At 72.1% G+C, this 98,404-nt stretch carries 81 protein-coding genes and 1 tRNA gene; 35 read left to right on the top strand and 47 right to left on the bottom strand.

Annotated features, from left to right (window positions below):
* The first annotated feature begins 314 nt into the window (after positions 1–314).
* Complete coding sequence (locus ACFWI4_RS20365) at positions 315–1,169, top strand: DUF4184 family protein (protein ID WP_387198003.1); 855 nt, start codon at positions 315–317, stop codon at positions 1,167–1,169.
* On the opposite strand, the gene ACFWI4_RS20360 is transcribed toward ACFWI4_RS20365, so the two are convergent.
* The gene (locus ACFWI4_RS20360; RefSeq protein WP_387198000.1) at positions 1,090–1,857 is read right to left on the bottom strand and encodes a hypothetical protein; all 768 of its coding nucleotides are present in this window, start codon (positions 1,855–1,857) and stop codon (positions 1,090–1,092) included. The two genes, ACFWI4_RS20365 and ACFWI4_RS20360, sit on opposite strands and share 80 nt — an antisense overlap.
* 490 nt (positions 1,858–2,347) lie before the next feature.
* Complete coding sequence (gene polA / locus ACFWI4_RS20355; protein WP_387197998.1) at positions 2,348–5,074, bottom strand: DNA polymerase I; 2,727 nt, start codon at positions 5,072–5,074, stop codon at positions 2,348–2,350.
* Between the two features lie 168 nt (positions 5,075–5,242).
* Between polA and ACFWI4_RS20350 the strand changes: the two genes are divergently transcribed.
* The 7 genes from ACFWI4_RS20350 to ACFWI4_RS20320 all read left to right on the top strand — a co-directional run bounded on the left by ACFWI4_RS20350 (position 5,243) and on the right by ACFWI4_RS20320 (position 15,436).
* On the top strand, positions 5,243–7,522 hold the full coding sequence (locus ACFWI4_RS20350) for an FdhF/YdeP family oxidoreductase (protein WP_387197995.1): 2,280 nt from the start codon (positions 5,243–5,245) through the stop codon (positions 7,520–7,522).
* A gap of 61 nt (positions 7,523–7,583) precedes the next feature.
* Complete coding sequence (locus ACFWI4_RS20345; protein ID WP_355983770.1) at positions 7,584–8,045, top strand: hotdog fold thioesterase; 462 nt, start codon at positions 7,584–7,586, stop codon at positions 8,043–8,045.
* Positions 8,046–9,525: 1,480 nt separating this feature from the next.
* On the top strand, positions 9,526–10,731 hold the full coding sequence (locus tag ACFWI4_RS20340; RefSeq protein WP_385402493.1) for a branched-chain amino acid ABC transporter substrate-binding protein: 1,206 nt from the start codon (positions 9,526–9,528) through the stop codon (positions 10,729–10,731).
* Between the two features lie 196 nt (positions 10,732–10,927).
* The gene (locus ACFWI4_RS20335; RefSeq protein ID WP_339128771.1) at positions 10,928–11,860 is read left to right on the top strand and encodes a branched-chain amino acid ABC transporter permease; all 933 of its coding nucleotides are present in this window, start codon (positions 10,928–10,930) and stop codon (positions 11,858–11,860) included.
* A 5-nt stretch (positions 11,861–11,865) separates the two neighbouring features.
* Positions 11,866–13,641, top strand: coding sequence for a branched-chain amino acid ABC transporter permease (locus ACFWI4_RS20330; protein WP_387198018.1), 1,776 nt, complete (start codon positions 11,866–11,868; stop codon positions 13,639–13,641).
* Positions 13,642–13,646: 5 nt separating this feature from the next.
* Positions 13,647–14,723, top strand: a complete 1,077-nt coding sequence (locus tag ACFWI4_RS20325; protein WP_387197990.1) for an ABC transporter ATP-binding protein — start codon at positions 13,647–13,649, stop codon at positions 14,721–14,723.
* Complete coding sequence (locus tag ACFWI4_RS20320) at positions 14,720–15,436, top strand: ABC transporter ATP-binding protein (RefSeq protein ID WP_361692251.1); 717 nt, start codon at positions 14,720–14,722, stop codon at positions 15,434–15,436. Before ACFWI4_RS20325 ends, ACFWI4_RS20320 begins: the two co-directional genes overlap by 4 nt.
* Positions 15,437–15,524: 88 nt before the next feature.
* Here ACFWI4_RS20320 and ACFWI4_RS20315 read toward each other — a convergent pair whose 3' ends face one another.
* Positions 15,525–16,181, bottom strand: coding sequence for a response regulator (locus tag ACFWI4_RS20315; protein ID WP_326788388.1), 657 nt, complete (start codon positions 16,179–16,181; stop codon positions 15,525–15,527).
* 100 nt (positions 16,182–16,281) lie between these two features.
* Here ACFWI4_RS20315 and ACFWI4_RS20310 point away from each other — a divergent pair.
* Positions 16,282–16,364: transfer RNA gene (locus tag ACFWI4_RS20310), tRNA-Leu, on the top strand.
* A gap of 87 nt (positions 16,365–16,451) precedes the next feature.
* Positions 16,452–17,243 (top strand): helix-turn-helix domain-containing protein, encoded by a 792-nt coding sequence (locus tag ACFWI4_RS20305; protein WP_387197983.1) that lies wholly within the window; start codon positions 16,452–16,454, stop codon positions 17,241–17,243.
* Positions 17,244–17,300: 57 nt separating this feature from the next.
* Here the strand turns inward: ACFWI4_RS20305 and pyk are convergent, their stop codons facing one another.
* Positions 17,301–18,737: a pyruvate kinase gene (gene pyk, locus ACFWI4_RS20300; protein WP_387197980.1), complete on the bottom strand. Its 1,437-nt coding sequence runs from the start codon at positions 18,735–18,737 to the stop codon at positions 17,301–17,303.
* Between the two features lie 367 nt (positions 18,738–19,104).
* On the opposite strand from pyk, the gene ACFWI4_RS20295 reads away from it, so the two are divergent.
* The gene (locus tag ACFWI4_RS20295) at positions 19,105–20,910 is read left to right on the top strand and encodes a 5'-nucleotidase C-terminal domain-containing protein (protein ID WP_387198015.1); all 1,806 of its coding nucleotides are present in this window, start codon (positions 19,105–19,107) and stop codon (positions 20,908–20,910) included.
* A gap of 161 nt (positions 20,911–21,071) precedes the next feature.
* Here the strand turns inward: ACFWI4_RS20295 and ACFWI4_RS20290 are convergent, their stop codons facing one another.
* The 6 genes from ACFWI4_RS20290 to ACFWI4_RS20265 form a co-directional block, all read right to left on the bottom strand.
* Positions 21,072–22,511, bottom strand: coding sequence for a lysine N(6)-hydroxylase/L-ornithine N(5)-oxygenase family protein (locus tag ACFWI4_RS20290; protein WP_385402314.1), 1,440 nt, complete (start codon positions 22,509–22,511; stop codon positions 21,072–21,074).
* Positions 22,508–23,905 (bottom strand): pyridoxal phosphate-dependent decarboxylase family protein, encoded by a 1,398-nt coding sequence (locus tag ACFWI4_RS20285; RefSeq protein ID WP_387197977.1) that lies wholly within the window; start codon positions 23,903–23,905, stop codon positions 22,508–22,510. The genes ACFWI4_RS20290 and ACFWI4_RS20285 overlap by 4 nt, the downstream gene beginning before the upstream one ends.
* A gap of 265 nt (positions 23,906–24,170) precedes the next feature.
* Complete coding sequence (gene pepN, locus ACFWI4_RS20280) at positions 24,171–26,663, bottom strand: aminopeptidase N (RefSeq protein ID WP_387197974.1); 2,493 nt, start codon at positions 26,661–26,663, stop codon at positions 24,171–24,173.
* Positions 26,664–26,852: 189 nt separating this feature from the next.
* Positions 26,853–27,197 (bottom strand): chorismate mutase, encoded by a 345-nt coding sequence (locus tag ACFWI4_RS20275; protein WP_385402321.1) that lies wholly within the window; start codon positions 27,195–27,197, stop codon positions 26,853–26,855.
* Positions 27,198–27,275: 78 nt separating this feature from the next.
* Positions 27,276–27,731 (bottom strand): GNAT family N-acetyltransferase, encoded by a 456-nt coding sequence (locus tag ACFWI4_RS20270; RefSeq protein ID WP_385402324.1) that lies wholly within the window; start codon positions 27,729–27,731, stop codon positions 27,276–27,278.
* Positions 27,732–27,851: 120 nt separating this feature from the next.
* Positions 27,852–28,634, bottom strand: a complete 783-nt coding sequence (locus ACFWI4_RS20265; protein WP_387197971.1) for a S1 family peptidase — start codon at positions 28,632–28,634, stop codon at positions 27,852–27,854.
* Positions 28,635–28,955: 321 nt separating this feature from the next.
* Between ACFWI4_RS20265 and ACFWI4_RS20260 the strand changes: the two genes are divergently transcribed.
* Positions 28,956–29,849 (top strand): hypothetical protein, encoded by an 894-nt coding sequence (locus ACFWI4_RS20260; protein ID WP_387197967.1) that lies wholly within the window; start codon positions 28,956–28,958, stop codon positions 29,847–29,849.
* 76 nt (positions 29,850–29,925) lie between these two features.
* The gene (locus ACFWI4_RS20255) at positions 29,926–30,666 is read left to right on the top strand and encodes an ankyrin repeat domain-containing protein (protein WP_387197964.1); all 741 of its coding nucleotides are present in this window, start codon (positions 29,926–29,928) and stop codon (positions 30,664–30,666) included.
* Between the two features lie 70 nt (positions 30,667–30,736).
* Here ACFWI4_RS20255 and ACFWI4_RS20250 read toward each other — a convergent pair whose 3' ends face one another.
* Together ACFWI4_RS20250 and ACFWI4_RS20245 are read right to left on the bottom strand one after the other, a co-directional pair.
* Entirely contained in the window at positions 30,737–31,654 is a 918-nt protein-coding gene (locus ACFWI4_RS20250) for an SDR family oxidoreductase (protein WP_387197961.1), read from the bottom strand.
* Positions 31,651–32,487 carry an SDR family oxidoreductase gene (locus ACFWI4_RS20245; protein WP_387198012.1) on the bottom strand — a complete coding sequence of 279 codons (837 nt, stop codon included), beginning with the start codon at positions 32,485–32,487 and terminating at the stop codon, positions 31,651–31,653. Before ACFWI4_RS20245 ends, ACFWI4_RS20250 begins: the two co-directional genes overlap by 4 nt.
* 100 nt (positions 32,488–32,587) lie before the next feature.
* Here ACFWI4_RS20245 and ACFWI4_RS20240 point away from each other — a divergent pair, with 100 nt between their 5' ends.
* The 4 genes from ACFWI4_RS20240 to ACFWI4_RS20225 are packed head-to-tail and all read left to right on the top strand — an operon-like array spanning position 32,588 to position 36,145.
* Positions 32,588–33,340, top strand: a complete 753-nt coding sequence (locus ACFWI4_RS20240) for an enoyl-CoA hydratase family protein (RefSeq protein WP_385402339.1) — start codon at positions 32,588–32,590, stop codon at positions 33,338–33,340.
* Positions 33,337–34,203 carry a CoA transferase subunit A gene (locus ACFWI4_RS20235; RefSeq protein WP_387197958.1) on the top strand — a complete coding sequence of 289 codons (867 nt, stop codon included), beginning with the start codon at positions 33,337–33,339 and terminating at the stop codon, positions 34,201–34,203. The genes ACFWI4_RS20240 and ACFWI4_RS20235 overlap by 4 nt, the downstream gene beginning before the upstream one ends.
* A gap of 38 nt (positions 34,204–34,241) precedes the next feature.
* Complete coding sequence (locus ACFWI4_RS20230; protein WP_387197955.1) at positions 34,242–35,051, top strand: CoA-transferase subunit beta; 810 nt, start codon at positions 34,242–34,244, stop codon at positions 35,049–35,051.
* Positions 35,051–36,145: an NAD(P)H-dependent flavin oxidoreductase gene (locus ACFWI4_RS20225; protein ID WP_387197952.1), complete on the top strand. Its 1,095-nt coding sequence runs from the start codon at positions 35,051–35,053 to the stop codon at positions 36,143–36,145. Before ACFWI4_RS20230 ends, ACFWI4_RS20225 begins: the two co-directional genes overlap by 1 nt.
* A 54-nt stretch (positions 36,146–36,199) precedes the next feature.
* Here ACFWI4_RS20225 and ACFWI4_RS20220 read toward each other — a convergent pair whose 3' ends face one another.
* Genes ACFWI4_RS20220 through ACFWI4_RS20210 form a run of 3 tightly spaced genes read right to left on the bottom strand, consistent with a single transcriptional unit; the run spans position 36,200 to position 38,804 of the window.
* On the bottom strand, positions 36,200–37,357 hold the full coding sequence (locus ACFWI4_RS20220; protein WP_387197949.1) for an acetyl-CoA C-acetyltransferase: 1,158 nt from the start codon (positions 37,355–37,357) through the stop codon (positions 36,200–36,202).
* A 28-nt stretch (positions 37,358–37,385) separates the two neighbouring features.
* Positions 37,386–37,997, bottom strand: a complete 612-nt coding sequence (locus tag ACFWI4_RS20215; protein WP_387197947.1) for a TetR/AcrR family transcriptional regulator — start codon at positions 37,995–37,997, stop codon at positions 37,386–37,388.
* Positions 37,998–38,012: 15 nt separating this feature from the next.
* Positions 38,013–38,804, bottom strand: a complete 792-nt coding sequence (locus tag ACFWI4_RS20210; protein ID WP_387197944.1) for an SDR family oxidoreductase — start codon at positions 38,802–38,804, stop codon at positions 38,013–38,015.
* 58 nt (positions 38,805–38,862) lie between these two features.
* On the opposite strand from ACFWI4_RS20210, the gene ACFWI4_RS20205 reads away from it, so the two are divergent.
* Together ACFWI4_RS20205 and ACFWI4_RS20200 are read left to right on the top strand one after the other, a co-directional pair.
* Positions 38,863–40,008, top strand: a complete 1,146-nt coding sequence (locus ACFWI4_RS20205) for an acyl-CoA dehydrogenase family protein (RefSeq protein ID WP_385402356.1) — start codon at positions 38,863–38,865, stop codon at positions 40,006–40,008.
* Complete coding sequence (locus tag ACFWI4_RS20200) at positions 40,008–41,000, top strand: acyl-CoA dehydrogenase family protein (protein ID WP_387197941.1); 993 nt, start codon at positions 40,008–40,010, stop codon at positions 40,998–41,000. Before ACFWI4_RS20205 ends, ACFWI4_RS20200 begins: the two co-directional genes overlap by 1 nt.
* On the opposite strand, the gene ACFWI4_RS20195 is transcribed toward ACFWI4_RS20200, so the two are convergent.
* The gene (locus ACFWI4_RS20195) at positions 40,972–42,693 is read right to left on the bottom strand and encodes a cytochrome bc complex cytochrome b subunit (RefSeq protein ID WP_387197938.1); all 1,722 of its coding nucleotides are present in this window, start codon (positions 42,691–42,693) and stop codon (positions 40,972–40,974) included. The two genes, ACFWI4_RS20200 and ACFWI4_RS20195, sit on opposite strands and share 29 nt — an antisense overlap.
* Before the next feature lie 81 nt (positions 42,694–42,774).
* A complete protein-coding gene (locus ACFWI4_RS20190; RefSeq protein ID WP_387197935.1) occupies positions 42,775–43,494 on the bottom strand; it encodes a vWA domain-containing protein in 720 nt (239 codons plus the stop codon).
* A 213-nt stretch (positions 43,495–43,707) separates the two neighbouring features.
* Between ACFWI4_RS20190 and ACFWI4_RS20185 the strand changes: the two genes are divergently transcribed.
* On the top strand, positions 43,708–44,628 hold the full coding sequence (locus ACFWI4_RS20185; RefSeq protein ID WP_387197932.1) for a rhomboid family intramembrane serine protease: 921 nt from the start codon (positions 43,708–43,710) through the stop codon (positions 44,626–44,628).
* Between the two features lie 108 nt (positions 44,629–44,736).
* The gene (locus ACFWI4_RS20180; protein ID WP_387197929.1) at positions 44,737–45,633 is read left to right on the top strand and encodes a chitosanase; all 897 of its coding nucleotides are present in this window, start codon (positions 44,737–44,739) and stop codon (positions 45,631–45,633) included.
* 164 nt (positions 45,634–45,797) lie between these two features.
* Here the strand turns inward: ACFWI4_RS20180 and ACFWI4_RS20175 are convergent, their stop codons facing one another.
* The 3 genes from ACFWI4_RS20175 to ACFWI4_RS20165 form a co-directional block, all read right to left on the bottom strand.
* Complete coding sequence (locus ACFWI4_RS20175) at positions 45,798–47,258, bottom strand: glutamate synthase subunit beta (RefSeq protein ID WP_387197926.1); 1,461 nt, start codon at positions 47,256–47,258, stop codon at positions 45,798–45,800.
* The gene (gltB, locus tag ACFWI4_RS20170) at positions 47,251–51,867 is read right to left on the bottom strand and encodes a glutamate synthase large subunit (protein ID WP_387197923.1); all 4,617 of its coding nucleotides are present in this window, start codon (positions 51,865–51,867) and stop codon (positions 47,251–47,253) included. The genes ACFWI4_RS20175 and gltB overlap by 8 nt, the downstream gene beginning before the upstream one ends.
* 394 nt (positions 51,868–52,261) lie before the next feature.
* Positions 52,262–52,993: a VIT1/CCC1 transporter family protein gene (locus ACFWI4_RS20165; protein ID WP_385402376.1), complete on the bottom strand. Its 732-nt coding sequence runs from the start codon at positions 52,991–52,993 to the stop codon at positions 52,262–52,264.
* Positions 52,994–53,265: 272 nt separating this feature from the next.
* Here ACFWI4_RS20165 and ACFWI4_RS20160 point away from each other — a divergent pair, with 272 nt between their 5' ends.
* The 7 genes from ACFWI4_RS20160 to ACFWI4_RS20130 all read left to right on the top strand — a co-directional run bounded on the left by ACFWI4_RS20160 (position 53,266) and on the right by ACFWI4_RS20130 (position 61,550).
* Complete coding sequence (locus tag ACFWI4_RS20160) at positions 53,266–54,411, top strand: ADP-ribosylglycohydrolase family protein (RefSeq protein ID WP_387197920.1); 1,146 nt, start codon at positions 53,266–53,268, stop codon at positions 54,409–54,411.
* A gap of 383 nt (positions 54,412–54,794) precedes the next feature.
* Positions 54,795–56,096: an ADP-ribosylglycohydrolase family protein gene (locus ACFWI4_RS20155; RefSeq protein WP_387198009.1), complete on the top strand. Its 1,302-nt coding sequence runs from the start codon at positions 54,795–54,797 to the stop codon at positions 56,094–56,096.
* A gap of 7 nt (positions 56,097–56,103) precedes the next feature.
* Positions 56,104–57,273 (top strand): ADP-ribosylglycohydrolase family protein, encoded by a 1,170-nt coding sequence (locus ACFWI4_RS20150; RefSeq protein ID WP_385402381.1) that lies wholly within the window; start codon positions 56,104–56,106, stop codon positions 57,271–57,273.
* Entirely contained in the window at positions 57,261–58,625 is a 1,365-nt protein-coding gene (locus ACFWI4_RS20145) for an ADP-ribosylglycohydrolase family protein (RefSeq protein ID WP_387197917.1), read from the top strand. The genes ACFWI4_RS20150 and ACFWI4_RS20145 overlap by 13 nt, the downstream gene beginning before the upstream one ends.
* Positions 58,622–59,515, top strand: coding sequence for a ribokinase (rbsK, locus tag ACFWI4_RS20140; RefSeq protein ID WP_387197914.1), 894 nt, complete (start codon positions 58,622–58,624; stop codon positions 59,513–59,515). The genes ACFWI4_RS20145 and rbsK overlap by 4 nt, the downstream gene beginning before the upstream one ends.
* Entirely contained in the window at positions 59,512–60,714 is a 1,203-nt protein-coding gene (locus ACFWI4_RS20135; protein WP_387197911.1) for a CaiB/BaiF CoA transferase family protein, read from the top strand. Before rbsK ends, ACFWI4_RS20135 begins: the two co-directional genes overlap by 4 nt.
* On the top strand, positions 60,711–61,550 hold the full coding sequence (locus ACFWI4_RS20130; protein WP_385402390.1) for an HpcH/HpaI aldolase/citrate lyase family protein: 840 nt from the start codon (positions 60,711–60,713) through the stop codon (positions 61,548–61,550). Before ACFWI4_RS20135 ends, ACFWI4_RS20130 begins: the two co-directional genes overlap by 4 nt.
* A gap of 119 nt (positions 61,551–61,669) precedes the next feature.
* On the opposite strand, the gene lgt is transcribed toward ACFWI4_RS20130, so the two are convergent.
* From lgt to hisI, 11 genes are all read right to left on the bottom strand, one after another.
* Positions 61,670–62,785 carry a prolipoprotein diacylglyceryl transferase gene (gene lgt / locus ACFWI4_RS20125; RefSeq protein WP_387197908.1) on the bottom strand — a complete coding sequence of 372 codons (1,116 nt, stop codon included), beginning with the start codon at positions 62,783–62,785 and terminating at the stop codon, positions 61,670–61,672.
* A gap of 116 nt (positions 62,786–62,901) precedes the next feature.
* Positions 62,902–63,678, bottom strand: coding sequence for a DsbA family protein (locus ACFWI4_RS20120; RefSeq protein WP_385402395.1), 777 nt, complete (start codon positions 63,676–63,678; stop codon positions 62,902–62,904).
* Positions 63,679–63,794: 116 nt separating this feature from the next.
* A complete protein-coding gene (gene trpA / locus ACFWI4_RS20115; RefSeq protein ID WP_387197905.1) occupies positions 63,795–64,610 on the bottom strand; it encodes a tryptophan synthase subunit alpha in 816 nt (271 codons plus the stop codon).
* Complete coding sequence (gene trpB / locus ACFWI4_RS20110; RefSeq protein WP_385402399.1) at positions 64,607–65,899, bottom strand: tryptophan synthase subunit beta; 1,293 nt, start codon at positions 65,897–65,899, stop codon at positions 64,607–64,609. The genes trpA and trpB overlap by 4 nt, the downstream gene beginning before the upstream one ends.
* A 292-nt stretch (positions 65,900–66,191) precedes the next feature.
* A complete protein-coding gene (gene trpM / locus ACFWI4_RS20105) occupies positions 66,192–66,407 on the bottom strand; it encodes a tryptophan biosynthesis modulator TrpM (protein ID WP_385402505.1) in 216 nt (71 codons plus the stop codon).
* 124 nt (positions 66,408–66,531) lie between these two features.
* Positions 66,532–67,341, bottom strand: a complete 810-nt coding sequence (gene trpC, locus ACFWI4_RS20100) for an indole-3-glycerol phosphate synthase TrpC (protein WP_385402402.1) — start codon at positions 67,339–67,341, stop codon at positions 66,532–66,534.
* A 165-nt stretch (positions 67,342–67,506) separates the two neighbouring features.
* Positions 67,507–67,956, bottom strand: coding sequence for a DUF2752 domain-containing protein (locus ACFWI4_RS20095; protein ID WP_385402405.1), 450 nt, complete (start codon positions 67,954–67,956; stop codon positions 67,507–67,509).
* Positions 67,957–68,078: 122 nt separating this feature from the next.
* Complete coding sequence (locus ACFWI4_RS20090; RefSeq protein ID WP_385402408.1) at positions 68,079–68,324, bottom strand: HGxxPAAW family protein; 246 nt, start codon at positions 68,322–68,324, stop codon at positions 68,079–68,081.
* Positions 68,325–68,615: 291 nt separating this feature from the next.
* A complete protein-coding gene (locus ACFWI4_RS20085) occupies positions 68,616–69,269 on the bottom strand; it encodes a TIGR02234 family membrane protein (RefSeq protein WP_385402411.1) in 654 nt (217 codons plus the stop codon).
* A gap of 324 nt (positions 69,270–69,593) precedes the next feature.
* Positions 69,594–71,081, bottom strand: coding sequence for an anthranilate synthase component I (locus tag ACFWI4_RS20080; RefSeq protein ID WP_387197900.1), 1,488 nt, complete (start codon positions 71,079–71,081; stop codon positions 69,594–69,596).
* Positions 71,082–71,092: 11 nt separating this feature from the next.
* Positions 71,093–71,506 (bottom strand): phosphoribosyl-AMP cyclohydrolase, encoded by a 414-nt coding sequence (gene hisI / locus ACFWI4_RS20075; protein ID WP_385402416.1) that lies wholly within the window; start codon positions 71,504–71,506, stop codon positions 71,093–71,095.
* 143 nt (positions 71,507–71,649) lie between these two features.
* Between hisI and ACFWI4_RS20070 the strand changes: the two genes are divergently transcribed.
* Complete coding sequence (locus ACFWI4_RS20070; protein ID WP_387197897.1) at positions 71,650–72,285, top strand: TIGR03085 family metal-binding protein; 636 nt, start codon at positions 71,650–71,652, stop codon at positions 72,283–72,285.
* A 113-nt stretch (positions 72,286–72,398) separates the two neighbouring features.
* Here the strand turns inward: ACFWI4_RS20070 and ACFWI4_RS20065 are convergent, their stop codons facing one another.
* The 11 genes from ACFWI4_RS20065 to hisD form a co-directional block, all read right to left on the bottom strand.
* On the bottom strand, positions 72,399–73,865 hold the full coding sequence (locus ACFWI4_RS20065) for a PucR family transcriptional regulator (RefSeq protein ID WP_387197894.1): 1,467 nt from the start codon (positions 73,863–73,865) through the stop codon (positions 72,399–72,401).
* Positions 73,866–73,978: 113 nt separating this feature from the next.
* Positions 73,979–75,961 carry a LuxR C-terminal-related transcriptional regulator gene (locus tag ACFWI4_RS20060; protein WP_387197892.1) on the bottom strand — a complete coding sequence of 661 codons (1,983 nt, stop codon included), beginning with the start codon at positions 75,959–75,961 and terminating at the stop codon, positions 73,979–73,981.
* Positions 75,962–76,346: 385 nt separating this feature from the next.
* Positions 76,347–77,333 carry an alpha/beta hydrolase family protein gene (locus tag ACFWI4_RS20055; RefSeq protein ID WP_387197889.1) on the bottom strand — a complete coding sequence of 329 codons (987 nt, stop codon included), beginning with the start codon at positions 77,331–77,333 and terminating at the stop codon, positions 76,347–76,349.
* Between the two features lie 848 nt (positions 77,334–78,181).
* Positions 78,182–78,937 carry an imidazole glycerol phosphate synthase subunit HisF gene (hisF, locus tag ACFWI4_RS20050; RefSeq protein WP_385402433.1) on the bottom strand — a complete coding sequence of 252 codons (756 nt, stop codon included), beginning with the start codon at positions 78,935–78,937 and terminating at the stop codon, positions 78,182–78,184.
* Positions 78,934–79,368 (bottom strand): Rid family hydrolase, encoded by a 435-nt coding sequence (locus ACFWI4_RS20045; protein WP_387197885.1) that lies wholly within the window; start codon positions 79,366–79,368, stop codon positions 78,934–78,936. The genes hisF and ACFWI4_RS20045 overlap by 4 nt, the downstream gene beginning before the upstream one ends.
* Positions 79,365–80,090 (bottom strand): bifunctional 1-(5-phosphoribosyl)-5-((5-phosphoribosylamino)methylideneamino)imidazole-4-carboxamide isomerase/phosphoribosylanthranilate isomerase PriA, encoded by a 726-nt coding sequence (gene priA / locus ACFWI4_RS20040; protein WP_387197882.1) that lies wholly within the window; start codon positions 80,088–80,090, stop codon positions 79,365–79,367. The genes ACFWI4_RS20045 and priA overlap by 4 nt, the downstream gene beginning before the upstream one ends.
* Positions 80,087–80,734, bottom strand: coding sequence for an imidazole glycerol phosphate synthase subunit HisH (hisH, locus tag ACFWI4_RS20035; RefSeq protein ID WP_385402440.1), 648 nt, complete (start codon positions 80,732–80,734; stop codon positions 80,087–80,089). Before hisH ends, priA begins: the two co-directional genes overlap by 4 nt.
* A complete protein-coding gene (locus ACFWI4_RS20030) occupies positions 80,725–80,889 on the bottom strand; it encodes a hypothetical protein (protein ID WP_037623340.1) in 165 nt (54 codons plus the stop codon). Before ACFWI4_RS20030 ends, hisH begins: the two co-directional genes overlap by 10 nt.
* Complete coding sequence (hisB, locus tag ACFWI4_RS20025) at positions 80,886–81,479, bottom strand: imidazoleglycerol-phosphate dehydratase HisB (RefSeq protein ID WP_266757720.1); 594 nt, start codon at positions 81,477–81,479, stop codon at positions 80,886–80,888. Before hisB ends, ACFWI4_RS20030 begins: the two co-directional genes overlap by 4 nt.
* Positions 81,476–82,612, bottom strand: a complete 1,137-nt coding sequence (locus tag ACFWI4_RS20020) for a histidinol-phosphate transaminase (protein ID WP_387197877.1) — start codon at positions 82,610–82,612, stop codon at positions 81,476–81,478. The genes hisB and ACFWI4_RS20020 overlap by 4 nt, the downstream gene beginning before the upstream one ends.
* Positions 82,609–83,934 carry a histidinol dehydrogenase gene (gene hisD / locus ACFWI4_RS20015; protein ID WP_387197874.1) on the bottom strand — a complete coding sequence of 442 codons (1,326 nt, stop codon included), beginning with the start codon at positions 83,932–83,934 and terminating at the stop codon, positions 82,609–82,611. Before hisD ends, ACFWI4_RS20020 begins: the two co-directional genes overlap by 4 nt.
* 174 nt (positions 83,935–84,108) lie before the next feature.
* Between hisD and ACFWI4_RS20010 the strand changes: the two genes are divergently transcribed.
* From ACFWI4_RS20010 to ybaK, 4 genes are all read left to right on the top strand, one after another.
* Positions 84,109–85,686: an oxidoreductase gene (locus ACFWI4_RS20010; protein WP_385402450.1), complete on the top strand. Its 1,578-nt coding sequence runs from the start codon at positions 84,109–84,111 to the stop codon at positions 85,684–85,686.
* A 385-nt stretch (positions 85,687–86,071) separates the two neighbouring features.
* Positions 86,072–87,124 (top strand): hypothetical protein, encoded by a 1,053-nt coding sequence (locus tag ACFWI4_RS20005; RefSeq protein ID WP_387197871.1) that lies wholly within the window; start codon positions 86,072–86,074, stop codon positions 87,122–87,124.
* An 11-nt stretch (positions 87,125–87,135) separates the two neighbouring features.
* On the top strand, positions 87,136–87,876 hold the full coding sequence (locus ACFWI4_RS20000; protein WP_385402455.1) for an LON peptidase substrate-binding domain-containing protein: 741 nt from the start codon (positions 87,136–87,138) through the stop codon (positions 87,874–87,876).
* Between the two features lie 17 nt (positions 87,877–87,893).
* A complete protein-coding gene (gene ybaK / locus ACFWI4_RS19995) occupies positions 87,894–88,391 on the top strand; it encodes a Cys-tRNA(Pro) deacylase (RefSeq protein ID WP_385402458.1) in 498 nt (165 codons plus the stop codon).
* A 322-nt stretch (positions 88,392–88,713) separates the two neighbouring features.
* Here the strand turns inward: ybaK and ACFWI4_RS19990 are convergent, their stop codons facing one another.
* The 4 genes from ACFWI4_RS19990 to ACFWI4_RS19975 all read right to left on the bottom strand — a co-directional run bounded on the left by ACFWI4_RS19990 (position 88,714) and on the right by ACFWI4_RS19975 (position 92,778).
* A complete protein-coding gene (locus tag ACFWI4_RS19990) occupies positions 88,714–89,415 on the bottom strand; it encodes an AAA family ATPase (protein WP_387197868.1) in 702 nt (233 codons plus the stop codon).
* Positions 89,416–89,449: 34 nt separating this feature from the next.
* On the bottom strand, positions 89,450–90,271 hold the full coding sequence (locus ACFWI4_RS19985) for an ABC transporter permease (protein ID WP_387198006.1): 822 nt from the start codon (positions 90,269–90,271) through the stop codon (positions 89,450–89,452).
* An 86-nt stretch (positions 90,272–90,357) separates the two neighbouring features.
* Positions 90,358–91,383, bottom strand: coding sequence for an ABC transporter ATP-binding protein (locus ACFWI4_RS19980; protein ID WP_387197865.1), 1,026 nt, complete (start codon positions 91,381–91,383; stop codon positions 90,358–90,360).
* A gap of 177 nt (positions 91,384–91,560) precedes the next feature.
* Entirely contained in the window at positions 91,561–92,778 is a 1,218-nt protein-coding gene (locus tag ACFWI4_RS19975; protein WP_385402463.1) for an NYN domain-containing protein, read from the bottom strand.
* A gap of 224 nt (positions 92,779–93,002) precedes the next feature.
* Between ACFWI4_RS19975 and ACFWI4_RS19970 the strand changes: the two genes are divergently transcribed.
* Positions 93,003–93,182: a hypothetical protein gene (locus ACFWI4_RS19970; protein ID WP_326788325.1), complete on the top strand. Its 180-nt coding sequence runs from the start codon at positions 93,003–93,005 to the stop codon at positions 93,180–93,182.
* An 86-nt stretch (positions 93,183–93,268) separates the two neighbouring features.
* On the opposite strand, the gene dnaE is transcribed toward ACFWI4_RS19970, so the two are convergent.
* On the bottom strand, positions 93,269–96,808 hold the full coding sequence (gene dnaE, locus ACFWI4_RS19965) for a DNA polymerase III subunit alpha (RefSeq protein WP_385402466.1): 3,540 nt from the start codon (positions 96,806–96,808) through the stop codon (positions 93,269–93,271).
* Positions 96,809–97,073: 265 nt separating this feature from the next.
* On the opposite strand from dnaE, the gene ACFWI4_RS19960 reads away from it, so the two are divergent.
* Positions 97,074–98,402, top strand: a complete 1,329-nt coding sequence (locus tag ACFWI4_RS19960) for a DUF2252 domain-containing protein (RefSeq protein WP_387197861.1) — start codon at positions 97,074–97,076, stop codon at positions 98,400–98,402.
* Positions 98,403–98,404 lie beyond the last annotated feature (2 nt).

Below are 98,404 nucleotides of genomic sequence, written 5' to 3'. Positions count from 1 at the left end.
GACCGCGGCCGCGGCCACAGCGGTGGTTGCCGCGCCCTTGCGCAGCCTCCTGCCGAATTGCGCCGCCATTGAGTGAACCCCTCCCACCGACGACCGGCCGCGGCCTGTCGTCCCCTCGGAACTGTGCGATTCCGCTGTTTCCGGCCGTGCGCCCCCGCACGGCAACCCAGGTGACCCTACGACAACTTCCGTCGCCCAGGGACCTGTTCGCGCCCGATATTCACCAGTTGGCCATGTCCCGTCGTCCCTCATACTGACCTCTGGCGATCAACTGACCGAACACAGTCGGTCAACAGGTGACACAGGGGGACGTTTTGCCCTTCACTCTCAGTCACGCGGCCGCTGTGCTGCCCGCAATACGCGGGAACGGAAACGGCCGCGGCCGATTGGTTCCCGCCGTTCTCGTGGCAGGTTCCTTCGCCCCCGACCTGACCTACTTCGCGGCCAGTGTCGTACCGGGGGCCATGGAGTTCGGCACGTTCACCCACTCGTTCACCGGCGTGTTCACCGTCGATGTGCTCATCGCATGGACCGTCGTGGGCGCCTGGCTGGTGCTGCGGGAACCTCTGGTCGCCCTGATGCCCGCGGCGCGACAGGGGCGTACGGCACAGCTCGTGCGCTGTGGAGCGGCACGCGAGCCGGTGCGCGCGCCGACCGTTCTGTGGTGGTACGTCTCCGCGACGCTGGGCGCGCTGACCCATGTGGTGTGGGACGCGTTCACCCATCACGACCGCTGGGGAGTGCGGTTCCTGCCGTTCCTCGGACGGACCCTCGCGGGACAGCCGCTGTACTGGTACGTCCAGTACGGCAGTTCGGCCCTCGCGGCCGTGGTGATCGTGGTCTTCGTCGTACGGGCGCTGCGCCTCGCGCCGGACGGCCCCGTCGTCGGGGTGCCCGTGCTGTCCGCCGCCGACCGCGGGCTGGCCGCGGCGGTGATCGGCGGCCTCGCGCTGGCCGCCGCCGTACAGCGGGCGGTGCGGTGGTGGGCGTACTGGAAGTCCGTCGCGAAGCCGTGGGAGCTCATTCCGCCGCTGTGCTTCGGCGGGGGCGCCGGGCTGGTACTCGGCCTGTGCCTGTACGTCGTGGCGGTCAGGATCTGGCGTCGCGCTCCGGCTCGTCCCGGCCCCGCGGCGGAGCGTACGGAGCCGAGCCGGCCCGCCGCTCGCTGACCTGGGTCCCGGCGGCCAGGGCGCGGAGCAGGCCGCGGCCCTGGCCGAGGCCGCGGTGCACTGCCCGGGCGAGCCGCTCGACGAACCGGGCGCCGTACGACGGCGACTGACGGTCGTAGGACAGGACGATGATCCGGTAGCTGCGGGCCGGGCCGTCGAAGGAACCGATGCCGTGGACGCGTCCGCCGTTCGCGGCGCGGGGCAGCCTGCCGGCCGAGATGTGCGCCCCCCGTGCGCGCGGCAGCCCGAGGAAGACCCTGCGGCGCCGGCCTTCGAGGAGCCGGGCGAACCTCAGGAGGCGGTGCGCGCCGGCGGCCAGGATCGCGCGGGCGCCGGTGGCCACCGCCGGCCACCGCGACCGCTCCCGGGCCGTGGTGCGGGCCCCGGTGCCTCGCCTGTACTCGGGTACGGAGACCAGGACCGTCCCCGGGCTCGCGGACAGGGCCGCCTGAAGATCACGGGACAGCCGGGCGCCGAAATCCTCCTCGCGATCCTCGTCGCGATCCTCTTCGTGGCCCTCGTCGCGGGAAGTGAGGCCCGGTCCCGGCAGCTGGGCCGTGCCCGCGCCGGCCGCGATCGCGGGCACCGGAGCGAGCAGCACCGGGACGACGGCCGCGGCCACCGTCGCGGTCGCGACCACCACGGTCGTGGCCATGGCCGTACGGCGGTGCAGCGTGCGTATACCCATGCCCGCATCCTTACGTCACCCCCCGGCCCGGGGCGCCCGCTGCGAGCCACGCGGGTGACGGCCGGGACACGGGTCCCTTGGAGGGGAAGAACCCCCGGCTTCCGGCTCGGAAGCGAGGATCCCGGCGCGGAAATGAGGGCCAGGAACGGCGGGAGGGTGGGGCCGGCATCGGCGGGGGCCGGTCGGGAGCGGCGGAGGGCCAGGGCCAGGGCTGGTGCCGGTTCTGTGTCCGGCAGGGAACGGCCGAGGACCGGGACCCGCAGCGGTGGGAGCCCGGCAGGGAGTGGCCGAGGACCGGGGACGGTAGCGGCGGGGGCCGGCCAGGAGCGGCGGAGGGCCAGGGCCAGGGCTGGTGCCGGTTCTGTGTCCGGCAGGGAACGGCCGAAGGCCGGGGCCGGTGGGAGCCCGGTCGGGAACGGCGGAGGGCCGGGGTCGGCACCTGGTGGTGTCCGGCCTCCGGCCCTCCCCCGCGTGACAGCGGCGCCCTGGCTCAGTGCGCCGCAGACTCCCAGTCGCGGCCCGCGCCGACCGAGACGTCCAGCGGGACGTCGAGCCGGACCGCGGACGCCATCTCGCGGCGCAGCAGCTCCTCGGTCCGCTCCCGCTCGCCGGGCGCGATCTCCAGGACGATTTCGTCATGGACCTGGAGCAGCATGCGCGAGTCGAGCTTCGCCTCGCGCAGCGCCCGGTCCACGTTCAGCATCGCGATCTTCACGATGTCGGCCGCGGTGCCCTGGATCGGCGCGTTCAGAGCCATCCGCTCGGCCGCCTCACGGCGCTGCCGGTTGTCGCTGTTCAGGTCGGGCAGATAACGGCGGCGCCCGAAGAGCGTCGCGGTGTAGCCCGTGGCCCGCGCCTCGTCGACCGCCCGGCGCAGATAGTCCCGTACACCGCCGAAGCGCTCGAAGTACGTGTCCATCAAGGCACGGGCCTCGCCCGCCTCGATGTTCAGCTGCTGGGACAGACCGAACGCCGACAGCCCGTACGCGAGGCCGTAGGACATGGCCTTGATCTTGCGCCGCATCTCGGCGTCGACGGCGGACCGCTCCACCGAGAACACCTGGGAGGCGACGGTGGTGTGCAGGTCCTCGCCGGAGGTGAACGCCTCCAGCAGCCCCTCGTCCTCGGACAGATGGGCCATCACCCGCAGCTCGATCTGGCTGTAGTCCGCGGTCATGAGGCACTCGAAGCCCTCACCGACGACGAAGCCGCGGCGGATCGCACGGCCCTCGTCCGTGCGGACCGGGATGTTCTGGAGGTTCGGATCCGTCGACGACAGCCGGCCGGTCGCCGCGACCGTCTGGTTGAACGTCGTGTGGATGCGCCCGTCCGCCGCGATCGTCTTGATCAGACCCTCGACCGTGGACCGCAGCTTGGCCTGCTCACGATGACGGAGCATGATCACGGGCAGTTCGTTCTCGGTCTGCGTCGCCAGCCAGGCCAACGCGTCCGCGTCCGTCGTGTAACCCGTCTTCGTCTTCTTCGTCTTCGGCAGGGCCAGTTCACCGAAGAGGACTTCCTGGAGCTGCTTGGGCGAACCGAGGTTGAACTCGTGCCCGGCCGCCGCGTGCGCCTCCTTCACGGCCTGCTGCACCGCGCCGGCGAACATCTGCTCCATGGCCTCCAGATGCGCCCGGTCCGCCGCGATGCCGTGCCGCTCCAGGCGCGCCAGCAGGCTGGACGTGGGCAGCTCCATGTCGCGCAAAAGATCCGCCGCGCCGACCTCCTGGAGCTTCTCCCCGAACGCCTCCCCCAGATCGAGGACCGTACGGGCCTGCGCCATCAGCGCGTCGGCCTCGGCCTGCTCGTCCGTACCGAACGCCAGCTGCCCGTCGGCCGCCGCGGCGGGCCCGAGCTCCCGGCCCAGGTACTCCAGGGACAGCGCGTCCAGCGCGAACGAACGACGCCCGGGCTTGACGAGGTAGGCGGCCAGCGCCGTGTCCATCGTCACTCCCTCGATGGTCCAGCCGTGCTCGGCGAAGACCCGCATCGCGCCCTTGGCGTTGTGCATCACCTTGTGCCGGCCGGAGTCGGCGAGCCACGCGGCGAACGCGTTCTCGTCCGGCTCGTCCAGCCGGGACGGGTCGAACCACACCGCGGGACCCGCGCCCGTCGCCAGCGCCACCTCGGCGACCGACCCCGAACCCAGCGCCCACGCATCGACCGTGGAAACACCCAGCACCCCGGCGCCGTGCTCCGCGAGCCACGGCGCCAGCTCGCCCGAACCCAGCACCGCCCCGTCGATGTCGACACCCTCGGCGACGGGCCCGGCCTCCTCGGCCTCGGCCGCCCCGGGGTCCACCGCGAGCAGCCGCTCACGCAGCGAGGGGTTACGGATCTCCAGCGTGTCCAGGACCATCGCCAGCGCCGTACGGTCGTACGCCGCCCGCTCCAGGTCCGTCACCGTCCGGGGCAGCTCGACATCCTTGACCATCTCCGTGAGACGGCGGTTGAGCTTCACCGCCTCCAGATGGTCACGCAGGTTCTGGCCCGCCTTGCCCTTGACCTCGTCGACCCGCTCGACCAGCTCCGCGAACGAACCGAACTGGTTGATCCACTTCGCGGCCGTCTTCTCGCCCACACCGGGAATGCCCGGCAGGTTGTCCGACGGGTCACCGCGCAGCGCCGCGAAGTCCGGATACTGCGCCGGCGTCAGCCCGTACTTCTCGAAGACCTTCTCCGGGGTGAACCGCGTCAGCTCCGAGACGCCCTTCGTCGGATACAGCACCGTCGTGTGCTCCGAGACGAGCTGGAACGAGTCACGGTCACCCGTGACGATCAGCACCTCGAAACCCTCGGCCTCCGCCTGCGTGGCGAGCGTCGCGATGATGTCGTCGGCCTCGAAGCCGTCCACCGCGAACCGCTGCGCGTGCATCGCGTCCAGCAGCTCGCCGATCAGCTCGACCTGCCCCTTGAACTCGTCCGGGGTCTTCGACCGGTTCGCCTTGTACTCGGTGAACTCCTCGGACCGCCACGTCTTGCGCGACACGTCGAACGCCACCGCGAAATGCGTGGGCGCCTCGTCGCGCAGCGTGTTCGCCAGCATCGACGCGAAACCATAGATGGCGTTCGTCGGCTGACCCGTCGCGGTGGTGAAGTTCTCCGCGGGCAGCGCGAAGAACGCGCGGTAGGCCAGCGAGTGCCCGTCCATGAGCATCAGGCGCGGGCGGCCCGTACCTGCGGTCTTCTCGGTCTGCTTCGATGCTGTTTCTGCCACACCCCCGATCCTGCCACGGCCCACTGACAACGCGGACCGTCCCGGCCCGGCGCACCCTTTCCCGCCCCGGATTCCCACAACCCACGGGCAGCACTGTCGGCCGCGCGTGCGAGGATCCAAGCGGTACGAACACACGCACACCGCCGTGCGCACGCGAAGGGGTTCAGGATGGCCAGCAAGCCGCCGAAAAGCGATCCGGTCCAGGACGCTCCACAGGTCTCCGAGCCCAAGCACGCCGCCGCCGGGCTCCCCGCCATCGCCCACACCCTGCGCATCGCCCAGCAGCAGATGGGCGTCCGCCGCACCGCGCTCACGCTCCTGCGCCTGAACCAGAAGGACGGCTTCGACTGTCCCGGCTGCGCCTGGCCCGAACCCGAGCACCGGCACGCCGCGGAGTTCTGCGAGAACGGCGCCAAGGCCGTCGCCGAGGAAGCGACCCTGCGCCGGGTCACCCCTGACTTCTTCGCCGCGCACCCTGTGTCCGACCTCGCGGACCGCAGCGGCTACTGGCTCGGCCAGCAGGGCCGCCTCACCCACCCCATGTACCTGCCCGAGGGCGCCGACCACTACCAGCCGATCGGCTGGGACCGCGCCTTCGACATCGTCGCCGAGGAGATCGCCGCGCTCGGCTCCCCCGACGAGGCCCTCTTCTACACCTCGGGCCGCACCAGCAACGAAGCGGCGTTCCTGTACCAGCTCTTCGCCCGCGAACTCGGCACGAACAACCTGCCCGACTGCTCGAACATGTGCCACGAGTCGTCCGGCTCCGCGCTCAACGAGACCATAGGCATCGGCAAGGGCAGCGTCCTCCTGGAGGACCTGTACAAGGCGGACCTGATCATCGTCGCCGGACAGAACCCCGGCACGAACCACCCGCGCATGCTCTCCGCCCTGGAGAAGGCCAAGAGCAACGGCGCGAAGATCATCACCGTCAACCCGCTTCCCGAAGCGGGCATGGAACGCTTCAAGAACCCGCAGACCCCCCAGGGCATGGTCAAGGGCGCCGCCCTCACCGACCTCTTCCTCCAGATCCGCATCGGCGGCGACCAGGCCCTCTTCCGTCTGCTGAACAAGCTGATCCTCGACACCGAGGGCGCCGTCGACGAGACGTTCGTCGCCGAACACACCCACGGATTCGAGGACTTCGCCAAGGCCGCCCGCGCGGCCGACTGGGACGAGACCCTCACCGCCACCGGTCTCAGCCGCGACAGCATCGACGAAGCCCTGGGCATGGTCCTCGCCTCACAGCGCACCATCGTGTGCTGGGCGATGGGTCTCACCCAGCACAAGCACTCCGTCCCCACCATCCGCGAGGTCGTCAACTTCCTGCTGCTGCGCGGCAACATCGGCCGCCCCGGAGCAGGCGTCTGTCCCGTCCGCGGACACTCCAACGTCCAGGGCGACCGCACCATGGGCATCTTCGAACGCCCCGCCCCCGCCTTCCTCGACGCCCTGGAGAAGGAGTTCGGCTTCAAGCCGCCCCGCGAACACGGCTACGACGTCGTCCGGGCCATCGGCGCCCTGCGCGACGGCGACGCCAAGGTCTTCTTCGCCATGGGCGGCAACTTCGTCTCCGCCTCCCCCGACACCCACGTCACCGAGGCGGCCATGCGGCGCGCCCGGCTGACCGTCCACGTCTCCACCAAGCTCAACCGCTCGCACGTCGTCACCGGCGCGCGCGCCCTCATCCTGCCGACCCTCGGACGCACCGAACGCGACCTCCAGGACAGCGGCGAGCAGTTCGTGACCGTCGAGGACTCCATGGGCCTGGTCCACGCCTCACGCGGCCGCCTGGAGCCCGCGAGCCCCCATCTGCTGTCCGAGACCGCCATCGTCGCCCGTCTCGCCCGCAGGGTCCTCGGCACGGCCAGCAGCACCCCCTGGGAAGAGTTCGAGAAGGACTACGCGGCCATCCGCGATCGCATCGCCCGCGTGATCCCCGGCTTCCACGACTTCAACGCGCGCGTGGCGGACCCGGCCGGCTTCGCCCTCCCCCACGCCCCCCGCGACGAACGCCGCTTCCCGACGGCCACCGGCAAGGCCAACTTCACCGCCGCGCCCGTCGAGCACCCCGAACTCCCCGCGGGCCGCCTGCTCCTGCAGACCCTCCGCTCCCACGACCAGTACAACACCACCATCTACGGACTCGACGACCGCTACCGGGGCATAAAGAACGGCCGCCGGGTCGTCCTCGTCAACCCGGAGGACGCCCGCGAACTCGGCGTCGCCGACGGCACCTACGTCGACCTCGTCGGCGAGTGGAAGGACGGCGTCGAGCGACGCGCGCCCGGCTTCCGCGTCGTGCACTACCCCACCGCCCGGGGCTGCGCCGCCGCCTACTACCCCGAGACCAACGTCCTGGTCCCCCTCGACTCCACCGCCGACACCAGCAACACCCCCGCCAGCAAATCCGTGGTCGTCCGTCTGGAACAATCGACAGCCGACTGAGCGTTCGCTCAGCAGAAGACATCCGCGACGAAGCGGTCAACGACGAACGGAGCCGGACCCCATGGGCGAACAGCACACCCCGAAGTTCCCGCAAGGGGTCATCGACGAGTACGCGGCACTCGGCGTCGACCTGCCGGCCCTGTTCTCCGCGGGACACCTCGGCAACCGCATGGGCGTACAGATCATCGAGGCCTCCGCGGACCGTGTCGTGGGCACCATGCCCGTCGAGGGCAACACCCAGCCCTACGGCCTGCTCCACGGCGGAGCCTCCGCCGTCCTCGCCGAGACCATCGGCTCCGTCGGCGCGATGCTCCACGGCGGGATCACCAAGATCGCCGTCGGCGTCGACCTGAACTGCACCCACCACCGCGGCGTCCGCTCCGGCCTCGTCACCGGCGTGGCCACCCCCGTCCACCGCGGCCGCACCTCGGCGACGTACGAGATCGTCATCACCGGCGAGGACGGCAAGCGGGTGTGCAGCGCGCGCCTCACCTGCATCCTGAAGGACGCGCCGCAGAGCTGACACCGGGCGGAATCCCGGGGGCTCCACGGCCTCCGGGGTTCACGGCCTCGGAGATTCACGGCCTCCGGGGTTCACGGCCTCCCGGGTTCACGACCTCGAGGATGCACGCCCTCCGAGGTTCACGGCCCGCATGGCAGCTCACAACCCGAGGGCCCGGCGGGGTTCACAACCGCCGGGCCGCAGGCCTGCCAGACCCTCCTCTTCGGACAGCCGGACCAACGGCCTCCCCAGGGCCACCTATGGGCCGCTCATGGCTCTCCCGTACCGGGCCAATGGCCTTTCACGAGCCCCGTCAGGCTCCCCATGCTGGACCAATGGTCTTCGCGGATCGACCGCTCCGACGCCCTCCCGGGACCCGTCGGGCCACCCGTAGGCCGCCGCCTCTCCGGGTCCCTCCAGGGCTGCTCGTCCGCCGGGATCCGCCGGCCGGCCCGGAGGTTCTCGGGGCCGGCCCGGACTCCCCCGGGCTCAGCGGGGACCCACCCGAGCAGATCCGCCCATGCATCGAACCTCACCCGCGTCAAGCCCCTGAGCGACCGAACTCCCGCCCCGTACCGCACTCTTGACAGCCGCCCCCGTGCCCGGCACGCGCCCCCGTCGCGATCGCAACCGGCGCCCCTCGCCCCGCGACCGCGCCGGTCCCGGCCACCGACGGTGATCGCCGGGCGCCGCGGACCCCCGCCACGACGGCCCCCGCCACCCACCGGACAGCTTCCGCTTGTGCGGCGCGGACGGTCTTCACGGCCCGTCAAACAGGCCCCGCAGTGCCCGAGTTGAACGCGCCACCGACCCTCCGCTGCCACTGACAGTGAAGGCCGGAAATCCCCGGCCCATCGCCTTGCGCGGCGCCGTATACAACCGCGCCCGCCCCACGCCCGCCTCCGGGACCCCCCGTCCCGACCTGCCCACCGGCGACGACAACGCACAGCGACAGCAAAGCCTCACCTCGGCGGCGTCCGGCCAACGGAAGCACGGGCCGGTCCGCGCGCCCCCCGCTTCCCCAACACGCCCTCCCCCACACCCACTTCACCCGGCCAGGACACGGGCGACCGCCTCACACGGCGGTAACAGTCGGTTACCTCTGCCGCAATAAATCATTCCCCGTGCCGCGAGCCGCCCCGCACCACGCTCCCGACGGCATATCGAACGGCCGCCACACGTACAGCTTCCGGTAACCGCCATCAACCCGGAACAGCGCGTTCTCACCATGCGAACACACAACCGCCTCCGGCCAACACGCCGAAATGCTCCGATCGTCCGCCCCACGCCCCGCGAGGCACCCCCCGGATAACAAGAGCGTCACAGCCTTCCCCACGCTCCTCCACACCTCCCCAACCTGCGCTTATAGTCACGGCCAGTCACCGCGCCGCCGGGCGCGTCACTGCACGGCCCTGCTTCACCCAGTACGGCCCGGCGAGAATCACGGCCCCCACCTTGGGGTGCCGCGCCAGGGAGAGGATTCAACGTGCGACAGCGTTCCATGGTCATACTCACCGCCGTGCTCACGACAGGGGCACTCACGCTGACCGCCTGCGGCTCGCGCGACAACAGCGGCGACAGCAAGAGCGGCAAGAAGACCGAGATCATCATCGGCGTGGACGCGCCGCTGACCGGTCAGAACTCCGCCACCGGCCTCGGCATCCAGGGCGGCGTCCAGATCGCCGTCGACGACGCCAACAAGAACAACACCGTTCCCGGCGTGACCTTCAAGGTCCAGGCGCTCGACGACAAGGCGATCCCGGCCTCCGGCCAGGCCAACGCCACCCAGCTCGTGCAGAACGACAAGGTCCTCGGCGTCGTCGGCCCGCTGAACTCCGGCGTCGCCACCCAGATGCAGCAGGTCTTCGACACCGCCAACCTCGTCGAGATCTCGCCCTCCAACACGGCGCCCGAGCTCACCCAGGGCAAGAACTGGCAGACCTCCAAGACCCGCCCGTTCAAGACCTACTTCCGCACCGCCACCACCGACGCCCTCCAGGGCGGCTTCGCGGCCGACTACGCCTACAACACGCTGAAGAAGCGCAAGGTGTACGTCGTCGACGACAAGCAGACCTACGGTGCCGGCCTCGCCAAGCTCTTCAAGGCGGGCTTCACCAAGGCCGGCGGCAAGCTCGCGGGCGAGGACCACGTCAACACCGGCGACACGGACTTCTCCGCCCTGGTCACCAAGATCAAGAACGCCAAGGCCGACCTCGTCTACTACGGCGGCCAGTACGACGAGTCCGAGAAGCTCACCAAGCAGCTCAAGGACGGCGGCGTCAAGATCCCGCTGTTCGGTGGCGACGGCATGTTCAGCGACACCTACATCCAGACCGCCGGCAAGACCTCCGAAGGTGACCTGGCCACCTCGGTCGGCCAGCCCGTCGACTCCCTGGCCTCCGCCGCCGACTTCATCAAGAAGTACAAGGCCTCCGGCCTCAAGGGCGACTACGGCACGTACGGCGGTTACTCCTACGACGCCGCCACGGCCATCATCAAGGCCATCGGCGCGGTCGTGAAGGACGGCAAGATCCCGGACGGCGCCCGCGCCAAGATCGTCTCCGAGGTCCAGAAGACCAAGTTCGACGGCATCGCCGGCCCCGTCTCCTTCGACGAGTACGGCGACACCACCAACAAGCAGCTCACCGTCTACCAGGTCGTCGGTGGCAAGTGGAAGGCCGTCAAGAGCGGTACGTTCAACGGCTGATCAGCACCACCCTGGGCCACCCCGGTGGATCGGTCCGACACCAGGCCACGGAGCCCCAAGAGCACCGTGAGCCCGGTCCGGTCCACCGGACAGGCCCTCCGCACAACCCCAGGGCCGCGCGGCCACGACCACACGTCACCGCGCGGCCCGCTCCATACGCCCTGCTCAACTCTCCCCACCACATGGAGGCCACGCGGTGAACACCCTGCCGCAGCAGCTGGCCAACGGGCTGTTCCTCGGCTCGATGTACGGGCTGATCGCCATCGGCTACACGATGGTGTACGGCATCGTCCAGCTCATCAACTTCGCCCACGGCGAGATCTTCATGACCGGCGGCTTCGGCGCACTCTCGGTCTACCTCTACGTTCTGCCAAACGGCACATCCATGTGGATAGCCCTCCCAGCGATGCTGATAGGCGGCGGAATCGTCTCCGTCCTCATCGCCGTCGGGGCCGAACGCTTCGCCTACCGCCCCCTGCGCGGAGCGCCACGCCTCGCCCCCCTCATCACCGCCATCGGCCTGTCCCTGGCACTCCAGCAGGTCGTCTTCAACGCCTACCCGAACGCCAAGACCGACCTGACGTTCCCCCAGCTCCCCTTCGGTCCCTGGCACATCGGCTCGGTCAGCATCCAGAGCGGCAGCGTCTTCGTCATCGTCGCCGCCCCCCTGTGCATGGCCGCCCTCGCGCTCTTCGTCAGCATGTCCCGCACCGGCCGCGCGATGCAGGCCACCGCCCAGGACCCTGACACCGCTCAGCTCATGGGCATCGACACCAACCGCATCATCGTGATCGCCTTCGCCATCGGCGGCTTCTTCGCCGCCGTCGCGGCGGTCGCCTACGGCCTGCGCTACGGCACCGTCAAGTACGACATGGGCTTCCAGATGGGCCTCAAGGCCTTCACCGCGGCCGTCCTCGGCGGCATCGGCAACATCTACGGCGCCATGATCGGCGGCCTCGTCCTCGGCCTCGCCGAGACCATGGCCACCAGCTACATCGACGGCATCCCCGGCATGCAGCAGCTCGGCGGCGGCGGCTGGTCCTCCGTCTGGGCCTTCGTACTCCTCATCCTCGTACTGCTGTTCAGGCCACAGGGCCTCGTCGGCGAACGCGTCGCGGACAGGGCGTGAGCACCATGGCAACCACCGAGACCACCACTCCCGAGCGCGGCCTGATCGCACTCCCCGAGAGCGTCGCCCGCATCCTCGTCGCGATCGGCGCCGTCGCCACCATCGCCAGCGCCTTCATGTCCTGGACCTACACGTCCGACTTCCCCGGGGACCTCACCTACTACGGCTCCCCGGCCGGACTCCAGGTCCTCGACATCGTCGCCGGCGCCCTCACGCTCCTCTTCGGCCTGACGCTCTTCAACGTCCGGGGCCTCGGCTGGCTCAACCCGGCGGGCGCCACCCAGCCCGTCGTCCTCGCCGCCGCCTCCGCGTTCGCCGTCAGCTGGTTCAGCGCCATCGCCATCGCCGTCGACCTCAAGGGCCTCGTCGCGCTCGACCCCGGCGCCTACGTCGCCGCCGTCGGCTCCCTCGTCGCCCTCCTCGGCACCCTGGCACTCCCCAAGCCCGGGGACACGCTCAAGGACTACGTCACCAAGCCCGACCTCATCCCGCCGGCCGCCAAGCTGCCGGCCTGGGGCGAGCGCCTGGTCGTCACCGCCGCCACCGCCGTGGCCCTGATCGTCTTCAACTACGGCATCGGCGTCGACCCCGATGCTAGCGAAACGTTCCTGGGATACCTGCTCCTCGTCGTCTTCGGCGCCTGGGCCCTGCTCACCGCCGGACTCTTCGACCGCTTCGCGCAGCTGAACGCCCGCCACAAGGGATTCGCCACCACCATGGCCTTCCTCGCCGCGGCGGCCTTCCCGTTCCTCGCGAACAACGAGCACAACTCCAACCTCGGCGTCAACATCCTCGTCGTCGCCACCGTCGCCCTCGGCCTCAACATCGTCGTCGGCCTCACCGGACTCCTCGACCTCGGATACGTCGCCTTCCTCGGCGTCGGCGCCTACGCGGCGGCCCTCGTCTCCGGCTCCGAGTTCTCCCGCTTCTCCGGCGTCCAGTTCCCCTTCTGGGCCGCCATGCTCACCGGTATGGCCGCGTCGCTCGTCTTCGGCGTCCTCATCGGCGCCCCCACCCTGCGCCTGCGCGGCGACTACCTCGCCATCGTGACCCTGGGCTTCGGAGAGATCTTCCGCATCGCCGTCAACAACATGGACGGCACCTCCGGCCCCAACCTCACCAACGGCCCCAACGGCATCTCCATGATCCCGGACCTCACCATCTTCGGGTTCAACTTCGGTGCCGAGCACAACATCCTCGGCTTCCCCCTCGGCCGCTTCGCGAACTACTTCCTGCTGATGCTCGTCATCACAGCGATCGTCGTCGTGGTCTTCAACCGCGCCGCCGACTCCCGCATCGGCCGCTCCTGGATCGCCATCCGCGAGGACGAGACCGCCGCGACCGCCATGGGCATCAACGGCTTCCGCGTCAAGCTCATCGCCTTCGCCCTCGGCGCCTCCCTCGCCGGCCTCGCCGGCACCGTCAGCGCCCACGTCGGCTACAGCGTCAACCCGGCGCCGTACCAGTTCGCCGGCTCCGTGCCCCCGAACTCCGCCTTCCTCCTCGCGGCGGTCGTTCTCGGCGGCATGGGAACCGTCAACGGCCCGATCCTCGGCGCCACCCTGCTCTACCTGCTCCCCGAGAAGCTCAGCTTCCTCAAGGAGTACGAGCTCCTCGCGTTCGGCATCGCCCTCGTCGTCCTCATGCGCTTCCGGCCCGAAGGCATCATCGCCAACCGCCGCCGCCAGCTCGAGTTCCACGAGAGCGACGAAACACCCGTCCACATCCCCGAACAGGGCCTGCCCGACTCCACCGTCGGCGTCACCAAGGCAGGGGCGTAACCAACATGACCACCACCACGGCCCCCAGCCCCGTCCTCGAAGCCACCGGCGTCACCATGCGCTTCGGCGGCCTCACCGCCGTCCGGAACGTCGACCTCACCGTCAACGCCGGAGAGATCGTCGGCCTCATCGGCCCCAACGGCGCGGGCAAGACCACCTTCTTCAACTGCCTCACCGGCCTCTACGTCCCCACCGAGGGCAAAGTCGCCTACAAGGGCACCGTGCTGCCCCCCAAGCCGCACCTCGTCACCAGCGCAGGCATCGCCCGCACCTTCCAGAACATCCGGCTCTTCGCCAACATGACCGTCCTGGAGAACGTGCTCGTCGGACGCCACACCCGCACCAAGGAAGGCCTCTGGTCGGCCATCCTCCGCGGCCCCGGCTTCCGCAAGGCGGAGGCCGCCTCCCGCGAACGCGCCATGGAACTGCTGGAGTTCATCGGCCTCGCCCACAAGGCCGACCACCTCTCCCGCAACCTCCCCTACGGCGAGCAGCGCAAGCTGGAGATCGCGCGCGCCATGGCCAGCGAGCCGGGCCTGCTCCTCCTGGACGAGCCCACCGCCGGCATGAACCCCCAGGAAACCCGCGCGACCGAAGAACTCGTCTTCGCCATCCGCGACCGCGGCATCGCCGTCCTCGTCATCGAGCACGACATGCGCTTCATCTTCAACCTGTCCGACCGCGTGGCCTGCCTCGTGCAGGGCGAGAAGCTCGTCGAAGGCACCTCCGACGTCGTCCAGGGCGACGAGCGCGTCATCGCCGCCTACCTGGGCACCCCCTTCGAGGGCGCCCCCGGCGAGGAGGAACTCGCCGAGGTCGAGGCCGCCGAGGCCGCCGGAACGGCAGCAGCGGCCGCTCCGGCCGACACCGAGGAAACCGCCCCGGCCGACGACACGGCGGAAGCCGCCGCGTCCGAGGACACGGACGAGGCCCCGGCGGCCGAGGCCGGCCCGGACACCGACGACGCCCCCGAGGCGGCCGAGGAGCCCGCGGAGCCCGCCTCCGAGGAGCCCGAGGCCGCCACCGGGTCGGACGACTCCGACGCGCAGGGCAGCACCACCAAGGAAGGAACCGCCCAGTGACCGCACTGCTCGAGGTCGAAGACCTCAAGGTCGCCTACGGCAAGATCGAAGCCGTCAAGGGCATCTCCTTCACCGTCGAGGCCGGCCAGATCGTCACCCTCATCGGCACCAACGGCGCCGGCAAGACGACGACCCTGCGCACCCTCTCCGGGCTCCTCAAGCCCAGCGGAGGCCGCATCCTCTTCGACGGCCAGCCCCTCGCCAACATCCCCGCCCACAAGATCGTCGCCCTCGGACTCGCACACTCCCCCGAAGGCCGGCACATCTTCCCCCGCCTGACCATCGCGGAGAACCTCCAGCTCGGAGCCTTCCTCCGCAGCGACAAGGCGGGCATCGAGAAGGACATCCAGCGCGCCTACGACCTCTTCCCCATCCTGGGAGAGCGCCGCAAGCAGGCCGCCGGCACCCTCTCGGGCGGCGAGCAGCAGATGCTCGCCATGGGACGCGCCCTCATGTCCCAGCCCAAGCTGCTCATGCTCGACGAACCCTCCATGGGCCTCTCGCCGATCATGATGCAGAAGATCCTCGCCACCATCGCCGAACTCAAGGCGTCCGGCACCACCATCCTGCTCGTCGAGCAGAACGCCCAGGCCGCGCTCTCGCTGGCCGACCAGGCCCACGTCATGGAGGTCGGCAGCATCGTCCTCTCCGGCACCGGCCAGGACCTGCTCCACGACGAGTCCGTCCGCAAGGCGTACCTCGGCGAGGACTGACACACCCCGCGACCCCGGTCGCACGAAAAGGCCCGCACCTCCGTCAGGGGTGCGGGCCTTCTCCGTTCGCGGGGGCTGCCGGTCGGGGCTAGCCCTTCGCCGCCTTCTTCTCCTCGGCGTCCTCGATGACCGCCTCGGCGACCTGCTGCATCGACATACGGCGGTCCATCGACGTCTTCTGGATCCACCGGAACGCCGCCGGCTCCGTCAGGCCGTACTCCGTCTGGAGAACCGACTTCGCACGGTCCACCAGCTTCCGCGTCTCCAGACGCTGCGTGAGATCCGCGATCTCACCCTCCAGCGCCTTCAGCTCCGCGAACCGGGACACCGCCATCTCGATCGCCGGCACGACGTCGCTCTTGCTGAACGGCTTGACCAGGTACGCCATCGCGCCCGCGTCACGCGCGCGCTCGACGAGGTCGCGCTGCGAGAACGCGGTCAGCATCAGCACCGGGGCGATCGACTCCTCGGCGATCTTCTCCGCCGCCGAGATGCCGTCCAGCTTGGGCATCTTCACGTCGAGGATCACGAGGTCGGGCTTGTGCTCCCGGGCCAGTTCGACGGCCTGCTCACCGTCACCGGCCTCGCCCACTACGGTGTAGCCCTCTTCTTCGAGCATCTCTTTGAGGTCGAGACGGATCAGCGCCTCGTCCTCGGCGATGACGACACGGGTCGTCAGCGGAGGCACGTGCGACTTGTCGTCGTCGGGCGCGTCTACGGGCTGGGGCGACTCGGGGGCGGTCACGGGGGCTCCTCGTTGCGGGCCGGGCAGGTTGTGCTGCTTAAGAAGACTACCTAGCGGCGGCGGGCTGCGATGACCCGGTATGCTTCCGCAGAGCCGTAAGGCCGGGTTGGTGGAACGGTATACACGGAGGTCTCAAACACCTCTGCCTGAGAGGGCTTGCGGGTTCGAATCCCGCACCCGGCACAATCAGCCGCAAAGCGGAGGTCCACGTTCGCGTGGACCTCCGCTTTTTGCTGCACACGGTAGCGATCGGTGACGCACGGTGTTCACATGAACTCTCATGGAACTGAAGTGCGAGAGACGGTCCTCGCCCTGCTCCGCGACGGAACCAGGAACACCGAAGTGGCACGACGGTTCGGCGTTCCGCCGGGAACGGTCAGCTACTGGAAGCATGCGGACCGCGCGAAGCGTGGCGAGCCGCTCACCGTCCGCCCGACGCCTCTCTGCCCACGGTGCGACGGCCGCGACCTCGACCAGGCCTCGTACGGCTATCTCCTCGGCCTGTATCTGGGCGACGGGCACATCAGTCAGTACGCGAAGCACAAAGTGCCGAGCCTCATGATCACCCTCGACGACGCCTGGCCGGGCATTCAGGACAGCGCCGAGCGAGCCCTGCGGGCCGTGTTCCCCGGCAACGCCACGTGCCGCGTGCGAAGCAAGGGCGCGCACAACATCAAGGTGTACTTCAAGCACCTCGCCTGCCTGTTCCCCCAGCACGGCCCCGGCAAGAAGCACGAGCGCCGGATCGTCCTCGAAGACTGGCAGCAGGGGATCGTCGACGCCCACCCCTGGGAGTTCGTCCGGGGGCTCATCCATTCCGACGGCTGTCGCATCACCAACTGGACGACTCGCGTCGTCGCCGGGGAGCGCAAGCGCTACGAGTACCCCCGGTACTTCTTCACCAATGTCTCCGACGACATCAGACAGCTGTTCACCGACACCCTGGACAGGCTCGGCGTCGGCTGGACCCACTGCACCCGCCACGGGAGCCCGTACAACATCTCGGTCGCCAAGAAGGCCTCGGTCGCCCTCATGGACGCCCATGTGGGCCCCAAGTACTGACCGGCGGAAGGGCGGAGCCTTCGCCGGCCCGGCAGGGGCCCGTCGGGCGTGGTGCGGCTACTTCGGGCTGTCGTCCTCGCCCACGTGGTGGACGCGGACCAGGTTCGTGGACCCGGAGACCCCGGGCGGCGAACCCGCGGTGATCACGACGATGTCGCCCTTGGCGCAGCGGCCGTACTTGAGGAGGAGTTCGTCGACCTGGTCGACCATGGCGTCGGTGGAGTCGACGTGGGGTCCGAGGAAGGTCTCGACGCCCCAGGTGAGGTTGAGCTGGGAGCGGGTGGCGGGTACGGGGGTGAAGGCGAGCAGGGGGATGGGTGAGCGGTAGCGGGACAGGCGGCGGACGGTGTCGCCTGACTGGGTGAAGGCGACGAGGAACTTGGCGCCGAGGAAGTCGCCCATCTCGGCGGCGGCCCGGGCGACGGCTCCGCCCTGGGTGCGGGGTTTGTTGCGTTCGGTGAGAGGCGGGAGGCCCTTGGCGAGCATGTCCTCCTCGGCCGCCTCGACGATCCGGGACATGGTCCTGACCGTCTCGACGGGGTATTTGCCGACGCTGGTCTCGCCGGAGAGCATCACGGCGTCGGTGCCGTCGATGACGGCGTTGGCGACGTCGGAGGCCTCGGCGCGGGTGGGACGGGAGTTGTCGATCATCGAGTCGAGCATCTGCGTGGCGACGATGACCGGCTTGGCATTGCGCTTGGCGAGTTTCACGGCGCGCTTCTGAACGATGGGGACTTGTTCGAGCGGCATTTCGACGCCGAGGTCGCCGCGGGCGACCATGATGCCGTCGAAGGCGGCGACGATGCCGTCGATGTTGTCGACGGCCTGGGGCTTTTCGACCTTGGCGATGACGGGGAGGCGGCGGCCTTCCTCGTCCATGATGCGGTGGACGTCGAGGATGTCCTTGCCGCTGCGGACGAAGGAGAGGGCGATGACGTCGAAGCCGGTGCGCAGGGCCCAGCGGAGGTCGTCCTCGTCCTTGTCGGAGAGGGCGGGGACGGAGACGGCGACGCCGGGGAGGTTGAGGCCCTTGTGGTCGGAGACCATGCCGCCCTCGATGACGGTGGTGTGGACGCGGGGGCCGTCGACGCGGGTGACTTCGAGGCAGACCTTGCCGTCGTCGACGAGGATGCGTTCACCGGGTGTGACGTCGGCGGCGAGTCCGTCGTAGGTGGTTCCGCAGGATTCGCGGTCTCCCTCGGCGCCTTCTTCGACGGTGATGGTGAAGCTGTCTCCGCGTTCAAGGAGTACGGGGCCTTCGGTGAAGCGGCCGAGGCGGATCTTCGGGCCTTGAAGGTCGCCGAGGATTCCGACGCTGCGGCCGGTTTCGTCGGAGGCTTTCCGGACGTGCCGGTAGCGCTCTTCGTGGTCGGCGTGGGTGCCGTGGCTGAGGTTGAAGCGGGCCACGTCCATTCCGGCTTCGACCAGGGCTTTGATCTGGTCGTATGAGTCGGTGGCGGGGCCCAGTGTGCAGACGATTTTTGCTCGGCGCATGATTCGAGCCTAGGCCTTACCGGTCGGTAGAGAATTGGTCGCGCATGACTACTCAACAACCTTTGCGTGAAGGGTTATTGACAACTGTTGAATTGTGCGCCGTGCCGCTCCGATGAGCAGAGGATCGCTCCCGGTGGGCTCGGCGCTTTTTCGTACCCGTGTGCGTCCAGTGTGCGCCGGGGCGCGGGGTGGGTGCGCGGAAGAGTCTTGCGGTGACGTTCCGTGATGCTGTCAGGTGGCGCTGGAGCCGTGGTGGATCCCGGGTGTCGTCCCGCCATCGGATGGAAACCTCCAGGGTCTTTTGCGGGGGCGGGTGTTGGGCCAGAATCTACGCGCGTCGTTGACCTTTTCCCGAGGAGTTCGAGAGATGCCGTTGAATCGCCGGAAGTTTCTGAAAGAGTCCGCCGTGACAGGTGCTGGGGTGGCGCTCGCGGGTGTGGGCGTGGCTCCGGTGGCGCAGGCCGCGGAGGGGGCGAAGGGGGGCCGGCCGGTGAAGCGGTACGAGCTGACGGTGATGGGGACGACCGATCTTCACGGTCATGTCTTCAACTGGGACTACTTCAAGGACGCGGAGTACGCGGACAAGGCGGGCAACGCCCAGGGGCTGGCGCGGATCTCGACGCTGGTGAACGAGATCCGAGCGGAGAAGGGGCGTTGCAACACGCTGCTGCTGGACGCCGGTGACACGATCCAGGGCACTCCGCTGACGTACTACTACGCGAAGGTGGATCCGATCACCGCCAAGGGTGGTCCGGTGCATCCGATGGCGCGGGCGATGAACGCGATCGGGTACGACGCGGTGGCTCTCGGGAATCACGAGTTCAACTACGGGATCGAGACGCTGCGGAAGTTCGAGTCGCAGTGCCGTTTCCCGTTGCTGGGCGCGAACGCGCTGGACGCGAAGACGCTGAAGCCGGCGTTCCCGCCGTATTTCATGAAGGATTTCCGTGTTCAGGGTGCGCCGCCGGTGCGGGTGGCGGTGCTGGGGCTGACGAATCCCGGCATCGCGATCTGGGACAAGGCGTATGTGCAGGGGAAGCTGACGTTCCCCGGTCTTGAGGAGCAGGCGGCGAAGTGGGTGCCGAAGCTGCGGTCGATGGGTGCGGACGTGGTGGTGGTGTCGGCGCATTCGGGTGCGTCGGGTACGTCTTCGTACGGTGATCAGGTGCCGTACGTGGAGAATTCCGCGGCGCTGGTGGCTCAGCAGGTGCCGGGGATCGACGCGATCCTGGTGGGTCACGCGCATCTGGAGATCCCGGAGCTCAAGGTCACCAACACCGCGACGGGGAGGACGGTGGTGCTGTCGGAGCCGCTGGCGTACGCGGAGCGGCTGTCGGTGTTCGACTTCGGGCTCGTCCTGGAGAAGGGGCGCTGGCGCGTGGAGTCGGTGTCGGCTGCGGTGCGGAACGCGAACGCGGTGGCGGACGATCCGAGGATCACCCGGTTGCTGAAGGACGAGCACGAGGTCGTGGTGGCGTACGTCAACCAGGTGGTGGGCCGGGCGACGGAGACGTTGACGACGGTGGAGGCGCGTTACAAGGACGCTCCGATCATCGATCTGATCACGCGGGTGCAGGAGGACGTGGTGCGGGCGGCGCTGGTGGGGACGCCGTACGCGTCGTTGCCGGTGATCGCTCAGGCGTCGCCGTTCTCGCGGACGTCGGAGATACCGGCGGGCGATGTGACGATCCGGGATCTGTCGAGTCTGTACGTGTACGACAACACGCTGGTGGCGAAGGTGCTGACGGGTGCGCAGCTGCGTGCGTACCTGGAGTACTCGGCGAACTATTTCGTGCGGACGCCGGTGGGTGTGGTGGTCGACACGGAGAAGCTGACGAACGCGGGCAACCGGCCTGACTACAACTACGACTATGTGTCCGGGCTTCGGTACGACATCGACATCGCGCAGGCCGAGGGTTCGCGGATCAGGAACCTGTCGTACGACGGTGTGCCGTTGGACGACGGCTGGCAGTTCGTGCTGGCGGTGAACAACTACCGTGCCAATGGTGGCGGCGCGTTCCCGTATGTCGCTTCGGCGACCGAGGTGTGGTCGGAGTCGACGGAGATCCGGACGCGGATCGCGGAGTGGGTCACGGCGAAGGGTGTGCTGGACCCGAAGGAGTTCGCGTCGGTGGACTGGAGGCTGACGCGCGAGGGTGTGCCCGTGTTCTAGGGCGTGGGTGGTTCAGGTGGGCGGCGTCGGCGCGGTTTTCGCGTCGGCGCCGTTCGTCTTGGGCGGGTGTGCGGGGCGGTCGGAGATTCCTGGCCGTTGTGTGAACCGATCGGCGGGGCTCGTCCGATGAAGGGATGTGGGGGTGGGTGTGGCGGTGGCCGTCATCGTCCTTCGACGAGCGGGATGAGGGGAACGAGGGGGGTGAGGGTTCTGGGTTCTTTGCGGGCGGCGGGGACGCGGGGGGTGTGTTCGAGGCCGAAGGTGGTGAAGGCGGTGCGTCCGGGGAGGGGGTAGGGGTCCTTTCCGGTGAGGGAGTTGAGGATGGTGGCGCTGCGCCAGGCGGCGAGGCCGAGGTCGGGGGTGCCGACGCCGTGGGTGTGGAGTTCGGCGTTCTGGACGTAGACGCGGCCGGTGACGGTGGGGTCGAGGACGAGGCGGAACTGGTCGTCGATGTCGGGGCGTTCGGCGTTGTCGCGGCGGAGGTAGGGGTCGAGTCCGGCGAGGAGGGGTGCGATGGGGCGTTCGCGGTAGCCGGTGGCGAGGACGACGGCGTTGGTGGTGAGGCGGGAGCGGGTGCCTTGCTGGACGTGTTCGAGGTGGAGTTCGATCTTGGTGGTGGCGATGCGTCCGGCGGTGCGGACGGTGACGGCGGGGGTGAGGACGGCGTCGGGCCAGCCTCCGTGGAGGGTGCGGCGGTAGAGCTCGTCGTGGATGGCGGCGATGGTGTCGGCGTCGATGCCTTTGTGGAGTTGCCATTGGGCGGCGAGGAGGCGGTCGCGGACGGGTTCGTTCAGGGCGTGGAAGTAGCGGGTGTAGTCGGGGGTGAAGTGTTCGAGGCCGAGTTTGGAGTACTCCATCGGGGCGAAGGCCTCGGTGCGGGCGAGCCAGTGGATCCGTTCTTTTCCGGTGGGGCGGTTGCGGAGGAGGTCGAGGAAGACTTCGGCTCCTGACTGGCCGGCGCCGATGACGGTGATGTGGTCGGCGGTGAGGAACCGGTCGCGGTGTTTGAGGTAGTCGGCGGCGTGGATGACGGGGGCGTCGGGGGCGTCGACGAGTGGTTTGAGGGGTTCGGGGATGTGGGGGGCGGTGCCGACGCCGAGGACGATGTTGCGGGTGTGGGTGCGGCCGAGGGCCTGGGCCTGGCCGTGGGCGTCGAGGCGGGTGAAGTCGACTTCGAAGAGGTCGTGTTCGGGGTTCCAGCGGACGGCGTCGACCTGGTGGGCGAAGCGGAGTCCGGGGAGGTTGTCGGCGACCCAGCGGCAGTAGGCGTCGTATTCGGCGCGCTGGATGTGGAAGCGCTCGGCGAAGTAGAAGGGGAAGAGGCGGTCGCGGTCCTTGAGGTAGTTGAGGAAGGACCAGGGGCTGGTGGGGTGGGCGAGGGTGACCAGGTCGGCGAGGAAGGGGACCTGGAGGGTGGCGCCGTCGATGAGGAGTCCGGGGTGCCAGTCGAAGCCGGGGCGTTGTTCGTAGAAGACGGTGTCGAGTTCGGTGAGGGGGTGGGCTAGGGCGGCGAGGGAGAGGTTGAAGGGGCCGATGCCGATGCCGACGAGGTCGCGGGGGGTGTCGGCGGTGGGGGGCTGGGAGTGGGGTGTCGGTCTCATCGGGGGGTGTGTCCTTCCACCAGTTTCAGGAGCGTGGCCAGGTCGCCGGGCCGGGTGTGGGGGTTGAGGAGGGTGGCTTTGAGCCAGCGGCGGCCGTCGAGGGTGGCGCGGCCGAGGACGGCGCGGCCTTGGTCGAGGAGGGTGCGGCGTACGGCGGCGACGGTGTCGTCGGTGGCGTCGTGGGGCCGGAAGAGGACGGTGCTGATGACGGGGTGGTCGTAGAGCTCGAAGCCGGGGTGGGCGGCGGTGAGGTCGGCGAGTTCGTGTGCGTGGGCGCAGACCTGGTCGACGAGGTGGCCGATGCCGTGGCGTCCGAGGGTCTTGAGGGTGACGGCGATCTTGAGGATGTCGGGGCGGCGGGTGGTGCGCAGGGAGCGGCCGAGGAGGTCGGGGTGGCCTGCTTCGGTGTCGTCGTCGGCGTTGAGGTAGTCGGCTCGGTGGGTGAGGGGGGTGAGGTCGGTGGGGTCGCGGACGGCGAGGAGTCCGGCGGCGACGGGCTGCCAGCCGAGTTTGTGGAGGTCGAGGGTGACGGTGTCGGCGTGGGCGAGGCCGTCGAGTTTGGTGCGGTGCCGGTCGCTGAAGAGGAGGCCTCCGCCGTAGGCGGCGTCGATGTGGAGGCGGGCGCCGTGGGTGGCGCAGAGGCCGGCGATGTCGGGGAGCGGGTCGATGAGTCCGGCGTCGGTGGTTCCGGCGGTGGCGGCGACGAGGAGGGGGCCGCGCAGCTCGGTGAGGGCGCTGTCGAGGGCGGCGGGGTCGAGGGTGCCGGCGGGTGCGGGGACGACGACGGGCTCGGGGAGGCCGAGGAGCCAGGTGGCGCGGTGGAGGGAGTGGTGGGCGTTGGCTCCGCAGACGAGTTGGATGCCGTGGTGTTTCTCGCGGGCGAGGAGGAGGGCGAGTTGGTTGGATTCGGTGCCGCCGGTGGTGATGAGGGCGTCGCCCCGGGGGTGTGAGGGGCCGGGCGCGGCCGTGGGGTCCGGGCCGCCGTAGACCAGGTCGGCGAGGGCCTGGGCGACGAGTGCTTCGAGTTCGGAGGCGGCGGGGGCCTGGTCCCAGGAGTCGAGGGAGGGGTTGAGGGCGGAGGCGGCGAGGTCGGCCGCGGTGGCGACGGCCAGGGGCGGGCAGTGCAGATGGGCCGCGCACAGGGGGTCGGCGGGGTCGGCGGCGCCTTCGGCGAGTGCGCGGACGAGGGTGTGCAGGGCGTCGGGGCTGCCGTGGTCGGGCAGCGGGTCGCCGAGGGCCGCTCGCAGGCGTTGGGCGACGTCGCGGGGTCCACCGGCGGGGAGGGGGCCGCCTCGGGCGGCGGCGCCTTCGGCGAGGGCGTTCAGGACGGTTTCGAGCAACGGCCGCAGTGCGTCGGGGCCTTGGGGGCCTGAGGCGAGGGGCGGCGTGCTCATGGTGTCCTCCGGTGGTGGTGCGGCGGGTCCTTCCCGGCGTGTGCGTGTTTTTGGGCAGGTGCGCCCGCCAAGGACAACGATTCGGTCCCGGCGGGGGTACTGCCGTACGGACGATTTGTGTGAGTGGAGCCGCCGGGCACGCCGAACGCGACGGACGCCGGACGGCTGCTGGGGCAGCTGTCCGGCGTCCGGGTTCGCTTCTGGTGTCTGGTGCCTGGTGTCTGGGTGTCTGGTGTGGTGTCCGGAGCTGGTGTCCGGGTGGTGGTTAGGCCTGCCTCACCCGCAGGGCCCGGGCGAGGTCGTCGAGCTGGTCGGTGAGCTTGCGGCGCAGCGCCGGGATGGGGTCGGCGTCGCGCAGACAGCTCTCGCCGAGGGCGAGGGTCTCGGGGGTGACGAGGCAGGCGGGGAAGGCCCAGCGGCCGGCGGCCTCGGCGATGGCGGGGCCGCGCCGTTCGGCGACGGCCACGGCGTCGGCCCAGTAGCGCTCGGCGTACTCGTGGACGAGGTGGGTCTGCTCGGGCTGCCAGAAGCCCTGGGCGGTGGCGGTGAACAGGTAGTTGGAGAGGTCGTCGCGGGCGAACATGGCGTCCCAGGCGGCGGCCTTGGCCTGGGGGTCGGGCAGGGCGGCGCGGCAGCGGGCGGCGCCCTCCTGGCCGGTGGCGCTGGGGTCCTGGACGAGTTCGGCCTCGATCACGGCGTCGTCGACGGCACCGAGGACGCTGAGCCGGCCGAGGATGCGCCAGCGCAGCTCGGGGTCGAGCTCGGGGCCGCCGGGGACGGTGCCCTCGGAGAACCAGGCGCTGATGGTGTCGGGGTGGACGGCGACGTCGATGAGGTGGCGTACGGCGGTGAGGCGCAGGCCGGGGTGGGAGCCGTCCTCGGTGCGGCGGAGGAGGTCGCGGCACAGGTCGGTGAGGGTGGCGAGGGCGGTGGGCCGGTGTTCGGGGGCCAGGAAGCGGTCGGCGACGTGGACGGTGGCGAAGGTGAGGACGCCTTGGACGACGGCGAGGTCGGTCTCGTGCGGCAGGTGGGTGCGGGCTGCCTCGATGTAGTCCATGGGAGGCAGTTCGCCGTCGCGTACCGCGTCGCGCAGGGCGTTCCAGACGACGGCCCGGGTGAGGGGGTCGGGGAGGCCGGAGAGCGCGGCGCGCACGGTCTGGAAGGACTTGGCGTCGAAGCGGACCTTGGCGTAGGTGAGGTCGCCGTCGTTGAGGAGGAGCAGGTCGGGGCGCCGGCCCGACCGTGTGACGGCGGAGTCGCCCTGGGGGACGTCGAGTTCGAAGCGCTCGCGCAGGGTGAGCCGGGTCTCCTCGCCGGGGACTGTGTCGTAGGCGCCGGCGGCGATGCGGTGGGGGCGGCTGCCGCGGTGGGCGACGGTGAGCTGCCACTGGCCGTCGGCCTCGGTGATCCCGGGCTCGACGGTGTCGACGCCGGTGGTGCGCAGCCAGGCCTCGGCCCAGGCGTGGACGTCGCGTTCGGTGGCGGAGGCGAGGTTGTCGATGAAGTCGGCGAGGGTGGCGTTGCCGAACCTGTGGCGGGCGAAGTGGGTGTTGATGCCCGCGAGGAAGTCCTTCTCGCCGAGCCAGGTGACGAGCTGGCGGAGGGCGGAGGCGCCCTTGGCGTAGGAGATGCCGTCGAAGTTGAGCATGGCGGACGCGGTGTCGGGGACGGCGTCCGGGTCGGGGGCCACGGGGTGGGTGGAGGGGCGCTGGTCGGCGTCGTAGCCCCAGGACTTGCGGGCGACGGCGAAGTCGACCCAGGTGTCGGTGAAGCGGGTGGCTTCGGTGAGGGTCTGGTAGCCCATGTACTCGGCGAAGGACTCGTTGAGCCAGATGTCGTCCCACCAGCGCAGGGTGACGAGGTCGCCGAACCACATGTGGGCCATCTCGTGGGCGATGACCATGGCGCGGGTCTGGCGCTCGGTGTCGGTGACGGCGGAGCGGTAGATGAACTCGTCGCGGAAGGTGACGAGTCCGGGGTTCTCCATGGCGCCGGCGTTGAACTCGGGGACGAACGCCTGGTCGTAGGAGTCGAAGGGGTAGGGCTCGTCGAACTTCTCGTGGTACCGGTCGTAGCAGGCGCGGGTGATGTCGAGGATCTCGTCGGCGTCGGCGTCGAGGTACGGGGCGAGGGAGCGGCGGCAGTGCAGGCCGAAGGGCAGGCCGGCGTGCTCGGTGCGTACGGAGTGCCAGGGGCCGGCGGCGACGGCGACGAGGTAGGTCGAGATCAGGGGGGTGGGGGCGGCCTTCCAGTGGCCGTCTCCGAGGTGTTCGGTGACGCCGTTGGCGAGGACGGTCCAGCCTTCGGGGGCGGTGACGGAGAGGTCGAAGACGGACTTGAGGTCGGGCTGGTCGAAGGCGGCGAAGACGCGCTGGACGTCCTCCATGAACAGCTGGGTGTAGAGGTAGGTCTCGCCGTCGGTGGGGTCGGTGAAGCGGTGCATGCCCTCCCCGGTGCGGGAGTAGCGCATGGAGGCGTCGACGCGCAGTTCGTGCTCGCCGGCGGTGAGTCCCTTCAGGGGCAGCCGGTTCTCGTCCAGGGTCTCCGGGTCGAGGGGCCGGCCGTCGAGGGTGACGGAGCGCAGTTCGGCGGGCTTCAGCTCGACGAAGGTGTCCGCTTCGGCTCGGGCGGTGAACCGGATGACGGTCAGGGAGTCGAAGGTCTCGTCCCCTCCGGTCAGGTCGAGTTCGATCCCGTAGTGGTGGACGTCGAGGAGCTTGGCACGGGTCTGCGCTTCGTCGCGCGTCAGTACGGACATGAGGCCATGCTGCCCGATGGTGGGGTCGGGACACAGGGGTGGTCCGCTATGTACGCTTTGCGGCCGCCCGGTCACACACTGCTGCCTGGTGCGCCGCCGGGGCCGCGGGCGACCGGGGCCGTGGGTTGCCCGGGACCGGGGAGGGCTCCGGGCAGGCGGGGCGGCAGGGTCGCGGGCGGCCGGGCGGTGTCACTCCTGCGGGTCGGCCGTGCCGCCGCCCGCGTCGTCCGCGATGCGTTCGTGGTGGCGGATGACCTCGGCGATGATGAAGTTCAGCAGCTTCTCGGCGAAGGCCGGGTCGAGTTTGGCGTTCTCGGCGAGGCTGCGCAGCCGGGCGATCTGGTGGGCCTCGCGGGAGGGGTCGGCGGGCGGCAGGTGGTGGGCGGCCTTGAGGTGGCCGACCTGCTGGGTGCACTTGAAGCGTTCGGCGAGCATGTGGACGACGGCGGCGTCGATGTTGTCGATGCTGTCGCGCAGCCGGGCGAGCTCCGCCCTGACGTCGGGGCCGGCTTCCTGGGGCTTGCTGGTGGTCATGACAGCCAACCCTACGTGGATCGCGGCGGCGCGATCATCGGTGTCCGGGAGCTGGTCGGACACGGCCCAGGACACGGCCTAGGGGTGCGAGACGGTGAGCGTCTTGTGGAAGTGCACGTCCTGGTGTCCGCCGGGGATGCCGTCGGTGCGGCCGGTCTCGCGGTAGCCGTGACCCCGGTAGAAGTCGGGGGCCTGGAAGGTGAAGGAGGAGACGATCATCTCGGTGCAGCCGCGCCGGACGCTCTCCTCCTCCGCCGCGCGCAGGAGCTTGGCGCCCCAGCCCGCGTGGCGCTGGTCGGCCCGCACCCAGAGCATGTCGACCGCGCAGCAGCTGCCCCACACCCAGGCGGTGAGTCCGCCGACGAGTTCCCCGTCGGCGTCGGTGACCTTGACCGAGACGGGTTCGGGGTCACCTGCACCGGTGGCTCGCGCGTTGAAGGCGGTGAGTTCGTCGTCGAGCCGCTGTTGCAGGGCGTCGTCCTTGGCGCCGATCAGCAGGGAGGCGGTGACGGGCTGGGGGCGGGGGCTGGTCATGGGCCGAGTATGCCAACGCGGCCCATGGGCGCAGTAGCGGTTTTACCGACCGTGCGGTCGGTGGGCGCCCGCGAGCCGGGTCGCGGGCGCCGCTCGTGCGGTGGCGCTGTTCCGGTGGGGTCAGAGGCCGGCGGCCGCTCGGGCTATGTCGGCGGCGAAGGTCGAGACCTCGCTGTAGACGCCGGGGTATCCGGGCTCGGCGCAGCCCTGGCCCCAGCTGACGATGCCGACCTGGAGGTAGGCCCCGGTGTCGTCCTTGCGGAACATGGGTCCGCCGGAGTCGCCCTGGCAGGTGTCAACGCCGCCCTGGGTGACGAATCCGGCGCAGATCTCGTCGCTGGGGACGAGGTCGCTGCCGTACGCCTGTTGACAGGTGGCGTCGTCGACGAAGGGGACGGTGGCCTTGAGGAGGTAGCGCTGCTGTCCGCCTCCTTCGCGGGCGGCGCCCCAGCCGGCGATGGTGAAGTCGCCGTTGTTGTAGGCGGTGTTGGTGGCGATCTTCAGGGTGGGCAGGTCGATGGGCCGGGCGAGTTTGATCAGGGCCCAGTCCTTGCCCTTGCCGGTGTAGCCGGGGGCCTGGAGCACCTTGGTGGACTTGACCTTGACGGCGCTGCCGCTCTGGAGGTCGACGACGCCGGCGGTGGCGGTGATGGAGGTGTTGGTGCCGGAGCCGTTCACGCAGTGGGCGGCGGTCAGGACGATGCTCTTGGTGTAGAGGGCTCCGCCGCAGCCCATGGAGAGGCGGACCATGAAGGGGAACTCGCCCTGGGCGGCGCGTGTCCCGCCGACGACGGGCGCGGGGGCGGCGTTCGCGGACAGCGGCTGGAGGGACACGGCGGCGAGCGCGACCGCGCCGACGGCGAGCAGTCTTCTGAGGACGCGGTGCTTCCTGGGAGACTTCAACGGGGTTCCTTTCGTGGGGGGTTGTCCGCCGGGCGGGCACACGGAGAGCGCCTTCGAGGCCCGCGCGTTTCCGGCACGGGACCTTTTGAGCATGCACCTGCCAAGCTGGTGGGATTATGAGGACCGCCCGCCATACCGGGCAAGAGCCGCGTTCCGGCCAGGAAGGCCTGACCGGGACACGGGCCGGAAGCCGCCATCCGGCCGGAAGGACCGGCGTGGGCAGGAGGCACGAGCCGCGTCCCGTCCGCCCCGCTCCCCCGCCCCCGGACGGAACCCCGCTTACAGTGGAGAGGAGTTCCGGCGTCTTCTGGGGGTGCGGGCGTGGCGAACGGCGGACCCGTCGAGCACGGCTACCCGCATCTGGACACGGTGCGGGCATCGATCACCGCGCTGTACAAGCGGCTCTCGTACGACACCATCCACACGTTCGCGGCCAGCGTGACCCCCGCCGACGTGGCCTTCGCGGACGTCGACGACCTGCATCTGGGCGCCCAGCGCGTCGCCCGCGAGATGGTCAGGCACTACCGGCTCCCCGACGCCCGGATGATCGTCGGCTTCCGCGAGATGACCCACGCGGCCCACGTCGAACTCGCCGCGGGACCCGAGTACTTCATCGAGCTGAACGACCGCTTCCGCACGCACCGCAGGGACATCGGCGCCGCGCTCGCCCACGAGGTGATGCACGTCTACCTGCACCGCCTGGACCTCTCCTTCCCCGGCACCCGCGACACCGAGATCCTCACCGACACCGCCGCGGCCTACCTCGGAGCGGGCTGGCTCCTCCTCGACGCCTACCGCGAGGACGGCGCCTCCTCGCAGAAGCTCGGCTATCTGACCCCCGAGGAGTTCGGCTACGTCCTCGCCAAGCGCGCCCTGGTCTTCGGCGAGGACCCCTCCGTGTGGTTCACCAGCGCGCAGGCGTACACCGCGTACACCAAGGGCATGGAACTGGCCGAGCGCGACGCGCGGCAGCCCCCGCTGACCGCGGCGGGCTGGGCTGGCCGCCGCCGCTACGCCCGCGACCGCCGGCACGCCCAGGACCACCACGCCCCCGACCACTCCGGCGTCCCCTACGCGTTCGCGCCCGACGACCACGGACCGCTGCGCGTCTCCTTCCCCTGCCCGACCTGCCACCAGCGCATCCGGGTGCCGGTCCGGGGCCGGGTGCGCGCACGGTGCGCGCTGTGCCGCACGGTGCTGGAGTGCGACACCTAGGACGGCACCTCGCGGGTGAGGCACGACACCCCGAAAGTCTTTGCCTCGCGTGCCGGTGGCGAGCGAGGGTCGAAGGATGAGCACGAACGACCCCACCGCGCTTCTCTTCCCCGCCGTGTACGAGGGCGACGAGGACACGGTCGTACGGCTGCTGCGGGCGGGCGTGAGTCCCGAGGCGGTCGACGAGGACGGGCAGAGCGCCCTGTACCTGGCCGCGGTGAGCGACCGGCCCGGCGTCGTACGGCTGCTGCTGGCCGTCGGCGCCGAGCCCGACCGGCTCAGCCTGGGCACGGACGCTCCCCTGTGCGGAGCCGCCTGCGGCGGTCACACGGAGGTGGTCGCCGCCCTGCTCGCGGCGGGGGCGCGTCCGGACACGGTGGAGGCGTTCGGTTTCACCGCGCTGACCTGGGCGTTGCGCCGGGGTCACACCGCCGTCGCGGAGGCGCTGCTCGGGGCGGGCGCGGATCCCTGCCGTCCGGGGCCGGGGGGCGAACCCCCGCTGGTGACGGCCGCGCACCGGGGGTCGGCGGGGTGCGTACGGGCCCTGCTCGCGCACGGGGCGGGCGCCCGGGGCGAGGCGCTGGCGGAGGCCCGGCGTCTGCTGGGCGTCGGTGTCGAGGCCGAGCTCCGGGAGGGTCTGGCCCGCGCGCACGGCCCCGGGCACGCCTCGGTCACCCACCGGCACGCGTCGCCGGAGGGCACCGTCGTCGAGGTCCAGCTCCTGGACGCCGGGGGCAGGCCGTTCGCGGGCGACGACCTCCAGACCGGTCACGCGGAGATCGTCACCCTGCTGAAGGCGAGCACGACGCGCCACTGAGTCCGACGGGGGCCGAGGGGGCCGACAGGTACCGACACAGGTACCGACAAGCGAACGGCCGTGCCGGTCCTCAGGAGCCGGACCCGTACACCGCCTGGGGAGTCGCGGCCCGCTCCAGGAGTTCGCGGGCCGTCGCCCCGGCCTCCGCCGGCGTCCACCGGGCTCCCTTGTCGGCGCTCGGGCCCGGCCGCCAGCCCTCCATCACCGTGATCCGGCCGCCCTCGGTCTCGAAGACACGGCCGGTGACGCCGGCGCTCGCCGCCGATCCGAGCCAGACGACCAGCGGCGAGACATTGGCCGGGTCCATGGCGTCGAAGCCGTCGGCGGGGGCCGCCATGGTGGCGGCGAAGGCGCGCTCGGTCATCCGCGTGCGGGCGGCCGGGGCGATGGCGTTGACCTGGACGCCGTACCGCCGCATCTCGGCCGCCGCGACCAGCGTGAGTCCGACGATCCCGGCCTTGGCGGCGCTGTAGTTTCCCTGGCCGACCGAGCCGAGCAGGCCCGCCCCGCTGCCGGTGTTGACGACCCTGGCCTCGGGCGTCCGGCCCGCCTTGGCCTCGGCCCGCCAGTGGGCCGCGGCCTGTCGGAGCGGCAGGAAGTGCCCCTTCAGATGGACCCGCACGACGGCGTCCCAGTCGTCCTCGTCGAGGTTGACGAGCATCCGGTCGCGCAGGAACCCGGCGTTGTTGACGAGGGTGTCGAGCCGCCCGTACGTCTCCAGGGCGGTGCGGACGAGCGACGCGGCGCCGTCGGTGGTCGCGATGTCGCCGCCGTGGGCCACCGCCTCGCCGCCCGCCGCGCGGATCTCCTCGGCCACCCGGGCGGCCGGGCCGTCCGCCGCGGGGGTGCCGTCGAGGCCGACGCCGAGGTCGTTGACCACGAGCCGGGCGCCCTCGGCCGCGTACGCCAGCGCGTGCGCCCTGCCGAGTCCGCGGCCCGCGCCCGTGACGATCACGACCCGCCCCTCGCACAGCAGTCGTGCGCTCATCGTGTCTCTCCCCGGCTGTCGTGGCCGGCGGTGGTCCGCCGGTCCTTGTTGGCGGTGGCGGCGTCGAGGAAGGCGGGCCGCTCGCCGCCTCCGTGGACGAGGACGGAGGCGCCGCTGATGTAGGCGGCGGCGTCGGAGGCGAGGAAGACGGCGGCGGCGCCGACGTCGGCGGGCCTGGCGAGGCGGCCCAGCGGAACGGTGCGGGCGACGGCGGCGACGCCGTCCTCCCCGCCGTAGTGCAGATGGGCCAGTTCGGTGCGGACCATGCCGACGACCAGGGTGTTGACGCGGATCTCCGGCGCCCACTCGACGGCCATCGAACGGGCCAGGCTCTCCAGTCCCGCCTTGGCCGCGCCGTAGGCGGCGGTCCCGGGCGAGGGGCGTGAGCCGCTCACGCTGCCGATCATCACGATGGAACCGCGGGTCCGTCTGAGGTGATCGTGGGCCGCGATCGACGCGGTGAGGGGCGCGGTGAGGTTGAGTTCGATCACCCGGGCGTGCCGCTCCGCGTCCGCCTCGGCGAGGGGCCGGTAGGGGGCGCCGCCCGCGTTGTTGACCAGGACGTCGAGGCGGGGCAGGGCGTCGAAGAAGGCCAGGACCGCGGCCGGGTCGCGCAGGTCGACGGGGACGAAGTCGGCCTTGCCGAGGGGGACTTCGGGAGGCCTGCGGGCACAGACCACGACGTGGGCGCCGGCCCGCTCGAAGGCCAGGGCGATGCCCGCCCCGACGCCCCGGGTGCCGCCGGTGACGACGACGGTCCGGCCACCGAGGTCCGGCGGGACGTCGGACCGGGTCGAGTCGTCGGGGTGGCCCGAGGTGCCGGGCCGGTTCATGGTGTCCGGGTTGTCCACAGGGCCTCCCGCGCGGCCGCGATCGCTGCTAGCTTCGCATCACACCTAACAAACGTTTGGTGGAAAGGTAGCTGATGTCCCCATGGGTGTCTCCACCTCGTCCCCGGAAAAGGGGATTTCCGTCGTCACGGTCGACTTCCCGCCGGTCAACGCACTGCCGGTGCGGGGCTGGTTCGACCTCGCCGACGCCGTGCGCACGGCGGGCGGCGACCCCGGGATCCGCTGTGTCGTACTGAGAGCGGAGGGACGCGGGTTCAACGCGGGCGTCGACATCAAGGAGCTGCAACGCGACCGGACCGGCCATGGCGCGCTGATCGGGGCGAACCGCGGCTGCGCCGAGGCCTTCGCGGCGGTGTACGAGTGCGAGGTGCCCGTCGTGGCGGCGGTGCACGGCTTCTGTCTGGGCGGCGGCATCGGGCTGGCGGGGAACGCGGACGCGATCGTGGCGAGCGAGGACGCCGTCTTCGGCCTGCCCGAGCTGGACCGGGGCGCGCTCGGCGCGGCCACGCATCTGTCCCGGCTCGTCCCCCAGCATCTGATGCGCGTCCTGTACTACACCTCGCGCACGGCGACGGCGGCCGAGCTGCACGCCCACGGCTCGGTGTGGCGGGTCGTGCCGCGCGCGGAACTGCGGTCGGCTGCGCTGGAACTGGCGCGCGAGATGGCCGCGAAGGACGGGCAGCTCCTCCGGCTCGCCAAGGCCGCGATCAACGGCATCGACCCGGTGGACGTGCGCCGCAGCTACCGCTTCGAACAGGGCTTCACCTTCGAGGCCGGCCTCGCAGGAGTGGCGGCCCGCGTCCGTGACACCTTCGGCAAGGAGGCCCCCCGGTGAGCGACAAGACCATGTCGGCGCAGGACGTCGTCGGCCGGCTGGAGAGCGGGATGACCCTCGGCATCGGCGGCTGGGGTTCGCGCCGCAAGCCGATGGCCCTGGTGAGAGCACTGCTCCGCAGCGAGATCACCGATCTGACGGTGGTGTCGTACGGCGGTCCCGACGTCGGGCTGCTGGCCGCCGCCGGCCGTATCCGCACCCTGGTGGCGCCTTTCGTGACGCTCGACTCCGTCCCGCTCGAACCGCACTACCGCGCGGCCCGCGAGCGCGGGGCGTTCGAACTGCGGGAGGTGGACGAGGCCATGTTCATGTGGGGGCTGCACGCGGCGGCGAACCGGCTGCCGTTCCTCCCGGTGCGGGCGGGGCTCGGTTCGGACGTGATGCGGGCCGACCCCGGACTGCGGACGGTCACCTCGCCGTACCCGGATGCGGTCACCGGGATACGGGAGGAGCTGATCGCGATGCCCGCGCTGCGCCTGGACGCGGCCCTGGTGCACATGAACCGGGCGGACCGCGCGGGCAACGGCTGCTATCTGGGCCCCGATCCGTACTTCGACGACCTGTTCTGCGAGGCGGCGGACACGGCGTACGTCTCCTGCGAACGGATCGTCGACACGGCGGAGCTGACCAAGGAGGCGGCGCCGCAGACCCTGCTGCTCCAGCGGTCGTCGGTGACCGGTGTGGTGGAGACGCCGAACGGCGCGCACTTCACCTCGTGCGTCCCCGACTACGGGCGGGACGAGGCGTTCCAGAAGCTGTACGCGACCACGCCGTACGCCGAGTTCGCCGAGCGGTTCCTCGGCGGTGGCGAGGACGCCTATCAGGGTGCCGTGCGGGCCTGGCGGGAGGAGGAGGGCCGGTGAGCGGGGAGCGGGCGGTGCCGGGGGCAGGAGAGGAAGCGGTGACGGAGGAACGGGAGAAGGCGGTGACGGGGGAAGGGGAGGGACCCGTGCGGGTCACCCGGGCCGAGTACTGCGTGATCGCGTGCGCCGAGGCCTGGCGGGACGACGGCGAGGTGCTGGCCAGCCCGATGGGCCTGATCCCGTCCGTCGGCGCCCGGCTGGCCCGGCACACCTTCTCGCCGGATCTGCTGCTGACCGACGGAGAGGCGCTCCTCGTCGGCCCGGACGGCACGGTGGAGGGCTGGCTGCCGTACCGCAGGCATCTGACGGCGGTGACCGGCGGGCGGCGGCACGTGATGATGGGGGCGAGCCAGATCGACCGGTTCGGCAACCAGAACATCTCGTGCGTCGGCGACTGGTCCCGGCCCCGCCGCCAGCTGCTGGGGGTGCGCGGCGCTCCGGTCAACACGTTGAACAACCCGACCAGTTACTGGATACCCCGGCACTCTCCGCGGGTGTTCGTGGAACGGGTCGACATGGTGTGCGGGGTGGGGTACGAACGGGCGGCGGCCGCGGGCCCGAGCGCCACCCGCTTCCATCGCCTCCCCCGGGTGGTGACCGACCTGGCCGTCCTCGACTTCGCGACGCCCGACCACTCGATGCGGCTGGCGTCCGTCCACCCGGGCGTCACCGTCGAGCAGGTCGGGGAGGCGACGGGATTCCCGCTGGTGGTTCCGGACGAGGTGCCGTTCACGCGCGAGCCGACCTCGCGGGAGCTGGAGCTGATCCGCACGGTGCTCGACCCGGAGGGCCGGCGCGAACGCGAGGTGCCCGATCCGCGGGGCGGTGCGGCCGGGAGCGTGCGCTGATGGAGACGGCTCTGACCCGGCTCGTCGGGGTCCGGCATCCCGTCGTGCAGACCGGCATGGGCTGGGTGGCGGGCCCCCGGCTGGTCTCGGCGACGGCGAACGCGGGCGCGCTGGGCATCCTGGCGTCGGCGACGATGACCCTCGACCAGCTCCGTGACGCGGTGCGGGAGGTCAAGTCCCGTACGGACCGGCCGTTCGGGGTGAATCTGCGGGCCGACGCCGGGGACGCGGGCGACCGGGTGCGGATCATCGTCGACGAGGGGGTGCGGGTCGCGTCCTTCGCGCTGGCCCCGTCCCGTGAGCTGATCGCCGGGCTGAAGGAGGCGGGAGTGGTCGTCGTGCCGTCCGTGGGGGCCAGGCGGCACGCCGAGAAGGTGGCCGCGTGGGGCGCCGACGCGGTGATCGTGCAGGGCGGCGAGGGCGGCGGTCACACCGGGGAGGTGGCGACGAGCGTGCTGCTGCCCCAGGTGGTGGACGCCGTGGACATACCCGTGGTCGCGGCGGGCGGCTTCCACGACGGGCGGGGGCTGGTGGCGGCACTGGCCTACGGGGCGGCGGGCATCGCGATGGGCACGCGGTTCCTGCTGACCTCGGACTCGACGGTCCCGGACGCGGTGAAGGCGCGGTATCTGGCGGCGACCGTGAAGGACGTCACCGTGACGACGGCCGTCGACGGGCTGCCGCACCGCATGCTGCGCAGCGACTTCGTCGACGCCCTGGAGACGGCGGGGCGCGCCGGGTCCCTGGTCCGGGCGGTGCGGCGCGCGGCCGGGTTCCGGCGGGTCTCGGGGCTGACCTGGCGGCGGATGGTCCGCGACGGCCTCGCCATGCGGCACGGACGGGAGCTGACCTGGAGCCAGGTCCTGCTCGCGGCCAACACCCCGATGCTGCTGAAGGCGTCGATGGTGGACGGCCGGACGGATCTCGGGGTGATGGCGTCGGGGCAGGTCGCCGGGGTGATCGAGGACCTCCCGTCGTGCGCGGAGCTGGTGGAGCGGGTGATGGCTCAGGCGCACGCCACGCTGGAGGGGCTTCCCGCGGCGGACGGAACGGACCGCCCGTGGGCGGAGGCCTGCGGCGGGCCGCCGGAATGACGGCCCGCCCGACCGGCACGCGGGTTCGGGCGCCGGTGGTCGCGCCGGGTTCCCTCAGAGCCGTTCGATGATCGTCACGTTCGCCTGGCCGCCGCCCTCGCACATCGTCTGGAGTCCGTAGCGGCCGCCGGTGCGTTCCAGTTCGTGCAGCAGGGTGGTCATCAGGCGCACGCCGGTAGCGCCGAGTGGGTGGCCGAGCGCGATGGCGCCGCCGTTGACGTTGACCTTCGCGGGGTCGGCGCCGGTCTCCTTGAGCCAGGCGAGGACGACCGGGGCGAACGCCTCGTTGATCTCGACGAGGTCGATGTCGCCGATGGACATGCCGGTCTTCTTCAGGGCGTGGGCGGTGGCGGGGATGGGGGCCGAGAGCATACGGATGGGGTCCTCGCCGCGTACGGAGAGGTGGTGGACGCGGGCGCGGGGGGTCAGACCGTGTTCGTTCAGGGCCCGTTCGGAGGCGAGCAGCATCGCGGCCGCGCCGTCGGAGACCTGGGAGGAGCAGGCGGCGGTGATGGTGCCGCCCTCGACGACCGGCCTGAGGGCGGCCATCTTCTCCAGGGTGGTGTCGCGGCGGGGGCCCTCGTCGGCGGTGACGTCTCCGTGGGGGACGGTCTCGCGGGCGAAGCGGCCCTCGTCGGCGGCGCGGATCGCCCGCTGGTGGGAGCGGAGGGCGAACTCCTCCTGGTCGCGGCGGCTGATGCCCCATTTGGCGGCGATGAGTTCGGCGCCGTGGAACTGGTCGACGGGGCGGTCGCCGTAGCGTGCGCGCCAGCCCTCGCTGCCGGCGAAGGGGCCTTGGGTGAGGCCGAGGGGTTCGGCGGCCCGGCGGGAGGCGAAGGCGATGGGGATCTGGCTCATGTTCTGCACGCCGCCGGCGACGACGAGGTCCTGGGTGCCGGACAGGACGGCCTGGGCGGCGAAGTGGACGGCCTGCTGGGAGGAGCCGCACTGCCGGTCGACGGTGACTCCGGGGACCTCCTCGGGCAGTCCGGCCGCCAGCCAGCTGGTGCGGGCGATGTCCCCGGCCTGGGGGCCGACGGTGTCCAGGCAGCCGAAGACGACGTCCTCGACGGCCGCCGGGTCCACGCCGGAGCGTTCGAGGAGGGCCCTGAGGACGTGCGCGCCGAGGTCGGCGGGGTGGACGGCGGCGAGTCCTCCCCTCCGCCGCCCGACGGGTGTGCGGACCGCTTCGACGATGTAGGCCTCGGCCATGACGGCTCCCTTGGCAGGACGGAGTGGGCTACTCGCGGACGGAGATGCCGTCGAGCACCATCGACAGGTACTGGCGGGCGATCTCCTCGGGGCTGTGCAGGCCGCCGGGCCGGTACCAGGAGGCGGCGACCCAGACGGTGTCGCGGACGAACCGGTAGGTGAGGCGGATGTCGAGGTCGGCCCGGAACACCCGGGCCTCGACTCCGCGTTCCAGGGTGCCGAGCCAGGCCTTCTCGAAGTTGCGCTGGGACTCGGTGAGGAAGGCGAAGCGCTCCTGTGCGGCGAGGTGCCGGGATTCCTTCTGGTAGATGGCGACGGCGGCGCGGTGCCGGTCGATCTCGCGGAAGGACTCGGTGACGAGGGCCTCGAGGGTTTCGCGGGGGCCGAGTCCGGCGTCGAGGACGGTGTCGTAGCCGTCCCAGAGTTCGTCGAGGAAGGTGCGCAGGATCTCCTCCAGCATCGATTCCTTGGAGTCGAAGTGGTAGTAGAGGCTGCCGGCGAGCATCCCGGCCTCGTCCGCGATCCTGCGGACGGTGGTGGCGTTGTAGCCCTGTTCGGCGAACACCTCGGCGGCGGTGCCGAGGAGTTCACGGCGGCGCTCGGGGGTGGCGGTCACCTGGGGCTTCTTCTTGGTAGGCACGCGGTCATTGTCGTCCTACGCGTGCTGGCTGCTCACGGACAGGACCTCGCCGGTGAGGTAAGAGGAGTAGCCGGAGGCGAGGAACACGATGGCGTTGGCGACCTCCCAGGGTTCGGCGTGGCGGCCGAAGGCCTCGCGGGCGGTCAGTTCCTCCAGGAGTTCGGGGGTGGTGACCTTCACCAGGTGGGGGTGCAGGGCGAGGCTGGGTGCGACGGCGTTGACGCGGACGCCGTAGGCGGCGGCCTCGACGGCGGCGCAGCGGGTGAGGGCCATGACGCCGGCCTTCGCGGCGGCGTAGTGGGCCTGTCCGGCCTGGGCGCGCCAGCCGAGGACGGAGGCGTTGTTGACGACGGCTCCGCCGTCGCCCTGTTCCTTGAGGCGTCGCAGGGCGGCGCGGGTGCAGCGGAAGGTGCCGTTCAGGGTGACGTCGAGGACGGTGGACCACTGGTCGTCGGTCATGTCGACGAGGGGGGCGGCGCCGCCGAGGCCCGCGTTGTTGACGACGATGTCCAGTCGGCCGTGGTGGGCGGTGGCGGTGTCGAAGAGGGTCTGGACCTGGTCCTCGGAGGTGACGTCGCAGGGCTGCGCGGTCACGTGGCCGGGGCCGAACTCGGCGGCCAGGGTGTCGGCGGTCTCCTTGAGGCGGCGGGTGTGCGCGTCGCTGATCAGGACGCGGGCGCCTTCTTCGAGGAACCGGCGTGCGGTGGCCTGGCCGATGCCCGCGCCTGCGGCCGCGGTGATGACGGCGCTGCGGCCCTTCAGGAGTCCGTGGCCGGGTACGTACGCCGGGCTCTCGACGTCGCTCATGCCTCCAAGCTAACCTACCAAACACTTGTTAGGGAAGGTTGCCGGAAGGTGCCCGCCGATGGATCTGACCGTCTCCCCCGCCGACGAGGCGTTCCGCGCCGAGGCCCGTGCCTGGCTGGACGCGCACGTCCCGGCGGCTCCGCTGCCCTCCCTGGAGACCGCGCGGGGCTTCGCCGCGCATCGCGCGTGGGAGGCCGAACTGGCGGCGGACCGCTGGTCGGTGGTGTCCTGGCCGGCGGAGTTCGGCGGCCGGGACGCGGACGTGGTGCGCTGGCTGGTGTTCGAGGAGGAGTACCACGCGGCGGGCGCCCCGGGCCGGGTCGGGCAGAACGGGGTCAGCCTGCTCGCGCCGGCCCTGTTCGAGCACGGCACCGCGGAGCAGCGTGCGCGGGTGCTGCCCCCGATGGCGACGGGCGAGGTGGTGTGGGCGCAGGCCTGGTCGGAGCCGGAGGCGGGTTCGGATCTGGCCTCGCTGAGGTCGCGAGCGGTGCGGGTGGAGGGCGGCTGGCTGCTGCGGGGGCACAAGACGTGGTCGTCGCGGGCCGCGTTCGCGGACCGCGCCTTCGGCCTGTTCCGCAGTGAGACGGGCACGGCGAAGCCCCATCAGGGCCTGACGTACCTGATGTTCGACCTGCGTGCGCCGGGGGTGACGGTCCGTCCGATCGGGCGGCTGGACGGCAGGCCGGCGTTCGCCGAGCTGTTCCTGGACGACGTGTTCGTGCCCGACGAGGACGTGATCGGCGAGCCGGGCCGGGGCTGGCGGGTGGCGATGTCGACGGCGGGCGACGAACGCGGTCTGACGCTGCGTTCACCGGGCCGATTCCTGGCGGCCGCGGACCGGCTGGCCGCGTTGTGGCACGCGCACGGCGACCCTGGTGATTCGGCGCTGCGCGAGCGGGTGGCCGACGCGGTGATCGGGGCGCGCGCCTATCAGCTGTTCGCGTACGGCCATGCCTCCCGGATGCTCGAAGGGGAGGGCGTCGGGGCGGAGTCGAGCCTGAACAAGGTGTTCTGGTCGGAGCTGGACCTGGCGCTGCACGAGACGGCCCTCGATCTGCTGGGCGCCGAGGGCGACTCGGCGGACACCGGGTGGTGCGAGGGGTATGTCTTCGCGCTCGCGGGTCCCCTCTACGCGGGCACGAACGAGATCCAGCGCGACATCATCGCCGAGCGGCTGCTCGGCCTTCCGAAGGGCCGCCGCTGATGCGCTTCCTCCTCGACGCCGAACAGCGGGCCTTCGCCGCCTCCCTGGACGCGATGCTGGGGTCCTCGGACACGCCGTCGGCGGTGCGGGCGTGGGCGCTCGGGGACCACGCGCCGGGGCGGGCCCTGTGGTCGCGGCTGGCGGAGGCGGGGGTGTTCGCGCTGGCGGTCCCGGAGGAGTACGAGGGGGTGGGGCCGCTTCCGGTCGAACTGGCTGTGGCGTTCGTGGAGCTGGGGCGGCACGCGGTGCCGGGTCCGGTGGTGGAGACGGTCGCCGCGGCCGTCCTGCTGGGCGGGCTGGACGATCCGGGTCCGGCCGAGCGGCTGCTGCCGGGGCTGGCCTCGGGCAAGAGCCTGGCCACCCTCGCCCTGGACGGCGCTCCGGCGCTCGACGCGGACGCGGCGGGGGTGCTGCTGGCGGTGGACGGCGGGGAGCTGTGGCTCGCGCCCGGCCACGGCCGGGTGCGGGTGTCCATGGACCGCTCGCGCCGGTTCGCTCCCGCGGAGGGCGGCGGCGACCTGCTGGCCGCGGGTCCGCAGGTCGCCCGTGCCGCGCTCCGGGCGCTGACGTGGGCACGGCTGGCGACCGCGGCCCAGGCCCTCGGGGTGGGGCTCGCGCTGCTCGCGCGGACCGTCGCGTACGTGGGGCAGCGGACCCAGTTCGGTGTTCCCGTCGGTTCGTTCCAGGCGGTCAAGCACCGGCTCGCGGACGCGCTGATCGCCCTGGAGTTCGCGCGTCCGCTGCTGTTCGGGGCCGCGCTGTCGATGGATCCGGCGGAGGTGGCCGCGGCGAAGGTCACGGCCTGCGAGGCGGCGTACGCCACGGCGCGGGCCGCGTTGCAGCTGCACGGCGCGATCGGCTACACGGCCGAGTACGACCTGTCCCTGTGGTTCGCCAGGGCCCGCTCGCTGCGGCCGGCCTGGGGCACCCCGGCCGAGTGCAGGGCCGAGGCGCTGGCCGGTCTCAGTGGTGGTGGTCGTCCCCGCTCGTGAGCTCCCGGTACTCCTCGGCCGTGGGTTTGGGGATGCGGGTGCCGGGCCCGTACAGGGCGCGCGCGAGCCGGGCGCGCAGGCGTCGGGCGGGGCCGGCGCGGCGGGCCACGCCGTTGGCGTCGACGAGGGGGCCCAGTTCGTAGGGCGGTGCCTGTTCGTGCTGGGTGAGGGTGAACCGCTGGGCCGGGGTGAGGGGTTCGTGGACCTCGACGTACTCGCCGTGCGGCAGCATCTTGATCGTGCCGGACTCGCGTCCGTGCAGCACCTTGTCGCGGTCGGCCCGCTGGAGGCCGAGGCAGATCCGTTTCGTGAGGACGTAGGCGAGGGCGGGTCCGGCGAAGACGGCGACGCGGACGAACCAGGTGATCGCGTTGATCGACAGATGGAAGTGGGTGGCCCACAGGTCGTTCCCGCCGCCGACCAGCAGGACGGCGTACAGCGTCAGCCAGGCGACGCCGAGGGCGGTGCGGGTGGGGACGTTGCGCGGCCGGTCCAGGATGTGGTGCTCGCGCTCGTCGCCGGTGACCCAGGCCTCGACGAACGGGTAGACGGCGATGGCGGTCATGACGAGCGGGAACAGCGTGAAGGGGATGAGGACGCCCAGCTGGAGGGTGTGTCCGAAGGCGTTGACCTCCCATCCCGGCATCACGCGGATGAGTCCTTCGGAGAAGCCGAGGTACCAGTCGGGCTGTGCGCCGGTGGTGACCAGGTCGGGCCGGTAGGGGCCGAACGCCCACACGGGGTTGATGGTGGCGATCGCGCCCATGATCGCCAGGACGCCGAAGACCAGGAAGAAGAAGCCGCCGGCCTTGGCCATGTAGACGGGCAGGAACGGCATCCCGACGACCGACTTCTCGCCCTTTCCCGGCCCCGGGTACTGGGTGTGCTTGTGGTAGAAGACCAGGATCAGATGCGCGACGACCAGTCCCAGCATGACGCCCGGCAGCAGCAGGACGTGGATGGGGAAGAACCTGGAGATGATGTCGTGCCCGGGGAACTCCCCGCCGAAGAGGAAGAAGGAGAGGTACGTCCCCACGACGGGGATCGACAGGATCGCGCCGTCGGCGAAGCGGACGCCGGTGCCGGAGAGCAGGTCGTCGGGCAGCGAGTAGCCGGTCAGTCCGGTGAGCAGGCCGAGCATCAACAGCGTCCAGCCGAACAGCCAGTTGACCTCGCGCGGCTTGCGGAACGCGCCGGTGAAGAACACCCGCATCATGTGCACGAGCATCCCGGCGAGGAAGACCAGCGCCGCCCAGTGGTGGATCTGGCGGATGAGCAGTCCGCCGCGCACGTCGAAGCTGATGTCGAGCGTGGACTCGTACGCCCGGGTCATGACGATGCCGTTCAGCGGCCCGTAGGAGCCGTGGTAGACGACGTCGACGCCGCTCGGCTCGAAGAACAGGGTGAGATAGACGCCGGTGAGGATCAGGACGAGGAAGCTGTAGAGGCAGATCTCGCCCAGCATGAACGACCAGTGGTCCGGGAAGACCTTGCGCATGTTGGCCTTGGCGAGCGAGTAGACGCCGAGGCGTCCGTCGGCCCAGTCGGCGAGCCGCTCCCCCTTGCCGGTCTCCGGCCCGCGCCGGGCCCGTAAGGTCCCCTCGGGGCCGGTGTCCCCCGGACTCCCGCCCCCGGGTGCCCCGTTCGCCGAAGTCCGTGCGGCCCTGCCGGAGTCGATCTCTCGTGCGCCCATTCGCCGCTCCCCTCGGCCCACCAGGGTGGCACGCCGGCCCGGCGAAGCCAACGGGGCGTCCCCTGACGGGCGTTGGGAGGATCAGGCCAGGATCCCCCGTGCCCGTGCCGCCGCCAGCCAGTGCGGGAACTCGGCGACCATCCGGTCGTACAGCTCCCCGTCGCTCACCTCGCGCGGATCCGAACCGGCGTGGAAGAAGCCCGCGTTGTCGACGGCCCGTTTCTGCGGCACGGCCAGGTCGTCGAGCCGGCGCAGGAAGTCGAACTGTTTGCTTCCCCGGTCGCCGAAGCCTATGAACTGCCAGAACATCGGCAGCCGGGCCGCCTTGCACAGATACCGTTCGGCGGCGAGCTTGTTGATCGGCCCCCCGTCGGTCTGGAACACGACCAGGGCGGGGGCGTCGGAGCCGCTGTCGAGGTAGTGGTCGATGACGGCGTCCATCGCGAGGTGGTAGCTGGTCCTGCCCATGTGCCCGAGTCCGGCCGCGATCGCTTCGATCCGTCCCCGGTGGTTGTCGAGGGCGATGTCGGTGACCGCGTCGACGTCCGTGGAGAAGAAGACGACCGGGACGGTGCCGTCGTCGTCGAGGTGGGCGGACAGGCCGAGCACCCGGTCGGCCAGGGCCTGCACGCTGCCGTCGTCGTAGTACGGCTTCATCGAACCCGAGTAGTCGACCACGAGGTACACGGCGGCGCGCTGCCCGCTCAGCCCGTTCTTGGTGAGGCTGATCCCGGCGCTCTTGTAGGCGCCCACCAGCGCGGGCGCGGTCTCCTCGATCTTCGTGAGGCTGATTCCGGCCATGCGGGTCTCCCGTGGTGCGAGGACTGCGGAACGACGAGATTACGTGACGGTGCCGGTCGCTCCGCAGGGCGGGCACCGGCGTTCCACGCCCGGCGGGGCCAAGGATCCCCGCCCCGGCCGTTCCCCAGCGGAGGGTCCGTTGGATAGTTTGATCATCGCCGTCCCCACCGGCTCACCTTCCCCTTTTTCCCCTTGCGTTCCGAGGAGCCGGCCGTGGAGTCCGAGTCCGCCGTCACCACCTGCTACCGCCACCCCAAGGTGGAGTCGCATGTGCGCTGCACCCGCTGCGACCGCTACATATGTCCGGGCTGCATGCGCGAGGCGGCCGTGGGTCATCAGTGCGTGGAGTGCGTGAAGGAGGGCGCGAGGTCGATCCGGCAGGCCCGGACGGCCTTCGGCGGCCGGATCTCGGCGGTCCCGGCGGTCACGTACGTCCTCATCGGTCTGAACGTGCTGGCCTATCTGGCCGAGCTGGTGCGCTCCTCGTTCGTGGACCGGTTCGCGATGCTCGGCGCGGGCCTGGCGGACCCGGACGGGAACCACTACCTCTGGGACAGCGTGCACCCCGCCTTCTACCACCCTGAGGGCGTGGTGGCCGGTGAGTGGTACCGGCTGCTGACCGGCGCGTTCCTTCATCTGCCGCCCACCGAGGGCACGTTCGGGATCGCGCACATCGTGATGAACATGTTCGCGCTGTGGAACATCGGGCGGACCGTCGAGGCGCAGCTCGGCCGGGTCCGCTATCTGGCGCTGTATCTGCTCTCCGCGCTCGGCGGTTCGGTCCTCGTGCTGCTGATCGCGCCGAACGACCAGACGGTCGGCGCCTCGGGCGCGATCTTCGGCATCGGTGCCGCCTACTACGTGATGGCCCGCAGGCTCGGGGCGGACATGAGCGGCGTCAACCGGTTCATGGCGGGCCTGCTGATCTGGCTCCTGATCTCGGCGGGGGTCACGTCCTGGCAGGGTCACCTGGGCGGACTGCTCGCGGGCGGACTCGTGACGGCGGCCTACGCGTACGCTCCCCGCGGCCCCCGCCGCGCGCTGGTCCAGGCCTCCGTGTGCGTGGCGCTGCTCGCCGTGCTGGTGGTCCTCACGGTGCTGAAGGTGTCGGCGCTCAAGGCGGGCACCGCGTAACGGGCCCCCGAGGGACGGAGCCGGCGGGTGAACGGTGGGGCGGGGGACGCGTGTTCGGGCCGCCCGGCGTCCCCGCCCGTACGCCGGGGGCTGCGTACCCTGTCCGACATGAAACGTGCGGGTTTCCTGTTGTTCGCCCTCGCCCCCGTGCTGATCACGGCGGCGGTCTCCTGCACCACGCCCGGGCGCGCCGCGGCCGACGCCAAGGCGGGCCGGCCGCCGGTGGCGCAGTCCCGGGCGACGAGCACGGCCGGGGTGGCGCGGGCGGACCGGGACGCGGCCGTCGCCGGCACGCCCGCGGGACTCGCCGCCCCGGGCAAGAAGGAGCTCGCGCAGGAGATCGTGGCGAGCGCCGAGAACTCCACGCTGGACTGGCGCTCGGCGTACGGCTACATCGAGGACATCGGCGACGGCCAGGGCTACACGGCCGGCGTCATCGGCTTCTGCACCGGCACCCACGACCTGCTCACCCTCGTCGAGCGCTACACCGCGCAGCACCCGGGCAACGGGCTCGCCCGCTATCTCCCGGCCCTGCGCGCGGTCGACGGCACGGACTCGCACGAGGGCCTGGACCCGGGCTTCCCCGCGGCCTGGCGCCACGAGGCCACGCTCCCCGCGTTCCGCGAGGCCGAGGACCACGAACGCGACCTGGTGTACTTCGATCCCGCGGTCCGGCGCGCCAAGCTCGACGGACTCGGCACGCTCGGCCAGTTCATCTACTACGACGCCATGGTGATGCACGGTCCGGGTACCGGCGCCGACGGCTTCTACGGGCTGCGCGACCGGGCCGTGCGCGAGGCGAAGCCGCCGTCCGAGGGTGGCGACGAGAAGACGTACCTCTCCGTCTTCCTGGACGTGCGCCGCGCGGTCATGAGGTCGGGGAACCCGGACCGTGACACCACCCGCATCGACACCGCCCAGCGCCGGTTCCTGGAGGCCGGGAACCTCGGCCTGGACACACCGCTGGAGTGGCAGGTGTACGGCGAGACGTACCGCGTGCCGTAGCCGGCCCGGCCCGTTCCACGTGCCCTGGAGGAACCGTGTGCGGACATGCGGCGGCGCCTGCCAGGGCGTCCGGTCGGGGACAGTGAGGCAGGCGCCGTCTCGTGTTCCGCACGCCTTTGTGCGGGACGTTCTCGAGTGACCGTGTCAGGTCACGCATCCATGGGTCAGACCGTCAGCGAACGGTCCGTCGGGCGGATCGGGGCCGGGAGGTCGCTCGCTCCGGTGAGGAAGCGGTCGACACCGCGGGCGGCCGAACGGCCCTCCGCGATGGCCCAGACGATGAGGGACTGGCCGCGGCCCGCGTCACCGGCGACGAAGACTCCGGGGACGTTGGTCGCGAAGTCGGCGTCGCGGGCGATGTTGCCGCGCTCGTCGAGCTCCAGACCGAACTGGGAGACCACACCGTTCTCGACGTCCGTGCCGGTGAAGCCCATCGCCAGCGTCACCAGCTGGGCGGGGATCTTGCGCTCCGTGCCCGGCTTCTGGTTCAGCTTGCCGCCCGTGAACTCTACCTCGACCAGGTGGAGCCACTGGACGTTGCCGTCCTCGTCGCCCTCGAAGTGGGTGGTGGAGACCGCGTAGACGCGCTCGCCGCCCTCCTCGTGCGCGGAGGTGACCTTGTAGAGCATCGGGAACGTCGGCCAGGGCTGGCCCGCGTTCCGCTCCTCGCCCGGCCGCGGCATGATCTCCAGCTGGGTGACCGAGGCCGCGCCCTGGCGGTGGGCGGTGCCCACGCAGTCCGCGCCCGTGTCGCCGCCGCCGATGACCACGACGTGCTTGCCCTCGGCGGTGATCGGGGGCGCCACGAAGTCGCCCTCCTGCACCTTGTTGGCCAGCGGCAGGTACTCCATGGCCTGGTGGATGCCGCTCAGCTCGCGTCCGGGGACGGGCAGGTCGCGGGCGGTCGTGGCACCGGCGGCGACGACCACGGCGTCGTACCGCTTGCGCAGGTCCGTCGCCTTGAGGTCGCGGCCGATCTCGATGCCCGTGCGGAAGCGGGTGCCCTCCGCGCGCATCTGCTCGATGCGGCGGTTGATGTGCCGCTTCTCCATCTTGAACTCGGGGATGCCGTAGCGCAGCAGACCGCCGATGCGGTCCGCCCGCTCGTACACCGCGACCGTGTGACCGGCGCGGGTGAGCTGCTGGGCGGCGGCGAGACCGGCCGGGCCGGAGCCGATGACGGCGACGGTCTTGCCGGAGAGGCGCTCGGGGGCCTGGGCCGCGACGGAGCCGCTGTCCCACGCCTTGTCGATGATCGAGACCTCGACGTTCTTGATGGTCACGGCGGGCTGGTTGATGCCGAGCACACACGCCGACTCGCACGGAGCGGGGCACAGGCGGCCCGTGAACTCCGGGAAGTTGTTCGTGGCGTGCAGACGCTCGGAGGCGGCCTGCCAGTCCTCGCGGTACGCGTAGTCGTTCCACTCGGGGATCAGGTTGCCCAGCGGACAGCCGTTGTGGCAGAACGGGATGCCGCAGTCCATGCAGCGCGAGGCCTGCTGGGAGATGATCGGGAGCAGCGAGCCCGGAACGTAGACCTCGTTCCAGTCCTTGAGACGCTCCTGGACCGGCCGGGACCTGGCGACCTCACGGCCGTGGTTCAGAAAGCCCTTGGGATCAGCCATTGGTCGCCGCCTCCATCATCTTCTCGGTGATCGCGGACTCGTCGAGTCCGGCTCGCTCGGCGGCGTCCTTGGCGGCGAGCACTGCCTTGTACGTGCTGGGGATGATCTTGCTGAAGCGGTCCACGGCGGTGGGCCACTCGGCGAGCAGCTTCTCGGCGACCGTGGAGCCGGTCTCCTCGGCGTGACGGCGCACGACGTCGTGCAGCCACTGCTTGTCGGCGTCGTCGAGTTCGCCGACGGCGTCGACGCTTGCGACGTTCACGTTGTCGCGGTCGAGGTCGATCACGTAGGCGATGCCGCCGGACATGCCGGCCGCGAAGTTGCGGCCGGTCTCGCCGAGGACGACCGCGTGACCGCCGGTCATGTACTCGCAGCCGTGGTCGCCCACGCCCTCGGAGACCACCAGCGCGCCGGAGTTGCGGACGCAGAAGCGTTCGCCGGTGCGGCCGCGCAGGAACAGTTCGCCGCCGGTCGCGCCGTAGGCGATGGTGTTGCCCGCGATGGTGGAGTACTCGGCGAGGTGGTCGGCGCCCCGGTCGGGGCGGACGACGATCCGGCCGCCGGAGAGGCCCTTGCCGACGTAGTCGTTGGCGTCGCCCTCCAGGCGCAGCGTGACACCGCGCGGGAGGAAGGCGCCGAAGGACTGGCCCGCCGAGCCGGTGAAGGTGATGTCGACGGTGTCGTCGGGCAGGCCCGCGCCGCCGAACTTCTTCGTCACCTCGTGGCCGAGCATGGTGCCGACGGTGCGGTTGATGTTGCGGATCGCGACCTGGGCGCGGACCGGCTGCGCGTCGGTCGCGGAGTCGGCGGCCAGGGCGTCGGCGGCGAGCTTGATGAGCTCGTTGTCGAGCGCCTTCTCCAGGCCGTGGTCCTGCTCGATGACCTGGTGCAGGGCCGCGCCCTCGGGCAGTTCGGGCACGTAGAAGAGCGGGGACAGGTCCAGGCCCTGCGCCTTCCAGTGGGTGATCGCGCGCTCCACGTCGAGGTTCTCGGCGTGGCCGACGGCCTCCTGGATGCTGCGGAAGCCGAGCTCGGCGAGGATCTCGCGGACCTCTTCGGCGATGAACTTGAAGAAGTTCACGATGTACTCGGCCTTGCCGGCGAAGCGGTCGCGCAGCACCGGGTTCTGGGTGGCGATGCCGACCGGGCAGGTGTCGAGGTGGCAGACGCGCATCATGACGCAGCCGGAGACGACGAGCGGCGCGGTCGCGAAACCGAACTCCTCGGCGCCGAGCAGCGCGGCGATGACGACGTCGCGGCCGGTCTTGAGCTGGCCGTCGGTCTGCACGACGATGCGGTCGCGCAGGCCGTTGAGCAGCAGGGTCTGCTGGGTCTCGGCGAGGCCGAGCTCCCAGGGGCCGCCCGCGTGCTTGAGCGAGGTGAGCGGGGAGGCGCCGGTTCCGCCGTCGTGGCCGGAGATGAGCACGACGTCCGCGTGGGCCTTGGACACACCGGCCGCGACCGTGCCGACGCCGACCTCGGAGACCAGCTTCACGTGGATGCGGGCCTTCGGGTTGGCGTTCTTGAGGTCGTGGATCAGCTGGGCGAGGTCCTCGATGGAGTAGATGTCGTGGTGCGGCGGCGGGGAGATCAGACCGACACCCGGGGTCGAGTGACGGGTCTTGGCCACCCACGGGTAGACCTTGTGGCCGGGCAGCTGGCCGCCCTCGCCGGGCTTGGCGCCCTGGGCCATCTTGATCTGGATGTCGTCGGCGTTGACCAGGTACTCGGAGGTGACGCCGAAGCGGCCGGAGGCGACCTGCTTGATGGACGAGCGGCGCGCCGGGTCGTACAGGCGCTCCGGGTCCTCGCCGCCCTCACCGGTGTTGGACTTGCCGCCCAGCTGGTTCATGGCGATGGCGAGGGTCTCGTGCGCCTCCTGGGAGATGGAGCCGTACGACATGGCGCCGGTGGAGAAGCGCTTGACGATCTCGGAGACGGGCTCGACCTCGTCGACGGAGATCGACGGGCGGTCCGAGGTGAAGCCGAACAGGCCGCGCAGCGTCATGAGGCGCTCGGACTGCTCGTTGACGCGGCCGGTGTACTTCTTGAAGATCTCGTAGCTGCCGGAGCGCGTCGAGTGCTGGAGGCGGAAAACCGTCTCGGGGTCGAACAGGTGCGGCTCGCCCTCGCGGCGCCACTGGTACTCGCCCCCTATGTCCAGGGCGCGGTGCGCGGGCGCGATGCCGGAGGCCGGGTAGGCCTTGGCGTGGCGGGCGGCGACCTCCTTGGCTACGACGTCGAGACCGGCGCCGCCGATCTTGGAGGCGGTGCCGTTGAAGTACTTCTCGACGAAGGCCTGCTCCAGGCCGACGGCCTCGAAGACCTGGGCGCCGCGGTAGGAGGCGACGGTCGAGATGCCCATCTTGGACATGACCTTCAGGACGCCCTTGCCGAGGGCGTAGATCAGGTTGCGGATGGCCTGCTCGGGCTCGATGCCCTGGAGGAAGGTGCCGGCGCGGACCAGGTCCTCGACGGACTCCATGGCGAGGTACGGGTTGACGGCCGCGGCGCCGAAGCCGATGAGCAGGGCGACGTGGTGGACCTCGCGGACGTCGCCGGCCTCGACCAGCAGGCCCACCTGGGTGCGCTGCTTGGTGCGGATGAGGTGGTGGTGGACGGCCGCGGTGAGCAGCAGCGAGGGGATCGGCGCGTGCTCGGCGTCGGAGTGACGGTCCGACAGGACGATCAGGCGGGCGCCGTTCTCGATGGCGGCGTCGGCCTCGGCGTAGATCTCCTCGATACGGGCGGCGAGGGAGTCGCCGCCGCCGGAGACCCGGTACAGGCCGGACAGGGTCGCGGCCTTCATGCCGGGCATGTCGCCGTCGGCGTTGATGTGGATGAGCTTGGCCAGCTCGTCGTTGTCGATCACCGGGAAGGGCAGGGTGACGCTGCGACAGGAGGCGGCCGTCGGCTCCAGCAGGTTGCTCGCCGGGCCCAGCGAGGACCGCAGGGAGGTGACCAGCTCTTCGCGGATCGCGTCCAGCGGCGGGTTGGTGACCTGGGCGAACAGCTGGGTGAAGTAGTCGAAGAGCAGACGCGGGCGCTGCGAGAGCGCGGCGATCGGCGAGTCGGTGCCCATGGAGCCGATCGGCTCGGCGGCGGCCTTGGCCATCGGCGCGAGGATGATCCGCAGCTCCTCCTCCGTGTAACCGAAGGTCTGCTGGCGGCGGGTGACCGAGGCGTGGGTGTGCACGATGTGCTCACGCTCGGGCAGGTCGGAGAGCTCGATCTCGCCGGCTTCCAGCCACTCCGCGTACGGCTTCTCGGCGGCGAGGGCGGCCTTGATCTCGTCGTCCTCGATGATGCGGTGCTCGGCGGTGTCGACGAGGAACATCTTGCCGGGCTGGAGGCGGCCCTTGCGGACGACCCGCGCGGGGTCGATGTCGAGGACGCCGACCTCGGAGCCGAGGACGACGAGACCCTCGTCGGTGACCCAGTAGCGGCCGGGGCGCAGTCCGTTGCGGTCGAGGACCGCGCCGACCTGGGTGCCGTCGGTGAAGGTGACGCAGGCCGGGCCGTCCCAGGGCTCCATCATCGTGGAGTGGAACTGGTAGAAGGCGCGCCGGGCCGGGTCCATGGAGTCGTGGTTCTCCCACGCCTCCGGGATCATCATGAGCACGGAGTGCGGGAGCGAGCGGCCGCCGAGGTGCAGGAGTTCGAGCACCTCGTCGAAGGAGGCCGAGTCGGAGGCGTCCGGGGTGCAGACGGGGAAGATCCGCTCCAGGCCCTTGTCGCCGCCGCGCCCGTCGCCGGCGGAGCCGAACAGGTCCGAGGTGAGCTGGGACTCGCGGGCGACCATCCAGTTACGGTTGCCCTTGACCGTGTTGATCTCGCCGTTGTGCGCGACGAAGCGGTACGGGTGGGCGAGCGGCCAGCTCGGGAAGGTGTTGGTGGAGAACCGGGAGTGCACGAGCGCGATCGCGGAGGCGAAGCGGCGGTCGGACAGGTCCGGGAAGAAGGGCTCCAGCTGGCCGGTGGTCAGCATGCCCTTGTAGACGATGGTCCGGGCGGACAGCGAGGGGAAGTAGACCCCGGCCTCGCGCTCGGCGCGCTTGCGCAGCACGAACGCGGTGCGGTCGAGGGCGATGCCCTCGCTCGCCTGGTCCGTGACGAAGATCTGGCGGAAGGCCGGCATCGTCGAGCGGGCGGTGGCGCCGAGGAGCTCGGGGGCGACCGGGACCTCGCGCCAGCCGAGGACGGTGAGGCCCTCCTCGGCGGCGATCGTCTCGATCCGCGAGACGGCGTCGGCCGTGCCGTCGTTCGGGAGGAAGGCGATGCCCACCGCGTACGTACCGGCTGCGGGAAGTTCGAATCCGGTCACCTCGCGCAGGAAGGCGTCCGGAACCTGGGACAGGATGCCGGCGCCGTCGCCCGAGTCGGGCTCGGAACCGGTGGCACCGCGGTGCTCCAGGTTGCGCAGAACGGTGAGCGCCTGCTCGACCAGCGCATGGCTCGCCTCGCCGGTGAGGGTGGCCACGAAGCCGACGCCGCAGGCGTCGCGCTCGTTGCGGGGGTCGTACATACCCTGGGCAGCAGGGCGAGCATCCATGAAGGACCACTTCCGGTCGTTCGTGGAGTGCTGGGACGGCTGGCGCGGCGTACGCATCGGCTCTCCCGTCGTCGTCGGGGCGGGGGGTCTCCCAGGCTCTCGGGCGCTGGGGAGACAACTGCCGAGGGACGACTCTGGCCCTCTGCTGGTGCAAAATTTCGTGCAGGTTACATGATGGAGTGGTTCTCGGGAACCGGATACTGCGTTCCAACATGCGGACACCGCGGGAGCCGCGCCGGGGGTATCGGGCTTCAGCGGTGGAAGGTATGGGACCTGAGCGGACAGATCGATGACCATCGGTCCGGTTCGCGGAGGAGATCGTGATCCGCCGCGTGGGATGCGGCGCGGGCGTCATTGCCCGCGGCGCTTACGGCTCATTCCCAGCAGCCACGGAATCGAAACCGCCGGGTAACAATTACTTATGCAGTCCCGTGCATAGGTGATCGAGGCCTCATCCTACGGCCGCGCCGAACAAACTGCCGAGGGCGTACGTCACACCGGCCGCGGCGCCACCGAGAGCGAGCTGCCGCAGTCCGCTGAACCACCAGGACCGCGCGGTCACCTTGGCCACGACGGCACCGCAGGCGAAGAGCCCGATCATGGCGAGCAGCAGGGCCGGCCACAGCGCGGTCGCGCCCAGCAGGTACGGCAGTACGGGCAGCAGCGCGCCGAGCGCGAACGAGCCGAAGCTGGACACGGCGGCGACGGCCGGGGAGGGCAGGTCGCCGGGGTCTATGCCGAGCTCTTCGCGCGCGTGGATCTCCAGCGCCTGCTCGGGGTCGCGGGAGAGCTGCCGGGCGACCTCGCGGGCCAGGTCGGGCTCGACGCCACGGGCCTCGTAGAGCTCGGCCAGCTCGCGCTCCTCGTCCTTGGGGTGCTTGCGCAGTTCACGCCGCTCGACGTCGAGTTCCGCCTCGACGAGCTCGCGCTGCGAGGCGACGGAGGTGTACTCGCCCGCAGCCATGGAGAAGGCTCCGGCGGCGAGGCCCGCGAGTCCGGTGATGACGATCGTCTGCTGGGTGACGGAGCCGCCGGCGACGCCGGTCATCAGGGCGAGGTTGGAGACCAGGCCGTCCATCGCGCCGAACACGGCGGGGCGCAGCCAGCCGCCGTTGACGTCGCGGTGGGTGTGGTTGTCCCGGTGCGCCACATGCAGCGCCGCCTCGGTCTCGATGATCGCCATACCGGTCCCCCAGAGTGCTTGATTGGACTGCTTCCACTTTTCGACAACTCTGAAAGTACGCCGTGACATTCCCCGCCGCCAGCAAGGAAAGGCTGGGCTAACCTGCGCTTTTACCTCTCGGCGCTCATCCGTGGCATGTCATGCACATATGTCGACCGGGTGACAGTGAGGCCCATGAGGCTCTTGTCAACCGCCAACGTGGCACAGATCCGCAAAGGGGTTCCGCGCGCGCATTCCGCGCGCCGGCAGGAGCCCTGAGAGGAGAAGCACCCATGGCTTCCATCGCCCGCATTCCCTCGGTCCCGGCGTCAGGGCACTCCGCGGATCTCCGCGACCGGGCCCGCGGCGCGCTGCTCGGACTCGCCGTCGGGGACGCGCTGGGCGCGCCCGCCGAGAACATGAAGCCGTCGGAGATCCGGGCCCGGTGGGGCCGGATCACCGGGTACGTCGCCGAGCGTCCGGCCGGGACGGACGACACCGAGTACGCGATCTTCTCGGGGCTGCTGCTGGCCAGGCACGGATCGGCGCTGACGGTCGCGCACGTCGAGTCGGCCTGGCACCAGTGGATCGCGGACCGCGACGAGGGGCCGTTCCGCGGCGCCGGGTTCAGCGAGCGGGGCACGCTGGAGAACCTCCGGCGGGGGCTCGCGGCGCCGATCTCCGCCCAGCACCGGCACGCCTGGAGCGACGGTCTGGCGATGCGCGCGGCCCCCTTCGGCGTGTTCGCGGCCGGGCGGCCCGCCGAGGCGGCGCGGCTGGTGGCGATCGACGGCTCGGTGAGCCACGAGGGCGAGGGCATCTACGGCGGCCAGGCGGTCGCGGCCGGGGTGGCCGCCGCGATGACGGGCGCCTCCACCGCCACGGTCGTCGCCTCGGCGCTCGCGGTCGTCCCGGACGACTCCTGGACGGCCCGTTCGCTGCGGCGCGCCGTCGCCGTGGCGCACCGCGGCGAACGCGCGGTGCGTTCCGCGGTCGTGATCGGCGGCTACCCGTGGACCGACCTGGCCCCCGAGGCGGTGGCGCTCGCCTTCGGCGCGTACGCGGCGGCGGACGGGGAGTTCACCGAGTCGGTCCTGACCGCGGTGAACATGGGCCGCGACGCCGACACGACGGCGGCGGTGGCCGGGGCGCTGGCCGGCGCGGCCAGGGGGGCCGGAGCGATCCCCGTGGAGTGGGCGGCGGCCATCGGTCCGGCCCGCGGCAGCTGCCTGCCCTCCATGGAGGGGCACCACGTCCTGGACGTGGCGGAGCTCCTGATCCCGGAGAACGGGGAGAAGTGGGGCGCCGGGGGCCGGGTACCCCCCGTCCCGGAGTCCTCGTACGGGGCCGGGGCGCCGGACGCCCGCCGGGACCCGTACTCCTTCGCCCACGGGGTGCCCTCGGACGCGGACACGGACGCCCTCGGGGTGCGGTCATGAGGCCCGGCCCGGCCGGGGACGAGTCCGGCCCGGCACCGGGCGAGGGCGCCGCGTCGGCGGCGGCCCCGGACGGCCTGCCGCCCGCCCCGGCCCGCACCCTCGAACCGACCCGGCCCGCCGTCACGGCACCGGCGCCCCCGGCCGCGGACACCGGACCGACGCTCCTCACCGTCGGAGCACGGACCACGGCGGACACCGGAAAAACGGAACCCGAGACTCTCCTCGCCCCGGCGCATTCCACGGCGTCCGCCCCGGCCGCACGGCCCGTACCACGCAAGGCCGAGACCGAGGCCGCGGCACTCACCACGGAAAGGGAACCCGTTCCGCCCACCCCGGAAGCGGAACCCGGTGCGCGGCCCGCACCGGCCTCCGGAGCCCGGCCCATGGCGCTGGTCGCCGGGGGGTTCCTCGCGGGTGTGCGGGCCGTCGCGCTTCTGACGGGCGGCGGGCACGGAGGGGGCGGACCGGTCGTGGAGCGGTCCGGACCCGGGCGGGCCGAGGTCCTGGTCAGGGAGCCGGGGACCACTCCGGGCGGGACGGCCGGTGCGCGCCGCGTGGAAGGGCTGCTGCTCGGACTCGCCGCCGGCGACGCCGCCGGATGGCCGGCCGCCCGGCACCGGGCCGCGCGGATGCCCGAGTGGACCCGGCGGCTGACCCGCGAACTGGACACCTTCGCGGAGCAGAACGCGACGACGACCCTGCCCGTGCCCATCGCGCTGAACCAGCCGCCGGAACCGCTGCGGCTCGGCCCCTCGGACGACGCCGAGTGGGCGGCGTTCGCGGCGGAGGCCGTCCTGCGGGCCGGGGACACCGCGGCGCTCGGCGACCTGAGCCTGGACCGCCGGATGCGCGCGTCCATCGACCTGTCCTGGAACGCCGTCGCCAGCGAGGTCGCCGCCGCCGCGGACCGCGCCCCCGAGGTCGAGTCCGCCGTGCTCCCGCTGCGCGCCCGGATCTCCGTACGCGCCGGACTCGGCAACCTGGCCACCGGACTGCGCCCGCCCGCCACCGGTCACGACAACCCCCACTACTTCGACGACGCGGCCTGCGTACGGGCCTGCGTGCTCGCCGTGGCCCACCCGGGAGCCCCCCGACTCGCCGCGGAGCTGGCCGAGTTCGACGCCCGCTACACCCAGGACGGCGACGGGGTGCACGGCGCCCGGGCCATGGCCGCCGCCCTCTCCCTCGCCGTCGCCGGGCACGACGTCGGCGCCTGTGTGGAGGCGGCCCTGGCCGAGCTGCCCGCCGCCACGGAGATCGGCCGCAACGCCCGTGACGCCCTCGCGCTGGCCCGGGACAGCGAGAGCGCCTTCGCCCTGGTCCCGCTCCTCGAACACCGGATCGTCGACCACGTCTACAGCTACGGGATCGCGGCCGCCGAGACCGTCCCCGTCGCCCTGGCGCTGGCGCTGGCCGCGCGCGGCCGGATCGCCGAGGCCGTACCGGCCGCCGCCTGTCTGTCCCGGGTCGCCGACTCGGCGCCGGCCCTGGCCGGGGCCCTGACCGGCGCACTCGGCGGCGGCGCCGCGATCCCCGCCTCCTGGCGCGACGCCTGCCGCACCCTGTCCGGCTGCGCGCTGCCCCGGCTGACCGGCACGGATCTCATCGGGCTCGCCGAACTCCTGGAGGCGACAGGACTCGCCGACCCGCTCGATTCCCCGGAACTGGCCGCCCCGGAGGGATGATTCGGGCATGACGCCCAAAGGTGAAGGAACGGGAACCCTGGACGAACGGATCGCCGGAGCCCTCGTGGGAGCCGCGGTGGGCGACGCCCTCGGCGGCCCCGTCGAGGGCTACTCCCCCGAGCAGATCGCGGAACGCCACGGCGGACGCGTGCACGGCGTCGTCGGCCCCTGGAACGGCGACGCCTGGCGCACCGCCCGCCCCATCGCCCCGTACCACAAGGGCGACGGACACGTCACCGACGACACCCTGATGACCCACGCGCTGGTACGGGTGTACGCGGAGGTCCGCGACCACCTCGACGCCTACGCGGTCGCCGAGCACCTCGTCCCCGACCTGATGACGGCCCCCCGCTGGATCCCGGAGCTGGAGGCCGAGGCGCTGCCGCTCCAGCGGGTGTTCCTCGCCGAGAAGTGGCTGGTCGCCCGCCTCCACTACGGCCATGTGGACCCCCGGGAGGCCGGCAACGGCAACATCGTCAACTGCGGTGCCGCGATGTACATGGCGCCGGCCGGCCTGGTCAACGCGGGGAACCCGGCGGGCGCGTACGCCGAGGCGCTCGACATCGCGGGCGCCCACCAGTCCTCGTACGGGCGCGAGGCCGCGGGCGTCTTCGCGGCGGGAGTGGCGGCGGCCTGCTCCCCCGGCGCGACCCCGGACTCGGTGGTCGCCGCCTGTCTGTCGCTGGCCAAGGACGGCACCCGGGCCGCCGTCGAGGCGGTGTGCGAAGTCGCCGCGCGCCACCGCGACTTCGAGTCGGCGCTCGAACCGCTGCGCCGGGCCGTGGCCCCCTTCGACACGGTCGGCCCCGACTACCGCTCCCCCTCCCTCGGCGCCCGGCGCCCTTCCCGGCTCCACTCCATCGAGGAACTGCCCGTCGCGCTCGGCATGTTGGTGGTGGCGGGCGGCGACTTCCGGCACGCGGTCCTCGGTTCGGTCAACTACGGCCGCGACTGCGACTCCATCGCCACCATGGCCGGCGCCCTCGCGGGCGCGCTCGGCTCCGAGGTCCCGCACGACTGGGCCAAGACGGTGGCCGAGTCCAGCCGTCTGGACCTGGACGCACCGGCCCGTACGCTGACCGAGGTGACCCGGGAGATCTTCGACCGTGACGTCCGCCGCCGCCGGGCCCACGAGGCGGCGTACGCCGCGCTGACGGGGGCGCCGTGCTCCGGCTGACCTGGGTCCAGCCCGAGGACCTCCTCGGCCACGAGCTCAACCAGGCCGTCCAGGACGGCCGGGACCCGTCCCCGATCGCCGCCCGCTGGTACGCGTCCGGCGGACGGACCGCACCGCTGCGGGCGGGGGCGTCGGCGGCCCCGGCCTCGCCGTCCCTGCGCCGGCTGGCGCTCGTGCTGCTCGACGAACTCGCCGCCCTGCCCGGCAGACTGGCGGACGACGAACCGACGGACCTGACCCTGATCAAGGACCGGTGCCCCGACTGGCCGCCCCCGCGGTTCGCGCCGGGACCCGCTCCGGGACCGGCCCGGCTGGAAGCGGCCTGGCTGGGGCGGGCCGTGGGCTGTCTGCTCGGCAAACCCGTGGAGAAACTCCCCCTCGAAGCGATCCGGTCCCTCGCCCGGGCCTCCGGCAACTGGCCCCTGCACTCCTGGTTCACCGCGCGGGGCGTCCCCCGGGAACTGCTGGACGCCCACCCCTGGAACCGGCGGTCGGCCGCCACCTCGCTGGCCGAGAACATCGACGGCATGCCGGAGGACGACGACCTCAACTACCCGCTCCTGAACCTGCTGTTGCTCCAGCGCCACGGCCGGGACTTCACCACCGCGGACGTGGCCCGGCTGTGGCTCGACGAACTCCCGGCCGGCCGCACCTTCACCGCGGAACGCGTCGCCTACCGCAACCTCCTCGCCGGTGTCGAACCCCCGGACACCGCCCGCCGGCACAACCCGTTCCGCGAGTGGATCGGCGCCCTGATCCGCGCGGACGTGCACGGCTGGACCAACCCGGGCGACCCGGCGGGGGCCGCCGAACAGGCGTACCGCGACGCCGCCCTCACCCACACGGCCAACGGCGTCTACGCGGCGATGTTCACGGCCGCCGTGATCGCCGAGGCGGCCGGCGGAGGCGGTGACGTCCACGCCTGTCTGCGCACCGGGCTGAGGGTCGTGCCGCCGGGATCCCGGCTGGCCCGCGCGGTCCGCCACGCCGTCCGGCTGGCCCGTACGACCGAGGACTTCGCGACGGTCGTCGACGAACTGCACGCCGTCCACCGCGACTGCCACTGGGTCCACGCCGTCCCGAACACGGCGCTGATCGCCGCCGCCCTCACCCACGCGGACGGCGACTTCGCCGGCTCGGTCTGCCGCGCGGTGTCCGGCGGCCTGGACACCGACTCGAACGGCGCGACCGCCGGAAGCGTCGCCGGTCTGCTCACGGGCGACCCCGCCGCCCTGCCCGGCCGCTTCACCGGCCCCCTCAAGAACCGGCTCGCCACCTCCGTCGCCGACTTCGACGGCATCGGCTTCGACGCCCTCGCCCACCTCACACAACGGGAGACCGTTCGCCCATGACCCACATCGCCGTGCTCGGCAGCACGAACATGGACCTCGTCGCGTATGTCGCCAAGGCCCCGCAGCGCGGAGAGACCGTGACGGGACGGGAGTTCCGTACGATCCCCGGCGGCAAGGGCGCGAACCAGGCGGTGGCCGCCGCGCACGCGGGTGCCGACGTCTCCCTGATCGGCGCGGTGGGCGCCGACTCCTTCGGCAGCCAACTCCGTTCCACGCTGGAGCACTTCGGCGTGAACACCGACCATCTGCGGACCAACGAGGGACCCTCGGGCACCGCGCACATCGTGGTGGACGACGAGGGCGGCAACGCGATCGTCGTCATCCCCGGTGCCAACGGCACCGTCACCGCGCTGGCCCCCGGCGACGAGGGCCTCATCGCCAGCGCCGACGCGCTCCTGCTCCAGCTGGAGATCCCCCTGGAGGCCGTGCTCGCCGGCGCGGAGGCCGCCCGCAGACACGGCGTCCGGACGATCCTCACCCCGGCCCCCGCCCAGTTCCTCTCACCCCAACTGCTGTCCAACATCGACCTGCTGGTGCCCAACCAGCACGAGGCCGCCGCACTCACCGGCTTCACCGACCCGCGCGGGGCCGCCGCGGCACTGCTCGAACAGGTCCCGGAGGTCGTCGTCACCCTGGGCGCCGAGGGCAGCCTGTACGCGACCCGGGGCGCCGAACCCATCACGGTGCCCGCGCCCAAGGTGACCGCCGTCGACTCCACCGCGGCGGGCGACACCTTCGTCGGCACCCTGGCGGTGGCGCTCGCCGAGGGCCGGGAGATGTCGGAGGCCATGGTGTGGGCGTCGGCGGCCGCCTCGGTGTCGGTGCAGCGGCACGGGGCGACCTCCTCGATGCCCTACCGCTCCGAGATCGACACCCAGGCCGGCGCGTGAACGGGCCCGACGGCGGCGGCCCCCTCGACGGGCTGCGCGTCCTGGACCTCGCGACCCTGTTCGCCGGGCCGCTCGCCGCCACCATGCTCGGCGACTTCGGCGCGGAGGTCGTCAAGGTCGAACACCCCGCCCAGCCGGACCCGTCCCGGGGGCACGGACCCTCGAAGGACGGGATCGGCCTGTGGTGGAAGCTCCTCGGCCGCAACAAGCGCACGATCACCCTCGACCTGTCGAAGCCCGGCGGCCGGGACACCCTGCTCCGGCTCGCCGCCGGCGCCGACGTGATCATCGAGAACTTCCGTCCCGGCACCCTGGAGAAGTGGGACCTGGGCTGGGCGGAACTGTCCGCGGCCAACCCCCGGCTGGTCCTCGCCCGGGTCACCGCGTTCGGCCAGTTCGGCCCGTACGCGCACCGCCCCGGCTTCGGCACGCTCGCCGAGGCCATGAGCGGCTTCGCCGCGATCACCGGCGAGGCCGACGCGCCGCCGACCCTGCCCCCGTTCGGCCTCGCCGACTCGATCGCCGGGCTGGCGACCGCGTACGCCGTGATGACCGCGCTGAGGGCCCGCGACCGCACCGGTGAGGGCCAGGTCGTCGACATGGCGATCATCGAGCCGATCCTGACCGTCCTCGGCCCGCAGCCGATCTGGTACGACCAGCTCGGCCACGTCCAGCCGCGCACCGGCAACCGCTCGGCGAACAACGCGCCCCGCAACACCTACCGCACGGCCGACGGCTCCTGGGTCGCGGTCTCGACGTCGGCGCAGTCCATCGCCGAACGGGTGATGCGGCTGGTCGGCCGGCCCGACGTGATCGACGAGCCGTGGTTCGCGACCGGCGCCGACCGGGCCCGCCACGCCGACGTCCTGGACGGCGCGGTCGGCGCGTGGATCGCGGAACGCACCCGGGACGAGGTCCTCGCCGCCTTCGAGAAGGCCGAGGCGGCGATCGCGCCCGTCCAGGACGTCCGGGACATCATGACCGACCCGCAGTACCAGGCCCTGGACACGGTGACCAGCGTCGACGATCCCGAGCTGGGCCCGCTGCGCATGCAGAACGTCCTCTTCCGGCTCTCCGCCACGCCCGGCGCCATCCGGTGGGCGGGCCGCCCGCACGGAGCGGACACCGACGCCGTGCTCGGCGAACTCGGCCTGACCGCGCCGGAGATCGAGCGGCTGCGGGCGGAGGGCGCGCTGTGACCGCGGACCTCCTGCCGCTGACCTGGCTCTACGCGCCGGGTGACCGTCCCGAGGTGGTGGCCAAGGCGCTGGTCTCCGGTGCGGACGTCGTCCTCGTCGACCTGGAGGACGCGGTCGCGCCGCACCGCAAGGAGTACGCCCGCTCCGCCACCGCCGACCTGCTCGCCGAGACGCCGCCCGTCCCCGTGCACGTCCGCGTCAACGCCCTCGACGGACCCTTCTGCGACGCCGACCTGAAGACGCTCTCGCCGCTGCGCGGTCTGTCCGGTCTGCGGCTGCCGAAGGTGACCTCGCGCTGCGACGTCATGCGGGTGGCGGAGAACGCGACCCCCGCGGAGGGCGGCACGATCCCGCTCTACGCCCTGCTGGAGACGGCCCTGGGCGTCGAGCAGGCCTATTCCATCGCCTCGTCCCATCGCGCGCTGCGCGGGATCGCGCTCGGCGAGAGCGATCTGCGGGCCGATCTCGGCGTCCGTGACGAGGCGGGCCTCGACTGGTCCCGGGCCCGGCTGGTGGTGGCCGCGCGGGCGGCGGGGCTGCCCCCGCCGGCCCAGTCGGTCTACCCCGACATCCGCGACGTGGAGGGCCTGGCCTCGTCCTGCGCGCGCGGCCGCGCCCTCGGCTTCCTCGGGCGCGCGGCGATCCACCCCCGCCAGCTCCCGATCATCGAGCGGGCCTACCTTCCCACCCCGGCCGAGGTCGACTCGGCCGAGGCCGTCGTCAGGGCGGCCGCGGCCGACCCGGGGGCGCAGGCCCTGCCGGACGGCCGGTTCGTCGACGCGGCGGTGGTCACGGGCGCCCGCCGCACCCTCGCCCTCGCCCAGCGCCTGGCCTGAGACGACACACCCGGGACGGGCTTCCGGGGCGGCACACCCGGGACGCCACGGAGGGGCGCCGCGTCCTGCACGCGGCGCCCCTCCTGTGTGTACGTGGTGTACGGCCGTACGGTCCCGGCTCAGCCCTTCTTGGCCGACCCCGCCTCGTCGCGGGCCACGGACCCGGCGTCGGAACCGTCCTCGGTGTCCGCCTCGGACTCGGGCGCGGCAGCGGGTCCGGCGGACCCGGCGGTCGCCGTGGACTCGCCGGCGGTCTCCTTGCCGAGATCGACCGGGTCCTCGCCCTTCCCGTCCTCGGTCTTGGCCTCGGCCTCGGTCCCGCCCTTGTCGGCGTCCCCGGCGTCGGACGTGTCCTCGGACGTGTCCGCCGCACCGTCGGTGCCGGCCGGCTCGCCGTCCTCGTCCGGCGCGTCCTCGCCGGCACCCGGCTCCACGATCTCCTCGCGCCCCGGACGCAGCCGCGCCGACAGCACCATGTAGAGCACGGCGAGGAGGAAGACCACCAGCGCGGTCCAGTCGTTCAGACGCAGACCCAGGATGTGGTGGGCGTCGTCGACGCGCATGTACTCGATCCAGCCCCGGCCGACGCAGTAGGCGGCGACGTACAGGGCGAAGGCGCGTCCGTGGCCGAGCTTGAAGCGGCGGTCGGCCCAGATGACCAGGAAGCCGACGCCGACGCACCACAGGGACTCGTACAGGAAGGTCGGGTGGTAGTAGCCGGGGACGCGGCCGTCGGTGGAGGACGTGATGTGCAGCGCCCACGGAACGTCCGTCGGCTTGCCGTACAGCTCCTGGTTGAACCAGTTGCCCCAGCGCCCGCACGCCTGGGCGAAGGCGATGCCGGGTGCCACGGCGTCGGCCCAGGCGGGCAGCGGGATACCGCGGCGGCGGCACCCGATCCAGGCGCCCAGCGCACCGAGGGCGATGGCGCCCCAGATGCCCAGCCCGCCCTGCCAGATCTTGAAGGCGTCCACCCAGTCGCGGCCCGCGCTGAAGTACAGCTCGTAGTCCGTGATCACGTGGTAGAGCCGGCCGCCGACGAGGCCGAAGGGCACGGCCCAGACAGCGATGTCGGCCACCGTGCCGGCCCGCCCTCCCCGGGCGATCCAGCGCTTGTTCCCGAGCCAGACGGCTAGGAAGACGCCGATGATGATGCAGAACGCGTAGCCGCGCAACGGAATGGGGCCGAGGTGCAGCACACCGTGCGACGGGCTGGGAATGTAGGCAATTTCCATGGCAAGGTCGACGCTACCGTGCCGGACGCCGCCCGCGACGGGCAGGCCCGCAACGGGTCCATAACGTGCGGCGCCCCGGCCCGTGCCGGACGGGGGCGCCGGAACGCGACAACGGCTCAGCCCTTGTTGGCGGCCTCCACCATCTGCTTGAGCTTGGCGGGGGTCATCGACTGGTCCGCGTAGATGTTCTTGCCGCCCAGGAGAACGGTCGGGGTGCCCGTGAAGCCGCCGGCCTGGAACGCGGCGTGCGACTTCTGGACCCAGCTGTCATGGGTGCCGCCGTTCACACAGGCGCGGAACGCCGGGGTGTCCAGGCCACCGACCTTGCCCGCCAGCGCGATGAGCTTGGCGTTGTCGGCGAAGGCGTCGTCGGTCTCCTTGGGCTGGTTCTCGTACAGCACGTCGTGGTAGTCGCGGAACTTGCCGGCGTCCTGGGCGCAGGCCGCGGCGTTGGCGGCCCTGAGGGAGCCGGTGCCGCCCATGTTCCCGTCGATCAGCCGGACGAGGTGGTACTCGACCTTCAGCTGCCCGGAGTCGGTCAGTTCGTGGATCGTCGGGCGGTAGGCCGTCTCGAAGGCCTGGCACGCCGGGCAGCGGAAGTCCTCCCACACCGTGAGGGTCGACTTGGCCCCGTCCTTGCCGACGGGGATCGCGAGACTGTCCTTGCCGGTGGCGCCCGACGGCGACACGACCGGGCCCGATGTGTCGCTCTTCTTGTCCTTGCCCGAGTTGGCGGCCACCACGCCGATCACGGCGGCCAGGCCGAGGACGCAGACCACCGACGCCCCCACGATCAGCGCGCGGCGGCGCTTGTCCGCGGCCTTCTGCTTCTCTCGCTCGACCGCCAGCCGCTCGCGGGCATTGCGCTTTCCGTCACGGTTCTTCTCGCTCACATCCGGCAGAACGAACCGGGGAGGCGCAGCGCGCCTCCCCGGTCCAAGGTCCACCCGTTCGAGTGAGCGGATTGTCCGTTACGCACGGATCCACTTCACCGTGTCACGCGGTCGCGTCACGCCGTCGTGCGCACGCCCTTGGCGAGGTCGGCCGCGAGTTCCCGTACGGCTTCGAGGCCGGCCGCCTCGTCCGGCGCGTCCAGCATCCGCTTGACGAACGCCGAGCCGACGATCACGCCGTCGGCGAACCCGGCGACCTCGGCGGCCTGGGTGGCGTTCGAGACGCCGAGGCCGACGCAGACGGGCAGGTCCGTGGTGGCCTTGGTGCGCGCCACCAGGTCCTGGGCCTGGTTCCCGACCGACTCCCGGGTTCCGGTGACCCCCATCAGCGAGGCCGCGTACACGAAGCCGCTGCCGGCCGCAGTGATCTCGGCCAGGCGGGCGTCCTTGCTGCTGGGCGCGACGACGAACACGGTCGCGAGCCCGTGCTTCTCGGCGTGCTCCCTCCACAGCGCCGACTCCTGGACGGGCAGGTCGGGCAGGATGCAGCCCGCGCCGCCCGCCTCGGCGAGCTCGGCGGTGAAGCGCTCGACGCCGTAGCGGTCGATCGGGTTCCAGTACGTCATCACGAGGACGGGCTTGCCGGTGGCCTCGAAGGCCTCCCGGACGGTCCGCATGACGTCCGCGATCCTGACCCCGCCGCGCAGGGCGATGTCGTCGGCGGTCTGGATGACGGGCCCGTCGAGGACGGGGTCGCTGTGCGGGAGTCCGACCTCGAAGACGTCGGCGCCGCCGTCGAACACGGCCTTGATCGCCGCGATGCCGCCGTCCACGGTCGGGAAGCCGGCCGGCAGGTACGCGATGAGGGCGGACCGTCCCTCGGTCTTCGCGCCGGCGAGGGTGTCACTCAACAGCCTGACGTTGCCGCTCACTTGGCGTCCCCCTCGATCTCGGCGTTCTCGCTGTCGGCGTCCGCGGCGACGACGGCGTCGACACCGTCGTCGTAGAGGCCGAAGTAGCGGGCGGCCGTGTCCATGTCCTTGTCGCCGCGCCCGGACAGGTTGACGACGATCAGCCCGTCCTCGCCCAGCTCCCTGCCGACCTCCAGGGCCCCGGCGAGCGCGTGGGCGCTCTCGATGGCCGGGATGATGCCCTCGGTGCGGGAGAGCAGCCGCAGGGCCTGCATCGCCGCGTCGTCGGTGACCGCGCGGTACTCGCCGCGGCCGCTGTCCTTGAGGTAGGAGTGCTCGGGGCCGATGCCGGGGTAGTCGAGGCCGGCCGAGATCGAGTAGGGCTCGGTGATCTGGCCCTCGTCGTCCTGGAGGACGTACGACCGGGATCCGTGCAGGATGCCGGGCTCGCCCGCGGTCAGGGTCGCCGCGTGCTCGCCGGTCTCCACGCCGTGCCCGGCGGGCTCGCAGCCGATCAGGCGCACGCCGCTGTCGGGGATGAAGGCGTGGAAGAGGCCGATGGCGTTGGAGCCGCCGCCGACGCAGGCGACGGCCGCGTCGGGCAGCCGTCCGGCGCGCTCCAGGATCTGCCGCCGTGCCTCGACGCCGATGACCCGGTGGAAGTCGCGGACCATGGCGGGGAAGGGGTGCGGTCCCGCGACGGTCCCGAAGAGGTAGTGGGTGTGGTCGACGTTGGCGACCCAGTCGCGGAACGCCTCGTTGATGGCGTCCTTGAGGGTGCGGGAGCCGGACTTCACGGCGATGACCTCGGCGCCGAGCATCCGCATCCGGGCCACGTTCAGCGCCTGGCGCTGGGTGTCGATCTCGCCCATGTAGATGGTGCATTCGAGGCCGAAGAGCGCGCAGGCGGTGGCCGTGGCGACGCCGTGCTGGCCCGCCCCGGTCTCCGCGATGACCCGGGTCTTGCCCATCCGCCGGGTGAGCAGGGCCTGGCCGAGCACGTTGTTGATCTTGTGCGAGCCGGTGTGGTTGAGGTCCTCGCGCTTGAGGAAGATCCGCGCGCCGCCGGCGTGTTCGGCGAAGCGCGGCACCTCGGTGAGGGAGCTCGGGCGTCCGGTGTAGTGGACGAGCAGGTCGTCGAGCTCGCGGGCGAACTCGGGGTCGGCCTTGGCCTTGTCGTACTCGACGGCGACCTCGTCCACGGCGGCGACCAGCGCCTCCGGGATGAACTTGCCGCCGAAGGCGCCGAAGTAGCCGTCGGCGCTGGGGACTTGGCCGTCGGGGTCGGGAATGAAGAACTCGCTGGGCATGCGGATACCTCGCAGGGGCGACAGCCCCGGTCACGGGATCGGACAGGGTCACGGAAACCGGACGCACCGCGCTCCGCCGGCACCGGGTGTCCCGGGTGCCGCCGCCCGTCCCGCCGCCGGTCCGTCCGCGCACGCCCGACGGACGTGCCGTCGCGGGGGACCCGGGTGTGCCGGACTCCGGCGCGGTCCCCGTGCGGGGTGGAGGGATGCGGCCCGGTCCACGTGTGGCGTGGACTCTGCCCGGTCACCGCGTCGCGGTGGACCAGGACCCGGCCGGGTTCACCCGTGCGGGCTATCCGGCTGGGAGGGGCGTGAGCGCGCGTACGCGCCCGGGCCATCGCATGCCGTTGACCTGGCCCGGCTCGTCGCCGATGACGTAACGGACGCGGCGCCCGTGCACCCGCCGTGCGGGAGCCCGGCAGCCGCGCGGACGGCAGCCGCGGGCCAGCCGCGCGTACGGGTCGCGGGCCGCCGCCGAGACGGCCGCCGGGGCCGCGCCGGAGGCCACGCGGGGCCGGACGAGGCGACCGGACGGCTCCGGCCGTTCCGACCCGGCGCACACCGGTACGCCGTCGGGGCGGGAGCCCGGACGGGGTACGGCGGTGGCGAGGGTCGGGGCGGGCACCGGCGGGTCAGTCCCGTCCGTGCCGCAGCGCCGGGTGGGCGCCGGCCGCCACGAGGTCGGAGACGGCGGTCCTCGGGTCGCGGCCGGTGACGAGGGACTCGCCGACCAGGACCGCGTCGGCGCCCGCGTTGGCGTAGGCGATGAGGTCGTGCGGGCCGCGGACACCGGACTCGGCGATCTTGACGAGACCGTCGGGGATCTCCGGGGCGACGCGCTCGAAGGTCGAACGGTCGACCTTCAGCGTCTTCAGGTCACGGGCGTTGACACCGATGATCTTGGCACCGGCGTCGACCGCGCGCTCGACCTCGTCCTCGTCGTGCACCTCGACCAGCGGGGTGAGCCCGATGGACTCGGCGCGCTCGATGAGGGACTCCAGGGCGGGCTGTTCGAGGGCCGCGACGATGAGCAGCGCCAGGTCGGCGCCGTACGCGCGGGCCTCCCACAGCTGGTACGACGTGACGATGAAGTCCTTGCGCAGCACCGGGATGTCCACCCGGGCGCGGACGGCCTCCAGATCGGCGAGCGAACCGCCGAAGCGGCGCTGTTCGGTGAGGACGGAGATGACGGCGGCGCCGCCCGCCTCGTAGTCGGCGGCCAGGGCGGCGGGGTCGGCGATCGCGGCGAGCGCGCCCTTGGACGGGCTGGACCGCTTGACCTCGCAGATGACCTTGACGCCGTCACCGCGCAGGGCGGCGACGCCGTCCTTGGCCGCCGGAGCCTTCGCCGCGCGCTCCTTGAGCTCGTCGAGGCTGACGCGCGCCTGCCGCTCCGCGAGGTCGGCACGGACTCCGTCGATGATCTCGTCGAGCACACTCACGCGAGCGGCCCCCTTCCCTGCGGTGGACGGTTGAAGCGGTCGTTCGGTGACCCGGGTTCACCGTCTCTGACGGAAAAGTCGGGTCACTGCGATGGTATCCGGAGGAAGGCGTAGCCCTCGCATCCGGTTGACGCCGGTCCCATTACCTGGACATTTGTCATTTGATCAAGGGTGCAGCCAGCCGCCGGAGGGAAGGTTCCGGACAACGGTGAAGACCAGGGTCAACGCGCCCAGGCTCCACAGATGGACCGGTCCGGGCTCGAAGCGGGCCGGGCGTCCGCGCACCACGCGGATCACCCAGAAGGACCACACCACCGCGAAGGCCAGATAGCCGCCGACGGCCAGCGCGTTGTCCGTGAGGGCCGTGGCGAGGTCGCCGTGCACGAAGGCGTGGGCGCTGCGCAGACCGCCGCAGCCGGGGCAGTACAGGCCGGTGAGGCGGAACAGCGGGCAGACGGGGTAGTGGCCGGGCTCGTCCGGGTCGACCGCCCCGACGTAGGCGAAGGCTCCGGCGACGGCCGCGAGCAGCCCGGCGGGAACGGCGAGCCGCCGCAGGACGCCCGCGTCCGGCCCGGTCCGCGTCACCCTCTGGGATTCGGCGTTCACGCGACGCATTCTGCCTCTCGCGCGGGGCGGGCGCTCGCGCGGGGACGCGGAAGGCGGGGACGCGGGGCCGGGTACGCGAAAGGCGGCCCCGGCAGGTGTGCCCGGGCCGCCTTCTCAGAAGCCTCGACGGCTCAGGCGTCGGCGCTCACGGTCGAGCGCGCGGCGTTCGCGGGGTGCGGGGCGGCCTTCGGCTGGCCGAGACCCATGCTGCGCATGACCAGGCCCACGACACCGCCGAGGGCGACGACGACCATGCCGGCCCAGAAGCCCAGCGGCTCGGCCTTGACCATGAAGGCGCCCGCGATGCAGAAGCCGATGAAGGCGATGATGACACCGGTCCAGGCGGCCGGGGTGTGACCGTGGCTGCTGCCCGCCATGACTTGCTCCTCGTTGCTGTATGCGTGTGTGAGTCGGACGCTCACCGCCCATTGTCCCGTACGCGCGGGTCCGCCGTGAGCGGGGGGTCACCCCTCGCGCGCCGGTCGGACCGCGTCGGCCCGCGGGGACCCCGCGGCCGGGTCCGGGTGCCGCCCTGGCCGCCGGCCGGGTTCCGGCCGAGGTCGGAGGTACGGGTTCCGGTCGGGGGCGGAGTCGGGGTCGGGTTCCGGCTGGGGGCCAGATTCCGGCTGGGGCCCAGGTTCCGGCCGGGGCCAGGTTCCGGCCGGTGGCTAGGTTCCGGCCGGGTCGGGGCCGGTCGGGTCCTCGCCGCGGTCGAGCGCCTTCCAGATGTCCTCCGGACGGTCCGGGTCGACGGGCTTGACCTTGCGGGGCCGGGGCCTGCCGTCGCGCTCGTAGCGGCCGGACATGGCGGGCCAGGAACTGCCGTGGCGCAGCGCGAGCAGCCCGGCCAGCAGGATGAGCGCGCCGCCCGCCACGGCCACGTACGGCCAGAGGGTGTGGCTGAGCCCGGCCGCGGTGGCGGCGGTGTTGCCGGACGCGGCGGCGGCCCGCTCGTCGAGGGCGGAGCTGTCGCCGGCGCCGAGGACGGCGGCGACGACGATGCCCGCGCCGGAGAGGGCGAGCAGCGCGGAGACCAGGAGGCGGCCGGAGCGGCGGACGGCGAAGACGGCGACGAGCGCGGCGAGGCCGACGATCGCGAGCGCCGCGGGCACACCCGTGATGTCGCTGCCCTTCGCGGTCAGCGGGAAGTCGCCGCCGGCCACGGTCGCGGTCCCCCGCGCCCAGCTCTGCCGGGTGGCGAGCAGGGCGACGGCCGCGCCGAGCGCGCCGCTCATCAGGGTCACGGCAAGGCTGCGGCGGCCGGACCGGGCGGGTCCCGCGGCTTCGGATCGGGGGTGAGGAACAGCAGTCACAGACCCCACTATCGCCTGAACCCCGGGCGAACCGTCATCCGGGGTTGAGTGACCCTCGTCCTATCGGACGCGGTCCGCCCGGTGTCCCACGGCCCGGACACAGCGGACGAACAGCCTCCGGACAGGCGGGAAACAGCCTTCGTACGCCCCGGACGCGCCCGGCGCCACGACGCCCGCCCACCCGGTCCGAACCGGACAACCACCGTACGGCCGGACGCCGGACGACCGGACGCCGGACGGGCGGCCACCGCACGGCCGGACGCCGGACGGGCGAGCGCAGGGCGGCCGACCGGAGGTACTGAGCGTCGCCCGGTGTGTTGTTCGGCGTGGGGGTCAGCCGCCGAGGCGGTTCGCCGTGTGGACCGCGCGCAGCACCGCCGCCGCCTTGTTGCGGCACTCGTCGTCCTCCGCCTGCGGGACCGAGTCGGCGACGATGCCGGCACCGGCCTGGACGTAGGCGGTGCCGTCCCGCAGCAGGGCCGTACGGATGGCGATGGCGGTGTCGGAGTCGCCGGCGAAGTCGAGATAGCCGACGCAGCCTCCGTACAGCCCGCGCCGGGACGGCTCCAGTTCGTCGATGATCTGCATCGCGCGCGGCTTGGGCGCCCCGGAGAGGGTGCCGGCGGGGAAGCAGGCGGTGAGCACGTCGAAGGCCGTACGGCCCGCGGCGACCCGGCCGGTCACCGTGGAGACGATGTGCATGACGTGCGAGTACCGCTCGATGGACATGAAGTCGACGACCTCGACGGAGCCGGGCTCGCAGACCCGTCCCAGGTCGTTGCGCCCGAGGTCGACGAGCATGAGGTGCTCGGCGCGCTCCTTCGGGTCGGCGATCAGTTCGTCGGCGAGGGCCTGGTCGTCCTGGACGGTCGCGCCGCGCGGCCGGGTGCCCGCGATGGGGTGCACCATGGCCTGTCCGTCCTCGACCTTGACCAGGGCCTCCGGGGAGGAGCCGACCACGTCGAAGCCGTCGAAGCGGAACAGGTACATGTACGGCGAGGGGTTGGTCGCCCGCAGGACGCGGTAGACGTCCAGCGCGCTCGCCGTGCACGGTGTCTCGAAGCGCTGGGAGGGGACGACCTGGAAGGCCTCTCCGGCCCGGATGCGCTCCTTGATGTCCTCGACGGCGTCCTGGAAGTCGGGGCCGCCCCAGAGCGCGGTGTACTCGGGGAGTTCGGAGGGCGGGAGCGCGGCGGGCGGCTGGGACACCGCGCGCGAGAGGTCGGCCTCCATGGCGTCCAGACGGGCGACGGCGTCCGCGTAGGCCTCGTCGACGCCCGTGTCGAGGTCGTTGTGGTTGATCGCGTTGGCGATCAGCTGGACCGAGCCGTCCCAGTGGTCCAGGACGGCGAGGTCGCTGGTGAGCAGCATGGTCAGCTCGGGCAGCTTCAGGTCGTCCCGCTCGCCGGGGCCGATCTTCTCCAGGCGGCGGACGATGTCGTAGCCCAGATAGCCCACCATGCCGCCGGTGAACGGGGGCAGTCCCTCGGTCCCCGGGGTGTGCAGCGCCTCGATGGTGGCGCGCAGGGCCGCGAGCGGATCGCCGTCGACGGGGACGCCGACGGGCGGGGTGCCGAGCCAGTGCGCCTGTCCGTCGCGTTCGGTGAGGGTCGCGGCGGAGCGGACGCCCACGAAGGAGTACCGGGACCAGGACAGGGAGGTGCGGCCGTTCTCCGCGGACTCCAGCAGGAACGTGCCGGGGCGCTCGGCGGCCAGCTTGCGGTACAGCGCGACCGGCGTGTCGCCGTCGGCGAGCAGTTTGCGGCCGACGGGGATGACACGGCGGTCGGTGGCCAGCTTGCGGAACGTCTCGAGGTCCATGGCGGCTGACCTTACTGATTCCCGGCCGGGGTACCGGAATCGGCGCTCTCGGCGCCGTCCCCGGTGTCCTTCAGCAGAACGTCGGCGTCGAAGCAGGTGCGGGCTCCGGTGTGGCAGGCGGCGCCCACCTGGTCGACCCGCACCAGCAGGGTGTCGGCGTCGCAGTCCAGGGCGACGGACTTCACGTGCTGGAAGTGGCCGGAGGTGTCGCCCTTGACCCAGTACTCCCGGCGGCTGCGCGACCAGTAGGTGCAGCGGCCCGTGGTGAGGGTCCGGTGCAGTGCCTCGTCGTCCATCCAGCCGAGCATCAGCACCTCACCGGTGTCGTACTGCTGGGCGATGGCGGGGACGAGTCCGTCGGCGCTGCGCTTGAGGCGTGCGGCGATCTCGGGGTCCAGGCTGCTGGCGGGAGGCGTGCTGGTCATGGCTGCCATTGTGCCGCGCCGGGCCGTCGCTCCCGGCCGTTGTCCACAGGCCGGACCGGTGCGTTCGTCCACAGGCGGGGCGCGGCCGGTTCCGCCGCGCCCTCCACTGGGCGGAGCGGGTGCCCGGTCGTAGGCTGGCTGGCATGTCGACCCATGCGAAGCGCGAACGGCTCCTTCTGGCCGATCTGTTGGACGCCGTGGGGCCGGACGCCCCGACCCTGTGCGAGGGCTGGAACAGCCGTGACCTGGCCGCGCACGTGGTGGTGCGCGAGCGGCGCCTGGACGCCGCGGGCGGTGTCGTGGTCAAACAGCTGGCGTCCCGGCTGGAGCGGGTGATGGCGGAGTTCGCCGAGAAGCCGTACGAGGAGCTGATCCAGCTGATCCGTACGGGGCCGCCGCGGTTCTCCCCGTTCGCCCTGAAGCAGGTGGACGAGGCGTCGAACGTGGTGGAGTTCTACGTGCACACCGAGGACGTGCGGCGGGCGCAGCCGGACTGGACGCCCCGCGAGGTGGACCCGGTGTTCCAGGACGCCCTGTGGTCGCGCCTGGAGCGCACGGCCCGGCTGATGGGCCGGGGCGCTCCGACGGGTGTGGTCCTGCGCCGCCCGAACGGCCAGACGGCGGTGCTGAACAAGGGGACGCCGGTGGTGACGGTGACGGGCGAGCCCGCGGAGCTGCTGATGTTCGCGTTCGGTCGGCAGGCCGTGGCGGACGTCGAACTGGACGGCGACAAGGACGCGATCACCAAGCTTCACGAGGCGAAGCAGCTGGGGATCTGACGGGTCCGGCGGCAGCCGGGGTCAGCGGGGCGGTCACGTCGCCCGCCCCGGGCCAGGCGACGGACCCGGGGCGAGTGGCGTACGGACCCGGGGCGGGTGGCTTCGCGGAGTCCTCAGGGATCGAGCAACGTATGTGCCGCCAGGGCCAGGGACAGTTCCACGACGTCCGCGGGACGGGTCAGGGAGCGGCCGGTGAGCTGCTCGCAGCGGCGCAGCCGGTTCAGGACGGTGTTGCGGTGGCAGTAGAGGCGGCCGGCGGCCCGCTGGGCGGAGCCGTCGCTGTCGAGCCAGACCGTCAGGGTGTCGAGCATGACGTCCCGGTCGGACATCTCCAGCCGCAGCAGCGGCCCGAGAACCCGCTCGGACAATGCCGCGCCGAGGACCGGCGCGGAGACGACGAGCGCGGCGGGCAGATGCTCCTCCAGCACGACGGTCCCGCCGGAGCGCGGACAGGCCCGCAGCGCCGTGTCGGCCAGACGGCGGGCGTCACCGACCGCCGCGAGCCCCTCCACGACCGGGCTCACCCCGACCCGGGCGGCCCGCGGAGCGGTCAGGCGGCGGGCGATCTCCCCGGCGTCCGCCTCCGGCCCGTGCGCCCCGGGGTACGTCCCGCCAGGACCGTCCTGGCCGTCCTGGCCGTCCTGGCCGTCCTGGCCGTCCTGGACGCCGGGACCCTCCTCGTCCACAGGGTCCGGGGCGGGGTCCGGAGTCGACGCGGGCCCGGGACCGGCGTCGAGGGAGCCGTGTCCGCGGCCGGTGCGGCCCCCGCCGTGGGAGCGGTCGCCGAGCAGGACGATGCCGTAGCCGCCCCCGCTGTCGCGGTCACGGTCGCGGTACCAGAGGATCCGCAGGCCCGGAAGGCGCACCTGGTCGCGTACGTCCGTGAACGCCCGGCCGGCGGGCAGGCGGACCAGCACCACCGCGTACCGGCCCTGTTCGGGGAGGCCGAGGGCGGCGGCGGTGGCCGGCAGGTCGGCGATCCGGGCGGTGCCGTCGAGGAGCCCGGCGGTCATCAGCCGCAGCCGGTTCTCCCGGCGCCACATCAGCTCGCGCTCGGTCTGCCGGTAGGCGTCGGTGACGACGGCGCAGTGGTCGTCGACGAAGTTCCAGACGTCGGCGGCCACGTGCACGAGCAGGCGAGCGTCGGCGGGGTGGCGGCGGGTCGTCTCGTCGACGAGTTCCTGCCAGATCATGCCGCCGCCCAGCCGGAAGGCGCGCAGCAGGGCGTCCAGCGGGAGGCCCCGTTCGGCGCGGGCCCTGCCGATGGCCCAGGAGCAGCGGTGGGCGGCCTCGCGCAGCTCACCGGGCCGGATGAGGGATCCGACGTTGAGCTTCAGCGAGCGCCGCACCTCGTCGCGGACGCTCTCGGCGTCCGCCTCCACGGCCGCGCGGTAGGCGGGTTCGCGCGCCACCAGCAGGTCCACCAGGCGTTCGGAGAGTTCGGGCAGCCCGGCCATCAGCGCCCGGGCGGCGCGGTGCAGCACCGAGAGGGCCTCCGCGTCGACGGCCGGGCGGGCGGCGGGTACCGGGGGCCGCGGCCCGGTCCCGGACCGGACATGGGCGGGTACGAGGTGCTGCATCGCTGTCCTCCACCGGGTCGGCTCGGTCGGACCGCCCGGTCGGGCCGACGCGCGGCACACGGGTGCTCCGGACCTCTCTGATCCCGCAGGATGGCATACCGCCCGGTCGGTACCTAGGGGTGTGCGGTGGTCTTCTCGGCCCGGTCCACCAGCCGGGACAGCTCGACGCGGGAACGGACCCCCAGGGCGGCGAAGACATTGCGCAGGTGGTGGTCCACCGTGCGGGTGCTCACCGACAGGCGCAGCGCCACCTCACGATTGGTGGCGCCCTCCGCCACGCAGCGGGCGATCCGCAGCTGCTGGGGCGTCAGAAGTGCCAGTGCGCCCGCCGGTTGCCCCGCTCCCGTGTCCCCGGTGGCCCGCAGTTCGGCACTCGCCTGGGCGGCCCAGCCGAGTGCGCCGCCGCGTTCGAAGGACACCAGCGCGTCCCGCAGCCGGACGCGGGCCTCACCGGGTCTGCGCCGCCGTCGCAGCCATGCGCCGTAGAGGAGTTGGGTACGGCCGCGTTCGAAGTCCCCCGCCGCTTCGTCGTGCCGGGCCAGCGCGGCGGCGAACAGCTTCTCGCATTCCTCCGGTTCGACGCTCAACAGTGCTTTGCAGCGGGCCAGTTGGGCGGGGGCCTGGGGATCGGAGCCGCGCTCGGACCAGTGGGCGAACGCGTCCACCGCGGATCGGGCGGCCTCCGTGCGTCCCGTGCGGGCCGCCGCTTCCACGAAGCAGGGGACGGCGAGCATCCGGACCGCGAAGTGGCCGCGGCGCGGGCCGTCGGCGACCAGGGGGCCGAGACGTGCCGCGGCCTCGGGGAGCCGGCCGCGGGCCAGGTCGGCGCGGGCCCGCGCCCACTGGGCCAGCGTGGCCGCCTGCGCGAGCCCGTGGGCGGCGGCGACCCGTTCGGCCGCCGCCGCGTGCTCCGCGACGGCCTCCGGTGAACCCTCCACCGACGCGACGAGCGCGAGGATCGCGTGGTGGTGCGCCGCGAGGTTGTCCTGGCCGGCGCCGAGTGCCGTACGCAGGCCGTCCTCGGCGTGGGCACGGGCGCGGGCGTGGCGGCCGGCGCGCAGTTCTCCGTAGGCCAGCCGTTCCAGTGCCGGGGCGACCAGGACGTACGGGCCACGGGCCCTGGCGACCGCGAGGGCGCGGGAGTTGGCGCGGGCGGCGGCGGTGAGGTCGCCGACGACGAGGGCGGCGCCCCCGGCCCGCAGCAGGGTCTCCGGGGCGCAGGCCGCCGGCCCCGCCGCGTCCACCACCTCCCGTAACGGCCGCCGTCCGCTGTCCGGACGGCCGCGCATCACCGCGGACAGGCCCGTCCGGTACGCCGTGAGCAGCCGGTCGGACCCCGGCCGCGCCGGTTCCAGGTCCAGGTCCAGTGCCTCCACGCAGGCCGCCGCGTCACCCATGGCCCAGCACGCCTCCACGGCGGCGAGCCGGGCGGCCAGGGCGCGACGGGCGTCGGCGGGCGCCAGCAACTCGGCGGCCAGCAGCAGCACTTCACGGGCGTCGGTCACCGGGCCGTCCTGGAGGGCGAGCAGCCCGCTCACCAGCAGGGCGGCACCGCGCACGGCGTCGCGCGGGGTCTCGTACCCGGCCCGCGCGAGCAACTCCCGCGCGCGGTGCGGCAGTCCCGCCAGCCGGGCCTGTTCGGCCGCCTCGACCAGGCGGGCGGCACGCGACCCCGCGTCGGCGGCGAGTTCGGCCGACCGCGCCCAGGCGGCCGAGCGCTCCGCGTGCGTCGCCGCGCCCCCGGCCATCGCCGCCGCGGCGGCGAGCGCGTCGCCGAGGACGACGGCGGGGGCGACGGCCGCGGAAGCCCGGTGGAAGAGGACCGGCAGCGCCCGCGGGCCCCCCGCGTGGGCGTCGGCCAGCAGCCGGTGGGCGGCACGGCGGCGGGCGGGCCCGGCGGTGTGGAGCGCGTGGGCGAGGCGGGGATCGGCGAGATGGATACGGCCTTGGACGAGGCGGAGCAGTCCCGCGGCCTCGGCGGCGTCGAACGCACCCGCGCCGGCCCCGGCGGCCCCGAGGACCACGGCGGCGTCCACGCCGCCCCCCGTCGCGTCCCGCTCCCGCTCGGCCGCGACGAGCAGGAGCAGGTCCCCCACCCCCTCACCCGGACCCTCGCCGCCGCGCACGCCGGACGACCCGTCAGGCCGAACGTTCCGCGCCGGACCGGCTTCCCCGGCCTCCGGCGCACCCGGACCCTCGCCGCCGCGCACGCGCACGCCGGACGACCCGGCGCCCCGCGCCGCACCGCCTTCCCCGTGTCCCGTCACGTCCGTCACGTTACGGCCGCGTAAACGGCCGCGGAAGCCCCGCGTTCGCTTGCCGGCCGGGCCTGGAAACCCCTTCCGACCTGGGCGGACGGGGTGCGGGCCGAGGCGGGGGCTGGGCAGGTTCCCAGGCCCGGCGGGCAAGGCTTGTGTGCGCGCACAACCCCACCGGCGCGTGCCCCGGGAGAGGCGCACACGCCGGTGAGGTGCCGTGGGGTCAGGACGTGTGCGGGCAGTTGCCCTGGTACTGGGCGATGGCCGTCGAAGCCTGCGGCAGCGGGCACAGGAACTGCTCGTAGCGGGTGTCGTTGTCGATGAATCGCTTCAGCCACGCGATGCTGTACTTCGCGATCGTCGTGTTCGGGCTGTTGGGCGTGAAGTGGGTGGCGCCCCTGAGCTCCAGGTACGCCTTGTCGAGCGTGCTCGGCAGACTCGCGTAGAAGGGCTCGGAGTGCGTCGCGACCGGTGCGATCGTGTCACCGTCGGCGCCCACGATCAGGGTCGGCGTCTTGATCTCCGGCCAGGTGGTGTCCAGGTTCCAGGCGGTGAGCGGGATCGCCGCCTGGAGCGAGGGCCTGCTCTTCGCGGCCTCCAGCGTGCCGCCACCGCCCATGGAGTGGCCCATCACACCGAGCCGGCTGCTGTCGATCCTGGTCCGCACGGAACTGCTCAGGGTCAGGTAGTCGAGCGCGGCCAGCAGTTGCCGGCCCCGGCTGTCGGGCTGGTCGAGGGTGGTGAGGGTGTCGATGGTGAACACCACGAAACCCTGGGAGGCGAGCCGCGGCCCGAGCCAGGCGATGGACGACTGGTAGGCGGTGTACCCGGGGGCGATGGCGACCGCCCCGAAGGTGCCGTCGGCGGTCGAGGTCGGGTAGTAGACGGTGCCGCCGCCGAAGCCGCTCACGGACAGGGCGGAGACGGTGGTCGTGGAGACGGCGTAGGGCCCGGTGACCGCCTCGATGCTCGCGTTGCTGGGGGCGGGGCCGCGCTCGTACGGGTTCGTCGCGGCCTGTGTCGAGACGGCCCGCGTTCCGGCGACGGCCTGTGCCCCGGTGGCCTGCGCGGCGACGAGGCCGCCCGCGGCCAGGAGCACCGCGAGGCCGGCCCGCACCAGACGGCTCGTGAGCCGGTGCGGACGGCGGGGGGAGGGTTCGGGCTCGCCGGGTGCGGCGGGGACTGGGCGGTTCGGCTGGTGCACGGTCACGATGGGTGCGTCCTCTCGGTGAGGGCGACGGACCCGCGCCGGGGCCGGGGCGCCGCACCGGCACGGGGTACCGGAGGGCGCCACGGAACGGTGGGGGCCGTCTCGATGGGTGCGCTGGCCACTGTCCGCCCCCGACCGTCCCCGTACATCGGCAGAATCACCGGCCGTCCGTGCCCCCTCGGCCACTCCCCCGGGCTCCGGGACGGGGCCCACAGCGCACTCCCCCGGACTCCGGGCCCGGACCCACAGCGCACTCCCACGACCCCCTGGACCCGGGCCCACAGCCCACCCCCACGACCCCCTGGACCCGGGCCCACAGCCCACCCCCACGGGCTCCGGGATCAGGCCCACAGCCACTCTCCCGACCCCCGGAACCGGACCCAGAGCCCACTCCCACGACCCCCAGGACCGAACCCACAGCCCCCACTCCCACGGGCACCGGGGCCGGACGCCCACAGCCCACCCCCATGGGCTTCGGGATCAGGCTTACAGCCACTCTCCCGACCCCCGGGGCCGGGCCGACAAGCCCGACGCCGAATCCCGAACGCCGCCGAGGCCGGGCCACGCCTCCCCGGAACACGACGACGGCCCGGGGCCGGCAGCGTCGGCTGCCGGCCCCGGGCCGTTCCGTGCATTGTGCGCGACCGAGCAGGCCACCCACCGCGGCCCACCGCGGCGAAGACCCCCGGTGCGAAGGCCTCCGGTACGCAGGCCGCTACGGCTCAGGCCGCCGGCGCGCGGGCCACCGCAACGCGGGCCACCGCGCCGCACGCCACCTCGGCCGAGGCCGGCGGCGCTCAACAGCCCCCGGCGCCAGGGCTCCCGCCCGAGGCCCCCGGCCAGAATCCTCAGCGGACGGCGTGTCCCGCCCCCCGCAGGGTCTCCTTGACCTCGCCGATCCTCAGGTCGCCGAAGTGGAAGACGGACGCGGCCAGCACCGCGTCGGCGCCCGCCGCGACGGCCGGCGGGAAGTGGTCGAGCCGGCCCGCGCCGCCGCTGGCGATCAGCGGAACGGTGACGTGCTTGCGGACGGCCTCGATCATCTCGATGTCGTAGCCGTCCTTCGTGCCGTCGGCGTCCATCGAGTTGAGCAGGATCTCGCCCGCGCCCAGCTCGGCGGCCCGGTGCGCCCACTCGACGGCGTCGATGCCGGTGCCCTGACGGCCGCCGTGGGTGGTCACCTCGAAGGAGCCGTCCCCGGTCCTGCGCGCGTCGACCGACAGCACCAGCACCTGCCGGCCGAACCGCTCCGCGATCTCGCGGATGAGGTCGGGACGCGCGATGGCGGCCGTGTTGACGCCGACCTTGTCGGCGCCGGCCCGCAGCAGCTTGTCGACGTCCTCTGCGGTGCGGACACCGCCGCCGACCGTCAGCGGGATGAAGACCTGCTCGGCCGTGCGGCGCACCACGTCGTACGTGGTCTCACGGTTGCCCGAGGACGCGGTGATGTCCAGGAACGTGAGCTCGTCGGCGCCCTCGGCGTCGTACACCTTGGCCATCTCGACGGGGTCGCCCGCGTCGCGCAGGTTCTGGAAGTTGACGCCCTTGACGACCCGGCCGTTGTCCACGTCCAGGCAGGGAATCACTCGGACCGCCAGGGTCATGACTGCGACTCTCCCTGCTCCGTGGGGACCGTCTGCTCCGTGGGGACCGCGCGGAACGCCTCCACCTCGACCTCGACCACCAGCCGCGGGTCCACCAGACCCTCGACGATGATCATGGAAGCGGCGGGGCGGATGTCGTCGAACAGCGCCTTGTGGGCGCGGCCGACCTCATCGACGTCCCGGGCGTGGGTGATGTGCACGTGGGTGCGGACGACGTCCTGGCGGCCCAGGCCGATCCGCTCCAGGGCCGCGAACGCGACACCGAAGGCGTTGACCGTCTGCTCGTAGGGGCCGTCCTCGACGACGTCGCCGTCGACGATCGAGCTGCAGCCGGACACCAGCACCAGGCCGTTCGGCAGCTCCACCGCGCGGGAGTAGCCGAAGGCCTCCTCCGCCGGCGAGCCGGTCGCAACGCGGCGTACGGCGCTCACCGGGCTACCGCCGCCAGGGCCTCTTCCAGCGTGAACGCCTTGGCGTACAGGGCCTTGCCGACGATCGAGCCCTCGACACCGAGCGGCACGAGCTCGGCGATGGCGCGCAGGTCGTCCAGCGAGGACACACCGCCGGAGGCGACCACCGGGCGGTCGGTCGCCGCGCACACGTTGCGCAGCAGCTCCAGGTTCGGGCCCTGGAGCGTGCCGTCCTTGGCGATGTCGGTGACCACGTAGCGGGCGCAGCCCTCGGAGTCGAGGCGGGCCAGCGTCTCGTAGAGGTCGCCGCCGTCGCGGGTCCAGCCGCGGCCGCGCAGGGTCGTGCCGCGGACGTCGAGGCCGACCGCGATCTTGTCGCCGTGCTCGGCGATGACCTTGGCGACCCAGTCGGGGGTCTCCAGGGCGGCGGTGCCGAGGTTGACGCGGGTGCAGCCGGTGGCGAGCGCGGCGGCGAGGGTGTCGTCGTCGCGGATGCCGCCGGACAGCTCGACCTTGATGTCCATCGCCTTGGTGACCTCGGCGATCAGCGAGCGGTTGTCGCCGGTGCCGAACGCGGCGTCCAGGTCGACGAGGTGCAGCCACTCGGCGCCGGCGCTCTGCCAGGCCAGGGCGGCCTCCAGCGGGGAGCCGTAGGAGGTCTCGGTCCCGGACTCGCCGTGCACGAGGCGGACGGCCTGGGCGTCGCGGACGTCGACGGCGGGGAGGAGTTCGAGCTTGCTCACAGTGTTCCGATCCAGTTGGTGAGGAGCTGGGCTCCGGCGTCGCCGGACTTCTCGGGGTGGAACTGGGTGGCCCACAGGGCGCCGTTCTCGACGGCGGCCACGAAGGGCTTGCCGTGCGTGGACCAGGTGACCAGGGGGGCGCGCAGCAGCGGGTTGCCGACTTCGAGGGACCAGTCGTGCACGGCGTAGGAGTGCACGAAGTAGAACCGCGCGTCGGCGTCGAGACCGGCGAAGGCCTCGGAGCCCTCCGGGGCCTCGACGGTGTTCCAGCCCATGTGGGGCACGACGTCGGCCTCCAGGGGGCCCACCGTGCCCGGCCACTCGTCCAGGCCCTCGGTCTCCACGCCGTGCTCGATGCCGCGGGTGAACAGGATCTGCATGCCGACGCAGATGCCCATGACGGGGCGTCCGCCGGAGAGCCGGCGGCCGATGATCCAGTCGCCGCGCGCCTCCTTGAGGCCCTGCATGCAGGCGGCGAAGGCGCCGACGCCCGGTACCAGCAGCCCGTCGGCGTTCATCGCGGTGTCGAAGTCACGGGTGATCTCGACGTCGGCGCCCGCGCGGGCGAGGGCGCGCTCGGCGGACCGTACGTTCCCGAAGCCGTAGTCGAAGACGACGACCTTCCTGGAAGGGCTCAACTCCACACCTCCAGCCGCATGACGCCCGCGACGAGGCACATCGCGGCACCGATGGAGAGCAGCACGACCAGGCTCTTGGGCATGTCCTGCTTGACGAAGGAGTAGATCCCTCCGGCAAGGAAGAGACCGACGACGATGAGAATGCTGGAAAGGCCTGTCACAGTGCGCCCTTAGTGGAGGGGAGGATGCCGGCTGCGCGGGGGTCGCGCTCGGAGGCGTAACGCAGGGCCCGGGCCAGTGCCTTGAACTGGCACTCCACGATGTGGTGCGCGTTGCGTCCGTAGGGGACGTGCACGTGCAGGGCGATCTGGGCCTGGGCGACGAAGGACTCCAGGATGTGCCGGGTCATCGTCGTGTCGTACTCGCCGATCATCGGCGCCATCTTCTCGGGCTCGGTGTGCACGAGGTAGGGCCGGCCGGAGAGGTCGACGGTCACCTGGGCGAGGGACTCGTCCAGCGGGACGGTGCAGTTGCCGAAGCGGTAGATGCCGACCTTGTCGCCGAGCGCCTGCTTGAAGGCGGCGCCGAGGGCGAGGGCGGTGTCCTCGATCGTGTGGTGCGAGTCGATGTGCAGGTCGCCCTCGGTCTTCACGGTGAGGTCGAACAGACCGTGCCGGCCGAGCTGGTCGAGCATGTGGTCGTAGAAGCCGACACCGGTGGCCACGTCGACCTTGCCGGAGCCGTCGAGGTCGATCTCGACGAGGACCGACGTCTCCTTCGTCACCCGCTCCACGCGTCCTACGCGGTTCATGCGCTCTGCTCCTTCGGGGATGCGGGGTCGTTCCCCGCAGGGCCCAGTAGTTCACGTACCGCGTCGAGGAACGCGTCGTTTTCCTTCGGGGTTCCGGCGGAGACCCGCAGCCACCCCGGTACGCCGTTGTCCCGGACCAGGACGCCCCGGTCGAGGATCCTGCGCCAGGCCTCGTGGGAGTCGGCGAACCGGCCGAACTGCACGAAGTTGGCGTCCGACTCGGTCACCTCGCAGCCCATCGCGCGCAGTTCGGTGACCAGCCGGTCCCGTTCGGCCTTGAGCTGCTCCACGTAGCCGAGGAGGGTGTCGGTGTGCTCCAGGGCGGCCAGCGCGGTCGCCTGCGTCACGGCCGACAGGTGGTACGGCAGCCGGACGAGCTGGACGGCGTCCACGACCGCGGGGGCGGCGGCGAGGTAGCCGAGACGCAGTCCCGCCGCGCCGAAGGCCTTCGACATCGTCCGGGAGACGACGAGATTCGGCCTTCCTTCGAGCAGGGGCAGCAGCGAGTCGCCGTGGCTGAACTCGATGTAGGCCTCGTCGACCACGACCATGGACGGCTTCGCCGCCTGGGCGGCCTCGTACAGCGCGAGGACGGTCTCCGCGGGGACCGCGTTGCCCGTCGGGTTGTTGGGGGTGGTGACGAAGACGACGTCCGGCCGGTGCTCGGCGATCGCCCGCTCGGCGGCCGCGAGGTCGATGGTGAAGTCCTCGTTGCGGGGGCCCGAGATCCAGGCCGTGCCCGTGCCGCGCGCGATGAGCGCGTGCATCGAGTACGAGGGCTCGAAGCCGATCGCGCTGCGGCCGGGTCCGCCGAAGGTCTGGAGCAGTTGCTGGATGACCTCGTTGGAGCCGTTGGCGGCCCAGACGTTCTCGGCGCCCACCGGGTGCCTGCCGGTCTTCGTCAGATAGGCGGCCAGCTCGGTGCGCAGTTCCACCGCGTCCCGGTCGGGGTAGCGGTTGAGGCCGCGGGCGGCCTCGCGGACCCGCTCGGCGATCCGCTCGACGAGCGGCTCGGGCAGCGGGTACGGGTTCTCGTTGGTGTTCAGACGTACGGGGACGTCGAGCTGGGGTGCGCCGTAGGGGGTCTTGCCGCGCAGCTCGTCCCGTACGGGGAGATCGTCGATGCCTGTCACTTGCCCTCGGGTACCTTCCAGCCGAACCGAGCCTTCACTGCCGCCCCGTGCGCGGGCAGGTCCTCCGCCTCCGCCAGCGTCACCACGTGATGGGCGACGTCGGCGAGCGCGTCCTTCGTGTAGTCGACGATGTGGATGCCGCGCAGGAAGGACTGGACGGACAGGCCCGAGGAGTGGCAGGCGCAGCCGCCGGTGGGCAGCACGTGGTTGGAGCCCGCCGCGTAGTCGCCGAGCGAGACCGGGGCCCAGGGGCCGACGAAGACCGCTCCGGCGTTCCTGACCCGGTCGGCGACGGCGGCCGCGTCCGCGGTCTGGATCTCCAGGTGTTCGGCGGCGTAGGCGTCGACGACCCGCAGGCCCTCGTCGATCCCGTCGACGAGGACGATCGCGGACTGCCGTCCGCTCAGGGCCGGGACGATCCGGTCGTCGATGTGCTTGGTGGCCGCGATCTGCGGCTCCAGCTCCTTCTCGACGGCGTCCGCGAGGGCGACCGAGTCGGTCACGAGGACGGCGGCGGCGAGCGGGTCGTGCTCGGCCTGGCTGATCAGGTCGGCGGCGATGTGCGCCGGGTCGGCGGTGTCGTCGGCGAGGACGGCGATCTCGGTCGGACCGGCCTCGGCGTCGATGCCGATCCTGCCGGTGAAGTAGCGCTTGGCCGCGGCGACCCAGATGTTGCCCGGTCCTGTGACCATGTCGGCGGCGGGGCAGGACTCGGTGCCGTGCGCGAACATCGCGACGGCCGTGGCCCCGCCGGCCGCGTACACCTCGTCGATGCCCAGCAGCGCGCACGCGGCGAGGATCGTGGGGTGCGGCAGGCCGCCGAACTCCTTCTGCGGCGGGGACGCCAGCGCCATGGACGGGACGCCGGCCTCCTGTGCCGGGACCGCGTTCATGATCACGGACGAGGGGTAGACCGAGCGGCCGCCGGGCGCGTACAGCCCGACGCGGTCGACCGGCACCCACTTCTCGGTGACCGAGCCGCCGGGCACGACCTGGGTGGTGTGCGTCGTACGGCGCTGTGCGCGGTGGACGAGACGGGTGCGGCGGATGGACTCCTCCAGCGCCGCGCGCACGGCCGGGTCGAGCTGTTCCAGGGCGTCGGCGAGCGCCTTCGCGGGAACCCGCACGGACTCAAGCCGCACTCCGTCGAACTTCTCCGCGTAGTCGATCAGCGCCGCGTCCCCGCGATGATGCACGGCCTCGCAGATCGGCCGCACCTTCTCCAGGGCGGCCGAGACGTCGAAGTCGGCTCGGGGCAGCAGGTCGCGCAGGGCGGGACCCTCGGGGAGGGCGTCGCCGCGCAGATCGATTCGGGAGATCACGAGGACAATTCTCTCAGACTGCTCGGAGGCGCCGGACGCCTGTATCAGTGGCTGATACAGGCCGTCCCCGGCCCCGGCGGATGATCCCCTTCACCAGGCGCGTTCGCGCCGTCACTGAGCGGGCATTGCACGAACGTACGTACCCGCGAGTAGTCGGGGAGGAAGTGACGTGCCGTGACCGAGGGTGCCGACCTGCGCACCGGGGACCTGCCGGACGAGCTGACGGCCGCCGAGGCCGGGATGTGGCAGGCGTTCCGCAACGGCAGCGTGTACGACCTGCGCAGTGGTGACTCGACCGTCGACGATCCGCACGGCGGCCACCCCTGGGGGCCCGAGCGCAGCGTGCGGGCGCGGATAGTGGCCTGGCTGCTGCTCGACGGGCCGCCCCCGCTCCAGGGCCGGGTCGCCTCCCTGAAGCTGACGGGCGTGCGGATCACCGGGGTGCTCGACCTCGCGGGCGGCACCGTGGTCCCGTACGTGGAGCTGAAGGGGTGCCGGTTCGAGAAGGAGGTGCTGCTGCCGGAGTCCCGGTTCACGACCCTGCGGCTGGAGGACTGCTCGGTGCCCCGGCTGGAGGCGGCCCGGCTGCACACCGAGGGCGATCTGCATCTGCCGCGCTGCCACTTCCACAACGGGGTACGGCTGACCGACGCGCACATCGGTACGGACCTGCTGCTCAACCAGGCCGTCGTCTACCGGGACCGGCGGGGGCGTTCGCTCACCGGCGACGGCATGACGGTCGGACAGGACCTCCAGGCCGAGATGCTGGAGTCGCACGGCGAACTCAGTCTGCGCAGCGCGACCGTCGGCGTGTCGCTGAGCCTGCGCGGCAGCAGGCTCAGCAACCCGTACACCCGGCTGGCCCTCAACGCCCCCCAGCTGACCGTCAACCGCACGCTCTACATGACCCCCGCGGGCCTCGGCAATCCGCTGATGACCAGCGGCACGACACCGGCGCGCGGCACGCTGGTGCAGCGGTTCGAGTGCCAGGGCGGGATCCGGCTGGACGACGGGCGCTTCGGTGACGCGGTCGACCTCGACCGGGCGCGCTTCACCTTCGACGACGACCAGGAGCTGTCGCTGCTGCGGGTCCAGACGCCCGAACTGCGCTTCCTCGGGGAGCGGCCCGAGCGCGGGAAGGTCGTGCTGTCCGGCGCTCGGATCGTCAACCTGGTGGACCGGGCGACCAGCTGGCCGGGCCCCGGCAGCCTGCACATGGGCGGTTTCACGTACGAGAACCTGGTCCCGCAGGGCGCCTTCCCGCTGACCAGGCGTCTGGAGTGGGTGGCGGCGGCGACCGCCGAGTACGCCCCGGAGCCCTACGAGCGGCTCGCCGCGGTGCTGCGCGACTCCGGCGAGGACGAGGACGCCCGCGAGGTGCTGCTCGCCAAGCAGCGCCGGCGCCGCGAGACGCTGCCGCCCGCCGCCAAGCTCTGGGGCTACGCCCAGGACTGGACGGTCGCCTACGGGTACCGGCCCGGGCGTGCCGCCCTGTGGATGGCGGTGCTGTGGGCGACGACGTCGGTCGCCTTCGCGCACGCGGGCCACCAGGCGGTCAACGGCGGGCACCCCGCGTGGAACGCCTCGCTCTACGCCCTGGATCTGCTGCTGCCCGTCATCGACCTGGGCCAGGCGGGCAACTGGCAGCTGCGCGGCGGCTGGCAGTGGCTGGCCGCGGTGGTGGTCCTCCTCGGCTGGATCCTGGCGACGACGGTGGCCGCGGGCGCCACCCGCCTCCTCCGCCGCGGCTGACCCCGGAGGGCCGCGGCGACGGACGCCGCACCGGACGGCCGCTCCGGACCGCACGGCCACCCCCGTCCCCCCGCACGGCCGACCCGGACCGCGCCGCCGCATCCGGCCGCACGGCCGCCCCCGCTCTCACGGTGGGCTCGGAGGGGGTTCCGGCCGGGGTTGGCGTGATCTCCGGTGCGCCGGTTCGAGCCGTGTGCGCTGGAGTCGCGCGCCGCTCCGGACTCCGCGCGCCCCCCGATACGCCGGTTCGCTCCCCCTTCCATGGCCCTCTCTCACCCTCCTCACACGACGCCTTTACCGGTCCTTGACCGCATCGCGCACAACCAAACGGTTTTACGAAAGCGTCACCGATCACCACTGGCACAGCCCCGACCTGCGGTTTTCAATGGTCGTCACCATGGCACTACTGAGCGCGCTCCTCCGCACCGCCCGGATGGCACGGCACACCTCACGCCTCGCCGCCGGACTGCCGGCCGACGAGGAGGTGCTGCTCGACGCCCCCGACCACCGGCTGGCGCCCGTGCTCGTCGCGGCGGCCGGAGGCGACTACGCCCCCGCGGCCGGACTGCTGGCCGCCACCCGCGGATCCGCCGAGTGGGAGGACCGCGACCGCTACGCCATGCGTCTCGCGGCCTTCGCCCGGTCCCGCGACACCTGGCTGCGGCGCTGGCAGGCCGACGACCCGCACGACCCTGACGCCCTCCTCGTCCGGGCCGAACTGGCGGTACGGCGCGGCTGGGAGTCGCCCGCGCGGGTGGAACTGCTGCGCGAGGTCGGCCCGCTGATCACGTCCGCCGCCGAGGGCGATCCGCGCGACCCCGTGCCGTGGCGGATCGCGCTCGACCACGCCCGCGGCACCAACGTCGGGCACACCGAGTTCGAGCAGTTGTGGGCCCAGGCCGTCCGGCGCTCCCCGCACCACTACGGCTGTCACGTGGCGGCCCTCCAGTACCTCTCGGCCGCCTGGTACGGCTCGCACAGCGAGTGCTTCGACTTCGCCGAGCCCGCCGCGCAGGACGCGCTGCCCGGCTCCCTGGTCCAGGCGCTGCCGGTGCGCGCCGCCTTCGCCTATCTGACCGAGGGCGGCGGGCCCGAGGTCCCGCGCGAGCGCCTGGACGCCGCCGCCGACCTCGCGATCTCGGTGTCCGCGGCCTACGCCGCCGCCGACCCGTGGCCGGCCGAGGTGCGCAACCTGCTGGCGTACGTCCTGGTGCGCCTGGAGCGCTGGCAGGACGCGCTGGAGCAGCTGCGCCTCATCGGCCCGTACGTGACCTCGTTCCCCTGGGCCAAGGTCTCCGAGGACCCGCTCGGCCGGTACCTGGAGCTGCGCGACGAGGTCCGGCTGGAGGTCGCCTCGGGGCTTCCGCTGCGCGACAGCGCCCCCCGGCGGCGTCCGCGGTTCGGGTACGGCGGACTCGTCCACCCCGTCGACCATTAGGCTTTCCCGTCGTGACCACCGTCCGGCTCCCGCTCTTCCCCCTGAACTCGGTGCTGTTCCCCGGGCTCGTGCTGCCTCTGAACGTGTTCGAGGAGCGCTATCGCGCCATGATGCGCGAACTGCTCAAGACGCCCGAGGACGAATCCCGCCGATTCGCCGTCGTCGCCGTCCGCGACGGCCATGAGGTCTCGCCCAGCGCGCCCGGCATGCCCGACGGGACGGCCGTGCCCGACCGCGGGCCCGCCGCCGGGTTCGGCGACGATCCGCTCAAGGCCTTCCACGAGGTGGGCTGCGTCGCCGACGCGGCGACCATCCGGGAGCGCGCCGACGGCAGCTTCGAGGTGCTGGCGACCGGCACGACCCGGGTCCGGCTGCTGTCGGTGGACACCTCCGGGGCGTTCCTGACGGCCGAGCTGGAGGAGCTGCCCGAGGACCTGGGCGACGAGGCGGGCGCGCTCGCCGAGGGTGTCCTGCGTGCCTTCAGGCAGTACCAGAAGCGGCTGGCCGGGGCGCGAGAGCGCTCGCTGTCGACCGGCGCGGACCTGCCGGACGAACCGGCGGTCGTCTCCTATCTCGTCGCCGCCGCCGTGATGCTGGACGTCCCGTCCAGGCAGCGGCTGCTCCAGACACCCGACACGGCCTCGCGGCTGCGCGAGGAGCTGAAGGTGCTGCGCGCCGAGACGGCCATCATCCGTAATCTGCCGTCGTTGCCCGCGTCGGACCTGACGCGCGGCCCGACGAGCCTGAACTGACGCTTGCGAGACGACCGATGGCCAAGAAGGCGAAGAAGCAGTCCGGCGGCACCCCCGCCACGGTGGCGCTGACCGAGGCGGGTGTCCCGTTCACCGTCCACGCCTACGAGCACGATCCCTCCCACCCGTCCTACGGCGACGAGGCGGCCGAGGCGATGGGCGTGTCGCCCGAGCGGGTCTTCAAGACCCTGGTGGCGGACGTCGACGGCGCGCTCGTGGTCGCGGTCGTACCGGTGGCGGGCTCCCTGGACCTCAAGGCCCTGGCCACGGCGGTGGGCGGCAAACGGGCCGCGATGGCCGACCCGGCGGCCGCCGAACGCACGACCGGGTACGTCCGCGGGGGCATCTCGCCGCTCGGCCAGCGCAGGACGCTCCGTACGGTGCTGGACTCCTCGGCCTCGGAGCACGCCACGATCTGTGTCTCGGCCGGCCGCCGCGGCATGGAGGTCGAGCTGTCCCCCGCCGACCTCGCACGGCTCACCGACGCAGTGTCCGCGCCCGTCGGACGCACCTGACCGGCCGCCCACGCCGGCCTCGTCCGCGTACCGCCGTACCGGCCCGTCGCCGTACCGGCCCGCGCCCCGTGGCCGAAGGCGGCCGTCGCGGCTCCGGGCGGTCCGCGCGGCCCCTCGACGGACACCGCTTCCTCGGTTAAGCACGAGGGGCATGTCGAAGAGAACCCGCAAACGCAAGTGGCGCATCAAGAAGGGCCGCTCCAACCACGGCCGCCGTCCCGCGTGACCCGTACCCGCACCCCGGGGCCGGCCCGGCCGCCACGCACCCGGCGCCCGGCCGGCCCCGGCTCCCCTGGCGGCCGGGGATCGCTCCAGGTCCGGCCTAGGCGGCCGGAGGTCCCGGCGGGCTCTGCTGGTAGGGGTACTGCTCGTAGGGGTCGGGGTCGCGGGGGCCGAACAGGGCCATGAGGCCGAGATGGACCACCAGGGCGCTCAGGGACCAGGCCAGCAGCGCTCCCTTGGCGCCGAGCTTCAGCGGCGCGGAGAACGTGACGCCCTTGCCCACGGCCTTGGCGTGCGCGACCACGTTCTGCGTGGGTCCGAGCCAGATCCCCACCCGCCAGGCGAGCAGCGATCCGAGCAGACCGCCCAGGGCGAGCGCGATCACCAGGGGCACACCGCCACGCCGCCGCAGCAGGAACACGACCAGGGCGCTCACCGCGCCGAAGCCCAGCGCGAGCAGCGTGAAGGTCCCGTCGACGCCGATCGCCTGTTCGCCCTCGGTGTCCTTGAGGTACACCGCGGTGGCGTCCGCGACCAGCGGCACGTGCGGTGTCAGCCACGCCCAGAGCACCCCGAGCAGAGCCCCCGCGAGCGCGACCGCGACCGTGATCACGGCGGCCTCCCGCAGTTCGGTCTTCATGCCGGGTCCGTCCTGTCCGTAGGAGACCTCGTACGCGCCCGGGTGCACGGGGTGAGCCGCGGAGCCGGGAGCGTGCTGGGCCTGCCAGTCGGGGTGCGGTTGCCGCCGGTCCTCGGGGGACGGTTCGTGCGGCGGCGGAGGGGGAGTCAGCGGAGCGGTCACCCTGCCATCGTGCCAGGCCCCGCCGACGGCCGCGTCACCGGACGGCCGCCCGGCGGTAGGCCCAGGCCGCGAGGGCCAGCGAGACCGCCCCGACCCCGGCGCAGACGGCGAGATCGCCGAGGACGACGGGCCAGTCGGGACGGGCCCCGAAGGTACGGGCGAAGGCCTCGACCCCGTAGGTCGAGGGCAGCAGGTCCCGCAGGTACTGCACCGGGGCCGGCATCCGGTCCGCCGGGAGGACGCCCAGCAGCAGGGCCGCGGACATCCCGAGCTGCCCGAGCAGGGTGGCGAGCTCGGGCCGCGGCGCGAGCAGGCCGAACGCGGCCCCGAGCCCGGCGAGCGCGGCGCCCGCGAGCGGGACGACCGCGGCCAGCACCCACAGATGGGCCAGCGGCAGCCCGAAGAGCAGACACCCCACGACGGCCGTGACGAAGGTTCCGGGCACGGTGAAGGAGGCGTACGCGGCCGCCGCCCCGAGGACCACGGCCGCCGGCGGCACCGGCAGCGTCGCGTAGTGGTCGAGTCCGCCGCTCGCCCGCAGCTGCCCGAAGTACTGCGCGAGCAGGTTGAGGGCGACGAAGGCGACGACCAGCACGGTCGAGCCGGCCACCACGGCCCGGGCCTCGGCGCCGCCGTCCACCACCCCGCGCATCATGATCATGATGCCGAGGGACTGGAAGGTGGCCACGAACAGCAGGGGGATCCGAGCGACGCGGGCGCGGGAGAGCTGCGCCCGGTACACGGCGGCCAGCGAGGGCGCGAACCGCGCGCGCGGCCCCAGCTCCTCGGCCGCTCCGTCGTCCCCGGCCAGGGGCAGCGCGCCGCCCGGCAGAACTCCCGCGGGTACGGCACTCACGTCGAACTGCTCCCCTTCGTCGGCAGCCGTCCTGTTCCGCTCACGTACGACGCCCTTCTCCCGTACGGATTCCACGCCCCGGACACTCACGCCTTCACCAGTCCCTGCGTCGCGTGGCCGCCGAGCGCCAGGTACACGTCCTCCAGGCTCGGCGTGGCCAGCGTGAAGTCGTCGAGGGCGGCGAACGCGGCCCCGCCGGTGACCGTGGCCACGGCGGCGCGGGCCTCCTCGGGCGCGAGCCGCAGCGTCCAGCGGCGGCCCGACTCGACGGCGCGGGCGCGCAGCGCGGCGACCTCGGGGACGTGCAGCGGGGCGTTCTCGCGCCAGACGAGTTCGACCCGCACCTCGCCCGCGACCTGTTCCTTGAGTCCGGCCGGGGTGTCGCAGGCGATGACCCGTCCCTCGTCGAGGACGGCGACCCGGTCGAGGACGGTCTCGGCCTCGATGACGTTGTGGGTGACGAGCAGGACCGTGGCGCTCTGTTCGGCGCGGCGCCGGTCGACGGCGGCCCACACGGCGCGCCGGGCGACGGGGTCCATGCCGGTGGTGGGCTCGTCGAGGACCAGCAGCGGGCGCCGGCCGACGAGCGCGGCGGCGAAGCAGGCGAGCCTGCGCTGTCCGCCGGAGAGCTTCTTCAGGGGGCGGGAGGCGAGGGCGGTCAGGCCCAGTTCGTCGAGGACGGCGTCCCGTTCGGCCCGGGCCGCGCGCAGGTCGAGCCCGCGCAGCCGGCCGGTCGTCTCGGCGGCGAGGGACACGGTCAGGTCGTCCAGGGCGGTGGACTCCTGCCCGAGGTAGGCGAGGATGCGGGCCGCGCGCTCGGGGTGGCGCACGATGTCGTGCCCGAGGATCTCGACGCTGCCGCTGTCGGGGCGCATCAGCCCGGTCAGCTGGCGCACGAGGGTGGACTTGCCGGCGCCGTTGGGGCCGAGCAGGCCGAAGATCTCGCCGCGGCGGATGTCCAGACGGATCCCGTCGGTGGCCCTGACCTCGGGTGTCGCGGGGGTGCCGCGGCGGCCGCGGACGGCCGGATAGGTCTTGGTGAGACCTCGCACGGCGCACACGACATCGCCCCTGTGTCCCGTCGGTGCTGCCTGTGCCGTGCGCGTACTCACGAAGGACGAGAGTACGTGGTCCGGGGCCCCGTCATGCGACCGGGCCGGTGGCACCGCCGTACAAGAGCCTCGACGGACGTCCCCCGGTGCCCGCGAGCGCCCGCGGACCCCCGGACGGCTTCGGCCAGTCGCCGGACCTCCTGCACGGCCTCGGCCCGGCTCCGGCCGCGCGCGGGGTCAGTCTCCGACCGGGGCGTGTTCCGGTGTGGTGCGTACGTCGATCTCGCGCCAGAAGCCGGCCCGGATCGCGTAGCGGTCGTGTTCGTCGATCTGGTCGTCCTTGTGCGCGAGCAGCCCGAACCGGGCCGCGTAGCGCAGCAGCTCGCCGTCCACCCGGTGGGGGACCCGCGGATACATCGCCGACAGCTTCTGCAGATGGCTCGGGTCGGTCAGGCGTGCCATCCAGCGGCGCGCGAAGACCTGCCCGACCTCGTAGGGGTCGCCGCCGACCGTGGTGATGTCCTCCTCGCGGTCCGCCCACCGCTGCTCCGCGGAGGTGAGCTGGGCGAGCGTGGGCAGCGCGGCGGCCTCCGGGGACTCCACGGTCCCGCCGGGCCGGTCGACCCAGCCCTTGTCCGAGGACCAGCGCAGGGTGGCGTTCGCGGGGTGCTGGGCGGGCTGGGTGCCCGGTCCGCGGAGCGCGGCCAGGTCCTTGGGGGTGGGGACGCCCTTGGGGGCCGAAGCCCGCTCCTGGGTGCCGTTCTGCGACTCGGCCGCCTGGTGGTGCTCGGCCTCCTGGGCGGAGCGCTCGGCCGCGGCGGCGAGCGCCGACTCGGGCAGCGGCGCGGAGAGGATGGCGGCGATCTCTGGGCGGGGCACCGGCGGCGGGGCGCAGATCCCGCCCGTCTCCTTGGCGCGGACCGCCTTGGTGATCCAGGCACGGTCGAGCACGCGCCGCTCGTCGGCCTCGGCCACCAGGTCCTCAGACTGGTTGTAGTCGCCGTCCGCGGCCTGCACGGCCCACAGGTGGACGGCGACCCCGTGTTCCTTGGCGGCCATCATGCCCGGCAGCAGATCCCCGTCGCCGGTCACGAGGACCACGTCGGAGCAGGCCCGGTTGCGCGCGAGCTCGGTCAGCTCGGCGTGCATGGCGGCGTCCACGCCCTTCTGCGCCCAGCGCCCGTCGCTGCGGGTCAGCGCGCCCAGGCGCACCGTGACCCGCGGCATCACGCGGAGCCTGCGGTGTTCGGGCTGCGGTACGCGGTCGGGGGCGCCGTCGAACCAGTAGATGCGCAGCAGGGGCCGCTCGGTGTCGGACTCGGCGCGCTCGCGCAGTCCCTGGATGAGGGCGGCGTGGTCGACGGTGATCCGGGATCGCGACGGCTCCCCGGCGAGGAGACTGGCGGCGGCCCCGAGCAGATACCCGGCGTCCACCAGGACGATGCAGCGGTCCACGCGATCCACCCTCTTTCCGGGAGGTTTGCTTCGGGCTTCCTTGGAGTCTGCCCGACCGTGCGGAGGTTAACGGCCGGAACTCGATCTTCGGCGTGGCGGATCGGAAGAACACCTGCCGACAGGTCTTATTACGCACGGTAATTCTACGAAATGCGCTGCTTGTCAGCCTATGTGAATCTGGTCGCGGCCCTGGCCCCTAGATCCCCCACAGGAGGCAGATCACCATGGCCAAGAACAAGAATCGCAAGCAGGGCGGCCAGCAGGACCGCTCCTCGCAGGCCGAGCGTGCGCAGGAGCAGGCACAGCGGTCGTCGGCGCAGGCACAGCAGTCGCCGATGTCGCAGGCCCAGGGCAGCCCCGCTGATGTTGCCCGTAAGCATCAGAGGCGTTTCGGCCACAACTGAGGCCGACGCGTGGGCCGTTGAGGCCCGGACACACAGCGAGGGGCGCATCCTCCACGGGATGCGCCCCTCGCTGCGTCTACTGCTCGTCAGCCGGCCAGGCAGGCCGGGCCGAGCAGCACCTTCAGGTCTCCGAAGAGCGCCGGGTCCGGCTTCACCCGGTGCCGGTCGAGCCGCAGCACGGTGGTCTTGCTCGGGCCCTGGAGCCGGATGCGGACCTCGCTCTCGCCCTTGTGGTGGCTGAGGATCTCGCCGAGCCGGCTGACCATCGGCGGGGTGACCTTCAGCGCCGGGATGGTGAGGATCACGGGTGCGTTGGTGCCCGCGTTCGACAGGTCCGGGACCTGGAGCTCCATCGCGACCAGCCGCGGCACGTCCTCGCGCTTGTCGAGGCGGCCCTTGACGAAGACGACCGCGTCCTCGACCAGCTGGGTCGACACCAGCTGGTAGGTGGCGGGGAAGAACATGCACTCCATGGAGCCCGCGAGGTCCTCGACGGTGGCGATCGCCCAGGCGTTGCCCTGCTTGGTCATCTTGCGCTGGAGGCCCGAGATGATGCCGCCGATCGTGACGACCGCGCCGTCCGCGTGCTCGCCGCCGGTCAGCTGGGAGATGCCCGCGTCGGCCTTGTCGGACAGGACGTGCTCCAGGCCGAAGAGCGGGTGGTCGGAGACGTACAGGCCGAGCATCTCCCGCTCCTGGGCGAGGAGGTAGGCCTTGTCCCACTCGTCGGTGGTGAACTCGACGTCGAGGCCGAAGCCGGGCTCGCTGGTGTCCTCGTCCCCCATGCCGCCGAACAGGTCGAACTGTCCCTCGGCCTCCTTGCGCTTGACCGCCACCACGTTGTCGATCATGGGCTCGAACTGCGCGGTGAGGCCCTTGCGGGTGTGCCCCATCGTGTCGAAGGCGCCCGCCTTGATCAGTGATTCCGTGGTGCGCTTGTTGCAGGCGACCGCCTCGACCTTGTCGAGGTAGTCGGGGAAGGAGGCGTACTTCCCCTTGGCCTTGCGGCTGCGGATGATCGACTCGACCACGTTGGTGCCGACGTTGCGGACGGCGGAGAGGCCGAAGAGGATCACGTCGTCGCCCTGGGCGGCGAAGTTCTGCTCGGACTCGTTCACGTTCGGCGGCAGCACCTTGATGCCCATGCGCCGGCACTCGTTGAGGTAGACGGCCGACTTGTCCTTGTCGTCCTTGACCGAGGTCAGCAGCGCGGCCATGTACTCGGCCGGGTAGTTCGCCTTCAGGTAGCCGGTCCAGTACGAGACGAGTCCGTACGCGGCGGAGTGCGCCTTGTTGAAGGCGTAGCCGGCGAAGGGGACCAGCACGTCCCACAGGCCCTGGATCGCCTCGTCGCTGTAGTTGTTCTTGCGGGCGCCCTCCTGGAAGAGGACGAAGTTCTTCGCGAGCTCGTCGGGCTTCTTCTTGCCCATCACGCGGCGCAGGATGTCGGCCTCGCCGAGCGAGTACCCGGCGATGATCTGGGCGGCCTTCTGGACCTGCTCCTGGTAGACGATCAGGCCGTAGGTGACGGCCAGCACCTCTTCGAGCGGCTTCTCCAGCTCGGGGTGGATCGGCGTGATCTCCTGGCGGCCGTTCTTGCGCTCCGCGTAGTTGATGTGCGAGTTCATGCCCATCGGGCCCGGCCGGTACAGGGCCGAGACGGCGGAGATGTCCTCGAAGTTGTCGGGCTGCATCTGGCGCAGCAGCGAGCGCATGGGGCCGCCGTCGAACTGGAAGACGCCGAGGGTGTCACCGCGGCAGAGCAGTTCGAAGGTCTTGGGGTCGTCCAGCGGGAGGGCGAGCATCTCCAGGTCGACGCCCTTGTTGGCCTTCACCATCTTGATGGCGTCGTCCATGATCGTGAGGTTGCGCAGGCCCAGGAAGTCCATCTTGAGCAGGCCGAGCGACTCGCACTGGGGGTAGTCCCACTGGGTGATGGTCACACCGTCGGTGTGCCGCACCCAGATCGGCGCGTGGTCCACGATGGGCTCGCTGGACATGATCACGCCGGCGGCGTGCACACCCATCTGCCGGACCAGGCCCTCGACGCCCTTGGCGGTGTCGATGACCTTCTTCACGTCCGGTTCGTTCTCGTACATCCCGCGGATCTCGCCGGCCTCGCCGTAGCGGGGGTGCGAGGGGTCGGTGATGCCGTTCAGGTCGATGCCCTTGCCGAGGACGTCGGCGGGCATGGCCTTGGTGAGGCGGTCGCCCATCGCGTACGGGTAGCCCAGCACGCGCGCGGAGTCCTTGATGGCGTTCTTCGCCTTGATCTTGCCGTACGTGCCGATCATGGCGACCTTGTCGGCGCCGTACTTCTCGGTCACGTACCTGATCACCTCGACGCGCCTGCGCTCGTCGAAGTCGATGTCGACGTCGGGCATGGAGACGCGCTCGGGGTTGAGGAACCGCTCGAAGATCAGACCGTGCGGGATGGGGTCGAGGTCGGTGATGCCCATGGCGTACGCGACGATCGAGCCGGCCGCGGAACCACGGCCGGGTCCCACCGCGATGCCCTGCTTCTTGGCCCACATGATGAAGTCGGCGACGACGAGGAAGTACCCCGGGAACCCCATCTGGATGATGACGTCCATCTCGTACTCGGCCTGCTTCTGGCGGTCGTCGGGGACGCCGCCGGGGAAGCGGCGCTCCATGCCCCGGCGCACCTCCTCCTGGAACCAGGTGATCTCGGTGAAGCCGTCCGGGATGTCGAACTTCGGCATGAGGTTCTTCGCCTCGAACATGCCGCTGGTGTCGATCTGCTCGGCCACCAGGAGGGTGTTGGCGCAGCCCTGCTGCCAGGCCTCCGAGGAGTCCACGGCGTACATCTCGTCCGTGGACTTCAGGTAGTAGCCGGTGCCGTCGAAGCGGAAGCGGTCCGGGTCGGAGAGGTTCTTGCCGGTCTGGATGCACAGCAGGGCGTCGTGCGCGGTGGCCTCGTGCGCGTACGTGTAGTGCGAGTCGTTCGTCACCAGGGGCGGGATGCCGAGCTTCTTGCCGATCTCCAGGAGCCCGTCGCGGACCCGGCGCTCGATCTCGATGCCGTGGTCCATCAGCTCCAGGAAGTAGCGGTCCTTGCCGAAGATGTCCTGGTACTCGGCGGCCGACTTCAGGGCCTCGTCGAACTGGCCGAGGCGCAGCCGGGTCTGGAGCTCGCCTGAGGGGCAGCCGGTGGAGGCGATGAGCCCCTCCGACCACTGGGAGATCGTCTCCTTGTCCATCCGGGGCCACTTCTGGAGCCAGCCCTCGGCGTACGCGTCCGAGGAGAGCTTGAAGAGGTTGTGCAGGCCGGTCCGGTTCGCCGCCCAGATCGTCTTGTGCGTGTAACCGCCCGAACCGGACACGTCGTCGCGCTTCTGGTGCGGCTGGCCCCACTGGATCTTGCGCTTGTTGCGCCGGGACTCCGGGGCGACGTACGCCTCGATGCCGATGATCGGGGTGACGCCCGCCTTCTTCGCCGTGTGGAAGAAGTCATAGGCCCCGTGGAGGTTGCCGTGGTCGCTCATCGCGATGTGCGTCATGCCCATCTCGTTGCACGCGTCGAACATGTCCTTGAGCCGCGCGGCACCGTCCAGCAGCGAGTACTGGGTGTGGACGTGCAGGTGCGTGAACGGCGGCTTCGACACGGTTTCGGCCTCCAGGAAGAACCATCGGTGACAGGCTGCGGACAGTCTGGGGGGTCAGCGACGAAGTCTATGCCGCGGCACTGACACTCGGCGGAGGATCATCCGTACCGTCGGACGGGGCGCCGGACCGGAGGCCTGCGTTCGGCGCCGGAACCCGGGCACTCCCGCGTATGTTCGTCCGTTGGAAGTGGACGGACCCTTTGTCCCGGGGCGGCGCGCCCGTCCCGTCATGTCCCGCAGCACCTGCACCAGGAGGCACCCAGCGATGTCGGTCCCGCAGCTCAGCGCCGAGCAACGCGGCGAGCAGATCCTCGCCGTCTTCGACACCGCCTTCGGCGAGCTCCTGGCCGCCGACCCGGCCGCGTTCCGTGTGAAGTTCCGCAAGATGGCGGCCTCCGCCTTCGCGTTCTACCGCGGCACGGCGGCGCTCTTCTACCACGACCTCGACCAGGACCGCCGGGGCGGCCCGTACCTGGACGAGCGCACCTCGCGGGTGTGGATCCACGGCGATCTGCACGCGGAGAACTTCGGCACGTACATGGACGCCCAGGGCCGTCTGATCTTCAACGTGAACGACTTCGACGAGGCCTATGTGGGCCCCTTCACCTGGGACCTCAAGCGCTTCGCCGCCTCCGTGGCGCTCATCGGCTACGCGAAGGCGCTCAGTGACGAGCAGATCACCGAACTGGTGCGGGTGTACGCGGCCGCGTACCGCGAGCGCATCCACGCCCTGGCCACCGGCGCCAAGAGCGACGAGGTGCCGCCCTTCACGCTGGACACCGCCGAGGGCCCGCTCCTGGACGCGCTGCGCGACGCCCGGTCGCTGACCCGGTTCGGGCTCCTGGAGTCGATGACGGAGATCCGTGACTTCGAGCGCCGCTTCGCTCCGGGCGGCGGCTCCATCGAGCTGGACGCCGCCACCCGTTACAAGGTCCTCGCGGCCTTCGACGGCTATCTGGAGACGCTGCCGGAGTCCTCGCTCGACCGCCCCGACTCGTACCGCGTGAAGGACGTGGTGGGCCGGCGCGGCATCGGCATCGGCTCGGCGGGCCTGCCGTCGTACAACATCCTTCTGGAGGGCAACAGCGACGCCCTGGAGAACGATGTGGTGATCTACATCAAGCAGGCCCAGACCCCGGCCGTCTCCCGGCACGTCACGGACGCGGCGATCCGCGGCTACTTCCGGCACGAGGGCCACCGCACGGTGATCTCGCAGCGCGCGCTCCAGGCGCACGCCGACCCGTGGCTGGGCTGGACCGAGCTGGACGGCGCGGGACAGCTGGTCGCCGAGGTCTCCCCGTACGCGGTGGACCTGGACTGGGGTGACATCGACGACCCCGAGGAGATCGCCTCGGTGGTCGCGGACCTCGGCCGTTCCACCGCCACCATGCACGCGGCCGCCGACGACGAGAGCGGCCACTCGGACCTGGTGCCGTTCTCCACGGAGCGGGCCATCGACGCGGCCATCGCGGCCGACGAGGACGGCTTCGCCGGCCTCCTGGTGGACTTCGCGCACAGCTACGGCTCCCGCGCGCGCGAGGACCACCAGATCTTCGTGGACCTGTTCCGCAACGGACGGATCCCGGGACTGTAGGG

The sequence above is a fragment of the Streptomyces sp. NPDC127038 genome (assembly GCF_042725875.1).
In the GTDB taxonomy this organism is placed as follows: Bacteria; Actinomycetota; Actinomycetes; order Streptomycetales; family Streptomycetaceae; genus Streptomyces.
The sequence above is the reverse complement of the archived record's forward strand: the minus strand, read 5'-3'. Positions and strand labels throughout refer to the sequence as shown.

Coding starts and splice junctions, on each gene's coding strand:
- ACFWI4_RS20360 (WP_387198000.1), bottom strand. CDS start 1,857: ATGGGTATACGCACGCTGCACCGCCGTACGGCCATGGCCACGACCGTG.
- ACFWI4_RS20350 (WP_387197995.1), top strand. CDS start 5,243: ATGGCCAGCAAGCCGCCGAAAAGCGATCCGGTCCAGGACGCTCCACAG.
- ACFWI4_RS20345 (WP_355983770.1), top strand. CDS start 7,584: ATGGGCGAACAGCACACCCCGAAGTTCCCGCAAGGGGTCATCGACGAG.
- ACFWI4_RS20340 (WP_385402493.1), top strand. CDS start 9,526: ATGGTCATACTCACCGCCGTGCTCACGACAGGGGCACTCACGCTGACC.
- ACFWI4_RS20330 (WP_387198018.1), top strand. CDS start 11,866: ATGGCAACCACCGAGACCACCACTCCCGAGCGCGGCCTGATCGCACTC.
- ACFWI4_RS20325 (WP_387197990.1), top strand. CDS start 13,647: ATGACCACCACCACGGCCCCCAGCCCCGTCCTCGAAGCCACCGGCGTC.
- ACFWI4_RS20305 (WP_387197983.1), top strand. CDS start 16,452: ATGAACTCTCATGGAACTGAAGTGCGAGAGACGGTCCTCGCCCTGCTC.
- pyk (WP_387197980.1), bottom strand. CDS start 18,737: ATGCGCCGAGCAAAAATCGTCTGCACACTGGGCCCCGCCACCGACTCA.
- ACFWI4_RS20295 (WP_387198015.1), top strand. CDS start 19,105: ATGCCGTTGAATCGCCGGAAGTTTCTGAAAGAGTCCGCCGTGACAGGT.
- ACFWI4_RS20290 (WP_385402314.1), bottom strand. CDS start 22,511: ATGAGACCGACACCCCACTCCCAGCCCCCCACCGCCGACACCCCCCGC.
- ACFWI4_RS20285 (WP_387197977.1), bottom strand. CDS start 23,905: ATGAGCACGCCGCCCCTCGCCTCAGGCCCCCAAGGCCCCGACGCACTG.
- pepN (WP_387197974.1), bottom strand. CDS start 26,663: ATGTCCGTACTGACGCGCGACGAAGCGCAGACCCGTGCCAAGCTCCTC.
- ACFWI4_RS20275 (WP_385402321.1), bottom strand. CDS start 27,197: ATGACCACCAGCAAGCCCCAGGAAGCCGGCCCCGACGTCAGGGCGGAG.
- ACFWI4_RS20270 (WP_385402324.1), bottom strand. CDS start 27,731: ATGACCAGCCCCCGCCCCCAGCCCGTCACCGCCTCCCTGCTGATCGGC.
- ACFWI4_RS20255 (WP_387197964.1), top strand. CDS start 29,926: ATGAGCACGAACGACCCCACCGCGCTTCTCTTCCCCGCCGTGTACGAG.
- ACFWI4_RS20250 (WP_387197961.1), bottom strand. CDS start 31,654: ATGAGCGCACGACTGCTGTGCGAGGGGCGGGTCGTGATCGTCACGGGC.
- ACFWI4_RS20245 (WP_387198012.1), bottom strand. CDS start 32,487: ATGAACCGGCCCGGCACCTCGGGCCACCCCGACGACTCGACCCGGTCC.
- ACFWI4_RS20240 (WP_385402339.1), top strand. CDS start 32,588: ATGGGTGTCTCCACCTCGTCCCCGGAAAAGGGGATTTCCGTCGTCACG.
- ACFWI4_RS20225 (WP_387197952.1), top strand. CDS start 35,051: ATGGAGACGGCTCTGACCCGGCTCGTCGGGGTCCGGCATCCCGTCGTG.
- ACFWI4_RS20220 (WP_387197949.1), bottom strand. CDS start 37,357: ATGGCCGAGGCCTACATCGTCGAAGCGGTCCGCACACCCGTCGGGCGG.
- ACFWI4_RS20210 (WP_387197944.1), bottom strand. CDS start 38,804: ATGAGCGACGTCGAGAGCCCGGCGTACGTACCCGGCCACGGACTCCTG.
- ACFWI4_RS20205 (WP_385402356.1), top strand. CDS start 38,863: ATGGATCTGACCGTCTCCCCCGCCGACGAGGCGTTCCGCGCCGAGGCC.
- ACFWI4_RS20200 (WP_387197941.1), top strand. CDS start 40,008: ATGCGCTTCCTCCTCGACGCCGAACAGCGGGCCTTCGCCGCCTCCCTG.
- ACFWI4_RS20195 (WP_387197938.1), bottom strand. CDS start 42,693: ATGGGCGCACGAGAGATCGACTCCGGCAGGGCCGCACGGACTTCGGCG.
- ACFWI4_RS20190 (WP_387197935.1), bottom strand. CDS start 43,494: ATGGCCGGAATCAGCCTCACGAAGATCGAGGAGACCGCGCCCGCGCTG.
- ACFWI4_RS20180 (WP_387197929.1), top strand. CDS start 44,737: ATGAAACGTGCGGGTTTCCTGTTGTTCGCCCTCGCCCCCGTGCTGATC.
- ACFWI4_RS20175 (WP_387197926.1), bottom strand. CDS start 47,258: ATGGCTGATCCCAAGGGCTTTCTGAACCACGGCCGTGAGGTCGCCAGG.
- gltB (WP_387197923.1), bottom strand. CDS start 51,867: ATGCGTACGCCGCGCCAGCCGTCCCAGCACTCCACGAACGACCGGAAG.
- ACFWI4_RS20165 (WP_385402376.1), bottom strand. CDS start 52,993: ATGGCGATCATCGAGACCGAGGCGGCGCTGCATGTGGCGCACCGGGAC.
- ACFWI4_RS20160 (WP_387197920.1), top strand. CDS start 53,266: ATGGCTTCCATCGCCCGCATTCCCTCGGTCCCGGCGTCAGGGCACTCC.
- ACFWI4_RS20155 (WP_387198009.1), top strand. CDS start 54,795: ATGGCGCTGGTCGCCGGGGGGTTCCTCGCGGGTGTGCGGGCCGTCGCG.
- ACFWI4_RS20150 (WP_385402381.1), top strand. CDS start 56,104: ATGACGCCCAAAGGTGAAGGAACGGGAACCCTGGACGAACGGATCGCC.
- rbsK (WP_387197914.1), top strand. CDS start 58,622: ATGACCCACATCGCCGTGCTCGGCAGCACGAACATGGACCTCGTCGCG.
- lgt (WP_387197908.1), bottom strand. CDS start 62,785: ATGGAAATTGCCTACATTCCCAGCCCGTCGCACGGTGTGCTGCACCTC.
- trpB (WP_385402399.1), bottom strand. CDS start 65,899: ATGCCCAGCGAGTTCTTCATTCCCGACCCCGACGGCCAAGTCCCCAGC.
- ACFWI4_RS20095 (WP_385402405.1), bottom strand. CDS start 67,956: ATGCGTCGCGTGAACGCCGAATCCCAGAGGGTGACGCGGACCGGGCCG.
- ACFWI4_RS20090 (WP_385402408.1), bottom strand. CDS start 68,324: ATGGCGGGCAGCAGCCACGGTCACACCCCGGCCGCCTGGACCGGTGTC.
- ACFWI4_RS20080 (WP_387197900.1), bottom strand. CDS start 71,081: ATGGACCTCGAGACGTTCCGCAAGCTGGCCACCGACCGCCGTGTCATC.
- hisI (WP_385402416.1), bottom strand. CDS start 71,506: ATGACCAGCACGCCTCCCGCCAGCAGCCTGGACCCCGAGATCGCCGCA.
- ACFWI4_RS20070 (WP_387197897.1), top strand. CDS start 71,650: ATGTCGACCCATGCGAAGCGCGAACGGCTCCTTCTGGCCGATCTGTTG.
- ACFWI4_RS20065 (WP_387197894.1), bottom strand. CDS start 73,865: ATGCAGCACCTCGTACCCGCCCATGTCCGGTCCGGGACCGGGCCGCGG.
- hisF (WP_385402433.1), bottom strand. CDS start 78,937: ATGACCCTGGCGGTCCGAGTGATTCCCTGCCTGGACGTGGACAACGGC.
- hisB (WP_266757720.1), bottom strand. CDS start 81,479: ATGAACCGCGTAGGACGCGTGGAGCGGGTGACGAAGGAGACGTCGGTC.
- ACFWI4_RS20005 (WP_387197871.1), top strand. CDS start 86,072: ATGGTCGTCACCATGGCACTACTGAGCGCGCTCCTCCGCACCGCCCGG.
- ybaK (WP_385402458.1), top strand. CDS start 87,894: ATGGCCAAGAAGGCGAAGAAGCAGTCCGGCGGCACCCCCGCCACGGTG.
- ACFWI4_RS19970 (WP_326788325.1), top strand. CDS start 93,003: ATGGCCAAGAACAAGAATCGCAAGCAGGGCGGCCAGCAGGACCGCTCC.
- ACFWI4_RS19960 (WP_387197861.1), top strand. CDS start 97,074: ATGTCGGTCCCGCAGCTCAGCGCCGAGCAACGCGGCGAGCAGATCCTC.